This window comes from Salmonella sp. SAL04162, from assembly GCF_046551535.1.
GTDB classification, from domain to species: Bacteria; Pseudomonadota; Gammaproteobacteria; order Enterobacterales; family Enterobacteriaceae; genus Salmonella; species Salmonella enterica.
The window spans coordinates 346,030-431,404 of the sequence record NZ_JBGDVX010000004.1; the positions used below are offsets into that span (position 1 = coordinate 346,030).

An 85,375-nucleotide genomic window follows, 5' to 3' on the forward strand; every position below is an offset into this window, starting at 1 on the left:
GACCTCGCCACCATCGGTTTCTTTATTGCGATGGCGGTCGCGGTACACCAGGGCAACCTGTTCCGCACGCTGATTTCAGGTGTCATTATCATGGGTATCACCCTGTGGATAGCCACGCAGACGATTGGCCTGCATACCCAACTGGCTGCCAATGCCGGAGCGCTAAAAGCCGGCGGACAAGTCGCCTCGCTGGATCAGGGTGGTTCCCCCATCACCTGGCTGCTGATTCAACTTTTTACCTGGCAGAATATCGTCGGCTTCGCCGTCATTGCCATTATCTATCTGGCCGGCGTACTGCTGACCTGGCGTCGCGCCCGACAGTTTGTTGCGGCTGAGAAAGCCACGGCGCTACAGCAAAATCAAATCGCCTCTTAATTTTAGGGGAGCAATCGCTCCCCTCACCTTCCTGGAGAATGTTATGAAATCAGTGGTTATTCACGCTGAGGGAGACGTGCGCGTTGAAGAACGCCCCTTACCACAACTGCAAGCCGAGGACGATGTGTTGGTCAAAGTCGTTAGCTCAGGGCTTTGCGGATCGGATATCCCGCGTATTTTCGCGCAGGGCGCCCATTATTATCCTATTACGTTAGGTCATGAATTCAGCGGCTACGTTGAATCCTACGGCACAGGCGTAACGGATATGCAGCCTGGCGATGCCGTCGCTTGTGTCCCGCTTCTTCCCTGCTTTCACTGTCCGCAATGCGAACGCGGTTACTTTTCTTTATGCAAACAGTATCAGTTTGTAGGATCGCGCAGCGAAGGCGGTAATGCGGAATATGTGGTGGTCAAACGGGCCAATCTTTTCCGCTTGCCGTCTGATATGCCGATTGAAGATGGCGCGTTTATCGAACCGATTACCGTGGGCTTACACGCCTTTCATCTGGCGCAGGGCTGCGAGGGGAAAAACGTAATTATCGTTGGTGCCGGGACAATTGGCCTGCTGGCCTTACAGTGCGCGCGGGAACTGGGCGCGCGAAGCGTAACGGCGATTGATATCAATCCGCAGAAACTGGAACTGGCGAAAGCGCTCGGCGCAACGCATACCTGTAATAGCCGGGAAATGACCGCCGACGACATCCAGACCGCGTTGTCCGACATTCAGTTTGATCAACTGGTTCTCGAAACGGCAGGAACTCCCCAGACCGTCTCGCTGGCTATCGATATCGCCGGGCCGCGCGCGCAACTGGCGCTGGTGGGGACGTTACATCACGATCTCACCCTGACAACGCGTACATTCGGGCTAATTTTGCGTAAAGAGCTCACGCTCCTCGGCAGTTGGATGAACTACTCCGCGCCATGGCCAGGAGAAGAATGGGAAACCGCAGCGCGCCTGTTGGCTGAAAAACGTCTTCAACTGACCCCTCTCATTGCCCATCGCGGCGATGCGGAAAGCTTTGCAGAAGCAGTCAAAGCGCTTAATGGCGCGCCCATGCAGGGCAAAATCCTACTTCAACTTTCCTGATGGTACGAGCCAGCAACCTGCGCTGGCTCACATTTCCTTTCGAAATTTAGCGTTCACCTTTCGCAATCCTTCGTTTAAACTAGTTACAGTTAATTATCAGGCAAATCAATATGAACTCATTTGAGCGAAGAAATAAAATTGTCGACCTGATTAATACGCAAGGCAGCGTGCTGGTGATGGACCTTTCAAATACCTTTGGTATTTCTGAAGTGACTATCCGTGCTGACCTGCGTCTGCTGGAAGAGAAAGGCCTTGTCACCCGTTTTCATGGCGGCGCGGCAAAACCGGGAAGTCATCTGGCGGAAGGCGACAATCAGGAAGTCATTCTGGAAGATCGGTATCAACTCGCCAGCGATCCGAAAAAGCGGATTGCCCAGGCGGCTGCGGCAATGGTTGAAGAAGGAATGACCATCATTCTGGATAGCGGGAGCACAACATTACTGATTGCGGAAGCGCTCGCGCGAAAAAGCAATATTACGGTGATCACTAACAGCTTGCCTGCCGCTTTTACGCTATCAGAAAATAAAGATCTCACGCTGGTGGTCTGCGGCGGTACGGTACGGCATAAAACCCACTCAATGCACGGCACGATTGCGGAACGATCGCTACACGGCATCAGCGCCGATGTCATGTTTGTCGGGGCGGATGGCATTGATGCGACAAACGGTATTACCACGTTTAACGAAGGTTATTCCATTAGCGGCGTCATGGCGGCGGCGGCACACAAAGTTATCGCGGTACTGGACGCGACCAAATTTAACCGTCGCGGCTTTAACCAGGTATTGCCGATGGACAAGATCGATTGTGTGATAACCGATGACACCATCAGCAAACAGGATAAAGCGGCATTAGCGAAAACAGGCGTGGAACTAATGATCGTCTAAAAAGGAGTCGGTTATGCGTTGCTGATCGCGAGAGTAAGCCCGAAGGAAAGGCCCGGCCCGCTATCACCGCCCAATGCCCCCATCACTTTACCCACATCAATCACCTGATTGAGTATTAACGCGATGGCGATAAAAGGCGGTTCCCGGGCGCTCGCTTTTACTCTTCCTGCTGCCCCAGCGCATATTTATACAGCGCATTTTTCTTCACGCTGTGAATTTCTGCTGCCAGCGCCGCCGCTTTTTTCAGCGGCAGTTCTGCCTGTAGCAGCGCCAGCGTGCGCAGCGCGTCGGCGGGCAGGTCGTCTTCTTGCGCTTTATGCCCTTCGACAATCAGCACCATTTCGCCTTTGCGACGGTTTTCATCTTCTTTGACCCACGCCAGCAGCTCGCCAACGGGCGCGCCGTGAATGGTTTCCCAGGTTTTGGTCAGCTCACGCGCCAGCACCACATAACGGGATTCTCCCAATACCGCGACGATATCTTCCAGGCTATCTAACAGGCGGTGGGTTGACTCATAAAAAATCAGCGTTCGCGGTTCCGTTTCAATGGCTTTTAGCACATCACGGCGGCCTTTGGATTTCGCCGGTAAAAAGCCTTCATAGCAGAAACGGTCAGATGGCAGGCCAGCGGCGCTCAGGGCGGCAATCGCCGCACATGGCCCTGGTAGCGGCACCACGCGAATCCCCGCTTCACGGCAGGTACGTACCAGGTGATAGCCGGGGTCATTAATTAGCGGCGTACCGGCGTCGGAAACCAGCGCAATGTTCTGCCCTTCTTTTAGCTTCGCGACCAGCGTTTCCGCTTTTTGTTGTTCGTTATGGTCGTGCAGCGCAAACAACCGGGCATTAATCCCAAAATGTTGCAGTAATAAACCGGTATGACGAGTGTCTTCAGCGGCAATTAAATCAACGGCTTGTAAAACTTCCAGTGCGCGTTGAGTAATATCAGCCAAATTCCCTATAGGAGTAGGTACAATAAAGAGTTGGCCCTGAGAATTATCCGCCGATTCGTTTTGTTTCATTGTGTCGTCCGTATTGCCGATTTAATATTGAGCATTGCGTAAAAAAATATCACTGGATACAGTATGGTACCCTCAACATTTTCTCGTTTGAACGCCGCACGCGCGCTGCCTGTCGTCCTGGCTGCGCTACTTTTCGCCGGGTGCGGCACCCAGGCGCCAGATCAAAGCGCAGCCTATATGCAGGGTTCAGCGCAAGCTGACTCCGCCTTTTACCTGCATCAGATGCAGCAAAGCGCAGATGATAGCAAGACCAACTGGCAATTACTCGCCATTCATGCACTGCTGAAAGAAGGAAAAAGCCAGCAGGCCGTCGACCTGTTCAATCAACTCCCGCAAAATCTGAACGATACCCAGCGTCGCGAACAGTCTTTATTAGCGGTAGAAATCAAACTGGCGCAAAAAGATGTCGCAGGCGCGCAGGCCTTGCTGGATAAACTAAAACCCGCCGACTTTGCGCCAAATCAGCAAGCGCGTTACTGGCAGGCGCAGATCGTTGCCAGCCAGGGACGCCCGTCGCTTACCCTATTGCGGGCGTTAATCGCCCAGGAACCGCTACTGGCGGCGAAAGAGAAACAAAAAAATATCGACGCCACCTGGCAGGCGCTCTCCGCCATGACGCCGGATCAGGCCAGGACGCTGGTTATCAACGCCGATGAAAATGTGCTTCAGGGCTGGCTGGATCTGCAACGCGTCTGGTTTGACAACCGCAACGATCCAGACATGCTGAAAGCCGGGATCGCCGACTGGCAAAAACGCTACCCGCAAAATCCGGGGGCGAAAATGCTGCCGACGCAGCTCGTCAATGTGCAACGTTTTAAACCAGCTTCCACCAGCAAAATCGCTCTGCTGCTGCCGCTGAACGGTCAGGCTGCCGTGTTTGGCCGTACCATCCAGCAAGGTTTCGAAGCCGCGAAAAACCTCGGCACCCAGGCGGTAGAGATGCAGCCTGCCGCCGCGCCTGATGCGCCAGTAGAACCTGGCGTGGAGGAGACGCAGCCACAAATGACCAACGGCGTCGCCAGTCCGTCGAAGGCCTCGGTGAGCGATCTGACTGATGACGCTCCATCCCAGTCCGCTACGCCAGTCAGCGCGCCACAAACTCCCCCTGCTACAGCAAGCGCGCCGGCGGATCCCTCCGCTGAATTAAAAATCTACGATACCTCTTCCCAGCCGTTGGATCAGGTGCTCGCTCAGGTTCAGCAAGACGGCGCCAGTATCGTGGTCGGGCCGCTGTTGAAAAACAATGTGGAAGCGCTGATGAAAAGCAACACGCCGCTCAACGTGCTGGCGCTCAACCAGCCGGAAACTGTACGTAGCTTCCCTAATATCTGCTATTTCGCGCTCTCTCCTGAAGATGAAGCCCGTGACGCGGCGCATCATATTTATGACCAGGGCAAGCAGTCGCCGCTGCTGTTGATCCCACGCAGCGCGCTTGGCGATCGCGTGGCGAACGCCTTCACCCAGGAGTGGCAAAAACTGGGCGGCGGCATCGTGTTACAGCAAAAATTCGGCTCCGTAGCCGAGCTGAAAATGGGCGTGAACGGCGGCGCGGGTATCGCGTTGACGGGCAGTCCGGTCGCCGCCAGCGTGCCTGCGCAGCCTGGCGTCACCATTGGCGGTCTGACCATCCCTGCGCCGCCGACCGACGCGCAAATCACCGGCGGCGGACGCGTAGACGCGGTCTATATTCTGGCTACGCCGGAAGAGATTGGCTTTATCAAACCGATGATCGCCATGCGTAACGGCACCCAGAGCGGCGCGACGCTGTATGCCAGCTCCCGTAGCGCGCAAGGCACCTCCGGCCCCGACTTCCGTCTGGAGATGGAAGGTTTACAATACAGTGAAATTCCTATGCTGGCAGGCGGCAATATGCCGTTGATGCAGCAGGCGCTGAGCGCTGTACATAACGACTATTCTCTGGCGCGGATGTACGCCATGGGCGTGGATGCCTGGACGCTGGCGAACCACTTTTCGCAGATGCGTCAGGTGCAGGGGTTTGAGATCAATGGTAATACCGGCGCATTAACTGCCAGCCCGGATTGTGTGATTAACAGGAAGTTATCATGGCTCAAATACCAGCAAGGGGAGATTGTTCCCGCCAGCTAACGCGTAAACAGGCTGGCGACGCGTGGGAAGCTGCCGCGCGTCGCTGGCTGGAAAGCAAAGGACTGCGGTTTATCGCCGCCAACGTGCGCGAGCGCGGCGGCGAAATCGATCTGATCATGCGTGACGGAAAAACGACGGTTTTTGTTGAGGTCCGCTATCGGCGCTCCGGGCTTTATGGCGGCGCGGCGGCCAGTGTGACCCGCAGCAAGCAACACAAATTATTACATACTGCCCGCTTGTGGCTCGCCCGCCAGAATGGGAGTTTTGATACTGTGGATTGTCGGTTCGATGTGTTAGCCTTCACCGGAAATGAGATTGAGTGGTTTCGGGATGCGTTTAACGACCACTCATAATTGAAGATTTTAAGGATTAGCGTGCTCGAAAGAATCAAAGTTTGCTTTACAGAAAGCATTCAAACTCAAATTGCTGCGGCGGAAGCGCTTCCGGATGCCATTTCCCGCGCCGCCATGACGCTGGTTCATTCCCTGCTTAACGGCAACAAAATCCTCTGTTGTGGAAACGGGACGTCCGCGGCCAACGCACAGCATTTTGCTGCCAGCATGATTAACCGCTTTGAAACGGAGCGACCCAGTTTACCCGCCATTGCACTAAATACCGATAATGTGGTCTTAACTGCGATCGCTAACGATCGCCTGCACGATGAAGTTTATGCAAAACAAGTCCGGGCGCTGGGACATGCAGGCGATGTTTTATTGGCGATCTCTACGCGTGGTAATAGTCGCGATATCGTAAAAGCCGTTGAAGCAGCTGTCACACGTGACATGACCATTGTGGCGCTAACCGGGTATGACGGGGGCGAGCTGGCCGGACTATTAGGGCCGCAGGATGTCGAAATTCGTATCCCTTCACACCACAGCGCGCGCATTCAGGAAATGCATATGCTGACGGTAAACTGCCTGTGCGATTTGATCGATAACACGCTTTTTCCTCACCAGGATGATTAAGGAGTTCACATGAAGGCATTTTCGCCGCTCGCAGTCCTTATTTCTGCGTTGCTATTGCAAGGTTGCGTCGCCGCCGCGGTAGTGGGTACGGCAGCCGTCGGCACCAAAGCCGCAACCGACCCGCGTAGCGTGGGCACCCAGGTGGATGACGGAACGCTGGAACTGCGTGTCAGCAGCGCGCTGTCGAAAGATGAGCAAATCAAAAAAGAGACGCGCATCAATGTCACGGCTTATCAGGGCAAAGTTTTGTTAGTGGGCCAGTCGCCAAACAGCGAACTCTCCGCACGCGCTAAACAGATAGCGATGGGCGTTGAAGGCACCACCGAGGTCTATAACGAGATTCGCCAGGGTCAGCCTATCGGCCTGGGGACCGCCTCTAACGATACCTGGATCACCACGAAAGTTCGCTCACAGCTACTGACCAGCGATCAGGTAAAATCGTCAAATGTGAAAGTCACCACCGAAAATGGCGAAGTGTTCCTGCTGGGCCTGGTGACTGAACGTGAAGGTAAAGCGGCAGCGGACATCGCCAGCCGGGTGAGCGGCGTGAAACGCGTGACCACCGCCTTTACGTATATTAAGTAACCGGTGTGCCGGGTGGCGATAAAAATGTGTAAACCGCGTCGCCATCCGGTAAATCATCCGGCTTCGCTACCCCGCTTTTTCCCGCAGTTGCGATGAGGTCAGAATCGTCACGCCTTCTTGTGCTGGCGCCAGCGCTTCCGCCAGCATGGCCCGCGCCACATCCCGCGCATCAATCGATTTCCAGTTTCCGGGCAGCAGCCGGAATAGCGGAGCGAAAAGCGTTTCATTCACCCGCCGCGTTGTTCTGTCGCCGAGCAGCATAGAAGGCCGGGCAATCGTCAAACGAGGCCAATTTTGCGCGATTAACGCCTCCTCCATTTCTCCTTTCACCCGATTGTAAAAAAACGGAGAGTGCGCGTTTGCTCCCATTGCGCTGACCACCACCATGTGCTGCGCGCCCAGTCGACGCCCGGTCAGCGCGGTATCAACCACCAGCGTATAATCCGCATGAATAAACGCCGCTTTACTTCCCGCTTCACGCCGGGTCGTGCCCAGGCAGCAAAAAACAATATCCACCGGGTCGGTCACCTGAGCTAACGCATCGGTAAGCTGCGGATCGTGAGGGTTATAAACGCCGACAATATCCGTCAGCGGACGACGCGTCGGCGCGGCGATAGCGCTCACCTGCGGCGTGTTGATTAACATTCTCAGCAGATGTCCGCCGACCAGTCCGGTCGCGCCGGTAATCAGTACCTGACTCATCCTCGCTCCTTTACAGATTTGTCCACCTTGCACTCTCGGCCCTATCGACCAGGCTTAATAGTCTACGAGGTAAGTATCCATCATTGTGGAAAATTTGCCTTACCCGACGCCACCACTGCGGAGGAAACGCATGAGTAAGAAAATTGCCGTTTTGATTACCGATGAATTTGAAGATTCAGAATTTACCTCGCCGGCAGCAGAATTCCGTCAGGCCGGCCATGAGGTCATCACCATCGAAAAAGAGGCGGGTAAAACGGTGAAAGGAAAAAAAGGCGAGGCCAGCGTCACCATTGATAAGGCTATTGATGACGTTCGTCCCGACGAGTTCGACGCCTTGCTATTGCCGGGAGGTCATTCGCCGGACTACCTGCGCGGCGACAGCCGTTTCGTGGATTTTACCCGCGATTTCGTTAACAGCGGTAAACCGGTTTTTGCCATTTGCCACGGCCCGCAGTTGTTGATCAGCGCCGATGTCATTCGTGGCCGCAAACTCACGGCGGTGAAACCGATTATTATCGATGTGAAGAATGCGGGCGCGGAATTTTACGATCAGGAAGTCGTCGTCGATAAAGATCAGCTGGTGACCAGCCGCACGCCTGACGACCTGCCGGCATTTAACCGCGAGGCGCTACGCCTGCTGGGCGCGTGAGTCGCGTAACCAGTGCAGTTTTTTACCAAACCCCAGCGTGTTGTCGGTGAATTTAATCTCATCCAGCCGGATTTCCCATACCGGCGCTGGCAGCACCCTGGCGACCGGGAAGCGACGAAGGTAAGCTTTACGCGCGGCGTCGCTCTCCTGCCCCTCCAGACGGCGAATTACCCCTTTAAACTGTACGCCGCGAATGCGCGTCACCGTTTTCGGCTGACCATTGACCGTTCCCGCAACTGGCGCGCACGCGCCGGACATTTGCGCATGGCGGGTTTTATCATCCGTTAACAGATACAGCGCGACGTTTTGCGCATCGAACAAATAAAACGCATTGGCGCACCACAGCTCTCCCTCATGGTGTACGCACCAGGTCACCACGTGTTGTTTCGCCAGCCAACGGCCAATAGCGGTAAGTGTGTCCATCTTTATTCTCGCTTATACTGGGAATCTGAAAATTATCATGCTGATGGCGACAATGACACCCTGGTATCTGTATCTGATTCGTACCGCAGACAATGCGCTTTACACCGGAATAACCACCGATGTGGCGCGTCGTTACAGGCAGCATCAAACGGGAAAAGGCGCAAAAGCATTACGGGGAAAAGGCGAGTTAACGCTGGCGTTTGCGGCGCAGGTCGGCGATCGCTCGCTGGCCCTGCGCATAGAGTATCGCATCAAACAGCTCACAAAGCGCCAGAAGGAGCGCCTTGTGACGGAACGCGAAGCGTTTGAGGCGCTGCTGTCCAGCCTGCAAACGCCGGTGCTTAAAAACGATTGAAGTGGTCGTGATACTCCACCAGCCCCGTCACACCTTCCAGCGCATCCTCAGCCAAACGGTGTACCTGGAAAGCGCTTTCCGTACCGGGCCAACGGCAGTGAAGATCGTAATGTGCGGCCAGTTCAAAACCGAAGCGGCTATATAACGCCGGGTCGCCCAACGTCACGACCGCCGCGTAGCCGAACTCGTTGAGCGAATCCAGCCCTTCATACACTAACTGGCGCGCCAGCCCTTGCCCGCGATACTTTTCATCGACCGCCAGCGGCGCCATGCCGACCCACTGTAAATCTTCGCCCTGCACATCAACCGGACTAAAGGCGACATAGCCTACCACCTGACCGTCATCATCCGTGGCCACCAGTCCGAGCGTCAGAAAACCATCTTCACGCAAATCGTGAACCAGCTTCGCTTCCGCATCGCTTTCGAATGAACGGCGTAACAGCGCATCAATACCAGGCGCATCAATGGGAATTTCTACTCGAATTAGCATGGTTCACCTACCGAGGTCTGTTTGGTTTCCGGCGAGTTTTTCATACCCGCCTCAACAAAATCCGCCAGTTGCAGCAGCATAACGCGTAACGCTTTCGGCATCTGCTCCAGTTCGATGGCGTCCATCAGATTCTTCACATACAACCCTAACTCAGTATCGCCTTCAATGACCAGTCGACGCTGGAAAAAGAGCGTATCCGGGTCCTGTTTACGGGCAGCTATCATTAGCAGATCGCTGGCGTCGGCGCTAAAACTGACGTCAGCATCCGCCTGCTGGCTAACGATCAGCTTTTCATTTTCAACCGTGGTATACCATTTTAAGTCGATGTCACGAACATGAATGCTTAACCAACGACCTTCGAGGAATTCCAGCTCTCCATCGGCCAGCGCCTGACGAAACTGCCAGCTCAGAACCTGTTCCAGAACCTGGCGCTTTAGCGCAAAGGGCGTCAGTTTAACCGGTACACTCATCAGAGACGGGCCAGCATGGACTAAGCGTGAACGCAGTTTATCTAACACGAGCTTTACTCCCTGTTTCAATAGTCCTGTTATTTTGCCATATCAAATAAATCACATGGCGGCGTAAATCAACAATTGGGTCTGATTTTCTACCCCATTATTGGTGTTACCAATACGCCTTTAACTGCCTTAAATCAAAAATTGTCGCAGCAAGGTTAACTAAAATCCCTGTTCGTTAACAATTTTGCGTCTCAGACGTAACCCTCAGGATAAATTATGGAGCTGCTCTGCCCTGCCGGAAATCTCCCGGCGCTGAAGGCGGCCATCGAAAACGGCGCTGACGCCGTTTATATCGGGTTAAAAGACGATACCAATGCCCGTCATTTTGCCGGCCTTAACTTTACCGAAAAAAAATTGCAGGAAGCGGTGAGTTTTGTTCACCAGCATCGCCGCAAATTACACATCGCCATTAATACTTTTGCGCATCCGGACGGCTATGCCCGCTGGCAGCGCGCCGTGGATATGGCGGCGCAGCTTGGCGCCGACGCGTTGATTCTCGCCGACCTCGCTATGCTGGAATATGCCGCAGAGCGTTACCCGCATATTGAGCGCCATGTTTCCGTTCAGGCCTCGGCAACCAACGAAGAGGCGATTCGCTTTTATCACCGCAACTTTGATGTCCACCGCGTAGTACTGCCACGTGTACTGTCGATTCACCAGGTAAAACAACTGGCCCGCGTCACGCCGGTGCCGCTGGAGGTATTCGCGTTTGGCAGCTTGTGCATTATGGCGGAAGGTCGCTGCTATCTTTCTTCTTACCTGACGGGGGAGTCGCCCAATACCGTCGGCGCCTGCTCGCCCGCCCGCTTTGTTCGCTGGCAGCAAACGCCGCAGGGGCTGGAATCGCGCCTGAATGATGTCCTGATTGACCGTTACCAGGATGGCGAAAACGCGGGCTACCCAACGCTGTGTAAAGGCCGCTATTTAGTGGACGGCGAGCGCTATCACGCGCTGGAGGAGCCAACCAGCCTGAACACGCTGGAACTGCTGCCGGAGCTCATGGCGGCGAACATCGCTTCGGTGAAGATCGAAGGTCGCCAGCGCAGCCCGGCCTATGTCAGCCAGGTGGCGAAAGTGTGGCGCCAGGCGATCGATCGCTGCAAAGCCGCCCCGCAAAACTTCGTTCCACAGCGCGACTGGATGGAGACGCTCGGCGCGATGTCCGAAGGCACTCAAACCACGCTTGGCGCATATCACCGTAAATGGCAGTGAGAGAAGCTATGAAATATTCCTTAGGACCGGTGCTTTATTACTGGCCGAAAGAGACGCTGGAAGATTTTTATCAGCAGGCCGCAAAAAGCAGCGCTGATGTCATTTATCTGGGCGAAGCGGTGTGCAGCAAGCGTCGCGCGACCAAAGTCGGCGACTGGCTGGAAATGGCGAAATCCCTCGCCGCCAGCGGTAAGCAGGTGGCGCTCTCCACCCTGGCGCTGGTACAGGCGTCATCTGAATTAAGCGAGCTGAAACGCTATGTGGACAACGGCGATTTTCTGCTGGAAGCCAGCGATCTTGGCGTGGTGAATCTGTGCGCCGAGCGCAAACTGCCGTTTGTCGCCGGCCATGCGCTGAATTGCTACAACGCGGTCACGCTGCGCCGGTTGCTGAAAGAAGGCATGGTACGCTGGTGTATGCCGGTGGAGCTGTCCCGCGACTGGCTGGTGAATTTGCTTAATCAGTGCGATGAACTGGGCATCCGCAATCAGTTTGAAGTGGAAGTGTTGAGCTACGGGCATCTGCCGCTGGCCTACTCTGCTCGCTGCTTTACCGCCCGTTCGGAGGACCGCCCGAAAGATGAGTGCGAAACCTGCTGTATCAAGTATCCAAACGGTCGTGACGTGCTCTCGCAAGAGAATCAGCAGGTGTTTGTGCTTAACGGTATTCAGACCATGAGCGGCTATGTCTATAACCTTGGCAACGAACTGACGTCGATGCAGGGATTGGTCGATATCGTGCGGCTGTCGCCGTTGGGTACGGAGACATTTGCCATGCTTGATGCCTTTCGCGCTAACGAAAACGGCGGTGCGCCATTACCGCTTGCCTCCCATAGTGACTGCAACGGCTACTGGAAGCGGCTGGCCGGGCTGGAGCTACAGGCCTAGCCGGATGGCGGCATAAAGACCTTATCGGGCCTACAAATAGCGCTCCCGTAGGCCCGATAAGCGCAGCGCTATCGGGCATTGTTTTTGCCGTCAGTCTCATAAAGCTCACTTTGTTAACAACATTCGCTAATCTTTAATGCAGTATTAAAAGATTAACCGGTAACAAAGTGAGCCGTTATGACTGACAAAACTATTCCATTCTCGGTGCTGGATCTGGCGCCGATCCCTGAAGGATCTTCGGCAAAAGAAGCCTTCACGCACTCGCTTGATCTCGCACGGCTGGCTGAAAAGCGCGGCTATCACCGCTACTGGCTGGCGGAACATCACAACATGACCGGTATCGCCAGCGCGGCGACCTCGGTATTGATTGGTTATCTGGCGGCCAATACCACAACATTACATCTTGGCTCCGGCGGCGTGATGCTGCCTAACCATTCACCGCTGGTGATTGCCGAGCAGTTCGGCACGCTGAATACGCTCTACCCGGGACGTATCGACTTAGGGTTGGGACGCGCGCCGGGTAGCGATCAGCCGACAATGCGCGCGCTGCGTCGCCATATGAGCGGCGATATCGATAACTTTCCACGCGATGTCGCAGAGCTGGTGGACTGGTTCGACGCTCGCGACCCTAATCCGCATGTGCGCCCGGTTCCCGGCTACGGCGAGAAGATCCCGGTCTGGCTGTTGGGCTCCAGCCTGTATAGCGCACAGTTGGCGGCCCAGCTTGGCCTACCGTTCGCCTTTGCTTCGCATTTCGCGCCGGATATGTTGTTCCAGGCGCTGCATCTGTACCGTACCCAGTTCAAACCTTCAGCGCGGCTGGAAAAACCGTACGCGATGGTGTGTATCAATATTATCGCCGCCGACAGCAACCGCGACGCCGAATTCCTGTTTACCTCCATGCAGCAGGCTTTTGTGAAGCTACGCCGTGGGGAAACCGGCCAACTGCCGCCGCCGATTGAGAATATGGAGACCTTCTGGTCGCCATCCGAGCAGTATGGCGTGCAGCAGGCGCTGAGTATGTCGCTGGTCGGCGATAAAGCGAAAGTCCGCCACGGGCTGGAATCCATCCTGCGGGAAACCCAGGCGGATGAAATTATGGTCAACGGGCAGATTTTCGACCACCAGGCGCGGCTGCATTCGTTTGATTTGGCGATGGATGTGAAGCAGGAATTGTTGGGGTAGTGCGTTGTTTTGCCCGGAGGCGCTTCGCTTACCGGGCCTACAGCATCAAGTAGGCCGGATAAGGTGCAACCGCCATCCGGCACAATAACGTTACTGGTACACCGGCAGCAAATTAAAGCTCGACAGAATATGGATAACCGCGTTGCCGACACCGAAGACCAGAATCAGTACAATCATCGGCGTGCCGCCCCAGACGCGGAATTTCGGGCTGCCGAAACGTTCGCGAGATTTACGTGCTAACAGCGCAGGCACAATGGCCGCCCAGATAGTTGCAGCTAAACCTGCATAGCCAATGGCGTACAGAAAACCGTTCGGCCACAGCAGGCCACCGACAATTGGCGGCACAAACGTCAGCAGTGCGGTTTTAAAACGCCCCATTGCCGAGTCATCAAAACCAAACAGATCCGCCAGATAGTCAAACAGCCCCAGCGTCACGCCGAGGAAGGAACTGGCGACCGCAAAGTTAGAGAACACCACCAGCAGCAGATCCAGGCTGCGGCTGTTCAGCACGCCGCTTAACGCCTGTACCAGCACATCAATATTGCCGCCTTTCTGTGCAATGCCGATAAATTCTGGACGCGGGATGTTGCCCATCGTCCCCAGCAGCCAGACGGAATAGAGCGCCAGCGCCAGTAACGTTCCATAAATCAGGCATTTCACGATGGTGCGCGGATCTTTGCCGTAATATTTCATCAGGCTCGGTACGTTACCGTGATAACCAAAAGAGGCCAGACAAAATGGCAGCGTCATCAGCAGGTACGGCGTATATGACGCGTGGCTTTCAGCCACGTTAAACAACGTGGCAGGCTGAACGTGTCCTAACAGGCTGCCGAAGGTCAGGAAGAAAGTAATCACTTTCGCGCCCAGCACAATCGCCGTCATCCGACTGACCGCCTTCGTACTCAGCCACACGACAAACGCCACCAGCAGCGCAAAGGCAAAACCTGCCGCTCGCGCCGGAACGTTCAGCGACATCTCAGCAAAGGTATGATGCAGAATTGAGCCGCTCGCCGAGATATAGGCGTAAGTCAGGATGTAGAGCACAAAGGCAATAGAGATGCCGTTGACAATGTTCCAGCCTTTCCCCAACAGATCTTTGGTGATGGTGTCGAAACTCGAACCAATGCGGTAGTTAAGGTTGGCTTCGAGGATCATTAGCCCGGAGTGCAGCATACAAAACCAGGTAAAGACCAGCGCCGCCATCGACCAGAAGAACCACGCCCCGGACATGACCACCGGCAGGGAGAACATCCCCGCGCCAATGATGGTGCCGCCGATAATCACCACGCCGCCAAGCAGCGAAGGTGACGTTTGGGTGGTGGTAAGTGTTGCCATTCAGCTCTCTCTCCAGTCATTTATAGTGTGACTATCTCTCAATACGCTGCACTGTACCAGTACACGAGTACAAAAGAAATAAAAAAAGCCCCGATTGTGACGATCGGGGCTGTATATTTTACTTTACGCTGTGAATGCGCAGGTCAGCGTGAGTTACGCATCGCCGCCGAAACGACGGCGACCGGTAGAGTCATCACGACGCGGACCACGGCTTTCACGACGCTCGCCGCTGAAGCGACGACCATCACCACGACCACCTTCACGACGTTCGCCGCTGAAATTACGACCGCCTTCACGACGTTCGCCACTGAAGCTACGACCACCGCCGCGACGTTCGCCGCCCGCGTGCGGAACAGCATCACCCAACAACTGCATATTCATCGGCTTGTTCAGAATGCGGGTACGCGTGAAGTGCTGCAACACTTCGCCCGGCATACCTTTCGGCAGCTCGATGGTGGAGTGAGACGCGAACAGCTTAATGTTACCAATGTAACGGCTGCTGATGTCGCCTTCGTTAGCGATAGCGCCCACGATATGACGAACTTCAACGCCGTCATCACGGCCCACTTCAATGCGGTATAACTGCATATCGCCAACGTCACGACGTTCACGACGCGGACGTTCTTCACGGTCGCCACGCGGGCCACGGTCATTACGATCGCGCGGACCACGGTCGTCACGGTCACGGAATTCACGCTTGGGACGCATCGGCGCATCCGGCGGCAGAATCAGCGGACGCTCGCCCTGCGCCATTTTCAGCAGTGCGGCGGCCAGCGTTTCGAGATCCAGCTCTTCGCCTTCAGCAGACGGCTGGATTTTCGCCAGCAGCGCACGGTACTGATCCAGATCGCTGCTTTCCAGTTGCTGCTGAACTTTCGCGGCGAATTTTTCCAGACGGCGTTTACCCAGCAGTTCTGCGTTCGGCAGTTCCACTTCCGGAATGGTCAGCTTCATGGTGCGTTCGATGTTGCGCAGCAGACGACGCTCGCGGTTCTCAACGAACAGCAGCGCGCGACCGGCGCGACCCGCACGGCCGGTACGACCGATACGGTGAACGTAGGACTCGGAATCCATCGGGATATCGTAGTTCACCACCAGGCTGATACGTTCAACGTCCAGACCACGTGCCGCAACGTCGGTAGCGATCAGGATGTCCAGACGACCATCTTTCAGGCGTTCCAGAGTCTGCTCACGCAGCGCCTGGTTCATATCGCCATTCAACGCGGCGCTGTTGTAGCCGCTACGTTCCAGCGCTTCTGCTACTTCCAGGGTCGCGTTTTTGGTACGCACGAAGATAATCGCCGCATCAAAGTCTTCCGCTTCCAGGAAACGCACCAGCGCTTCGTTTTTACGCATACCCCAGACAGTCCAGTAGCTCTGGCTGATGTCAGGACGGGTAGTCACGCTGGACTGAATGCGCACTTCCTGCGGCTCTTTCATAAAGCGGCGGGTAATGCGACGAATCGCTTCCGGCATGGTGGCGGAGAACAGAGCGGTCTGATGACCTTCCGGGATCTGCGCCATAATAGTTTCAACGTCTTCGATGAAGCCCATACGCAGCATTTCGTCGGCTTCATCCAGCACCAGACCACTCAGTTTAGAGAGGTCGAGGGTGCCGCGTTTTAAGTGATCAAGCAGACGTCCCGGCGTACCGACAACGATCTGCGGCCCCTGACGCAGGGCGCGTAACTGCACGTCATAACGCTGACCGCCGTACAGGGCAACCACGTTTACGCCGCGCATGTGTTTAGAGAAATCCGTCATGGCTTCGGCAACCTGTACCGCCAGTTCGCGGGTTGGCGCCAGCACCAGAATCTGAGGTGCCTTCAGCTCAGGATCAAGATTGTTGAGCAGCGGTAAAGAGAACGCTGCGGTTTTGCCGCTACCGGTCTGGGCCATGCCCAGCACGTCGCGACCGCCCAGCAGATGCGGAATGCACTCTGCCTGGATTGGAGATGGTTTTTCGTAACCCAGATCGGTAAGGGCTTCAAGGATAGGAGCCTTCAGCCCCAGATCTGCAAAAGTGGTTTCGAATTCAGCCATGTAGTACGTGTGCCTCAAAATTAATGGCGGCCAGTCTACATAACTCATCATGAAATTGATCTGCAATTTTCATTGAAAAGTGTGAACCGGCTCAAAGTAGGTGTATTAACGAACAACAACGCCCTCACCCGCGAAGGTGATGGCAATCAAAAAGATTACGGGCTGATATGTTCGTCAGCTATTGCTGGTCCGATTCTGCCAGGTCATCTTGGTCCTGGCCCAGGAGCGATAATTCCAACAATGCGTATCGGTGCTCAACAAAGTTATGAACGTTGTTGGCCACCGCCAGTTTGAACAGAGCCGTGGCGCTGTCCAAATCCCCCAGACTTAGGTAATACTTACCTAAATAGAAGTTGGTTTCACTGAGATGCTCAGCGAGCGAGGTGTTATCCGTTGCGTCCGCCTTGAGCCTTTCCATCAGCGTTGCTTCGCTAATGTCGCCCAGGTAGAACTCGACAATGTTCCATCCCCATTGCTCTTTATCCGATTTTTCGAAGCGTGCTTTTAACGCTTCTTTCGCCTGCTTCTCATTAAGCTTCTGCTCAACAAGATACAGCCACAGGCTGCGGTAAGGATCATTGGGATCGTCTTGATAAAACGCCAGCAGATCATCTTGCGCTAACTTATCACGGCCGCCGTAATACAATGCGATACCGCGGTTTAAGTGCGCGTAGTTGTAAGTTGGATCAAGCTCTAGTACAGAATCAAACGCTTCATAGGCAGCATCAAAATTGCCTGCCTGCGTTAAATAAATGCCTAAGTAATTGAATACTTCAGGCATATCCGGTCTGATTGCCAGCGCTTGTGAAAAATCATTTCGCGCTAATGCCCTCAAACCAAGACTATCATACAACACTCCGCGCTCATATAAAAGCTGTGCGCGTTCGTCATCGGTTAAAGCCCGACTGGCAAGAATCTGTTCCATACGCGCCAGAATCACTTCCTGCTGTAAAGTCGGTTGCAATGGTACTGCGAGGACTTCACTTTTACGCCAGGCGGAATTACTGCATCCTGCAAGCGTAAGTGCTGTCGCAACGAAACACCAGCGCAAAAAAGGCTTCATTTCCCACTCCCGAAGACAACGATTGAATGAACGTCCTGTTCCCCGGTGGCTCAACAAGGCGTCCAGCCAGGTCTAAAGCCCTCCGCAGTGCGGAGGGCAAAAGGCTACCTTACTCGGCCTGTTCGCTCGCCGGAGCTTCCGGCGCAGCCGCAGGTTGAGACTGCTCGGTTGCTTCTTTAATGCTCAGACGTACACGGCCCTGGCGGTCAACTTCCAGAACCTTAACCGGGACTTCCTGACCCATCTGCAGATAGTCGGTCACTTTCTCTACACGCTTATCCGCGATTTGAGAGATGTGAACCAGACCTTCTTTACCGCCGCCGATGGCAACAAACGCGCCAAAGTCAACGATACGGGTCACTTTACCATTGTAGATACGGCCAACTTCGATCTCCGCGGTAATCTCTTCGATACGACGGATAGCGTATTTCGCTTTTTCACCGTCGGTCGCCGCGATCTTCACAGTACCGTCATCTTCGATTTCGATGGTGGTGCCGGTCTCTTCAGTCAGCGCGCGGATCACAGAACCGCCTTTACCGATCACGTCTTTGATCTTGTCCGTGCTGATCTTGATGGTATGGATACGCGGCGCAAATTCAGAGATATCGCCGCGCGGCGCGTTGATCGCCTGTTCCATCACGCCCAGGATGTGCAGACGCGCACCTTTAGCCTGGTTCAACGCAACCTGCATGATCTCTTTGGTGATACCTTCAATTTTGATATCCATCTGCAGCGCAGAGATACCGTCGCGGGAACCCGCCACTTTGAAGTCCATATCGCCCAGGTGATCTTCGTCGCCCAGAATGTCAGACAGTACAACGTAGTTGTCGCCTTCTTTCACCAGACCCATAGCGATACCTGCTACGGCGGCTTTAATTGGCACGCCAGCGTCCATCAGCGCCAGAGAAGCGCCGCACACGGAAGCCATAGAGGAAGAACCGTTGGATTCGGTGATTTCAGACACCACGCGAACGGTGTACGGGAATTTATCCATGTCCGGCATCACTGCCAGCACGCCGCGCTTCGCCAGACGACCGTGACCAATTTCACGACGCTTCGGAGAACCGACCATGCCGGTTTCGCCTACGGAGTACGGAGGGAAGTTGTAGTGGAACAGGAAGCTATCAGTGCGCTCGCCCATCAGTTCATCAAGCACCTGCGCGTCACGAGCAGTACCCAGAGTCGCGGTAACCAGCGCCTGCGTTTCACCACGGGTAAACAGAGCGGAACCGTGAGTACGCGGCAGCACGCCAGTGCGCACGTCCAGACCACGGATCATGTCTTTTTCACGGCCATCAATACGCGGCTCGCCTGCCAGTACGCGGCTACGCACCACGTTTTTCTCAATAGCGTGCAGGATTTCGCCCAGCTCGTTAGCATCCAGAGTTTCATCTTCTGCAATAAGCTGCTCGATGGTTTCGGATTTGATTACGTCAACCTGAGCATAGCGTTCTTGTTTATCGGTGATGCGGTACGCGTCGCTCAGACGAGATTCAGCAAGCGCAGCAACACGCGCGTTCAACGCGTCGTTGACGGCTTCCGGCTGCCAGTCCCAACGTGGTTTACCGGCTTCTTTCACCAGATCGTTGATCGCCTGGATAACAACCTGCTGCTGCTCGTGACCGAATACCACCGCGCCCAGCATAGTGTCTTCGCTCAGCAGTTCAGCTTCGGATTCCACCATCAGCACAGCCGCTTCGGTACCGGCAACCACCAGGTCCAGCTTGCTTTCTTTCAGCTCGTCCTGGGTCGGGTTCAGCACGTACTGGTCATTGATGTAACCTACGCGCGCCGCGCCGATTGGGCCGTTGAACGGAATGCCGGACAGCGACAGCGCAGCAGATGCGCCGATCATCGCCACGATATCCGGGTTAACCTGCGGGTTAACGGAAACGACGGTCGCGATAACCTGCACTTCGTTAACGAAGCCTTCCGGGAACAGCGGACGAACCGGGCGGTCAATCAGACGCGCGATCAGGGTTTCGCCTTCGCTTGGACGGCCTTCACGACGGAAGAAGCTGCCCGGGATACGACCAGCAGCGTAGGTACGCTCCTGATAGTTAACGGTCAGTGGGAAGAAGTCCTGGCCTGGCTTGGCTTTTTTCTGGCCGACAACGGTAACGAATACGGCGGTGTCATCCATGCTTACCATAACAGCGGCAGTGGCCTGACGCGCCATCATGCCAGTTTCCAGCGTAACGGTATGCTGACCGTACTGGAATTTACGAACGATCGGATTAAGCAAAATAATATCCTTTCCAATTTTTGACGGCATAATACGCGCCGTCGTTAATACCCGATCTTCTGCGCATCCTCGCGACTAATGACAACCCTAACCCTGATATGGGTAAAGCCTCTCATTAGCCGCGCGAACCTCTGCAACGGAAGATCATTCATAGCAACAATACATTAGTTTCCAGCGAATTGCTGCCATCTGCTGGAAAAAAGGGGCCATGAAGGCCCCCTCTTTCTGAAACTCGAAAGAATTAGCGACGCAGACCCAGACGCTCAATCAGCGCGGTGTAGCGTGCAACATCTTTACGTTTCAGGTAGTCGAGCAGTTTACGACGCTGAGAAACCATACGCAGCAGACCACGACGGCTGTGGTGATCTTTTTTATGCTCTGCAAAGTGACCCTGCAGGTGGTTAATCTGTGCAGTCAACAGAGCAACCTGAACATCGGTAGAACCGGTGTCGTTTGCGTCACGACCGAACTCAGAAACGATTTTAGCTGTAGCTTCAGTACTTAGAGACATTTTAAAACTCCAAAGTATTTAAGAATGAGAGGACGCCGATCTCTAATTCAGCGATCCCAGTGTACGCCGTGTAAACTGTTAAATAATTTACGCGACGTTAAGCGGCGGTATTCTACTCGCAGCGCTCTCTTATCGCAAGACGAAGCGACGTTACGCTGGGTACTCTACTACCAGCCGACGAGGCGCGACACGGCCTTCGTCGTCAATTTCGCCCATACCGATAAATTTATCGTCTTCACCTTCCGTCACACGAACCAGTCCCTTCAACGGCGCGCCCGAGGTACGAACCGGGTTGCCATTCTTGAAGTATACCGAAGATGTTAACGGCAGATTAACAACAGGATAGTCCGAAGCTGGACTGTCCATTGGCATCAATAATGGATCGAGCAACTGCGCCGCCGGAACGCCCTGCTGTTCCGCCTGTGCTACCAGCTCGCGCAAGTGCTCCAGCGTCACCATTCGCTCAATCGGATACTTGCTGACCGTCAGACGACGCAGGTACGTTACGTGCGCGCCACAGCCCAGTTTCTCACCTAAATCATCAATAATGGTACGAATATAGGTGCCTTTGGAGCAGTGAACTTCCAGCTCCAGCTCGTTACCTTCATGGCGAATAAACAGCAGCTCATAGACGGTAATCGGGCGGCCTTCGCGCGGCACTTCGATACCCTGGCGGGCATATTCGTACAGCTTCTTGCCCTGATACTTCAGCGCCGAATACATCGACGGAATCTGTTCGATATCCCCACGAAAGGTCTCCAGCGCGCTCGCAAGCTGCTCAGCGCTGAAAGTCACCGGACGCTCCTGCACGATTTGACCATCGGCGTCAGAGGTATCCGTGCGCTGCCCCAGACGGGCAATAACACGATAGCGTTTGTCAGAATCCAGCAGGTACTGCGAAAATTTTGTCGCTTCGCCGAGGCAAATCGGCAACATGCCGGTCGCCAGCGGGTCCAGCGCGCCGGTATGCCCGGCGCGGTTGGCATTGTAGATGCGCTTAACTTTCTGCAGCACGTCATTGCTGGACATACCCTGCGGCTTATCCAGCAGCAGCACGCCGTGAATGTCGCGGCCACGACGACGAGGACGACTCATCAGTCCTCCTTGCTGTCGTCCGGGTTCACACGACGTTCTTCGTCATGTTTCACCACGTTAGTCACCAGGTTGGACATACGCATCCCTTCCACCAGCGAGTTGTCGTAGAAGAAGGTCAGTTCCGGTACGATGCGCAGACGCATCGCTTTACCCAGCAAGCTGCGGATGAAACCAGACGCTTCCTGCAGGGCCTTAATGCCGTTTTTCACAGCCGCTTCGTCCTGATCGTTGAGGAACGTCACGAATACTTTGGCGTATGCCAGATCGCGGGACATTTCAACACCCGATACGGTGGTCATCATACCTACACGTGGATCTTTGATTTCGCGTTGCAGGATGAGCGCGATCTCTTTCTGCATCTCTTGCGCTACGCGCTGAGGGCGACCAAATTCTTTCGCCATAATAAATTCTCCAGAATAAAGACAAAAAAGGGGCCATAAGCCCCTTTTTAAATTTCTTGCCGGGTGGCGCTTCGCTTACCCGGCCTACGCCTAATCATCTTCTAAGGATTTTGGATTGCAACAAGGCGGCAAGCTCGTAAATCCCCGGGAGCATAGATAACTATGTGACCGGGGTGAGCGAGCGCAGCCAACGCCGTTGCGGCCCAAAAGACGACGAAGATTAAGCGATAGTACGTTGGATCTCGATAATCTCGAATACTTCGATCATATCGCCAACGCGAACGTCGTTGTAGTTCTTCACGCCGATACCACATTCCATGCCGTTACGGACTTCGTTAACGTCATCTTTGAAGCGGCGCAGGGATTCCAGCTCGCCTTCATAGATAACCACGTTGTCACGCAGAACGCGGATTGGGTTATGGCGTTTAATCGTACCTTCGGTAACCATACAGCCCGCGATCGCGCCGAATTTCGGCGATTTGAACACATCGCGCACTTCAGCCAGACCGATGATCTGCTGTTTCAGTTCCGGAGACAGCATACCGCTCATCGCCGCTTTCACTTCGTCGATCAGGTTATAGATGACGGAGTAGTAACGCAGATCCAGGCTTTCAGATTCGATCACTTTACGCGCAGAGGCATCGGCACGAACGTTGAAGCCCACCAGAATGGCGTTGGACGCCGCAGCCAGGGTCGCGTCGGTTTCGGTGATACCACCTACGCCAGAACCGATGATCTTCACTTTCACTTCGTCGGTAGACAGTTTCAGCAAGGAGTCGGAGATCGCTTCCACAGAACCCTGTACGTCGGCCTTCAGCACGATGTTCACTTCGTGAACTTCGCCTTCGGTCATGTTGGCGAACATGTTCTCGAGTTTAGATTTCTGCTGACGCGCCAGTTTAACTTCACGGAATTTACCCTGACGATACAGAGCAACTTCACGGGCTTTCTTCTCGTCGCGAACGACGGTCACTTCGTCACCCGCAGCCGGAACGCCGGACAGGCCGAGGATTTCCACCGGAATGGACGGACCCGCTTCCAGCACTTCCTGACCCAGTTCGTTACGCATCGCACGCACGCGGCCGTATTCGAAGCCACACAGCACGATATCGCCCTTATGCAGCGTACCTTCGCGTACCAGAACGGTAGCCACCGGACCACGACCTTTATCCAGGAAGGATTCGATCACCGCGCCGCTCGCCATACCTTTGCGTACCGCTTTCAGTTCCAGAACTTCGGCCTGCAGCAGGATAGCATCAAGCAGTTCGTCAATACCGGTACCCGCTTTCGCAGACACGTGAACGAACTGGCTTTCACCGCCCCACTCTTCCGGCAGAATGCCGTACTGGGACAGTTCGTTCTTAACGCGATCCGGATCGGCTTCCGGCTTATCGATTTTGTTCACCGCAACCACGACCGGCACACCTGCCGCTTTCGCGTGCTGGATAGCTTCGATAGTCTGCGGCATCACACCGTCGTCTGCCGCTACCACCAGAACCACGATATCCGTTGCCTGGGCGCCGCGAGCACGCATAGAAGTAAACGCGGCGTGACCCGGGGTATCCAGGAAGGTGATCATCCCGTTGTCAGTTTCAACGTGGTAAGCACCGATGTGCTGGGTAATGCCGCCCGCTTCGCCAGAGGCTACTTTCGTGGAACGAATGTAGTCCAGCAGAGAGGTTTTACCGTGGTCAACGTGACCCATGATGGTCACAACCGGTGCGCGCGGTTCAGCCGCAGCGCCGGTATCACGGTCGCTCATTACCGCTTCTTCCAGTTCGTTTTCACGACGCAGGATAACTTTGTGGCCCATCTCTTCGGCAACCAGCTGTGCGGTTTCCTGGTCGATGACCTGGTTGATGGTGGCCATGGCGCCCAGCTTCATCATCGCTTTGATGACCTGAGAACCTTTCACCGCCATCTTGTTCGCCAGTTCGCCAACGGTGATGGTTTCACCGATCACCACGTCGCGGTTAACGGCCTGAGCGGGCTTCTGGAAGCCTTGCTGTAAAGAAGACCCTTTACGCTTGCCGCCTTTACCGCCGCGAACCGCAGCACGCGCTTCTTCGCGATCGGCTTTGGATTCGGCATGTTTGCCTTTTTTCGCCGGACGCGCCGCTTTTGCATTACGGCCACGACCACGACCGCCTTCAACTTCACGATCGTTTTCGTCTTCGGCCTGGCGCGCGTGCTGAGAAGTGGTGACATGATAGTCACTGGTGTCTTCTACTGGCTCAGGCGTTGCGGTCCATTTGTTTTCTTCCGCCATGCGGCGAGCTTCTTCTGCTACACGACGCGCTTCTTCTTCGAGTTTGCGACGTGCTTCTTCTTCCGCTTTACGCTTCAGCTCTGCAGCTTCATTCTCACGGCGGGCTTTTTCGGCCTGGGCGGTTTTGGTCATATCGTCAGTCTGTTGATTGCTCACTTTGTCTTTTTCCGCAGCTTCACGTTTCGCTTTTTCAGCGGCTTCACGCTTAGCTTGTTCTGCGGCCTCGCGTTCAGCTTTTTGTTGCGCCTCGCGTTTGGCCTGTTCTTCTGCCTCACGACGGGCTTGCTCTTCCGCTTCACGCTGCGCCTGCTCTTCCGCGGCCAGGCGTTCAGCCTCTTGCGGATCGCGTTTCACAAAGGTGCGCTTCTTGCGGACTTCGATTTGTACCGATTTACTTTTTCCACCGGTACCTGGAATATTCAGGGTACTGCGCGTCTTACGCTGCAGCGTCAGTTTATCGGGACCAGAAACCGCTTCGCGGTTCAGGTGCGCCAGTAAAGTCTGTTTTTCTTGTGCGGACACAGAGTCGTCAGCAGATTTCCGGATACCTGCATCAGCAAACTGCTGTACCAGGCGATCCACGGAAACCTGTCTCTCTGCGGCCAGCGCTTTTAGGGTTACATCTGTCATGCTGTTCCTTCCTGCTACAGTTTATTACGCTTCGTCGCCGAACCAGCAAATATTACGGGCAGCCATAATCAGCTCACCGGCTTTTTCGTCGGTCAACCCTTCGATATCAGCCAGATCATCAATGCCCTGGTCGGCGAGATCTTCCAGCGTACAAACACCACGAGCCGCCAGTTTGAAAGCCATATCGCGATCTAATCCTTCCAGATTCAGCAGATCGTCAGCCGGTTTGTTATCACCGAGGCTTGCTTCCTGGTCCTGCGCCAGAGTGGCCAGTGCGTTTTTAGCACGCTCGCGCAGTGCTTCAACGGTCGGCTCATCAAGGCCGTCAATTTCCAGCAGTTCTTTCATTGGCACATAGGCCAGTTCTTCGAGCGTGGAGAAACCTTCTTCTACCAGAACGGTCGCGAACTCTTCATCAATATCAAGATATTTAGTAAAGATCTCGATAGCGGCATGTGCTTCAGCCTGATGTTTAGCCTGCAAGTCATCAACGGTCATTACGTTGAGTTCCCAGCCGCTCAATTGCGAAGCCAGGCGGACGTTCTGACCATTACGTCCGATCGCCTGCGCCAGATTACCGGCTTCAACGGCGATATCCATGGTATGTTTATCTTCGTCCACCACGATAGACGCGACGTCTGCCGGTGCCATCGCATTAATGACGAACTGCGCCGGGTTATCATCCCACAGCACGATATCGATACGCTCACCGCCCAGTTCGGTAGAGACCGCCTGAACGCGCGCGCCGCGCATCCCCACACAAGCGCCGACCGGATCGATACGTTTATCGTTAGTTTTCACTGCGATTTTCGCACGAGAACCCGGATCGCGAGCCGCCGCTTTAATTTCAATCACTTCTTCGCCGATTTCCGGCACTTCGATGCGGAACAGTTCGATCAGCATTTCCGGCTTGGAACGGGTGACGAACAGCTGCGCGCCACGCGCTTCCGGGCGAACAGCATACAGCACGCCGCGAATACGGTCGCCAGGGCGGAAGTTTTCGCGCGGCAGCATATCTTCACGCAGAATCACCGCTTCAGCGTTACCGGCCATCCCTTCGGATTTAATTTCCAGAGAGATATTGTCGCGGTTCACTTTCTTCACCACGCCAGTGACGATTTCGCCTTCCTGGTCGCGGAACTGATCGACAACCATCGCCCGTTCAGCTTCACGGACCTTCTGTACGATAACCTGTTTCGCAGTCTGCGTGGTGATACGGTCAAAGGTGACAGATTCAATCTGATCTTCAACATAGTCGCCGACATTCAGGCTTTCGTCTTCAAAACGCGCCGCTTCCAGCGTAATTTCCTTCGTCGGCATGGTCACTTCTTCAACGATCAACCAACGGCGGAAAGTATCAAAATCACCGCTTTTACGATCGATTTCTACACGAACATCGATCTCCTGCTCATATTTTTTCTTTGTTGCTGTCGCCAGCGCACTTTCCAGCGCTTCAAAAATTTTTTCGCGTGGCAGCGCTTTTTCGTTGGAGACGGCTTCAACAACAGCCAAAATTTCTTTGTTCATCGCGGGCTTTTCACCTCATCCAGACTGTTAAAAGTGGGGAACCAGGTTCGCCTTCTGGATATTACTCAGCGCGAACACTTCATCTTTGCCTTCGACTGTGACGGTAATCATTTCACCGTCCACCGCTTTGATAATGCCCTGCCACTTGCGACGGTTCTGTACCGCCATGCGAAGAACCAGCGCGACTTCTTCACCCTGGAAACGCGCATAGTGATCGGCAGTGAACATAGGACGGTCGAGACCCGGTGACGAGACTTCAAGGTTGTAAGCCACGGAGATAGGATCTTCAACGTCCAGCACCGCGCTTACCTGGTGGCTCACATCAGCACAATCATCAACATTGATGCCATCTTCACTATCAATATAGATGCGCAGTGTGGATGTGCGACCGCGAATAAATTCGATGCCGACCAGCTCGTAGCCTAAGGCTTCAACTGGCGCTGTAATCATCTCTGTTAATTTTTGCTCTAATGTGGACAAGCCCACCCCCAAGACATAAAAAAAGGGCCTAAAGCCCAGTTATTCTGTAGTCAGATAACAAAAAACCCCGATAAATCGGGGCTTTAGATAACTGAACCCTATAACCGCAACGGCGGTCTGGTGTACCTTCCGAAAGAATTTTTTTCAAATCCAGCTACGAAGGACATAATCTTCACAGTATATTTGAAAAAGAACTCTAAGGGAAAGTGGTTGCGGGGGCCGGATTTGAACCGACGACCTTCGGGTTATGAGCCCGACGAGCTACCAGGCTGCTCCACCCCGCGCCTGAAACGTGGCAAATTCTACTCGTTTTGGGTAAAAAATGCAAATACTGCTGGGATTTGGTACCGAGGACGGGACGTAAAATCTGCGCACAGTATAGTGACCAGGCATGAGTTATGTCAACCCTATTCCCAATATGCAGATGAATGAATATCACTCTTCGTTATACTCATCCCACCTCTCCGGCTTATACACGCATTTCACAACGTTATTTCAGTAAACCTTCACTAAATGCTTCCTGTCTCTGCTAAAAGATGATTAAATGAAAACTCATTTATTTTGCATAAAAATGCACTAAAGCAGAAACCGATCTCATTATCAGTCAATCAAGCAGGGTTCTATTCTATGACGACGATTCTTAAGCATCTTCCAGCAGGTCAACGTATTGGTATCGCTTTTTCCGGCGGTCTGGACACCAGCGCCGCGCTGCTGTGGATGCGACAAAAAGGAGCTGTCCCATATGCCTATACTGCGAATCTGGGACAACCGGATGAGGATGACTATGACGCCATTCCTCGTCGCGCAATGGAGTATGGCGCAGAGAATGCTCGCCTGATTGATTGCCGCAAGCAGTTGGTTGCAGAAGGGATCGCAGCGATTCAGTGCGGCGCTTTCCATAATACGACTGGCGGACTGACCTATTTCAATACCACGCCGCTGGGCCGTGCCGTGACCGGCACGATGCTGGTCGCCGCGATGAAAGAAGACGGCGTGAATATCTGGGGCGACGGCAGCACCTATAAAGGCAACGATATTGAACGTTTCTATCGTTACGGCTTGCTGACCAACGCCGAGCTGCAGATTTACAAACCGTGGCTGGATACCGACTTTATCGATGAGCTGGGTGGTCGCCATGAGATGTCTGAATTTATGATTGCCTGCGGTTTCGACTATAAGATGTCAGTCGAAAAAGCCTACTCCACCGACTCCAACATGCTCGGCGCCACGCATGAAGCGAAAGATCTGGAGTTTCTTAACTCCAGCGTCAAGATCGTCAACCCGATTATGGGCGTGAAGTTCTGGGACGAGAGCGTGAAGATCCCGGCAGAAGAGGTGACCGTCCGCTTCGAGCAGGGTCACCCTGTTGCCCTGAACGGTAAAACCTTCAGCGATGATGTTGAGATGATGCTGGAAGCGAACCGCATCGGTGGCCGTCACGGCCTGGGCATGAGCGACCAAATTGAAAACCGCATCATTGAAGCAAAAAGCCGCGGTATTTATGAAGCCCCTGGGATGGCGCTGCTGCACATCGCTTACGAGCGTCTGCTGACCGGTATTCACAACGAAGACACCATTGAACAGTATCATTCACATGGTCGTCAGCTGGGTAAATTGCTGTATCAGGGCCGCTGGTTCGACTCTCAGGCGCTGATGCTGCGTGACGGCCTGCAACGTTGGGTCGCCAGCCAGATTACCGGTGAGGTCACACTCGAGTTGCGTCGCGGCAACGACTACTCCATCCTGAACACGGTGTCTGACAACCTGACCTATAAGGCTGAGCGTCTGACCATGGAGAAAGGCGAGTCCGTGTTCTCACCGGACGATCGTATCGGTCAGTTGACGATGCGTAATCTGGACATTACCGATACCCGCGAGAAACTGTTCGGCTACGCGAAAGCGGGTCTGTTGACCGCCTCTTCCGCGACCGGTCTGCCGCAGGTTGAGAATCTGGAAAACAAAGCGAAGTAAACATTTATCATTTTAAGGCCGCGAAAGCGGCCTTTTTTATGCGCGGAATATAAGGTGTCTGTTGGCCTGATAAACGTAGCGCCATCATGGGTTGTAATAATGTCGGATGGCGGCGTAACGTCTTATCCGACCTACAGACAACCACAAATAACAAACGAAAAAAAAGACGCTTTTCAGCGTCTTTCTTTCGGAATATTGGTACCGAGGACGGGACTTGAACCCGTAAGCCCTATTGGGCACTACCACCTCAAGGTAGCGTGTCTACCAATTCCACCACCTCGGCACGGATACTGCTATTAGCGCGGGATATCGCTGGTCGGCTGGGCCGGTGCAGCAGGTTGAGTCTGCTCGGTCTTCGCCGGCGCGCTCAGATTTTCCCACTCGCTTCCTTTATTGGTTTTGTTGCTATTGATATTACCCAACACCAGACTGATGATGAAGAACAGCGTCGCCAATACCGCCGTCATTCGGGTCATGAAGTTACCAGAACCACTTGAACCAAATAGCGTAGCGGAAGCGCCTGCTCCGAAGGAGGCTCCCATATCAGCGCCTTTACCTTGCTGCAGCATGATCAGACCTACAAGGCCAATTGCCACAATAAGGAAAACAACTAAAAGAGCTTCGTACATAATCAACCTGTTCCTTGCGGAGTTGCCGCGTACCAATGCTTCTACCAATAAAGCGGGATTTTTACTGTTTCCCACTGAAGCGGGTGTGAATACTAACCAAAGCGAATGACCTTCGCAAGGGCAATTTAAGCGCATTGTATCAACTGCGGAAAAAAACAGCAAAAGCGTTGTTTTTTGCGGGCAGTAAGGCGGCAACCGCCGCCTTTTTAGTCACTTAAACGCTTAAACGGCTTTTACCGCATCCGCGATACGATGGGCGAATGCCGTAACCTGCGCTTCATCCTCGCCTTCCACCATCACGCGAATCAACGGTTCGGTACCGGATTTACGTAGCAGTACCCGCCCACGATTGCCGAGCGTGGCTTCTACGTCCGCCGTTACCGCTTTCACCGCTTCATTTTCCAGCGGATCGCCGCTACCGGCGGTGTAACGCACGTTAACCAGAATCTGCGGGAACATTTTCATACCGCTGCACAGATCGTGCAGACTCATATGATTACGCACCATCGCCGCCAGAACTTGTAGCCCCGCTACAATACCGTCGCCAGTGGTCGTTTTATCCAGCAGAATAACGTGACCAGAGTTTTCCGCGCCGATGCGCCAGCCTTTTTCCTGCAATTTTTCCAGCACGTAGCGGTCGCCCACTTTCGCCCGGGCAAACGGAATGCCAAGCTGCTTGAGCGCCAGCTCCAGCCCCATATTGCTCATCAGCGTTCCCACCGCGCCGCCGCGCAGTTGCCCCTGGCGCAGCCCTTCGCGTGCGATGATATACATGATCTGATCGCCATCGACTTTATTGCCTTCATGGTCAACCATGATGACCCGGTCGCCGTCGCCGTCAAGCGCGATGCCGAGGTCCGCCTTCTCCGCCAACACGCGCGCCTGCAACGCGCGCACGTCGGTCGCGCCCACTTCTTCGTTAATGTTGACGCCGTTTGGCTCACAGCCGATGGCGATAACGGTCGCGCCCAGCTCGCGCAGCACATTCGGCGCGATATGGTAGGTAGCACCGTTGGCGCAATCCACAACCACTTTCAGGCCATTGAGGCTCAGTTCGTTCGGGAAGGTGCCTTTACAGAACTCAATATAGCGTCCGGCGGCGTCGACGATGCGGCTGGCTTTACCCAGCTCGGCGGAGTCTACGCAGGTGATCTCTTTTTCCATTTCGGCTTCGATGGCTTCTTCCACATCGTCAGGCAGTTTCGTACCGTCGATAGAGAAGAATTTAATGCCGTTATCATAGAACGGGTTATGCGAAGCCGAGATAACGATACCCGCCTCCGCGCGGAAAGTCCGCGTCAGATAGGCGACGGCTGGCGTTGGCATAGGTCCGGTAAACGAGGCCGACAGTCCCGCAGCGGCAAGGCCCGCCTCCAGCGCGGACTCCAGCATATAGCCGGAAATACGCGTATCTTTACCGATAATGATTTTACGCGAGCCATGACGCGCCAGCACTTTTCCGGCAGCCCAACCCAGTTTAAGCACGAAATCAGGTGTAATGGGGGCGTTGCCTACACGTCCGCGAATCCCATCGGTACCGAAATATTTACGATTACTCATAGCGTTTGTTTCCCTTTGCAGACAGAGTGGCTTCTACCACCCGCATCGCCTCTACGGTTTCTTTGACGTCATGGACGCGAATGATCTGCGCGCCCTGCATCGCGGCAATTACCGCGCACGCAAGGCTGCCGTTCAGACGGTCTGATGGTCCCACGTTAAGTAACTGACCAACCATCGTTTTACGTGACATGCCCACCAGCAGCGGCAGGTTAAAATGATGAAACTCACCCAGTCGCGCCAGTAAGGTATAATTGTGAGAGAGATTTTTACCGAAACCGAATCCGGGGTCGAGCAACAATTTCTCTTTTGCGATGCCGGCCTTCTCACAACGTGCTATTTGCTCAATAAAGTAGCGATTCACCTCGGCAAAGACATCGTCATATTTCGGCGCCTCCTGCATGGTTTTGGGGTTGCCCTGCATGTGCATAAGACTGACCGGCAAGCCGGTTTCCGCTGCCGCTTCCAACGCGCCGGGTTCGGAGAGCGAACGGACATCATTGATAATATGCGCGCCCGCCCTTGCCGCTTCACGGATCACCTCGGGTTTAGAGGTATCCACAGAAATCCACACTTCAAAGCGTTGCGCGATTGCTTCCAGTACCGGAATAACGCGATCCAGCTCTTCTTCCACGCTCACTTCCGCCGCGCCTGGTCGCGTTGATTCCCCCCCCACATCAATAATTGTCGCCCCGGCATTCACCATTAAATTCGCATGTTTCACCGCCTCAATCAGCGTGTTATGCGCGCCGCCGTCGGAGAACGAATCCGGCGTTACGTTCAGGATCCCCATAACATGCGGATGAGTGAGATCGAGCGTGGCGCCCTGAGCGAAGAGTTTCATGGTTAAAATCCCTGTTTTATTTGTGGTGAGTTAAAAAAAGAAAAACCCCGGGGCAAGCCCCAGGGTTTCGGTGAGCGCTAAACATAATGTTGTACAACAAACGCTTATTTGTCGCCCAGCTGCTCTGACATCGTGTTGCCCGGGTTCGGCGTGCGTGGTTCATCAACCGGACGCGGCGCCTGAGGCGTACCATTGCTGTCAGAGTTATTGGTGCCGTTTGGATCTTCCCAGCCCGCAGGCGGACGCACTTCACGACGCGCCATCAGGTCATCAATCTGCGGCGCATCGATGGTTTCATATTTCATCAGCGCATCTTTCATCGCGTGCAGAATATCCATATTGTCAGTCAGGATCTGACGAGCGCGATTGTAGTTACGTTCAATCAGCGCTTTCACTTCCTGGTCGATGATACGCGCAGTTTCATCAGACATATGTTTCGCTTTTGCGACGCTACGGCCGAGGAACACTTCGCCCTCTTCTTCCGCATACAGCAGCGGACCAAGTTTGTCGGAGAAGCCCCACTGAGTCACCATGTTACGCGCCAGGTTAGTCGCGACTTTAATGTCGTTCGACGCCCCGGTAGAAACATGCTCAACGCCGTAGATGATCTCTTCCGCCAGACGACCGCCGTACAGGGTGGAGATCTGGCTTTCCAGCTTCTGACGGCTGGCGCTGATCGCGTCGCCTTCAGGCAGGAAGAAGGTCACGCCCAGCGCACGACCGCGCGGGATAATCGTCACTTTGTGCACCGGATCGTGTTCCGGCACCAGGCGACCGATAATCGCGTGGCCCGCTTCGTGGTACGCGGTCGACTCTTTCTGCGCTTCCGTCATCACCATGGAGCGACGTTCGGCGCCCATCATGATTTTGTCTTTCGCTTTCTCGAACTCAACCATCGACACTACGCGTTTGTTGCCGCGTGCGGCAAACAGCGCCGCTTCGTTGACCAGGTTCGCTAGGTCCGCACCGGAGAAGCCCGGCGTACCGCGCGCAATGATCGCCGCATCAATATCCGTCGCTAACGGTACGCGACGCATATGCACCTTCAGAATCTGCTCACGACCGCGAACATCCGGCAGGCCTACCACCACCTGACGGTCGAAACGACCAGGACGCAGCAGCGCCGGGTCAAGGACGTCCGGACGGTTAGTTGCGGCGATAACGATGATACCTTCGTTACCTTCGAAGCCGTCCATCTCAACCAGCATCTGGTTCAACGTCTGCTCACGTTCATCGTGACCGCCGCCCAGACCTGCGCCACGCTGGCGGCCTACGGCGTCGATTTCATCGATGAAGATAATGCACGGCGCCGCTTTTTTGGCCTGTTCGAACATGTCACGCACACGAGACGCGCCGACACCGACGAACATTTCCACAAAGTCAGAACCGGAAATCGTAAAGAACGGCACCTTCGCTTCACCCGCAATGGCTTTTGCCAGCAGGGTTTTACCGGTACCCGGCGGGCCGACCATCAGGACGCCTTTCGGAATTTTACCGCCCAGCTTCTGGAAACGGCTCGGTTCACGCAGGTATTCAACCAGTTCCGCCACTTCTTCTTTCGCTTCGTCACAACCCGCAACGTCAGCAAACGTGGTTTTGATCTGATCTTCCGTCAGCATACGCGCCTTGCTCTTACCGAACGACATGGCGCCTTTGCCACCGCCGCCCTGCATCTGACGCATGAAGAAGATCCAGACGCCGATCAGCAACAGCATCGGGAACCAGGAAATGAAGATAGAAGCCAGCAGGCTTGGCTCTTCAGGTGGTTCGCCAACAACCTTGACGTTTTTAGTCAGCAGGTTATCAAGCAGCTTCGGATCATTAATCGGAATGTAAGTCGTGTAACGGTTACTATCTTTCTTGGTAACGTTGATCTCACGTCCGTTGATACGCGCTTCGCGAACCTGGTCCTGATTGACCTCTTGCAGGAAGGTAGAGTAATCCACCTTACGGCCATTAGACTCGCTGGGCCCAAAGCTCTGGAATACTGACATCAGCACAACGGCAATGACCAGCCAGAGTATTAGGTTTTTCGCCATGTCACTCAAGGGATTAACCTCTTATTACAACTGTGTTAAAAACAGCGTCAGGATACTCTATATCCAGTTTCTTTCAAACCTTACGTCTGAAATCTGCCGGTTATCACTTTCGCCCGGTCGCTACAATGTACACTTCACGCGAACGCGCACGCGAAGAGTCCGGCTTACGAACTTTAACCTTCGTAAACAGGGAGCGAATTTCCCTTAGATACTCATCGAAACCTTCGCCCTGGAACACCTTCACTACAAAACTTCCGCCTGGCGCCAGCACATCGCGGCACATCTCTAACGCCAGCTCCACCAGATACATGGCGCGGGGGATATCCACCGCCGGTGTTCCGCTCATGTTTGGTGCCATATCCGACATGACAACTTGTACTTTACTGTCACCCACGCGTTCCAGTAACGCTTTCATGACAAGTTCATCACGAAAATCGCCCTGAAGAAAGTCCACACCAACGATAGGATCCATAGGTAAAAGATCACAAGCGATGATGCGGCCTTTGCCGCCAATCTGCGTGACCACATACTGTGACCAGCCTCCTGGCGCAGCGCCGAGATCGACTACCGTCATTCCCGGCTTAAAAAGTTTGTCACTTTGCTGTATTTCATCAAGTTTAAACCAGGCACGGGAGCGTAGCCCCTTTTTCTGCGCCTGTTGAACATATTTATCGCTAAAGTGTTCCTGAAGCCAGCGGCTTGAGCTGGCAGAACGCTTTTTACCTGTCATTTAACTTTCCCGTCGGGGCAGTTCATCGTAGCCAATGGCGTAAATTTCTACACGCCTATTTGGCGATATAAGGGAGATGGCGGTAGAATGACCCGTTTTCAATCCCAACGTAAGCAAAAATATACGATGAATCTGAGTACTAAACAAAAACAGCACCTAAAAGGTCTGGCACATCCGCTCAAGCCTGTTGTTATGCTTGGCAATAATGGTTTGACCGAAGGGGTACTGGCCGAGATTGAACAAGCGTTAGAGCACCATGAACTTATCAAGGTGAAAATCGCCTCGGAAGATCGCGAAACAAAAACCTTGATCGTGGACGCTATCGTGCGCGAAACCGGCGCCTGTAACGTACAGGTCATCGGTAAAACGCTGGTACTGTATCGCCCAACTAAAGAGCGTAAAATCTCGCTGCCGCGTTAAGGATATCCTAAAGTCGAACACAAAATCTGTGTAAAACGAGGGGTTTTCCACGAGCAGGAGAGCAAAATGCCACGCTCTCTCCGTTGATAAAAGGCCGCTATGCGGCCTTTTTCCTTTCTTTACAATACACCAACAATTTGCGTATTGAGTACTGCTTAAAGGTATTCCACTTTAAGCACTTCGTATTCCACATCACCGCCAGGCGTTTTGATCACCACGACGTCATCCTGCTCTTTGCCGATCAGGCCGCGAGCGATTGGCGAGTTTACCGAAATGAGATTTTGCTTAAAATCCGCCTCATCATCGCCAACAATACGATAGGTCTGCTCTTCGTCGGTGTCCAGGTTCAGCACCGTGACGGTAGCGCCGAAAATCACGCGACCATTGTTCGGCATTTTAGTGACATCAATCACCTGCGCATTCGACAGTTTTGCTTCGATATCTTTAATGCGCCCTTCGCAGAAACCCTGCTGTTCGCGTGCAGCATGATACTCCGCGTTTTCTTTTAAATCGCCATGTTCGCGCGCTTCGGCGATAGCGGCGATGATTTCAGGACGGCGCACAGATTTCAGAAAATCCAGCTCTTCGCGCAGTTTTTCGGCTCCGCGTAAGGTCATCGGAATAGCTTGCATTTGTTATACCTCTTGAACATTCCTGTAGGGGGCAATGAACTCTACCCCGGCTGCTAAGCCAGCCCCGGCATATGCCATACCAGGGTCAGAAGCAAAAAAACACCAACCCGGGCGCGCAGTCCCAGGTCAGCTACAATTTCCTCTTTGATAACCATTTTACCCTGGAGTTCCCTATGGGTCATCGTTTACTTTTTAGGGCGTTGCGCCGTAGTATGACGGCTTGTTTCCAGGGTGTTAGCGCGAGATTATGCGATTTTCCAGATTTATCATCGGATTGACCACCAGTATAGCGTTCAGCGTTCAGGCCGCGAATATTGACGAATACATCAAACAGCTTCCGGCCGGCGCCAACCTCGCGCTGATGGTGCAAAAGATTGGCGCGCCCGCGCCGGCTATTGATTATCATAGTCAGCAGATGGCGCTTCCCGCCAGTACCCAAAAGGTGATTACCGCGCTGGCGGCGCTGATTCAACTCGGCCCGGATTTCCGTTTTACGACCACGCTGGAGACTAAAGGCAACGTCGATAACGGCATCCTGAAAGGTGACTTAATTGCGCGATTCGGTGGCGATCCAACGCTAAGACGTCAGGATATTCGCAATATGGTCGCGACGCTGAAAAAGTCAGGCGTCACGCAAATCGACGGTAATGTGCTTATCGACACGTCGATTTTCGCCAGCCACGATAAAGCGCCAGGCTGGCCGTGGAACGACCTGACGCAGTGTTTCAGCGCGCCTCCCGCCGCCGCCATTGTTGACCGCAACTGTTTTTCTGTGTCGCTTTATAGCGCGCAAAAACCAAACGATTTAGCCTTTATTCGCGTGGCCTCTTATTATCCGGTAACGATGTTCAGCCAGGTACGGACTCTGCCGCGCGGTTCGGCAGACGCGCAGTATTGCGAGCTGGATGTTGTGCCTGGCGATTTGAACCGTTATACGCTTACCGGCTGTTTACCACAGCGCGCCGACCCGCTGCCGCTGGCCTTTGCTATTCAGGACGGCGCCAGCTACGCGGGCGCGATCCTCAAGCAGGAACTGAAAGAGGCCGGGATAACTTACCGCGGCACGCTGCTGCGCCAGACGCAGGTTAACGAGCCCGGAACGATCGTCGCCAGTAAACAGTCGGCGCCACTGCACGATCTGCTTAAGATTATGCTGAAAAAGTCAGACAACATGATCGCCGATACTGTTTTTCGGATGATTGGTCATGTCAGGTTTAACGTGCCTGGCACCTGGCGGGCGGGATCGGATGCCGTTCGCCAGATCCTGCGCCAACAGGCGGGAATTGATATCGGCAATACCATTATTGCCGACGGTTCCGGTCTTTCTCGCCATAACCTGATCGCTCCCGCCACGATGATGCAGGTGCTGCAATATATCGCCCAACACGATAACGAGCTGAACTTTATCTCTATGCTGCCGCTGGCGGGCTATGATGGTTCATTGCAATACCGCGCCGGGCTGCATCAGGCGGGCGTAGACGGTAAGGTTTCGGCGAAAACCGGGTCGCTGCAGGGCGTGTACAACCTGGCGGGCTTTATTACCACCGCAAGCGGGCAACGGATGGCATTTGTACAGTATTTGTCCGGCTACGCGGTTCCACCTGCCGATCAGCGTAATCGCCGAATCCCGCTGGTACGCTTCGAGAGTCGGTTGTATAAGGATATTTATCAGAATAACTGAGTGCATTATTGCCGGATGGCGGCGCTAACGCGTCTTATCCGGCCTACAACGAACATAATAAAACGGGCCGCAAATGTGGCCCGTTGGCTTTTGTAGGCCGGATAAGCGTTAGCGCCATCCGGCTACGAGATTAACGTTTGTAGATGAACTCGACGCCTTCTTCGTCGTCTTCATCCCAGTCGTCATCCCAGTCATCGTCTGCGTCTTCTTCCACTTCAGCCAACTGCTGGCGATGATAATCGTCCCACATGAACTCGACTTTTTCCGGCTGTTTTGCTTCTTCAGCCTGCGCGATCGGATTCTCGATGATAAAGGTCATCACATCCCAGCAGAGATCTTTCACCCCTAGCTGACTGGCAGCGGAAATCAGATAGTATTTCCCTTCCCAGCCCAACGCTTCGGCGATCGCTTTCGCTTTCTCTTCCGCTTCGGTTTTATCCATCAGATCGATCTTGTTGAACACTAACCAGCGCGGTTTAGCCGCCAGATCCTGGCTGTATTTTTCCAGTTCGCCAATAATGATACGGGCGTTTTCCACCGGATCGGAACCGTCGATCGGATCGATATCAATGAGGTGCAGCAGTACGCGGCAACGTTCGAGGTGCTTCAGGAAGCGAATCCCTAGGCCCGCGCCTTCCGCCGCGCCTTCGATCAACCCCGGAATGTCAGCCACCACAAAACTCTTTTCGCTGTCCATACGTACCACGCCCAGGCTCGGCACCAGCGTGGTAAACGGATAGTCCGCGACTTTCGGTTTTGCTGCCGATACCGCGCGAATGAACGTTGATTTACCGGCGTTTGGCATCCCCAGCATCCCGACATCCGCCAGCAGCATCAGTTCCAGCAGCAGGTCGCGCTTATCGCCCGGCGTACCATTGGTTTTCTGGCGCGGCGTACGGTTAACCGAGGATTTAAAACGGGTATTGCCTAACCCATGCCAGCCGCCCTTCGCGACCAACAGACGCTGACCGTGTTTGGTCATGTCGCCCATCGTTTCACCGGTTCCCTGGTCGATAACGCGCGTACCGACCGGCACTTTAATGGTCACGTCTTTACCGCGTTTACCGGTACAGTCGCGGCTCGCGCCATTCTGACCACGTTCAGCGCGGAACGATTTTTCAAAGCGGTAATCGATCAGCGTATTCAGGTTTTCATCGGCTTCCATCCAGACGTCGCCGCCGTCGCCGCCATCACCGCCGTCCGGGCCGCCTTTCGGGATATATTTTTCGCGGCGGAAGCTCACACAGCCATTACCGCCATCGCCTGCAACGACCAGAATCGATGCTTCATCAACAAACTTCATTTTATTCTCCGTAAATCATTCGCCTGAGCGGGGTTGCGAAACCACCGTTTCATGCTTACGTAAACCGCCCCAAATACGATGACCAATGGCGGAATACATCGCGCCCGCAACCACGACAAACGCACCGAGATAACCTAAAAGGTTTAACATCGGTCTGGCGAAGAAATCGGGCCAGGCCATAGATAAAAGATCTGAAAACAGCAGGGTAAATAGCGGTGTAAGCGTGATTATCGCGCTCACCTGCGCCGCCTGCCAACGCGCCATCGCTTCCGCCAGGGCGCCATATCCTACCAGCGTATTTAGCCCGCAGAAAATCAAACAGGCGAGCTGCCAGTCGCTCAGTTGCGCTATCACCATCGGTTTTGCCAGCGGCAAGAGCGCTATCGTACATAAAGTGTACAGTAAAAACAGGATCTGCTGCGAGGCCAGACGTCGCAATAATACTTTTTGCGCCACGCCATAGCTCACCCACACCATCGCCGCGCCTACGCCAAAAATAACGCCCCAGGTGTAGTCGGTCAGTCGGGTAAAAATCTCGATCAGACTGGTGTTAAAAAACATCACCAGCCCGCTCAATAACATCAGCGCGCCAATCACCTGCGTACCGCGCATCTTTTCTTTCAGAATAAAGACGCTGGCGACCATCATGCCAACCGGCGAGAGCTGGCCGATAACCTGCGACGCGGTTGGGCTTAAATATTGCAGGGAAGAACTGAACAAAATGAAATTACCGAACAGTCCGCAGGTCGCTATCGCCAATAACACCAACCAGCGCGGCTTACGAAAAATACGCAGCGGCGGCAGCTTTCTTTTTACTGCCAGTATCGCCCCGAGGCCAATACTGGCCATTAAGAAGCGGTAGAAGACAATGGTTGAAGGCTCCATCACCTCCAGCACTTGCTTCATTGCTATTGGCAACGCTCCCCAGCACATCGCGGTAGTGAGCGCTAAAAGAATGCCAATGCCTGCCTGCTGCTTCATGCCGTGTTCCCTGCAAAGACCCGTTAACGGCATTCACACAGCCACACGGGTATATTTTAGTCGGCCATCGAATGTAAAAAGCCCCGCAACAGGTGCGGGGCTTTCATCCGTTACCGGACCACAAAAAACTTACTCAGCAACGATGCTGATGTATTTACGGTTTTTCGGGCCTTTAACTTCGAATTTCACTTTACCGTCTGCTTTAGCAAACAGAGTGTGGTCACGACCGCAACCAACGTTGGTGCCAGCGTGGAATTTAGTACCACGTTGACGAACGATGATGCTGCCTGCCAGAACTGCTTCACCGCCAAAGCGTTTTACGCCCAGACGTTTAGCTTCAGAATCGCGACCGTTACGAGTCGAGCCGCCAGCCTTTTTATGTGCCATTTAATCTGCTCCCCTAATCTTAAGCGCTGATGCCGGTAATTTTCACATCAGTGAACCACTGACGATGGCCCTGCTGCTTACGGTAGTGTTTACGGCGACGAAACTTAACGATTTTAACTTTCTCGCCACGACCGTGGGCAACAACTTCAGCTTTGATTACGCCGCCATCAACGAAAGGAACGCCGATTTTGACTTCTTCACCGTTTGCGATCATCAGAACTTCAGCGAACTCGATAGTTTCGCCAGTTGCGATGTCCAGCTTTTCCAGGCGAACGGTCTGACCTTCGCTTACTCGGTGTTGTTTACCACCACTTTGGAAAACCGCGTACATAAAAAACTCCGCTTCCGCGCACACCTTTCAATGATTCAGAGCGCGCTATAAATATTCACAATAGGGCGCGAATATTACGCAAATTGCACGGCTTTGACAAGTGCTACCATCAATACATGAAGAAAAAAAACACAACGCATACGGTAACGTTTATCTGCGGCGTTTTTTCAGTACAATCAGGGTATATTTCTAACCATAAACCCTACGTTACCTCATTCAGACATGGGATAATCGGGGCGATAAGCCCGGCTTTTGCGATGAATTTAGAAAAAATCAACGAGTTAACCGCGCAAGATATGGCGGGTGTCAATGCGACAATCCTTGAACAGCTTAATTCCGACGTTCAACTGATTAATCAGCTAGGATATTACATTATTAGCGGCGGCGGGAAACGCATTCGTCCGATGATTGCCGTTCTTGCCGCGCGTGCGGTGGGTTATCAGGGTAACGCGCACGTGACTATCGCCGCTCTGATCGAGTTTATCCACACGGCGACGCTGCTGCATGATGATGTGGTGGATGAATCCGATATGCGTCGCGGCAAGGCAACGGCAAATGCCGCCTTCGGTAATGCCGCCAGCGTGCTGGTCGGCGACTTTATCTATACCCGCGCCTTCCAGATGATGACCAGCCTCGGCTCGTTAAAAGTGCTGGAAGTGATGTCGGAAGCGGTCAACGTGATTGCAGAAGGCGAAGTGCTGCAATTGATGAACGTGAATGACCCGGACATTACCGAAGAAAATTACATGCGGGTGATTTACAGTAAAACGGCCCGTCTGTTCGAAGCCGCCGCCCAGTGCTCCGGTATTCTTGCCGGTTGTACGCCTGAGCAAGAGAAAGGGTTGCAGGACTATGGCCGCTACCTTGGTACGGCTTTCCAGCTCATTGACGATCTGCTGGATTACAGCGCCGACGGCGAGCATCTCGGTAAAAATGTGGGTGATGACCTCAATGAGGGCAAACCCACCTTACCGTTGCTTCACGCCATGCGCCACGGTACGCCAGAACAGTCAGCGATGATCCGTACCGCTATTGAACAAGGTAATGGCCGTCATCTTCTGGAACCGGTTCTGGAAGCGATGACCACCTGCGGCTCGCTGGAATGGACGCGTCAGCGAGCGGAAGAAGAAGCCGACAAAGCGATATCCGCGTTGCAGATATTGCCGGATACTCCATGGCGTGAGGCGCTTATCGGTCTCGCACACATCGCGGTGCAGCGCGATCGTTAATGCCGTTCTCTTATCCCGCGTACTGCGCGGGATATCCCATTAAGTTCTAATAAACTCCAGATACCCTATCGCCTGTCTTTCACATACTCACCCAGGACTTCCCCTGGCATATTCTGAATATTGCCGACACTTACATGAACTTTTTAGAACATTCTTTCACGAAGCGTTATAGTATCGAACGTCGTCGGGTTGTTAAAACCGTAAGTGATTAACCTAAGGAGTGATGGATGTATGGAAAGCAAGCTTATTGACTGGCATCCGGCCGATATCATTGCCGGACTACGTAAAAAAGGGACTTCAATGGCCGCTGAGTCACGTCGGAATGGATTGAGTTCATCCACGCTGGCCAATGCATTAACGCGCCCGTGGCCGAAAGGAGAGTTGATTATCGCGAAAGCATTGGGAACGGAACCCTGGGTTATTTGGCCATCGCGTTATCACGATCCGCGCACGCATGAGTTTATCGACAGAACGCGGCTTATGAGAGCGCGTAATAAAAACAAACAGAATGTAGAGTAAGAGCCTGTAAAACAACCCCCGCATCGCGTTCGCGGGGGTTATTCAGCGTACAGAAGGTTATTCGCCTTTCACGCGTTCAATATTCGCGCCTAGCGCGCGCAGTTTGTCTTCGATGCGCTCATAACCGCGATCGATGTGATAAATGCGATCCACAATCGTCGTGCCTTCCGCAATACAGCCCGCCAGCACCAGGCTCGCAGATGCCCGCAGATCTGTCGCCATGACCTGGGCGCCAGAGAGCGTTTCTACGCCATGGCATATGACGGTATTGCTTTCAATTTCCGCACGCGCGCCCATGCGGCTGAGTTCAGGCACGTGCATAAAACGGTTTTCAAAGACGGTTTCAGTGATAAAGCCCGTCCCTTCCGCCACCAGGTTCAGCAACGTGAACTGCGCCTGCATATCGGTCGGGAATGCCGGGTGCGGCGCGGTACGGACATTGACCGCCTTCGGTCGTTTGCCGTGCATGTCCAGACTAATCCAGTCCTCGCCCACTTCGATATCCGCGCCAGCATCGCGCAGTTTCGCCAGTACCGCGTCCAGAGTGTCCGGTTGCGCGTTACGGCAGAGGATTTTGCCGCGAGAGATCGCTGCCGCCACCAGGAAAGTCCCCGTTTCGATACGATCCGGCAGCACACGATAAACGCCGCCGCCCAGACGCTCTACGCCCTCGATCGTAATACGATCGGTGCCCTGCCCGGCGATCTTCGCCCCCAGCGTAACCAGGAAGTTAGCGGTGTCGACAATTTCCGGCTCGCGCGCGGCGTTTTCAATGATGGTCGTCCCTTCTGCCAGCGTAGCGGCGCACATAATGGTGACGGTCGCGCCGACGCTGACCTTATCCATCACGATATGCGCCCCTTTAAGACGTCCTTCGACGGAGGCCTTTACGTAGCCCTCTTCCAGCTTGATGGTCGCACCCAGTTGTTCCAGACCGGTAATATGCAGATCAACCGGACGCGCGCCGATAGTACAGCCCCCCGGCAGAGAGACTTGTCCCTGACCAAAACGGGCAACCAGCGGCCCCAGCGCCCATATCGAGGCGCGCATGGTCTTAACCAGATCATAAGGCGCGCAGAACACGTTCACCTGGCTGGCGTCAATGTGTACCGATCCATTGCGTTCCACTTTCGCACCTAATTGGCTCAGGAGCTTCATCGACGTATCCACGTCTTTCAGTTTTGGAACGTTTTGGATCTCTACCGGTTCTTCTGCCAGCAGAGCGGCGAACAGGATCGGCAGCGCGGCGTTTTTGGCGCCGGAAATTGTGACTTCGCCCTGGAGCGTCGTTGGCCCCTGTACACGAAATTTATCCATTATTGTATTCTCAGTTAAGCATTCATCTCCGCTACCGGCAGGTTACCCGTAGCTTAAAATCCGTTAAGTTTACGATCGCGCGCCCATTCCGCCGGGGTATATGCTTTGATCGATACGGCATGGATACGGTTGTCCGCAATGTACTCCATTAGCGGCCCATAGACCGTTTGCTGTTTCTTGACCCGGCTCATGCCGTCAAACATCTCGCCCACGGCAATAACCTGAAAGTGACTGCCATCGCCGGAGACGTGGACTTCCTGGAGGGAGAGGGCATTCATCAGCACACTCTGAATTTCATGATTTTCCATGGGTTCTTTATTCGTCAAATAGTGAAAACAGCCCAACATCTTAGAGCAAAGTCGCGCCGTCTTAAATAAGCAAAAGATTACGCTGATAAATCAGCGCGGTAAAAGTGCCGGATGGTGCTGCTAACGCAACTTATCCGGCCTACGGGGATCATGCGAAGTGTAGGCCGGATAAACCATCCGGCATTCATTACATACGGGGAAGTACGTCTTCGGGCAAGTTATATAATTGCGCCAGCGCGTAAACCTTGTCGTTAACGCCAGACAGCGACACGGCATTGCCCTGCTTTTTTGCCTGGTTCACAAGGTGCGCCAGCAGCGCCAGTCCCCCTGTATCCACCCTGGAGATCTGGCTCAGGTCGATACGGGTAACGCCAGTCATCGCTTCTACGCGCGCGTCCCATAGCGGCGCCAACACGTCCTGATCCAGCTCTCCCGCCAGCACCAGAGTGTCCGCCTCACGCGTCCAGGTGAGTTGCGGCGTCATTACTGTTTCTCGTCCAAAGTAATTTTCTGTTGAGAGATAGATTTCAGTTGTGCGGTCAGGCCGTCAATGCCTTTAGTACGCAGCAGATCGCTCCACTCATTTTGCTTGGTGGTGATCATGCTGACGCCTTCCGCAATCATGTCATACGCCTGCCAGTTGCCGGTCTGGGTGTTTTTGCGCCACTGGAAATCCAGGCGTACCGGCGGACGACCGTTGGGATCGATAATCGTTACACGGATAGGCACAATGGTCGCATCGCCCAGCGGTTGCTCAGGCGCTATCTGGTAAGTCTGGCCGTGGTACATCGCCAGCGCCTGACCGTAGGCCTGTTTCAGGTATTCGCGAAACGCTGCAAAATAGGCTTCACGCTGCGCCGGGGTCGCCTCTTTGTAGTAGCGGCCCAGCACCAGCGCGCCGGCATATTTTACCTGCACGTACGGCAGAAGTTCCTGATCAACAACGTCGCGCAGGTAATCCGGATTGGCACGAATTTTCGGCTGTTCGTTTTTCAGGCGATCAAAAGTTTTCTGCGCCGCCTCGTTCATCAGTTTATAAGGATTGCTCTGATCCGCTGCCGTTGCTGCGCTTAATGGCGCAATGACCAGCAGGGCCACCATCATCAGTCGTTTAAACATGCCTCAATTCTCCTGAGATTATTTCGTTTCGCCCGCGGGCGTTGTGGCTTCAGTATGGCCTTCCGTTGCGGCTGGCGCATCGCCAGAATTCTTATTGTCGTCGCCTTTGCTGTTATAAAGGAACTGACCAATCATATCTTCCAGCACCATTGCAGACTTGGTGTCCTGAATCGTACTCCCATCTTTGAGGATAGACGTTCCCAGCTCAGGATCTTCAAAACCGACGTTTAATGCCAGATATTGCTCCCCCAGCAGCCCGGAAGTACGAATACTCAACGAGCTGGTATCGGGAATATGGTTATAACGCTCTTCGATGTCGAGCGTTACGCGCGGCAGGTATGTTTTCGGATCAAGCGAGATATCTTCAACCCGCCCGACAACCACCCCGCCGATGCGTACCGGGGAACGCACTTTCAGACCGCCGATGTTATCGAAGGTCGCATAAACCTTATAGGTCGGCTCCGTGCGCATAGAGGTCACATTTGCCGCCTTCAGGCAAACAAACAGCGCCGCCAGCAACGCTACCAGCAAAAAAACGCCTACCCAAATTTCATTTTTTTTCGTTTGCATGAACTCAATTCCCAAACATCAGTGCGGTCAGCACAAAATCCAGCCCCAGAACGGCCAACGATGCGTGAACCACGGTACGCGTCGTTGCCCGGCTAATCCCGGCAGAAGTCGGTATTGCGTCATAACCGTTGAATAACGCAATCCATGTTACCGTAATGGCGAACACCACGCTCTTTATCAGACAGTTCACCAGATCCATACGCCAGTCGACGGCATTCTGCATCGCGGACCAGAAGAACCCGGCGTCGATTCCCTTCCAGCTTACGCCGACCAGCGAGCCGCCCCAGATACCGACCGCCACAAAGATAATGGTCAGTAGCGGCAACGAAATCACGCCCGCCCAGAAGCGCGGCGAAATCACCCGGCGCAATGGATCGACCGCCATCATCTCCATACTGGAGAGCTGCTCCGTCGCCCGCATCAGGCCGATTTCCGCCGTCAATGCCGACCCGGCCCGCCCGGCAAACAGCAACGCCGCGACCACCGGCCCCAGCTCGCGCAGCAGCGAAAGCGCCACTAACATGCCAAGACTGGTCTCCGCGCTGTAAGTAGTCAGAACCAGATAGCCTTGCAGCCCCAGCACCATACCGATGAATACGCCGGAGACAATAATGATAAGCATCGACAAGACGCCCACATTATAAAGCTGGCGCACCAGCAGCGGCGCATGTTTGCGAAACTCCGGCTTACCGATAATCGCATTGAATAACATTAACCCGGCGCGCCCGAACGTCCTGACGGTTTTGATCCCGCTGTGTCCGAGTGCTGCCAGCGCATTTAACAGCATGAGTGGCTTAACTCCCTGTTTCGAGTAAATCAAGGTGATAGTCGCCCGCCGGATAGCGGAACGGAACCGGCCCGTCGGCAATGCCGTCAAGGAACTGACGCACGCGCGGGTCCGTATTCTCCTGCAACGCCTGAGCGCTACCGTGAGCGACGATTTTTTTGTCCGCCATGATCCAGGCGTGATCCGCAATACTGAGCACCTCTGGCACATCATGCGAGACCACCACGCAGGTCACGCCCAGCGCGCTGTTCAATTCTGAAATCAGCTTCACCAGAACGCCCATGGTAATCGGGTCCTGGCCGACAAACGGCTCATCGAACATGATGAGATCCGGTTCCAGAGCGATGGCGCGCGCCAACGCGGCGCGACGCGCCATCCCACCGGAGAGCTCGGAAGGCATCAGTTTTGCCGCACCGCGCAGCCCGACAGCTTCCAGTTTCATCATCACAACGCTTTTTAGCAGCGGCGCGGGTAAATTGGTGTGCTCCCGTAGCGGATAGGCCACATTGTCAAACACGTTCATGTCGGTAAACAGCGCTCCCGACTGAAACAGCATACTCATACGTTTGCGGACGGTGTAGAGCCGCGAACGGGACATGGCCGGCACATTCTCGCCATCAAATAAGATCTCGCCCTTATCCGGCGGGATCTGTCCGCCAATCAGGCGCAACAGCGTGGTTTTACCGATGCCCGACGGCCCCATGATCGCCGTGATCTTCCCGCGCGGCACCGTCAGGGAAATATTATCGAAAATGCAGCGTTCGCCACGGGAAAAGCTGACGTCGCGCATATCGACTAAATTGGCCGCAGACTGACCCATTGATTCATCCTTCGTATTGCCTTGTTGAGGTAACCATGGCGCTGAATTTAACCATGGGTTCGACATAATTACAGAATATTAACTGACAGGGTTAGCGAAAGCTGGCATTCGTTTTACTTTTTAGCCGCATAAAGTCAAAATTAGGACTTCGTTACGGCTTCCAGATATCCCTTCCAGGGGACCGGCGAGTATACCTGAAGAAAGGACTTTAGATGCTTTTAGCGATGGCGCTACTCATAATTGGTTTGCTTCTGGTGGCCTACGGCGCCGATCGTCTGGTGTTTGCGGCCTCTATTTTATGCCGTACATTCGGTATTCCCCCGCTGATCATCGGGATGACGGTCGTGAGTATCGGCACCTCGCTGCCGGAAATTATTGTGTCGGTCGCCGCATCGCTACACGGTCAGCTCGATTTGGCCGTCGGCGCGGCGCTCGGTTCTAACATCACCAATATTTTGCTGATCTTAGGGCTGGCGGCGCTGGTTCGTCCATTTACCGTGCATTCCGATGTTTTACGTCGCGAATTGCCGTTAATGTTATTTGTTAGCGTGGTAGCCGGTTCCGTACTGCATGACGGACAGTTAAGCCGCAGTGATGGTATCTTTCTCCTGCTTCTGGCTGTGCTATGGCTGTTATTCATTGTTAAAATCGCGCGTCTGGCCGAACGCCAGGGGAATGACAGCCTCACCCGCGAACAACTGGCGGAGCTGCCGCGCGAAGGCGGGCTCCCCGTCGCGTTCTTATGGCTGGGCATTGCGCTGGTCATCATGCCGATGGCGACGCGCATGGTAATCGATAACGCTACGGTGCTGGCGAACTATTTCGCCATGAGTGAATTAACGCTCGGTCTGACAGTCATCGCCGTCGGCACCAGTCTGCCAGAGCTGGCGACGGCGATTGCCGGCGTGCGAAAAGGCGAAAATGATATTGCCGTTGGTAATCTCATTGGCGCCAATATTTTTAATCTCGCCATCGTGCTGGGACTGCCTGCGCTGATCGCGCCGGGAGAGATCAACCCGCTGGCGTTTGGGCGTGATTATAGCGTGATGTTGCTGGTTAGCGTGGTTTTCGCTTTACTTTGCTGGCGGCATCCGCGTCAGATTGGTCGGGGCGCAGGTATACTGCTGACCGGCGGGTTTATCGTATGGCTGGCGATGCTCTATTGGCTATCGCCACTTCTTGTTGGATAACTGGAAACGGATTATGTCGCATTTAGCGTTGCAACCGGGGTTTGACTTTCAGCAGGCAGGCAAAGAGGTCCTGGAAATTGAACGTGAAGGCCTGGCGGAGCTTGATCAATATATCAACCAGCATTTCACGCTGGCCTGTGAAAAAATGTTCAACTGCACCGGAAAAGTGGTGGTCATGGGGATGGGAAAATCCGGTCATATCGGACGGAAAATGGCCGCCACGTTCGCCAGTACCGGCACCTCTTCCTTTTTTGTACATCCGGGCGAAGCCGCGCACGGCGATTTGGGGATGGTTACGCCGCAGGATGTGGTTATCGCTATCTCCAACTCCGGCGAATCCAGCGAGATCGCGGCGCTAATACCGGTGCTTAAACGGCTGCACGTGCCGTTAATTTGCATTACCGGGCGACCGGAAAGCAGCATGGCGCGTGCGGCAGATGTGCATCTGTGTGTTAAAGTGCCCAAAGAAGCGTGTCCGTTAGGCCTGGCGCCTACCAGTAGTACCACCGCAACGCTGGTGATGGGCGATGCGCTCGCCGTGGCGTTGTTAAAAGCGCGCGGCTTTACCGCCGAAGATTTCGCTCTGTCGCATCCTGGCGGTGCGCTGGGACGTAAGCTACTGCTGCGCGTAAGCGATATTATGCATACTGGCGATGAGATCCCGCATGTTAATAAACATGCCACCCTGCGTGATGCGCTGCTAGAAATTACGCGTAAAAATCTCGGTATGACCGTCATTTGCGATGAATCCATGAAGATTGACGGTATCTTCACCGACGGCGATTTACGTCGCGTGTTCGATATGGGCGGCGATATGCGCCAGTTGGGGATCGCCGAGGTGATGACGCCAGGGGGCATTCGCGTGCGTCCCGGTATTCTCGCTGTCGATGCGCTGAATTTAATGCAGTCCCGCCATATCACCTCCGTACTGGTTGCTGATGGCGACCAGTTACTCGGTGTGTTACATATGCATGATCTCCTGCGTGCAGGCGTCGTGTAGAAACTCAAGGATAATTAACGATGAGTAAAGCAGGTGCGTCGCTTGCGACCTGTTATGGCCCCGTCAGCACCCATGTCATGACCAAAGCGGAGAATATCCGCCTGCTCATCCTGGACGTGGATGGCGTATTGTCTGACGGCCTGATTTATATGGGCAATAACGGCGAAGAGCTGAAGGCTTTCAACGTTCGTGACGGCTATGGCATTCGCTGTGCTTTGACCTCCAATATCGAGGTTGCCATTATTACCGGACGAAAGGCTAAACTTGTAGAAGATCGCTGCGCCACGCTGGGGATTGTCCATCTTTATCAGGGACAGTCGAATAAGCTGATCGCCTTTAGCGATCTGCTGGAAAAACTGGCCATTGCGCCGGAAAATGTTGCCTATGTCGGCGATGATCTGATTGACTGGCCGGTGATGGAAAAAGTGGGGTTAAGCGTTGCCGTTGCGGATGCGCATCCGCTGCTGATCCCCCGCGCTGACTATGTGACGCACATTGCCGGCGGGCGCGGCGCGGTACGTGAGGTGTGCGATTTGCTGCTGCTGGCGCAGGGCAAGCTGGATGAGGCCAAAGGGCAATCGATATGAGTAAAACCAGACGTTGGGTTATCATTCTACTGTCGCTGGCCATTCTGGTACTGATTGGTATCAATCTGGCGGATAAAGACGATCCTGCTGCCGTGATGGTCAACAGCAACGATCCCACGTATAAAAGCGAGCATACGGATACCGTCGTGTACAGTCCGGAAGGCGCGTTGAGCTATCGTCTGATCGCGCAGCACGTTGAATATTTTTCCGATCAGGCGGTCTCATGGTTTACGCAACCGGTATTAACCACCTTTGATAAGGATAAAGTGCCGACATGGTCGATCAAGGCCGATAAAGCCAAATTGACTAACGATCGGATGCTCTATCTGTATGGCCATGTTGAAGTCAACGCCCTGGTGCCTGACGCTCAATTACGCAGAATTACCACCGATAACGCGCAGATTAATCTGGTGACGCAGGATGTTACCTCGAACGATCTGGTGACGTTATACGGCACAACATTTAACTCCAGCGGACTGAAAATGCGCGGTAACTTACGCAGCAAGAACGCCGAGCTGATTGAAAAGGTTAGAACCTCTTATGAAATTCAAAACAAACAAACTCAGCCTTAATCTTATGCTTGCCGGCTCGCTGCTGGCCGCCAGCATTCCGGCTTTCGCCGTCACGGGCGATACCGAACAGCCTATTCATATTGACTCGGATCAACAGTCGCTGGATATGCAAGGCAACGTCGTGACCTTTACGGGCAACGTGGTGATGACCCAGGGCACGATTAAGATCAACGCCGATAAAGTCGTGGTTACCCGCCCTGGCGGCGAACAGGGGAAAGAGGTGATCGACGGTTACGGCAATCCGGCCACCTTCTACCAGATGCAGGACAACGGTAAGCCGGTGAAAGGCCACGCTTCCCATATGCACTACGAGCTGGCGAAAGATTTTGTGGTGCTAACCGGCAACGCTTATCTGGAGCAGCTTGACAGCAACATTACCGGCGACAAAATCACCTACCTGGTGAAAGAGCAGAAAATGCAGGCCTTCAGCGAGAAAGGCAAACGCGTCACCACCGTTCTGGTGCCGTCGCAGTTGCAAGACAAAAACAAAGGCCAGACTCCGGCGCAAAAGAAGAGTAACTAATTCGTTATGGCAACATTAACTGCAAAGAATCTGGCGAAGGCCTATAAAGGCCGTCGCGTAGTGGAAGATGTCAGTCTGACCGTTAACTCCGGGGAGATTGTCGGGCTGCTCGGTCCAAACGGCGCGGGTAAAACCACCACCTTTTATATGGTCGTCGGTATCGTGCCGCGTGACGCGGGCAATATCATCATCGATGATGAAGATATCAGTCTGCTGCCGCTGCACGCGCGCGCGCGCCGCGGTATCGGCTATTTGCCGCAGGAAGCCTCTATTTTCCGCCGTCTCAGCGTATTTGATAACCTGATGGCGGTACTGCAAATTCGTGACGATTTGACCGCAGAACAGCGAGAAGACCGCGCCAACGAGCTGATGGAAGAGTTTCATATTGAGCATCTGCGCGACAGTATGGGACAGGCGCTGTCCGGTGGTGAACGCCGTCGTGTAGAAATAGCCCGCGCGTTGGCCGCTAATCCCAAATTTATCCTGCTGGATGAACCCTTTGCCGGCGTTGACCCGATTTCCGTTATCGACATCAAACGCATTATCGAGCATCTGCGCGATAGCGGGCTCGGCGTGCTGATCACCGACCATAACGTCCGTGAGACGCTGGCAGTCTGTGAACGCGCCTATATCGTGAGCCAGGGCCACCTTATTGCCCACGGTACGCCGACAGAAATCCTGCAAGACGAACACGTTAAGCGTGTATATCTTGGGGAAGACTTCAGACTCTGATAGGGTAGAGGGCTATGCTGCTCTAGCGGGAGAAAACGACTCTGAATATGAAGCAAGGTTTGCAACTCAGGCTTAGCCAACAACTGGCGATGACGCCTCAGCTACAACAGGCCATCCGTCTGTTGCAGTTGTCTACGCTGGAACTTCAGCAGGAACTCCAGCAAGCGCTGGAAAATAACCCGCTGCTTGAGCAAACCGATCTTCATGACGAAATCGACACTCAGCAACCTCAGGATAATGATCCTCTCGATACCGCCGACGCGCTCGAACAAAAAGAGATGCCGGAAGAGCTGCCGCTTGACGCCAGTTGGGATGAAATTTACACCGCCGGGACGCCGTCCGGCCCCAGCGGCGATTATATCGACGATGAGCTGCCCGTCTATCAGGGCGAAACGACGCAGTCGTTGCAGGATTATCTGATGTGGCAGGTTGAGCTAACGCCCTTCTCGGACACCGATCGCGCTATTGCGACATCCATTGTCGACGCGGTAGATGATACCGGTTATCTCACCGTATCCCTGGACGAAATTCGCGAAAGCATGGGCGATGTAGAGGTGGATCTCGATGAGGTTGAAGCCGTTCTGAAGCGCATTCAGCGTTTTGATCCGGTAGGCGTCGCGGCAAAAGATCTTCGCGACTGTCTGCTGATCCAGCTTTCACAATTCGACAAATCCACGCCGTGGCTGGAAGAGGCGCGGCTTATTATCTGCGATCACCTTGATCTGCTGGCCAACCACGATTTCCGCACGTTGATGCGCGTTACCCGACTAAAAGAAGAGGTGCTGAAAGAGGCGGTAAACCTGATTCAGTCGCTCGATCCCAGACCCGGTCAATCGATCCAGACCGGTGAGCCGGAGTACGTTATCCCGGATGTGCTGGTACGCAAGCATAACGGTCGCTGGACGGTGGAGCTTAATAGCGACAGTATTCCCCGTTTACAGATTAACCAGCACTATGCCGCCATGTGCAACAGCGCGCGCAACGATGCCGACAGCCAGTTCATCCGCAGTAATTTACAGGATGCGAAGTGGCTGATAAAAAGCCTTGAAAGCCGCAACGACACGCTGCTGCGTGTCAGTCGCTGCATCGTCGAGCAACAGCAAGCCTTTTTTGAACAGGGCGAAGAATATATGAAACCGATGGTACTGGCGGATATCGCCCAGGCCGTCGAGATGCACGAATCCACCATATCCCGCGTGACCACGCAGAAGTATTTGCACAGCCCGCGCGGTATTTTTGAACTCAAATATTTCTTTTCCAGCCACGTCAATACCGAAGGCGGAGGCGAAGCCTCTTCCACCGCGATTCGCGCGCTGGTGAAGAAGTTAATTGCGGCGGAAAACCCCGCGAAACCACTGAGCGACAGCAAGTTAACCTCTCTGCTGTCAGAACAAGGTATCATGGTGGCGCGCCGCACTGTTGCGAAGTACCGAGAGTCTTTATCCATTCCGCCGTCAAACCAACGCAAACAGCTGGTTTGACCCAACCGATAAGGAAGACACTATGCAGCTCAATATCACCGGACATAATGTCGAAATTACTGAAGCCCTGCGTGAATTTGTGACGACGAAATTCGCCAAACTTGAACAGTATTTTGAGCGGATTAATCAGGTATACGTGGTGTTGAAAGTGGAGAAGGTCACGCATATCTCGGATGCGACGCTACACGTTAACGGCGGCGAAATTCACGCCAGCGCGGAAGGCCAGGATATGTATGCCGCCATTGACGGCTTGATTGATAAACTGGCAAGGCAGTTAACCAGGCATAAAGATAAACTGAAACAACACTAATTGTCCGGGCAGTTAGCCAGTGCAGGACGGCCTGTTGTGTGACACAACGGGCCATTTGTACAGTTAGCGCTCCGAACCTGGCCATCAACCTGACAGGACAGGTTCTTAGGTGAAATTATGATAAATAACGATACGACTCTACAACTGAGCAGTGTACTTAACCAGGAGTGTACGCGTAGCGGCGTTCATTGTCAGAGTAAGAAACGCGCGCTGGAAATCATCAGCGAACTGGCGGCAAAACAGCTCAGTTTACCTCCTCAGGTCGTGTTTGAAGCCATTCTGACACGCGAAAAAATGGGCAGTACCGGTATTGGTAATGGTATCGCCATCCCGCACGGGAAACTGGAAGAAGATACCTTACGCGCCGTCGGCGTGTTCGTTCAGCTCGAAACGCCGATCGCGTTCGACGCCATCGATAACCAGCCGGTCGATCTCCTCTTCGCCCTGCTGGTGCCCGCCGATCAAACTAAAACGCATCTGCACACGCTGTCGCTGGTGGCGAAACGTCTGGCGGATAAAACGATCTGCCGCCGCCTGCGCGCGGCGCTGAATGATGAAGAGCTGTATCAAATCATTACTGACACCGAAGGTGAGCAGAATGAGGCATAACAACTCAATGGCATTTCTTTCTGTCGTTGTGAGGAGAAACGGTACATGGTACTGATGATCGTCAGCGGGCGTTCCGGATCAGGTAAATCTGTCGCTCTGCGCGCGCTGGAAGATATGGGATTTTACTGCGTGGATAACCTCCCCGTCGTGCTGTTGCCCGATCTGGCGCGAACGCTGGCCGATCGCCAGATTTCCGCCGCCGTCAGCATTGATGTGCGCAATATGCCTGAATCACCTGAGATTTTTGAACAGGCGATGAATAATCTGCCTGGCGCTTTCTCGCCGCAATTGCTGTTTCTTGATGCCGACCGCAATACCTTGATTCGCCGCTACAGCGACACGCGCCGTTTGCATCCGCTTTCCAGCAAAAACCTTTCTTTAGAGAGTGCGATCGATAAAGAGAGTGACTTGCTGGAGCCGTTACGCTCACGTGCGGATCTGATCGTCGACACTTCAGAAATGTCCGTCCATGAGCTGGCGGAGATGCTGCGTACCCGGCTGTTGGGCAAACGCGAGCGCGAACTGACGATGGTATTTGAGTCCTTCGGCTTTAAACATGGTATCCCGATTGATGCGGACTATGTGTTTGATGTCCGCTTTCTGCCCAACCCGCACTGGGATCCAAAACTGCGCCCCATGACCGGGCTTGATAAGCCGGTAGCCGCGTTTCTTGACCGACACACAGAAGTTCACAATTTTATCTATCAGACTCGCAGCTATCTTGAGCTATGGTTACCGATGCTGGAGACCAACAACCGCAGCTACCTTACCGTCGCTATCGGTTGTACCGGCGGGAAACACCGTTCGGTGTATATTGCAGAACAGCTGGCAGACTACTTCCGCTCGCGCGGTAAAAATGTCCAGTCTCGCCATCGCACGCTGGAAAAACGCAAAACATGACCGTAAAGCAAACTGTTGAAGTCACCAATAAGCTGGGCATGCATGCCCGGCCTGCCATGAAGCTTTTCGAACTGATGCAGGGTTTTGACGCCGAGGTGCTATTACGCAATGACGAAGGCACCGAAGCGGAAGCAAATAGCGTCATCGCTCTGTTAATGCTCGACTCCGCCAAAGGGCGTCAGATCGAAATTGAAGCCACCGGCCCGCAAGAAGTTGAAGCGCTGGCGGCGGTTATCGCGCTGTTCAATTCCGGCTTTGACGAAGACTAAACCTCCCCCTCTATACCCTATTTTCCCCCAACGCCGTCCCGGTATTTGATGACAGTCACCCCAAAACCGGGCGTGTTACGCCTGCCTGCCACTTGTCCCGCAGCCCCACCCTTTCGTAAGATTTGTACATTTCGTGCGCTTTACCTATGCATAAAAACATTAAGAAAACCTTAAAAAATTTCGTTTAGGTTTTGTTTAAGTTCTTTGTCCATACTAAATTTATGTGAATAAATTTTTCCAGGACTTGCCATGATCTTCTTATCCAAACAGACTCCGCTGGGCACCGGTCGACATCGTAAATGCTATACGCATCCGGATAATGCCCGGCGTTGCATAAAAGTCATTTACAACCGTAACCACGGCGGTGATAAAGAGATTCGGCGTGAACTGAACTACTATGCGCATCTGTCCCGCTACCTGACGGACTGGAGCGCTATCCCCCGTTATTACGGCACGGTAGAAACCGATTGCGGCACCGGCTATGTCTACGACATGATTACCGATTTCAACGGCGCGCCCTCTATTACCCTGACCGAGTTCGCCGCGCAATGTCGTTATGAAGAGGATGTCGCTGTCCTGCGGCGGCTACTGAAAAAACTGAAACGTTACCTGCTGGATAACCATATTGTGACGATGTCGCTGAAGCCGCAAAACATCCTGTGCCAGCGTATCAGCGAGTCAGAAGTGGTTCCGGTGGTTTGCGACAATCTGGGGGAAAGTACCTTTATCCCGCTGGCGACCTGGTCAACATGGTGCTGTGAACGCAAACTGGAGAGAGTGTGGCAGCGGTTTATCGCCCAGCCTGCACTGGCCGTTGCCCTGGAGAGGGACGCGCAGCCAAAAGACAAGAAACGGCTGGCGCTTACTTCTCACGAAGCTTAATGGCCTGTGCTTATCAGGCCTGGACGACACAGATCGCAGGCCGGATAAGGCGTTCGCGCCGCCATTCGACAAAATTAATTAAGCTGGTTGCGCGTCATAAAAGATTCCCCGCCCAGTTGGCGCATCTGGCGCATAATCCACGCCTGCCGGCTACGCACATAGCCGGAAGGCGCATTCGCCTTATAGCGAATCGGGTTAGGCAGCACGGCCGCCAGCAACGCGGCTTCGGACATATTTAAGCGGCTGGCAGGTTTATGAAAATACCGTTGTGCCGCAGCCTCCACGCCAAAAATACCATCGCCAAACTCCGCGATATTCAGATAAACCGTGAGGATGCGCTTTTTGCTCCAGACAGTTTCAATGCCCAGCGTTAGCCCAGCCTCCAGACCTTTGCGCAGCCAACTGCGTCCATCCCATAAAAAGAGATTTTTCGCCGTTTGCTGCGAAAGCGTAGAGGCGCCGCGAATACGGCTCTCATTCCGCTCATTATGCGCCAGCGCTTTTTCAATCGCCGGAACATCAAAGCCCCAGTGCTCAGGGAACTTCTGGTCTTCCGCCGCAATTACCGCCAGCCCCATCCACGGCGAGATATCCGCCATACTGACCCAGTCAGAATGCGCCACATAACCGAACTCTCCACTCAGCCAGGCGCTAATCTGCCGTTCCGCCATCACCGCCGAAAAAGGCACCGGAACCACGCTAAACAGCGCAATGCCGCCGCCCCAAAAGACGGCGAGCGCAGCAAGGATACGTAAAAGTAGACGGCGCAAAAACCTTAACGGCGCGATGCGTCGTTTGCTCATTCCGCCAGAACCAGCACGCGCGACACTAATTTATCAATGCCGCTTGCCGCCTGGGCGATATCCTGCGCCAGCATATAGGCAGGGGTGGTCACGACCTTGTTATCCTCGTCCACAACGATATCATCAACCGGGCAAGGTACGTGTTCGGCGCCCATCTCTTCAAGTACTTCAGCGGTATCAATATCCGTCCCTATTGTCAGACGTAGCGGGAAGTCAAAGATTTTCGGCAACATTGCGGGCGCGATACAGATGAATCCCAGCGGCTTGCCGGACTGGTGCATGGCCTTCGCCAGCGCGACGACATCGCTATCCACCCGGCATTCGCTCCCCTGGCTGGCGAAATTACTCAGGTTCTTCGCCGCGCCGAAACCGCCAGGCACAATGAGCGCATCCAGTTCCTCTGGCTGAGCCTGGGACAGGGGACGAATATCGCCCCGCGTAATACGCGCCGCCTCAATCAGAACGTTACGCGTTTCCGCCATCGCTTCGCCGGTCAGGTGATTAATAACATCCGCTTGTGGTTTATCCGGCGCGAAGCAGACAGCCTGCGCGCCGCTGCGGGCAATGGCCAACAGCGTCAGAACGGCCTCATGAATTTCGGCGCCGTCATAGACGCCGCATCCGCTGAGCACTACGCCAATTTTTTTCATGGTGAACATCCTCCTGCAACCGACTCAAGCCCATTAATAATTTTGATTAAAATGCTACGCTTCACACATTTAAATGATTCATGTAACAAATCATTTAGGATTTGCTATCTTAACTGCGTGCGGCCTGAAAACAGGACTGCGCCTTTGACATCATCATAATAAGCACGGCGCAGCCACGATTTCCCTGGTGTTGGCGCAGTATTCGCGCACCCCGGTCAAACCGGGGTCATTTTTTTTCCGCGTTTGCCACCCAGGCTTTCAGCACCGCGACATCGTGCTGCCACTCCTGCTTCATCTCTTCAATCCATTCCGCGACATTATCTTCCCAGGCGGGAAGATCCGGCGACTGGATTTGCTGGGCAAGTTGTTGCAGATGACGCAGCCCTACCGAACCGGCGGCGCCTTTAATCTTATGCCCTTCCTCAACGACGCCTTTTTTGTCACGCGCCGTCAGATTGGACTCCAGCACGCTTAAATAGCCAGGCATCATTTTTTCAAACACCGCGAGACCGTCGGTAATCAATTTAGGCCCGACCAACTCGATGTATTGTTCCAGCATCGGGATATCCAGCAGCGCTTGCGCTTTATCGCTCTCTTCAGGCGTCACGGTACTCTCCTCTTTATCGGTGGCATCCCAGAATTTTTTAATCATCGCGGTTAAGGCCGGCACCGACAGCGGCTTACTCAGCACATCGTCCATACCAGCGTCCAGATACTCTTTTTTATCTTTCAGAACGTTAGCCGTAAGCGCTACCAGCGGCGGTAAATCTTCTCGCGTGTGGCGACGGGTCAGTTCTCTGGCGATATCCAGACCCGTCATATCCGGTAGCTGAATATCTAGTAAGACCAGGTCATATTCGCCCGGCGCGAACATCTCCAGCGCCGCCTTGCCGGTCATCGCGACATCCACGCTGTTCCCCAGTTTTTCCAGTACCGAACGCGCTACGATCACGTTCAGTTCAATATCTTCGACCAGCAGAACATGCAGCGCGGGCAGCGGCATGTCGTCTTCATCAAAGGCGTCCTCCACCTCTTCCGCCACCGCTGGCGCATGAACCGTTAGCGTAAAGGTCGATCCTTTGCCCGGCAGACTGGAGACGGTAATATCGCCGCCCATATTTTTCGCCAGCCGACGGGAGACCGCCAGCCCGATACCGGTACCCGTCGCCGGCTTACCGCCATGACTGTCTTTCACCTGATAATACATGGCGAAAATTTTATCCTGCTCATCCTGCGGAATGCCGATCCCGGAATCTTCCACTTCAAAGTGCAGCATGTCGCCTTCATCATAGCGCGCCCGCACCGTCACCTGGCCCTGCTGAGTAAACTTCACCGCATTGCTGATCAAATTCCATAAAATCTGGCGCAGACGCGTTCCGTCGGTAATAACTTTGTGCGGCAGCGGCAGCGTCGGCTCAAGCACAAAACGTAGCCCTTTTTGCTGCGCCTGCAAACCGGAAAGGTTTTCCAGATCGGCCATAAAGCTGGTGAAATCAACCGGTTGGTTATCAAGCTGAACCTTACGCCGCTCCATCTTATCCATATCAATGATATCATTGAAAATATTGCCTAACGTCACGGCGGAGACATGGATTGTCTTAAGGTATTTTTCCTGTTCGGCGGTGAGATCGGTATCCAGCAGGATGCGGCTTAAACCGACGATGCCGTTAAGCGGGGTGCGCAGCTCATGACTGATGGTAGAGATAAACGTGGTCTTGTCGCGGCTGGCGCGCTCCAGCGCGTCCTGATAACGCTTACGTTCGGTAATATCACGGCCAAATCCCATCAGGCCATGACGTTTACCGACACGGTCGTAATAAGGCACTTTACGAATTTCAAAGCAGGCTTTTCGTCCGTCCGGGTAATCCAGCCACTGTTCGTAGGTCAGGGAGACGTTATGGCGGAATACTTTTTCATCGGTTTCAATGACTTTCTCCGCCGCTTCGGGAGAGTACACATCTTCCGGCTTCAAATGCACCAGCTGTTTTTCGCTCTTGCCGGTTAGCAATTCCATTGCGCGGTTACAGCCGGAAAATTCTTTATCCTCATTACGATAAAAAACCAAATCCGGCGAGGCGTCCAGAAAGGAGCGCAGAAAAGAGGATTGCTGTTCTAGCTGGATTTGCGCTTCTTCACGCTCTTTAATTTCTACTTTTAGCTGTTCAAATGTCTCATGCAGCTCCGCTTCCGCTTTTTCGCGATCGGCAATTTCCTGATTAAGCTGGGCAATATTGTCCTTCAACTGTACGTTAAGCTTGAGATCGCGCTCGCGCATCTCCTCCAGCTTTTGCACCAGACGCGACAGTCGCTGCCTTGACTCTTCCAGTTGTTCAACAACAACGGATAAGAAATAGACCGCCCAGGGCGTAATTAACAGGCCAAAAAAGATGGAGCGAATGACGTCGATACTTTCAACCTGACCATGCAGCACCATGGTCACCGCCATCTGCACGACAATCGCCAGCACCACCAATGCCAACGCCAGGAGCATGGAAAAGCGCACCAGACCCAATTTCATCATCAGGTCGACATAGTATTGCGCCAGCATACGAATTTGCTTCATAGAGGATTCCTTCACCACAACTTCGCACATAATACCCAATTATGGGAACCGCGTTGAATATTGTGCGAAATATGCGTAGCGCCCCTCATCACGCTACGCTACAGGTGGTATCCAGGGACGGGCCAGCGCAGAGCCCTGTACGCCATGCTCATTCAGGTATTTGTCCAGCTCAACCATCCCCGTCCAGCGATTCTCACACCACAGCGGGGCAAGCAGCGTCGGACGGCGAGCGCTGGCTGAAATCCGGTGATAAATTATCTCCGGCGGCGTATGACGAATCATCTCACCTGCCGTTAGCGTGTAGTCGTCCAGTTCGATGCCGTTCAGCCGCCCCGCTTCCCAGGCTTTGGCCATCGTACTGCCTTTCACAATATGTAGCGGATGCAGTTTAATACCGTCTACGCCCGTCTCCACCACACGCTCCATGGTTTGCAGGCATTCTGCCTGCCCTTCTCCCGGCAGCCCCACAATCAGATGCGCGCACACTTTCAGCCCGCGCTCCCGGGCAATCCGGGTGGTACGCTGATAGCAGGCGAAGTCATGCCCGCGGTTAATTCGGTGCAGGGTTTTATCGTGCGCGGTTTGCAATCCCAGTTCCAGCCACACCTCGTAGCCTTGATCTTTATATTCACACAGTAAATCTACTACTGCCTGCGGGACGCAATCCGGACGCGTACCGACACATAACCCGACGATACTGGCCTGGCTGACCGCCTGTTGATACATGGAACGCAGCACCTGCACTTCCGCAAAGGTGCTGGTGTAGGCCTGGAAATAGGCCAGATAGCGTTTAGCGCGGTTCACCAGATGCGCCTGATGCGCAAGCTGCTCGGCAATGGAATGATGCTGCTGCGCCTCATCGGCAAAAGAGGCGACATTACAGAAGGTGCAACCGCCACGCCCGATGGTACCGTCGCGATTAGGGCAGCTAAAACCGCCATGAAGCGTCAGCTTATGAACCTTTTGCCCATACCGACGTAAAAGATCCCCACCAAACATATTGACTAATTTCTGTAACTGCATAATCTGATAGACCGCCTCTTAAAAAGAGGCCAAAGCCTGCCATTTTTAGTCTCCTTTGGCGATGACCTGGATCAATCGTCCCGGAAGGCTTTTATCCATTGCATAATCAAGCAAAATAAACGATATTTCATTCATAATCCCGCTGATGATTTTTCCTGATATTCCCCTCTTTTTTCAGCGTTTGCTGGGTCATCGATAAAAACAGTAGCATTCAATACTGCTCACGCTTAAAACAGCATAAAATGCCAAGATTTTTGAAAAAGCAAGGTCAGATAACGTCTGGCGAGCGGCTCTTATAGTGAGACAGATCACAGGCTTTCTGCCGCTCCGTATTAGCAGCCACTCTATAAAAAACCTTTTAATTTCAACAGATTCAAAAAGTTATCTGTGCTACAGCACACTTTTGCATAAATCAGTTTGCCATTTGACCTGGGTGTGGATTCCCGATAAGTTGGGGATCCGCTGGAAGCTTTCTGGATGAGCCGTCTGCTCATCATATTTATGCAGTAATTGAGATTCCCTCTTAACCGTATTTACCAATGCGCAAAGGACACAAAGAGGGCGAATGCGAGGTAAGCGTATGATGCGCCAGCCCCGTCGCCATGCTCTTGCTGTGCCCGCGCGCCGTCGGTTGAGAGAGCGTCCCGTAGAGCCTGGGGAGGTTCACTGATATGTTGTACGATAAATCCCTTGAGAAGGATAACTGTGGTTTCGGCCTGATCGCCCACATAGAAGGCGAACCTAGCCACAAGGTAGTGCGTACCGCCATACACGCGCTGGCCCGGATGCAGCACCGTGGCGCGATCCTTGCCGACGGTAAAACCGGCGACGGTTGCGGCTTGCTGTTACAAAAACCTGACCGTTTCTTTCGCATCGTGGCCGAAGAGCGCGGCTGGCGCTTAGCCAAAAACTACGCCGTCGGGATGATCTTTTTGAATAAAGATCCTGAACTGGCCGCCGCGTCACGCCATATTGTCGAAGAAGAATTACAGCAGGAAACCCTGTCGATTGTCGGCTGGCGCGATGTGCCAACCAATGAAGGCGTGCTCGGTGAAATCGCCCTCTCCTCTCTGCCGCGTATTGAGCAGATTTTTGTCAACGCTCCGGCAGGCTGGCGTCCGCGTGATATGGAGCGCCGTCTGTTTATCGCCCGCCGACGCATTGAAAAACGCCTGCAGGACGACAAAGATTTCTACGTATGCAGCCTGTCGAACCTGGTCAACATTTATAAAGGTCTGTGTATGCCGGCGGATCTGCCGCGCTTCTACCTGGATCTTGCGGATCTGCGTCTGGAATCGGCCATCTGTCTGTTCCACCAGCGCTTTTCCACTAACACCGTGCCGCGTTGGCCGCTGGCGCAGCCGTTCCGCTACCTGGCGCATAACGGCGAGATTAACACTATCACTGGCAACCGCCAGTGGGCGCGCGCCCGTACCTATAAATTCCAGACGCCGCTGATCCCGGATTTACAGTCCGCTGCGCCGTTTGTTAACGAAACCGGTTCGGATTCCAGCTCGCTGGACAACATGCTGGAACTGCTGCTGGCAGGCGGGATGGACATTATCCGCGCCATGCGCCTGTTGGTGCCGCCCGCCTGGCAGAACAACCCCGATATGGACCAGGATCTGCGCGCCTTCTTTGACTTTAACTCCATGCATATGGAGCCGTGGGACGGTCCGGCAGGCATCGTGATGTCCGACGGGCGCTTCGCCGCCTGTAACCTTGACCGTAACGGCCTGCGCCCGGCACGCTATGTCATTACCAAAGACAAGCTGATCACCTGCGCCTCCGAAGTCGGTATCTGGGACTATCAGCCGGATGAAGTGGTCGAGAAAGGCCGCGTCGGTCCAGGCGAGCTGATGGTGATCGACACCCGCGGCGGACGTATTCTGCATTCCGCGGAAACCGATGACGATCTGAAAAGCCGCCATCCGTATAAAGCGTGGATGGAAAAGAATGTTCGCCGTCTGGTGCCGTTTGAAGAGCTGCCTGATGAAGAAGTCGGTAGCCGCGAACTGGACGATGACCTGCTCGCCAGCTATCAGAAACAGTTTAACTACAGCGCCGAAGAGCTGGACTCGGTTATCCGTGTGTTGGGCGAAAACGGCCAGGAAGCCGTCGGCTCAATGGGCGACGACACCCCCTTTGCCGTGCTCTCCAGCCAGCCGCGTATTATTTACGACTACTTCCGCCAGCAGTTCGCGCAGGTCACTAACCCGCCTATCGACCCGCTGCGTGAAGCGCACGTCATGTCGCTCGCCACCAGCATCGGTCGCGAAATGAACGTCTTCTGCGAAGCGGAAGGTCAGGCCCATCGCCTGAGTTTTAAATCGCCAATTCTGCTGTACTCCGATTTCAAACAGCTCACCACCATGAGCGAGCATCACTACCGCGCCGACTGGCTTGATATTACCTTTGATATCACCGAAACCACACTGGACGCGACGGTTAAAGCGCTGTGCGATAAAGCGGAACAGATGGTGCGCAACGGCACCGTGCTGCTGGTCCTCTCGGATCGCAATATCGGTAAGAATCGCCTGCCGGTCCCCGCGCCGATGGCGGTGGGCGCGGTGCAAACGCGTCTGGTGGAACAAAGCCTGCGCTGCGACGCCAACATCATCGTAGAAACCGGAAGCGCCCGCGATCCGCATCACTTTGCGGTACTGCTCGGCTTTGGCGCAACGGCCATCTATCCGTACCTGGCCTACGAAACGCTGGGGCGTCTGATTGATACCCAGGCCATCGCTAAAAACTACCGTACCGTGATGCAGAACTACCGCAACGGCATCAACAAGGGGCTGTACAAGATTATGTCCAAAATGGGCATTTCGACCATTGCCTCTTACCGCTGCTCCAAACTGTTTGAAGCGGTCGGACTGCACGATGATGTGGTAAACCTGTGCTTCCAGGGCGTGGTCAGCCGTATCGGCGGCGCGAGCTTTGATGACTTCCAGCAGGATCTGCTGAATCTCTCCAAACGCGCCTGGCTGGCGCGCAAACCCATTAGCCCTGGCGGCCTGTTGAAGTACGTCCACGGCGGCGAATATCACGCCTATAACCCGGATGTCGTGCGTACCCTGCAACAGGCGGTACAGAGCGGCGAGTACAGTGATTATCAGGAATACGCCAAACTGGTCAATGAGCGTCCGGCGGCAACGCTGCGCGATCTGCTGGCGATACATCCAGACGGCGAGGCGGTGACTATCGACGAGGTTGAGCCCGCCAGTGAGCTGTTTAAACGCTTTGATACCGCAGCCATGTCTATCGGCGCATTAAGTCCGGAAGCGCACGAAGCGCTGGCGGAAGCGATGAACAGCCTCGGCGGCAACTCCAACTCCGGCGAAGGCGGTGAAGACCCTGCGCGCTACGGCACCAATAAAGTGTCGCGTATCAAACAGGTGGCCTCTGGTCGCTTTGGCGTGACGCCGGCCTACCTGGTCAATGCCGATGTGATCCAGATTAAAGTCGCGCAGGGCGCGAAACCGGGCGAAGGCGGTCAGTTGCCGGGGGATAAAGTCACTCCGTATATCGCTAAACTGCGTTATTCAGTGCCGGGCGTGACGCTGATCTCCCCGCCGCCGCACCACGATATCTACTCTATCGAGGACTTAGCGCAGCTCATTTTCGACCTCAAGCAGGTCAACCCGAAGGCGATGATCTCCGTGAAGCTGGTGTCCGAACCGGGCGTTGGCACCATCGCAACCGGCGTGGCGAAAGCCTATGCGGATCTGATTACTATCGCCGGTTACGACGGCGGTACTGGCGCCAGCCCGCTCTCTTCGGTGAAATACGCTGGCTGCCCGTGGGAACTCGGACTTGTTGAAACCCAGCAGGCGCTGGTCGCCAACGGTCTGCGTCACAAGATTCGTCTGCAGGTGGACGGCGGTCTGAAAACCGGCGTCGACATCATTAAAGCGGCGATTCTCGGTGCGGAAAGTTTCGGCTTCGGCACCGGCCCGATGGTGGCGCTGGGCTGTAAATATCTGCGTATCTGCCACCTGAATAACTGCGCAACCGGCGTAGCGACGCAGGATGAAAAACTGCGTAAGAACCACTATCACGGCCTGCCGTTCAAAGTGACCAACTACTTTGAATTTATCGCCCGCGAAGTGCGCGAGCTGATGGCTTCGCTTGGCGTGACCCGCCTGGTGGATTTGATTGGCCGCACCGACCTGCTGAAAGAGCTGGAGGGCTTTACGGCGAAACAGCAGAAGCTGGCGCTGTCTCGTCTACTGGAAACCGCTGAACCTCATCCGGGTAAAGCGCTGTACTGCACCGAGAATAACCCGCCGTTTGATAACGGTGTGCTGAATGCGCAACTGTTGCAGCAGGCGAAGCCGTTTGTCGATGCGCGCCAGAGCAAAACCTTCTGGTTCGACATCCGCAACACCGATCGTTCCGTCGGCGCGTCGCTTTCCGGCTACATCGCACAGACCCACGGCGATCAGGGGCTGGCTTCCGATCCGATTAAAGCGCACTTCAGCGGTACCGCAGGCCAGAGCTTTGGCGTGTGGAACGCGGGCGGCGTGGAGTTATATCTGACTGGCGATGCCAACGACTATGTCGGTAAAGGTATGGCAGGCGGTTTGATCGCCATCAGACCGCCGGTAGGTTCCGCCTTCCTCAGTCATAAGGCCAGCATTATCGGCAACACCTGCCTGTATGGAGCGACCGGTGGCCGTCTGTACGCGGCGGGCCGCGCGGGCGAACGTTTCGGCGTGCGTAACTCCGGGGCGATTACCGTAGTAGAGGGCATCGGCGACAACGGCTGTGAATACATGACCGGCGGCATCGTCTGCGTGCTGGGTAAAACCGGCGTTAACTTCGGCGCGGGGATGACCGGCGGCTTCGCCTATGTGCTGGACGAAGATGGCGAATTCCGTAAACGCGTAAACCCGGAACTGGTAGAAGTACTGGACGTTGATTCGCTGGCTATCCACGAAGAGCATCTGCGCGGTCTGATCACCGAGCACGTGCAGCATACTGGTTCGCAACGCGGCGAAGAGATCCTGTCCAGGTGGTCAAGCTTCTCAACCCAATTCGCGTTAGTTAAGCCCAAGTCCAGCGATGTCAAAGCCCTGTTGGGCCACCGTAGTCGTAGTGCGGCAGAATTGCGCGTGCAGGCGCAGTAAGGAATTGAAATGAGCCAGAATGTTTATCAATTTATCGACCTGCAGCGCGTTGATCCGCCGAAGAAACCGCTGAAGATCCGTAAGATCGAATTTGTTGAAATCTACGAACCGTTTTCTGAAGGTCAGGCGAAAGCCCAGGCGGATCGCTGTTTGTCCTGCGGTAACCCCTACTGCGAGTGGAAATGTCCGGTACATAACTACATCCCGAACTGGCTGAAACTGGCTAACGAAGGGCGTATTTTTGAGGCGGCTGAGCTATCGCACCAGACTAACACCCTGCCGGAAGTGTGTGGCCGCGTCTGCCCGCAGGACCGCCTGTGCGAAGGCTCCTGTACGCTGCACGACGAGTTCGGCGCAGTAACCATCGGCAACATCGAACGTTATATCAACGATAAAGCGTTCGAAATGGGCTGGCGCCCGGATATGACCGGCGTGCGCCAGACGGACAAACGGGTAGCGATTATCGGCGCAGGTCCGGCAGGGCTGGCGTGCGCCGACGTGCTGACCCGCAACGGCGTGAAGGCGGTAGTCTTTGATCGCCATCCGGAAATCGGCGGCCTGCTGACCTTCGGTATTCCAGCTTTCAAACTGGAAAAAGAGGTGATGACCCGCCGTCGCGAGATCTTCACCGGCATGGGTATTGAGTTCAAACTTAATACCGAAGTGGGCCGCGACGTCGAACTTGACGAGCTGTTGAAAGAGTACGACGCGGTGTTCCTTGGCGTCGGTACCTATCAGTCGATGCGCGGCGGGCTGGAAAATGAAAATGCGGACGGCGTATTCGACGCTCTGCCGTTCCTGATCGCCAATACGAAACAGATCATGGGGTTTGGCGAAACCAGCGACGAACCATATGTCAGCATGGAAGGCAAACGCGTGGTGGTGCTGGGCGGCGGCGATACCGCAATGGACTGCGTACGTACCTCCATTCGTCAGGGCGCAACGCACGTAACCTGTGCTTATCGTCGTGATGAAGAGAACATGCCGGGTTCCAGACGCGAAGTGAAAAACGCGCGCGAGGAAGGTGTCGAATTTCAGTTTAACGTTCAACCGCTGGGCATTGAAGTCAATGCCAACGGCAAAGTGAGCGGCGTAAAAATGGTGCGCACTGAAATGGGCGAACCGGATGCCAAAGGCCGTCGGCGGGCGGAGATCGTCGCCGGTTCCGAGCATGTGGTTCCGGCTGATGCGGTGGTGATGGCGTTTGGTTTTCGTCCACACAGCATGGAATGGCTGGCGAAACACAGCGTGGAACTGGACTCGCAGGGACGAATTATCGCGCCGGAACGCAGCGATAATGCTTTCCAGACCAGCAACCCGAAAATCTTCGCCGGTGGCGATATCGTGCGCGGTTCCGATCTGGTGGTGACGGCGATTGCCGAAGGCCGTAAGGCGGCTGACGGGATTATGAACTACCTCGAAGTGTAACCCTTCCGGCTCCCCGGTTGATGCCTTGTGCTGATGGCTGGGGAGCCGATATTCCTCTCCTCAATATCTCTCCTGCCGATTCTGGAAACCCGCTCGTAAATCGAGATGTAATGCCATGTAAAATCCGTTCATGGATTGATCCGTTTACGCCTGAAGCGTATTGATAGCGTTCTAATTTCACAATGAAACTATCACGTAAGGGATGACATGACGAATCCAACTTTAGCGCCACAGTCTGATGAATATCAGCAAATCCATGACGGCATTATTCGTCTGGTCGATACGGCACGTACCGAGACCGTGCGCAGCATCAATGCCATTATGACTGCCACCTACTGGGAAATTGGCCGACGCATTGTCGAATTTGAACAGGGAGGAGAAGCGCGAGCGGCCTATGGCACTCAGCTCATCGAACGATTATCGGTAGATTTAAGTCAGCGCTATAAGCGCGGTTTTTCCACCAGAAACCTATGGCAAATTCGTACATTTTATCTTTGTTTTCAACATATTGAAATTCCGCAGACACTGTCTGCGGAATCTTCAAATCTCATACCGCTCGCCAAAACATTCCCTCTTCCCTGGTCAGCTTATGTGCGTCTGCTGTCGGTGAAAGATAACGATGCCCGCACTTTTTACGAGAAAGAGACGCTACGTAACGGCTGGTCAGTTAGGCAGCTCGACAGGCAAATCGCCACTCAATTTTACGAACGAACACTACTGTCCCACGACAAATCCGCCATGTTGCAGCAGCCTGCACCCGCCGAGCCAAACGTTTTGCCGGAGCAAGCCATACGCGACCCGTTCATTCTGGAATTTCTTAACCTGAAGGACGAGTATTCCGAATCAGATCTCGAAGACGCGCTGCTCAGCCACCTGATGGACTTTATGCTGGAGCTCGGTGACGATTTTGCTTTTGTTGGCCGTCAACGCCGACTACGCATAGACGATAGCTGGTTCCGCGTCGATCTGCTGTTCTTCCATCGTCGCTTGCGTTGCCTGTTGCTCGTTGACCTGAAGGTAGGCAAATTCGGTTATGCGGATGCCGGGCAGATGAATATGTACCTGAACTATGCCAAAGAGCACTGGACAATGCCCGGAGAAAACCCGCCAGTCGGCCTGGTTTTGTGCGCAGGGAAAGGCGCGGGGGAAGCGCATTACGCGCTGACTGGCCTGCCAAACACCATCATGGCGAGCGAGTACAAAGTGCAGTTGCCCGACGAAAAATTACTCACAGACGAACTTATTCGTTCGCAAACCATGCTGGAAACTCAACTCACACGCGGTGGTTCACGGACAACGGAGAAAAACTAGCGAACCATTAATGCCATGAATAATTATCAAAAAAATATCACACGAAAACGTTTGCTTTATTCTGAGAACTGTATATTATGCGGCGGATTTTTTGGGCAAAATTCATGGAGGCGTTGTGTCGCAGGACAACAATTATAGCCAGGGGCCCGTCCCTCTGGCTGCGCGGAAGGGCGTGATTCCACTGACGTTTGTCATGTTGGGTTTAACGTTTTTTTCCGCCAGTATGTGGACCGGAGGGACACTCGGCACCGGTCTTTCTTATAATGATTTCTTCCTCGCAGTTCTCTTCGGTAATCTCCTCCTCGGTATCTACACTGCATTTCTTGGTTACATCGGCGCAAAAACCGGACTCTCCACCCACCTCCTTGCACGTTACTCCTTTGGCGTTAAAGGCTCATGGCTTCCCTCCTTGCTGCTTGGCGGCACACAGGTAGGCTGGTTTGGCGTTGGCGTAGCGATGTTCGCTATTCCGGTCAGTAAAGCGACGGGCATTGATGCCAATATTCTGATTGCCGTTTCGGGTCTGCTGATGACCCTGACCATTTTTTTCGGCATCTCGGCGTTGACCATTTTGTCTATCATTGCCGTACCCGCGATCGTGATTCTGGGCAGCTACTCCGTCTGGCTGGCGGTCAGCGGCGTGGGTGGGCTGGAGCATTTAAAAACGATAGTGCCGCAGACGCCGCTGGATTTTTCCAGCGCGCTGGCGCTGGTGGTGGGCTCGTTTGTCAGCGCCGGTACATTAACCGCCGACTTCGTCCGCTTCGGGCGTCATGCCAAAAGCGCCGTACTGATTGCGATGGTCGCTTTTTTCCTCGGCAACTCGCTGATGTTTATCTTTGGCGCGGCAGGCGCTGCCGCCGTCGGTCAGGCGGATATCTCTGACGTGATGATAGCGCAGGGGCTGCTGCTGCCCGCGATTGTGGTGCTCGGCCTGAATATCTGGACCACCAACGATAACGCGCTGTACGCATCGGGTCTGGGCTTCGCCAATATTACCGGTCTTTCCAGCCGCACGCTGTCGGTGGTGAACGGGATTATCGGTACCGTGTGCGCGCTGTGGCTTTACAATAATTTTGTCGGCTGGCTGACGTTCCTGTCATCTGCCATCCCACCGATTGGCGGAGTGATTATTGCCGACTATCTGTTGAACCGCCGCCGCTATGCCGACTTCAACACCGTGCGCTTTATTCCCGTTAACTGGATTGCTATTCTTTCCGTCGCGCTGGGCATCGCCGCCGGACATTATGTTCCTGGTATTGTGCCCGTCAACGCCGTACTCGGCGGCGTCTTCAGCTATATCCTGCTGAATCCACTTTTCAACCGCAGCCTTGCTAAATCACCAGAGGTCAGCCATGCAGAACAATAACATCACCATTCTTCAGGCGCGTCTGCAGGGACACGAAGGATTATGGCAGATTACGATTGAAAACGGGCGCTTTAGCCGGATTGAGCCTCAGGAAGCCGCATCGTTACCGCAGGGCGAAGTGCTTGATGCCGAAGGCGGTCTGGCTATTCCACCGTTTGTTGAGCCACATATCCACCTGGATACCACGCAAACGGCGGGTGAACCGAGCTGGAACCAGTCCGGCACACTGTTTGAAGGGATTGAGCGCTGGGCAGAACGTAAAGCAATGCTCACGCATGAAGATGTGAAAGCGCGCGCGATGCAGACCCTGAAATGGCAGATGGCTAACGGCATCCAGTACGTTCGTACTCACGTTGACGTTTCAGATCCTACGCTCACCGCGCTGAAAGCCATGCTGGAAGTGAAGCAAGAGGTTGCGCCGTGGGTAGACCTGCAAATTGTCGCCTTTCCGCAAGAAGGTATTCTGTCTTATCCCAACGGTGAAGCGCTGTTAGAGGAAGCCGTGCGTTTGGGCGCTGACGTTATTGGCGCCATTCCGCACTTTGAGTTCACTCGGGAATATGGCGTTGAATCGCTGCACAAAACCTTCGCCCTGGCGCAGAAATACGATCGCTTGATCGATGTGCACTGCGACGAAATTGATGACGAGCAGTCTCGCTTTGTCGAAACGGTCGCGGCGCTGGCGCATCGTGATGGCATGGGGTCGCGCGTGACCGCCAGCCACACCACGGCTATGCACTCGTACAACGGCGCGTATGCGTCACGCCTGTTCCGCCTGTTGAAAATGTCGGGGATTAACTTCGTCGCCAACCCGCTGGTGAATATTCATCTGCAAGGGCGGTTTGACACTTACCCGAAACGTCGTGGCGTCACGCGAGTGAAAGAGATGCTGGAAGCGGGGATCAACGTCTGCTTTGGCCATGATGACGTCTTCGATCCGTGGTATCCATTAGGCACGGCAAATATGCTGCAGGTGCTGCATATGGGGTTACACGTTTGCCAGTTGATGGGGTATGGGCAAATCAACGATGGGTTAAATCTGATCACTACCCACAGCGCAAAAACCCTGCATTTACAGGACTACGGTCTGAGCGTCGGCAATGCCGCGAATCTGGTTATCTTACCCGCTGAGAATGGATTCGATGCGGTACGTCGCCAGACGCCTGCCCGTTACTCGATTCGCCACGGGCGGGTAATTGCCGAGACGGTGCCGAGCCAGACGACGCTGCACCTGCCCCAGCCGGAAGCCGTGACGTTTAAGCGTTAACCCGTCATACCCGCGCTCTCCGGCACATTCACCACGCAGCCCGTAAGGGGCTGCGTTCGGAAGACTGCTCCGGCAAGAGATTCAGGCCGCCAGCAGACTGGCGCGTACTTTCACTACCACTTTCTTGATGTCATCCGGCTCACCCACTGCACATCCCGGTTTATGCGGTTCTCCCGGCATAAACACAGCAAACATCCCCGCTTGCAGCGTAATAGTCTGCTCGTCGACAATTTGACTACAAAGCTGGTAATCCTCTTCAACGTGCATCTCCTCGCACTGGCGAGCGGCACCGGACATCCCAAACGCAATACGCTCGACGCCGGTTAGTAGTAGCTGAATATCAATGTATTGTTCATGCAATTCCGCTTTCTTCTCGGCCGGCATTTGCGTCGTTAACTGCATTACATTCATAAAGATATTGTCGCCCTGCAATTCATAGCGCCCCGGCGCTTTCTCCTGCGGCCTTGCCGCCAGCGCGAGAGTCAAGGCATCCAGCAGTCGCGGATGCAACCCGCAAGAAGGCAACGACTGTACTTCCCCCATCATCATAATGTGTCTCCTTGAGCTAACAAAGCAGCGCCTAATAATCCTGCGTCATGCCGATAGCGAGCGGCGCTCAGCGCCACGTGATAAGGCGCAGGCTCTTGCATCAAAAACGCGCGAACCTGCTCCAGGTAACCCTCAGCTAACCCTACGCTGCCGCCAATGACCACACACTGGCAGTCGGTAATCGCTTTCACATCGGCGATCATTCGCGCTATTACCTGCGCGGATTGGCTTACCAGATGTCGCGCCTGCTGATGACCTTCGCCAGCGCGAATAAATAGGGTTTTGGCGTCGCATCCCGCCAGATCGTCCCGCGCCGCCGCGGCCATCCCTCGTCCGGAGGCGATGGCCTCTACGCAGCCAACGCGTCCACAGCCGCATACGGGCCCGTGTGGGTCCGCCAGGGTGTGTCCCAGGTGCCCGGCCAGACCGCCTTTTCCGGTAAGGAGCTTGCCGTCGCAGACAACGCCGCCGCCAACGCCGGTTGAAACGGTGATAAATACCATATCGCGGATATCATCAGGGAGCGCGTGATACTCCGCCCAGGCCGCCGCCTGCGCGTCGTTCACCGCCAGTGTCGGCAGGCCTGCGATCGTTTCCAGTGTTTGTACTAACGGAAAGTGTAGCAAGCCGCCCAGATTATGGGGGTTTAGCGCCAGCAGCATCCCTTCCTGAATGATCCCGGTAGAAGCTATCGCTACCTGACGCGCCTCCGCCCGTAGCGGTTCAACCAGCGCCTTTAATGCTTCACGTAACGCATCCGGCGTTTTGCTTGCGGGGGTCGGCAGCTCGCGACGCTGGCTAATGCGCAAGTTGTTGTCGATGAGCGCGGCGGCAAGTTTAGTACCGCCAATATCGATTGCTAACGTAGTCATGACGCCGCCTTTTTTAATGCGTCGTTATACCATCCACAGATATGTTCCAGACGGGTAATGGCGGACCCCACCGTCACCGCCCATGCGCCATAACGGATCGCCTCCGCCGCCAGTGCTGGCGAGTTATAGCGCCCTTCGGCTATTACCCGGCATCCGGCGTCATGCAACGCTTTGACTAAGGGCAGATCGGGTTCCTCCGGCGTATCGGGGGTGGTGTAGCCGGACATTGTCGTGCCGATAATGTCCGCGCCCAACCGTTGACAGGCGAGACCATCGTCCACGGATGAGCAGTCGGCCATCGCCAGTAGATGGTGGTGATGAATGCGCGCCAACAACGCCTCAACGGCTACCGGCCGTTGCCGAGCGGTTCCATCAACGGCGATAATAGCTGCTCCGGCCTGTGCCAGCGCATCTACATCGTCGAGAAAAGGGGTAATGCGCACTGGAGAGTCGTCCAGATCGCGTTTGATAATGCCGATAATGGGTACCGAAACGAGCGAGCGGGTCATACGCAGGTTGTCTATGCCTTCAATACGCACCGCAACCGCGCCCGCCTGTTCCGCCGCCAACGCCATTGCCGCTACAATCTCCGGCTTATCCAGCGGACTGCCCGGAACGGGCTGGCAGGAGACAATCAGGCCGCCAGAAGCGGCAATATTTTTATCCAGTTGTTCAAGTAACGACATACTACTCCCTTACAAATATTGCCCGGTTTAAAACCGGGCAAGCGGATTAACTTTTCGTTTTTACAAAGGCACCTTTACCACTGCCAAGCGGTACGGCTCCGCTGAACGGTTTGTCGTCGATAGCATCGTGGGTGCGTAACGCTTCCGGACGTAGCCAACGCTGTACGCGAGACGGCATATCAAGCCCAATAAGCAGGATCACGACAAACGTCAGGCTGAAAGAGAGCGATGCCAGCGCAGTGCCCAGATCCAGACGTTGAGCGATCAGTGCTCCCAGGATCGGCGCCAGCGCGCCGCCGAGCGCGCCGACGTTATAAGTAAAGCCCAGCCCCGCCGCGCGCTGATCGGTATCGAAGTAACCGCCGATCAGTTTCGGCAGAATCCCGGCAATCCCCTGCCCCAACATCTGTTGGAAAAACAGTAGCAGACCCAGAACCCAGACGTTTGTGCCGCCAATCGCAAAGACCGGAATAATGAGGATTTGCGAGGCCAGCAGGCTACAGACATAGGCTTTACGCGTTCCCAGCCAGTCGCCAAGAAAACCGCCTACGCAGCAACCAACCGCCGCGCCAAATCCGCTAAAGAACAGGACATTCGCCACCGTATGCGGATCGTAGGCCAGCTCGGTTTTCAGATAAGTAGGTAATAGCGCCTGAATCGGCCAGGAATAGAGGAAAGCAAACAGTACCACCAGCATCAGCATGACGCCAGTGGGCCAGCGTTTACCGCTGCTCTGCACCATAAAGCTGATAAAGATAACCGCGCACAGTAGTCCCAGCCCCGCCACAATCGCAGCATTTTGTAGGTTACCGGCAAAACAGAACCACAGCGCAGCGGCGGCGGCGAAAGTCATTAAAATGTTGATGATGCGATGCTCGCCCCGATAAAGAATGTCGACCATCGTGCGTACCGGCGCTTTACCCGCGTGTTTCTCTTTCCAGTCTTCCGCTTCCGGAATGTTTTTCCGCAGCCAGAGAGCGAAGATAATTGGCAAAATGCCAATGAAAAACAGCGCGCGCCAGCCCCAGACAGGCACCACCAGGCTGTACACCTGCGCGGCAACGACCGCGCCGACGGAGAAGCCGGAAATCAGAAAACCGCTGGCTTTATTGCGTAAATGTTTTGGCCAGCTTTCAATCACATAGGTCGCGCTGGAACCATATTCGCCCGCCATGCCCATACCAATCACCAGTCGGGCGATGAACATGGTGGTGTAACCGGGCGCAAACCCGCATGCCAGGGTTCCCACCGAAAACAGAATGATGCTGCTGACCATCGCCAGACGACGCCCATAGCGATCGCCCATCGCGCCCAGTAATAACCCGCCGAACCAGCGAGAGATAAAAGCCGCAGAAATCAGGCTTGCCGCCTGTACCGTCGTCAGCCCAAATTCGCTTTGTACCTCAGTCAGTACAAGAGCAATCAACACAAAATCAAAACCATCAAGCAGATATCCCAGCCAGGCAGCGGAAAATGCCCGCCACTGCGCCCGGTTGAGATGGCGATACCACGGGATGTTCTGGGTAGAAGTACTCATTTTACTCTCCCGACGATTTTTGTTGTCGTTATGCCGAATGGCGGCTCCGCCTTATCCGGCCTACCGCTCACACTGTTGTAGGCCGGGCAAGCGTAGCGCCCCCGGCATTATGCTGTTACGCCTTTTCTTCCATCAGTTGTTGCGCCAGCGCCTTGAGCGCCGGCAGGTATTTTTCATCAACAGGCGCAAACGGTTTACGACACAGCGGCACCGATAGCACGTCCATATAATGCAGGACCGTTTTCAGGCCGCGGAATACGCCGGTTTTAATCAGTAAATCAATAACCTTATTGCACTCGGTTTGCAGACGCTGCGCTTTCGCCACATCGCCTTCACGTAATGCCTGCACAATCCCCTGGTAACGCCAGCCCATAATGTTGTATGTGCTGCCGATACCGCCGTCCGCGCCCGCCAGCAGGCCGGAAGCGAAGATTTCGTCATAACCGTTGTACAGCACCAGATCCGGATGCGCGCGGCGGATCTGCTCCATCTGGAAGAGATCGCCGGAGGTTTGCTTCAGCGCGCTCACGCCCGGTAATGTCACCAGCGTATTGATCTGATCGAGGGTAAGTTTTACACCGCTTAACGCCGGAATGTTGTATACCACCATCGGCAATCCATCTGCGGAATCAATGATTGCCCGATAATGGTCACAGTGCTCTTCAAAACTGAAAGGGTAATAAAAAGGCGTCACCGCAGAGACCGCATCAAAACCGTAACGCTTTGCGGCGCTGGCAAGCTGCTGGCTTTCTGCGGTGCTTACCGTCCCGACATGGGCGATCAACGTGATTTTTCCCTTCGCCTCTTCGGCGACAATCTCCAGTACCTGCTCTCTTTCAGCAAGGCTCTGTACGAATGCTTCCCCGGTGGAACCGCCAACGTACAGCCCGTCGATACCCTGGCCGATGTTAAAACGCACCAGACGGCGCAGACTTTCGCTATCCAGTTGCTGCTGATGATCAAATGGGGTCAACAACGCCGCCATTACGCCTTGCAATGCTTTTGCCATACCTACCTCTACGGATGATGAATATATTAACTACCTACCTTTATACCTGTTATACCAGATCAAATAAGCAGCAAATAATACAGAACGCTTATAGTGCGATCTGCTTCACTAAACTGGGATCGGAGGCGCGATCGCTACCGCATTTTTTGACTTTTTTTACCGAGCGCGTGCCAGGTAGCGGAAACGCTATTGAGGTGGGTTTGCAGAGCGCGATCCGCTTTATCGGGATCTCGCTGGCGAATGGCATCAACAATCACAATATGCTGTTGATAACTCAAGTTATTATGTTCATGCAGCTCACGATCGGGAACGCTTGGGCGAGCGGCGATTAGCCAGTCCAGCAGAGCAACATGAATAGCCATAAAGATTGGATTGCCGGGAATTTCAGCCAGCACCCGGTGAAACTCGACATCCGAACGAATAAACAGCGCGTTGTCATCCAGCGACTGGCTATTAATTTCCAGTGCTTTCGTTAACAACGCGATCTGCTCGTCGGTGGCATGTTCCGCCGCATAGCGTACCAGGCTGGATTCAAAGAAAAGCCGTAGCTGTTCAAAGTGAGCGATGCCGCCAGGATGAGTAAGAAAATCTTTCGCCATTCCCGACAGTTCGCTGATGATAGTATCAGCAGAGGGGCGCGAGACGCGGGCGCGTTCGCCGTTATTGATTTGCACCAGACCTTTACGCTTCAGCGCAGCTAACGCTTCACGCACGGAGGGACGCCCCACATTGAAGAAGGCCATTAATTCACGTTCAGACGGTAGCTGTTCTCCCTCGCCAAACTCATGACGGCGGATCATCTGCTCCAGCTCTTCCTCAACCATTTCAGACAGTTTTTTACGCGCCAGCGGGCGGCGGCGCAAACTACGCCCGAGGGATGTCGGTGAATCTTCTGCTTGCGAATCAAATGCGTTCATAACGTCCATTCATGAGTGGTCGGTGGCAAATAATAGCAAGCTTATCGTAACACAGCTTCAAAAGCAGGGTGAACCCGCGAGGAGACCAAACAAAACAGGCCCTTCCGGGCCTGTTGATTATTTTACTACGCGCAGCGCCGGACGTCCGCCACGCGGCGGAGGCGGCTCGTCATCAGGACTACTGTCGTCATCGTGGTCGGGCTTATCGCCATCAATGACGGACATCACGGTCTCGCTTTCCGCGCCTGCGGTATTGTCATCATCATTTAAGCTGACAACGTCTTCATCATAGGCGGCTTCAGGCTCAAACATGGTGCCTGCGCCGTTTTCACGGGCGTAAATCGCCAGCACCGCAGCCAAAGGCACAGAAACCTGACGGGGAACGCCGCCGAAGCGCGCATTAAAACGCACTTCATCATTAGACAGCTCCAGATTACCCACCGCCCGCGGCGCAATATTGAGGACGATTTGCCCATCACGCGCATATTCCATAGGGACATGCACGCCAGGCAGCATCACATCCACCACCAGATGCGGAGTCAACTGGTTATCCAGCAACCACTCGTAGAAAGCACGCAACAGATAAGGACGACGCGGCGTCAACTGTGACAAATCCATACAGGTTAACCCCGACCGAGGCGCATTTCACGTTCAGCTTCGGTTAAAGAAGCCAGGAAAGAATCACGTTCAAAGACGCGGGTCATATAGCCTTTCAGCTCTTTCGCCCCTGCGCCGCTGAATTCGATACCCAACTGCGGTAAACGCCACAGGAGAGGCGCCAGGTAACAATCAACCAGGCTGAATTCGTCGCTCAGAAAATACGGTTTCTGACCAAATACCGGCGCAATCGCCAGCAGCTCTTCACGCAGTTGTTTACGCGCAGAGTCGGCCTCGGAAGCAGACCCGTTTACGATGACGTTCATCAGCGTATACCAGTCTTTTTCAATACGGTGCATGTACAGACGGCTTTCACCGCGCGCGACCGGATAAACCGGCATCAGCGGCGGATGAGGGAAACGCTCATCCAGATATTCCATAATGATGCGAGATTCCCACAGGGTCAGCTCACGATCCACCAGTGTCGGAACGCTTTGGTTCGGGTTGAGGTCAATCAGATCCTGAGGTGGATTGTCCTTTTCCACATGTTCGATCTCAAAACTAACACCCTTTTCAGCCAACACAATGCGGACCTGATGGCTATAGATGTCAGTAGGACCAGAAAACAGCGTCATTACCGAACGTTTGTTGGCAGCGACAGCCATGAAAACCTCCAGGTATATTCAGAATTTTTACTGCTACCAGCCACAATGTGACCAGCCAGATGTTATGTCACCCAGGGCGAAAAAAGCCATCATTGCTCAGAAACGAGACAAAAAATGAACATTCCCCGCTATTTGGGCAGAAAATTGGATGATAGTTTACCAGATTTTGTGACCTTTGTGGTGAGTCGATTCTGGAATTGGGGAAAAAGAGACAACAATCCGCATTTCATCGTGACAGATAAATGCATTGCCCATAAAAAAACCCGCCGAAGCGGGTTTTTCGCTAATAGTTGTCTGCCGAAGCAGAAACCCATTAACGTTTGGAGAACTGCGGACGACGACGTGCTTTACGCAGGCCGACTTTCTTACGTTCAACCTGACGAGCGTCACGAGTAACGAAGCCAGCTTTACGCAGTTCGCCACGCAGGGACTCGTCGTACTCCATCAGAGCGCGGGTGATACCGTGACGGATCGCACCAGCCTGACCAGAGATACCACCACCTTTAACAGTGATGTACAGATCCAGTTTCTCAACCATGTCGACCAGTTCCAGCGGCTGACGAACTACCATGCGGGCAGTTTCACGACCGAAGTACTGTTCCAGAGAACGTTGGTTGATAACGATTTTACCGTTGCCCGGTTTGATGAAAACGCGAGCTGCGGAACTTTTGCGGCGACCAGTGCCGTAGTATTGATTTTCAGCCATTGCCTATAATCCCGATTAGATGTCAAGAACTTGCGGTTGCTGTGCCGCGTGGTTGTGCTCGTTGCCCGCGTAAACTTTCAGTTTACGGAACATAGCACGACCCAGCGGGCCTTTTGGCAGCATGCCTTTAACCGCGATTTCAATCACACGCTCAGGACGGCGGGCAATCATCTCTTCAAAGGTCGCTTGTTTGATACCACCGATGTGGCCGGTGTGGTGATAGTACACTTTGTCAGTACGCTTGTTGCCGGTTACAGCAACTTTGTCAGCGTTCAGAACGATGATGTAATCACCGGTATCTACGTGCGGAGTGTATTCCGCTTTGTGCTTACCGCGCAGGCGACGAGCCAGTTCAGTAGCCAGACGGCCCAGAGTTTTACCGGTCGCGTCAACAACATACCAGTCGCGTTTTACGGTTTCTGGTTTAGCTGTAAAAGTTTTCATTAAAAGCTTACCCAAATAAATAAGTTACACGTTGGTGAACACCCAAACGTTTAAATAGTTGAGGTTCACACGACAAAGTCCGGTAAACCTACCCCCTCGGATATGTTTGGCCGGCACAGAGAAAGTTTGGGAAAAAACTCTCTTGTAACGTGGGGTCGCAGGATTATAGAGAAGTCCAGGTCAAAGATCGACCCCTTTTTGCGATTTGCCGCGGGTTTTGTTCAGGCCTGGTTCCCCCTCCGGTAGGGGAGGTTGCACAGATATGATACCGCACAATGCCGGGACTCTGCGCTTGTCCGGCTTACGGCATATGCTCCCGCTTGAGGTACTCCGCACTCTGCATCTCTTGCAGGCGCGACAGACAGCGCTGAAATTCAAACTTGAGGCGCTCCCCCTGATAAATTTCATATAACGGTGCGGCGGCGCTGACCACCAGCTTAACGTGGCGCTCGTAAAACTCATCCACCAGCGCAATAAAGCGGCGCGCTTCGTTCTCCATCAGCGGCGTCATGACCGGCACGTCAAACAGCAGAACCGTGTGAAATAACCTTGAGAGCGCAATGTAATCATGCTGGCTGCGGGCCTCGACGCACAGCGTAGCGAAAGAGACCGCTAACGTTTGGTTTTCTACGCCCAGGGTGGATAAAGGGCGATGATTGATTTCCAGCGTCGGAGCGTGCTCGCGCGCGGCCCCCGCTAACGCCAGCCACAGTTTATCCATTTGCCGCCGGGTTTCATCATTAAGCGGCGTTAGCCATAAATGGGCCTGCGTCAGCGTCCGCAGTCGGTAATCGACGCCGGCGTCCACATTCATAATGTCGCAGTGCTGTTTAATGGCATCGATAGCCGGCAGGAAGCGGGCGCGTTGCAAACCGTTGCGGTAGAGTTCATCCGGCGGAATATTGGAGGTCGCGACCAGCGTAATGCCGCGTGCAAACAGCGCTTTCATTAAACCGCCCAGCAGCATGGCGTCGGTAATATCGGTGACGAAAAACTCATCGAAACACAGTACGTCCGTCTCGGTTTTAAACCGATCGGCAATAATGTCTAACGGATCGATCTGTCCCTGTAACGCGGTAAGTTCTTCATGCACGCGCAGCATAAACCGATGAAAATGCAGACGTAGTTTTCGCTCGCCCGGCAGGCTGTGGTAGAAGAGATCCATGAGCCATGTTTTGCCGCGCCCCACGCCCCCCCACATATACAGCCCGCGAACCGGTATTTGCGCGTCCGGTTCGTTTTTGCCTAATAATTTCCCCAGTCGCGCTATCAGACCGCCGGGTGGCGTAGCCGACGATTTTTTCGCGGTGAGCGCCTGATAAAGGGTTTCCAGACGGTCGACCGCCTCTTTCTGTACGTCGTCAGGCTGATGGGTGCCTTCGTTGAGTGCCTGGAGATAACGCGATGTAGGGGAAAGGCTTTGCATAATGTTATTGTTATTCCTTGAAAATCGATGTGCCGTCGTTCACGGCTGACGAAAAAAAGGCCGTTCTACACTACGCGATATGCTGTCGGGATTCCACTTCTACGGAATTAGCGGTTATAGTGGCATAATCAGGCGCGGGCATGGAGCCTGGAGCCAACACCCTACGGAAACATAAGACAACGGGAGATGTTCATGACCTGGGAATATGCGCTAATTGGATTAGTCGTCGGTATCATCATTGGTGCCGTGGCCATGCGTTTTGGTAATCGTAAGTTACGTCAACAGCAGGCATTGCAGTACGAACTGGAAAAAAACAAAGCTGAGCTGGAAGAGTACCGTGAAGAGCTGGTTAGCCACTTTGCCCGCAGCGCGGAACTGCTGGATACTATGGCGCATGATTACCGCCAGCTGTATCAGCATATGGCGAAAAGCTCCAGCAGCCTGCTGCCGGAAATGTCTGCGGAGTCGAATCCGTTCCGTAACCGTCTGGCGGAGTCTGAGGCGAGCAACGATCAGGCGCCAGTACAAATGCCACGTGATTATTCTGAAGGCGCGTCTGGCCTGTTACGTAGCGGCGCAAAGCGCGATTAATCGCACGCCGTTAAGAAATTTATCGGGCGCATCGCTTGCGCCCTCTCTCTATCTTTCCTGTCCCAGCTATTATCATTGTTACCAGGCTGAAAATTCAATAACATCAATCTGTTTTGAATTGTCTATCCGTTCATCCAAGGTACGAGAGCAGCATCCATGAAAAAACACACCCAGCTGTTAAGTGCATTAGCGTTAAGTGTCGGGTTAACTCTTTCGGCGCCGTTTCCAGCCCTTGCATCGATACCAGGCCAGGCGACGCTGCCAAGCCTTGCCCCTATGCTGGAGAAAGTGCTGCCTGCTGTCGTCAGCGTAAAAGTCGAGGGAACCGCCGCCCAGAGCCAAAAAGTGCCGGAGGAGTTTAAAAAATTCTTTGGCGAGGATCTGCCAGACCAGCCGTCCCAGCCGTTTGAAGGACTCGGTTCGGGGGTGATTATCGATGCCGCGAAAGGCTATGTATTAACCAATAATCATGTGATTAATCAGGCACAAAAGATCAGCATTCAACTGAATGACGGACGCGAATTCGACGCGAAGCTGATCGGCGGCGACGACCAGAGCGATATCGCTCTGTTACAAATTCAGAATCCCAGCAAGTTAACGCAAATTGCCATCGCCGATTCCGACAAACTCCGCGTCGGCGATTTCGCCGTGGCGGTCGGTAATCCGTTTGGTCTTGGACAAACCGCCACCTCCGGGATTATTTCAGCGCTGGGACGCAGCGGGCTTAATCTGGAAGGGCTTGAGAACTTTATTCAAACCGATGCCTCTATTAACCGCGGCAACTCCGGCGGCGCGCTGCTTAACCTGAACGGCGAGCTGATCGGGATTAATACCGCGATCCTCGCGCCAGGTGGCGGGAGTATCGGCATTGGCTTTGCTATTCCTTCCAATATGGCGCAGACGCTGGCGCAGCAGTTGATTCAGTTCGGCGAAATCAAACGCGGATTGCTGGGAATTAAAGGCACTGAAATGACCGCTGATATCGCTAAGGCATTCAAACTGAACGTTCAGCGTGGCGCTTTTGTCAGCGAGGTTTTACCCAATTCAGGTTCGGCGAAGGCCGGGGTGAAATCCGGAGACGTGATTATCAGTCTTAACGGTAAGCCGCTGAATAGCTTTGCCGAACTGCGTTCACGTATCGCCACCACCGAACCGGGCACGAAAGTGAAGCTGGGCCTGCTGCGCGATGGTAAGCCGCTGGAGGTGGAAGTCACGCTGGATTCCAATACCTCTTCTTCCGCCAGCGCCGAAATGATCGCCCCGGCGTTGCAAGGCGCGACGTTGAGCGACGGCCAACTGAAAGACGGGACGAAAGGCGTTAAGGTTGATAGCGTCGAAAAAAGCAGTCCTGCCGCGCAGGCCGGTTTGCAAAAAGATGATGTTATTATCGGCGTTAACCGCGATCGTATCAGTTCTATCGCCGAAATGCGCAAAGTGATGGCGGCAAAACCGTCCATCATTGCTCTTCAGGTAGTACGCGGCAACGAGAACATTTATCTATTGCTGCGCTAATCCTGTCTTAAACCGGGCATCAGCCTGCGATGTGATGTCCGGTTAACTCATGGTATGCTGCTGCCGTTCCCTTTTTTAACGACGCCTCCATCATGTTTGTGAAGCTCTTACGTTCGGTCGCAATAGGTTTAATTGTCGGCGCTATTCTGTTGGCCGTCATGCCTTCTTTGCGCAAAATTAATCCTATCGCCGTCCCGCAATTCGACAGTACCGATGAGACGCCAGCCAGTTATAATTTTGCGGTTCGCCGCGCCGCGCCTGCCGTCGTCAATGTCTATAACCGCAGTATGAACAGTACCGCGCATAATCAACTGGAGATCCGCACGCTGGGTTCCGGCGTGATCATGGATCAACGCGGTTATATTATTACCAACAAGCACGTGATTAACGATGCCGATCAGATTATCGTCGCGCTACAGGATGGCCGCGTCTTTGAAGCGCTACTGGTTGGCTCCGATTCGCTTACCGATCTGGCGGTGCTGAAGATCAACGCCACTGGCGGGCTGCCTACCATCCCGATTAATACAAAGCGTACACCGCATATTGGCGACGTCGTACTGGCTATCGGCAACCCATATAATCTGGGACAGACCATCACCCAGGGGATCATCAGCGCAACGGGTCGTATCGGCCTGAACCCGACGGGGCGACAGAATTTTCTCCAGACCGACGCCTCGATTAACCACGGTAATTCCGGCGGCGCGCTGGTCAACTCGTTAGGCGAACTGATGGGGATCAACACCCTCTCTTTTGATAAGAGTAACGATGGCGAAACGCCGGAAGGCCTTGGTTTTGCGATTCCCTTCCAGCTAGCCACGAAAATTATGGATAAGCTTATCCGCGACGGTCGCGTGATTCGCGGCTATATCGGTATTGGCGGACGAGAAATCGCACCGCTGCACGCGCAGCAGGGTAGCGGCATGGACCCGATTCAGGGCATTGTCGTTAATGAAGTGACGCCAAACGGCCCCGCCGCGCTTGCCGGTATTCAGGTTAATGATTTGATTATTTCGGTCAATAATAAACCCGCTGTGTCCGCACTGGAAACGATGGATCAGGTGGCGGAAATCCGTCCGGGCTCCGTCATTCCGGTCGTGGTAATGCGGGATGATAAGCAGCTCACGTTCCAGGTGACGGTGCAGGAATACCCGGCGTCGAACTAAAACGACGCGGCTTTTGCCCGCGTCGTTCGACGGCTAGTCAATAAAGACTGGCCCTGCCGGAAAATGTGCCAGGAAACTCGTGAAAATCAGCAGAGCGGGGAGACTTTTCTCCCCGACGGCCTCTTCACGCAGCGCCTTATCGAGTGCCAATAAGCCAGACTCGCCCCCTTCCCCCAGAATGCCGCCCATCCAGAGCAGTCGTTGCGCCTGTTGACGCGCATACTGCGATGCGCTTTTCCAGGCAACCAGATGCAGCAACGTTTGTAACAGCAGGATCCGAGACGCGTGACCATCGCGTTGTAATCGCCTGAATACGGGTAATGCAATACTACGTACCGTCGAGAAACCGCTCGCCGCTTCCTCCTCAATCGGCGATAAACCAACAGCCGCCTGTTTGACGAAATCGCATAACTGATTGTGTGTTAATGGCCGCTCGCCTGCGCTCATATACCCTGCGGCAAAACAGAGTAACCCGATACCCTGAGCCCAATCGGTCGATGGCAGAATCCCCTGCGGAACATTCGGTGCCGACGTCTGTGCGGCACAAAGCCCCTCGTCGTAACACTGTGCAAAACGTTGCTCATATATTGCTGAGTTGACGCCAGACCACGGCAGCAAATGCAGCGCTGGCTCAAGCTCAGTTATCTGATTCACCGTCTCAACAACATAATGCAAGATGGTTTCTCTGGATGGCATGGATGTACCTTGCCGAAACGCAACCATTTCACTCATTACTGTGTCCTCATTTTGCGGGAGCAGAATCACTGCTCCCGATTAGATTGGATTACATCGCCAGCACGTACTTGAGCATCACGCCCGCCGCAATCGCCGAACCGATAACACCCGCCACGTTCGGGCCCATCGCGTGCATCAGCAGGAAGTT

General features: G+C 54.1%; 87 protein-coding genes and 2 tRNA genes (1 of these 89 cut by a window edge). 37 read left to right on the top strand and 52 right to left on the bottom strand.

Annotated features, from left to right (window positions below; all coding sequences use genetic code 11):
- The 3 genes from ACLJRH_RS10635 to ACLJRH_RS10645 form a co-directional block, all read left to right on the top strand.
- On the top strand, positions 1 to 375 hold the final stretch of the coding sequence (locus tag ACLJRH_RS10635) for a galactitol-specific PTS transporter subunit IIC (protein ID WP_000490600.1). Its footprint begins 999 nt before the window's first position; the window shows 375 of its 1,374 coding nt (coding positions 1,000–1,374); its start codon lies off the left edge, out of view; the stop codon is at positions 373 to 375.
- Positions 376 to 418: 43 nt separating this feature from the next.
- The gene (gatD, locus tag ACLJRH_RS10640) at positions 419 to 1,462 is read left to right on the top strand and encodes a galactitol-1-phosphate 5-dehydrogenase (RefSeq protein ID WP_000844174.1); all 1,044 of its coding nucleotides are present in this window, start codon (positions 419 to 421) and stop codon (positions 1,460 to 1,462) included.
- Positions 1,463 to 1,572: 110 nt separating this feature from the next.
- Positions 1,573 to 2,346, top strand: coding sequence for a DeoR/GlpR family DNA-binding transcription regulator (locus tag ACLJRH_RS10645; RefSeq protein ID WP_001083899.1), 774 nt, complete (start codon positions 1,573 to 1,575; stop codon positions 2,344 to 2,346).
- 157 nt (positions 2,347 to 2,503) lie between these two features.
- On the opposite strand, the gene rsmI is transcribed toward ACLJRH_RS10645, so the two are convergent.
- Positions 2,504 to 3,367, bottom strand: coding sequence for a 16S rRNA (cytidine(1402)-2'-O)-methyltransferase (gene rsmI / locus ACLJRH_RS10650; protein ID WP_023137149.1), 864 nt, complete (start codon positions 3,365 to 3,367; stop codon positions 2,504 to 2,506).
- Between the two features lie 63 nt (positions 3,368 to 3,430).
- On the opposite strand from rsmI, the gene ACLJRH_RS10655 reads away from it, so the two are divergent.
- Genes ACLJRH_RS10655 through dolP form a run of 4 tightly spaced genes read left to right on the top strand, consistent with a single transcriptional unit; the run spans position 3,431 to position 7,023 of the window.
- Positions 3,431 to 5,473 (top strand): penicillin-binding protein activator, encoded by a 2,043-nt coding sequence (locus ACLJRH_RS10655; protein WP_023137150.1) that lies wholly within the window; start codon positions 3,431 to 3,433, stop codon positions 5,471 to 5,473.
- A complete protein-coding gene (locus ACLJRH_RS10660; protein ID WP_000057285.1) occupies positions 5,431 to 5,826 on the top strand; it encodes a YraN family protein in 396 nt (131 codons plus the stop codon). The genes ACLJRH_RS10655 and ACLJRH_RS10660 overlap by 43 nt, the downstream gene beginning before the upstream one ends.
- 21 nt (positions 5,827 to 5,847) lie before the next feature.
- The gene (gene diaA / locus ACLJRH_RS10665) at positions 5,848 to 6,438 is read left to right on the top strand and encodes a DnaA initiator-associating protein DiaA (protein WP_000893481.1); all 591 of its coding nucleotides are present in this window, start codon (positions 5,848 to 5,850) and stop codon (positions 6,436 to 6,438) included.
- Between the two features lie 9 nt (positions 6,439 to 6,447).
- Positions 6,448 to 7,023, top strand: a complete 576-nt coding sequence (dolP, locus tag ACLJRH_RS10670; protein WP_000643280.1) for a division/outer membrane stress-associated lipid-binding lipoprotein — start codon at positions 6,448 to 6,450, stop codon at positions 7,021 to 7,023.
- Positions 7,024 to 7,089: 66 nt separating this feature from the next.
- Here the strand turns inward: dolP and ACLJRH_RS10675 are convergent, their stop codons facing one another.
- Positions 7,090 to 7,725: an NAD(P)H-binding protein gene (locus ACLJRH_RS10675; protein ID WP_001532495.1), complete on the bottom strand. Its 636-nt coding sequence runs from the start codon at positions 7,723 to 7,725 to the stop codon at positions 7,090 to 7,092.
- A gap of 130 nt (positions 7,726 to 7,855) precedes the next feature.
- On the opposite strand from ACLJRH_RS10675, the gene yhbO reads away from it, so the two are divergent.
- A complete protein-coding gene (gene yhbO, locus ACLJRH_RS10680) occupies positions 7,856 to 8,374 on the top strand; it encodes a protein/nucleic acid deglycase (protein WP_000037599.1) in 519 nt (172 codons plus the stop codon).
- On the opposite strand, the gene ACLJRH_RS10685 is transcribed toward yhbO, so the two are convergent.
- Positions 8,354 to 8,797 (bottom strand): YhbP family protein, encoded by a 444-nt coding sequence (locus ACLJRH_RS10685; RefSeq protein ID WP_000380407.1) that lies wholly within the window; start codon positions 8,795 to 8,797, stop codon positions 8,354 to 8,356. The two genes, yhbO and ACLJRH_RS10685, sit on opposite strands and share 21 nt — an antisense overlap.
- Before the next feature lie 37 nt (positions 8,798 to 8,834).
- Here ACLJRH_RS10685 and ACLJRH_RS10690 point away from each other — a divergent pair, with 37 nt between their 5' ends.
- Entirely contained in the window at positions 8,835 to 9,152 is a 318-nt protein-coding gene (locus ACLJRH_RS10690; RefSeq protein ID WP_000928379.1) for a GIY-YIG nuclease family protein, read from the top strand.
- On the opposite strand, the gene ACLJRH_RS10695 is transcribed toward ACLJRH_RS10690, so the two are convergent.
- Both ACLJRH_RS10695 and ACLJRH_RS10700 read right to left on the bottom strand, forming a co-directional pair.
- On the bottom strand, positions 9,139 to 9,642 hold the full coding sequence (locus ACLJRH_RS10695) for a GNAT family N-acetyltransferase (protein ID WP_023137151.1): 504 nt from the start codon (positions 9,640 to 9,642) through the stop codon (positions 9,139 to 9,141). The genes ACLJRH_RS10690 and ACLJRH_RS10695 overlap by 14 nt on opposite strands.
- The gene (locus ACLJRH_RS10700) at positions 9,636 to 10,160 is read right to left on the bottom strand and encodes an SCP2 domain-containing protein (RefSeq protein ID WP_000884721.1); all 525 of its coding nucleotides are present in this window, start codon (positions 10,158 to 10,160) and stop codon (positions 9,636 to 9,638) included. The genes ACLJRH_RS10695 and ACLJRH_RS10700 overlap by 7 nt, the downstream gene beginning before the upstream one ends.
- A gap of 216 nt (positions 10,161 to 10,376) precedes the next feature.
- On the opposite strand from ACLJRH_RS10700, the gene ACLJRH_RS10705 reads away from it, so the two are divergent.
- The 3 genes from ACLJRH_RS10705 to ACLJRH_RS10715 all read left to right on the top strand — a co-directional run bounded on the left by ACLJRH_RS10705 (position 10,377) and on the right by ACLJRH_RS10715 (position 13,444).
- Positions 10,377 to 11,372: a peptidase U32 family protein gene (locus tag ACLJRH_RS10705; protein ID WP_000421309.1), complete on the top strand. Its 996-nt coding sequence runs from the start codon at positions 10,377 to 10,379 to the stop codon at positions 11,370 to 11,372.
- Positions 11,363 to 12,259: a U32 family peptidase gene (locus ACLJRH_RS10710; RefSeq protein WP_077909924.1), complete on the top strand. Its 897-nt coding sequence runs from the start codon at positions 11,363 to 11,365 to the stop codon at positions 12,257 to 12,259. Before ACLJRH_RS10705 ends, ACLJRH_RS10710 begins: the two co-directional genes overlap by 10 nt.
- 177 nt (positions 12,260 to 12,436) lie before the next feature.
- Positions 12,437 to 13,444 (top strand): luciferase-like monooxygenase, encoded by a 1,008-nt coding sequence (locus ACLJRH_RS10715; RefSeq protein WP_000130432.1) that lies wholly within the window; start codon positions 12,437 to 12,439, stop codon positions 13,442 to 13,444.
- Between the two features lie 90 nt (positions 13,445 to 13,534).
- On the opposite strand, the gene mtr is transcribed toward ACLJRH_RS10715, so the two are convergent.
- From mtr to ACLJRH_RS10775, 12 genes are all read right to left on the bottom strand, one after another.
- Complete coding sequence (gene mtr / locus ACLJRH_RS10720) at positions 13,535 to 14,779, bottom strand: tryptophan permease (RefSeq protein ID WP_000224374.1); 1,245 nt, start codon at positions 14,777 to 14,779, stop codon at positions 13,535 to 13,537.
- Positions 14,780 to 14,932: 153 nt separating this feature from the next.
- Positions 14,933 to 16,822 carry an ATP-dependent RNA helicase DeaD gene (gene deaD, locus ACLJRH_RS10725; protein WP_000807248.1) on the bottom strand — a complete coding sequence of 630 codons (1,890 nt, stop codon included), beginning with the start codon at positions 16,820 to 16,822 and terminating at the stop codon, positions 14,933 to 14,935.
- Positions 16,815 to 16,895, bottom strand: coding sequence for a protein YrbN (gene yrbN / locus ACLJRH_RS10730; RefSeq protein WP_010723222.1), 81 nt, complete (start codon positions 16,893 to 16,895; stop codon positions 16,815 to 16,817). The genes deaD and yrbN overlap by 8 nt, the downstream gene beginning before the upstream one ends.
- A 105-nt stretch (positions 16,896 to 17,000) precedes the next feature.
- A complete protein-coding gene (gene nlpI / locus ACLJRH_RS10735; protein WP_000802069.1) occupies positions 17,001 to 17,885 on the bottom strand; it encodes a lipoprotein NlpI in 885 nt (294 codons plus the stop codon).
- Between the two features lie 109 nt (positions 17,886 to 17,994).
- Positions 17,995 to 20,130 (bottom strand): polyribonucleotide nucleotidyltransferase, encoded by a 2,136-nt coding sequence (gene pnp, locus ACLJRH_RS10740; protein WP_001670767.1) that lies wholly within the window; start codon positions 20,128 to 20,130, stop codon positions 17,995 to 17,997.
- Between the two features lie 241 nt (positions 20,131 to 20,371).
- A complete protein-coding gene (gene rpsO / locus ACLJRH_RS10745) occupies positions 20,372 to 20,641 on the bottom strand; it encodes a 30S ribosomal protein S15 (protein ID WP_000059465.1) in 270 nt (89 codons plus the stop codon).
- A 150-nt stretch (positions 20,642 to 20,791) separates the two neighbouring features.
- Positions 20,792 to 21,736: a tRNA pseudouridine(55) synthase TruB gene (gene truB, locus ACLJRH_RS10750; protein WP_023137152.1), complete on the bottom strand. Its 945-nt coding sequence runs from the start codon at positions 21,734 to 21,736 to the stop codon at positions 20,792 to 20,794.
- Positions 21,736 to 22,137, bottom strand: a complete 402-nt coding sequence (gene rbfA, locus ACLJRH_RS10755; protein WP_001040208.1) for a 30S ribosome-binding factor RbfA — start codon at positions 22,135 to 22,137, stop codon at positions 21,736 to 21,738. The genes truB and rbfA overlap by 1 nt, the downstream gene beginning before the upstream one ends.
- 220 nt (positions 22,138 to 22,357) lie before the next feature.
- Positions 22,358 to 25,036 carry a translation initiation factor IF-2 gene (infB, locus tag ACLJRH_RS10760; RefSeq protein WP_000133064.1) on the bottom strand — a complete coding sequence of 893 codons (2,679 nt, stop codon included), beginning with the start codon at positions 25,034 to 25,036 and terminating at the stop codon, positions 22,358 to 22,360.
- A gap of 24 nt (positions 25,037 to 25,060) precedes the next feature.
- The gene (gene nusA, locus ACLJRH_RS10765; protein WP_001031038.1) at positions 25,061 to 26,563 is read right to left on the bottom strand and encodes a transcription termination factor NusA; all 1,503 of its coding nucleotides are present in this window, start codon (positions 26,561 to 26,563) and stop codon (positions 25,061 to 25,063) included.
- Between the two features lie 27 nt (positions 26,564 to 26,590).
- On the bottom strand, positions 26,591 to 27,043 hold the full coding sequence (rimP, locus tag ACLJRH_RS10770) for a ribosome maturation factor RimP (RefSeq protein ID WP_000105461.1): 453 nt from the start codon (positions 27,041 to 27,043) through the stop codon (positions 26,591 to 26,593).
- Between the two features lie 207 nt (positions 27,044 to 27,250).
- Positions 27,251 to 27,327, bottom strand: a tRNA-Met gene (locus tag ACLJRH_RS10775).
- 343 nt (positions 27,328 to 27,670) lie between these two features.
- Here ACLJRH_RS10775 and argG point away from each other — a divergent pair.
- Complete coding sequence (gene argG, locus ACLJRH_RS10780) at positions 27,671 to 29,014, top strand: argininosuccinate synthase (RefSeq protein WP_000207645.1); 1,344 nt, start codon at positions 27,671 to 27,673, stop codon at positions 29,012 to 29,014.
- Positions 29,015 to 29,210: 196 nt separating this feature from the next.
- On the opposite strand, the gene ACLJRH_RS10785 is transcribed toward argG, so the two are convergent.
- From ACLJRH_RS10785 to rlmE, 6 genes are all read right to left on the bottom strand, one after another.
- A tRNA-Leu gene (locus ACLJRH_RS10785) sits at positions 29,211 to 29,297 on the bottom strand.
- Positions 29,298 to 29,310: 13 nt separating this feature from the next.
- Complete coding sequence (gene secG / locus ACLJRH_RS10790; RefSeq protein ID WP_000272680.1) at positions 29,311 to 29,643, bottom strand: preprotein translocase subunit SecG; 333 nt, start codon at positions 29,641 to 29,643, stop codon at positions 29,311 to 29,313.
- 222 nt (positions 29,644 to 29,865) lie between these two features.
- The gene (glmM, locus tag ACLJRH_RS10795) at positions 29,866 to 31,203 is read right to left on the bottom strand and encodes a phosphoglucosamine mutase (RefSeq protein ID WP_000071169.1); all 1,338 of its coding nucleotides are present in this window, start codon (positions 31,201 to 31,203) and stop codon (positions 29,866 to 29,868) included.
- A complete protein-coding gene (folP, locus tag ACLJRH_RS10800) occupies positions 31,196 to 32,044 on the bottom strand; it encodes a dihydropteroate synthase (protein ID WP_000764711.1) in 849 nt (282 codons plus the stop codon). The genes glmM and folP overlap by 8 nt, the downstream gene beginning before the upstream one ends.
- Positions 32,045 to 32,148: 104 nt before the next feature.
- Positions 32,149 to 34,083, bottom strand: a complete 1,935-nt coding sequence (gene ftsH / locus ACLJRH_RS10805) for an ATP-dependent zinc metalloprotease FtsH (protein WP_023137153.1) — start codon at positions 34,081 to 34,083, stop codon at positions 32,149 to 32,151.
- A 103-nt stretch (positions 34,084 to 34,186) separates the two neighbouring features.
- Complete coding sequence (gene rlmE, locus ACLJRH_RS10810) at positions 34,187 to 34,813, bottom strand: 23S rRNA (uridine(2552)-2'-O)-methyltransferase RlmE (protein WP_000145974.1); 627 nt, start codon at positions 34,811 to 34,813, stop codon at positions 34,187 to 34,189.
- A 126-nt stretch (positions 34,814 to 34,939) separates the two neighbouring features.
- Between rlmE and yhbY the strand changes: the two genes are divergently transcribed.
- The gene (gene yhbY / locus ACLJRH_RS10815; protein WP_001592995.1) at positions 34,940 to 35,233 is read left to right on the top strand and encodes a ribosome assembly RNA-binding protein YhbY; all 294 of its coding nucleotides are present in this window, start codon (positions 34,940 to 34,942) and stop codon (positions 35,231 to 35,233) included.
- 155 nt (positions 35,234 to 35,388) lie between these two features.
- Here yhbY and greA read toward each other — a convergent pair whose 3' ends face one another.
- A complete protein-coding gene (gene greA, locus ACLJRH_RS10820; protein ID WP_001148008.1) occupies positions 35,389 to 35,865 on the bottom strand; it encodes a transcription elongation factor GreA in 477 nt (158 codons plus the stop codon).
- Positions 35,866 to 36,112: 247 nt separating this feature from the next.
- On the opposite strand from greA, the gene dacB reads away from it, so the two are divergent.
- Positions 36,113 to 37,546: a serine-type D-Ala-D-Ala carboxypeptidase gene (dacB, locus tag ACLJRH_RS10825; protein ID WP_001212675.1), complete on the top strand. Its 1,434-nt coding sequence runs from the start codon at positions 36,113 to 36,115 to the stop codon at positions 37,544 to 37,546.
- Positions 37,547 to 37,676: 130 nt separating this feature from the next.
- On the opposite strand, the gene cgtA is transcribed toward dacB, so the two are convergent.
- From cgtA to rplU, 4 genes are all read right to left on the bottom strand, one after another.
- A complete protein-coding gene (gene cgtA / locus ACLJRH_RS10830) occupies positions 37,677 to 38,849 on the bottom strand; it encodes an Obg family GTPase CgtA (protein WP_000673556.1) in 1,173 nt (390 codons plus the stop codon).
- A gap of 15 nt (positions 38,850 to 38,864) precedes the next feature.
- Positions 38,865 to 39,830, bottom strand: coding sequence for a DMT family transporter (locus tag ACLJRH_RS10835; RefSeq protein WP_000813052.1), 966 nt, complete (start codon positions 39,828 to 39,830; stop codon positions 38,865 to 38,867).
- 129 nt (positions 39,831 to 39,959) lie between these two features.
- A complete protein-coding gene (gene rpmA, locus ACLJRH_RS10840) occupies positions 39,960 to 40,217 on the bottom strand; it encodes a 50S ribosomal protein L27 (protein WP_000940593.1) in 258 nt (85 codons plus the stop codon).
- A 19-nt stretch (positions 40,218 to 40,236) separates the two neighbouring features.
- Entirely contained in the window at positions 40,237 to 40,548 is a 312-nt protein-coding gene (rplU, locus tag ACLJRH_RS10845) for a 50S ribosomal protein L21 (protein WP_000271396.1), read from the bottom strand.
- Positions 40,549 to 40,805: 257 nt separating this feature from the next.
- Between rplU and ispB the strand changes: the two genes are divergently transcribed.
- Positions 40,806 to 41,777, top strand: a complete 972-nt coding sequence (gene ispB, locus ACLJRH_RS10850) for an octaprenyl diphosphate synthase (protein ID WP_001047354.1) — start codon at positions 40,806 to 40,808, stop codon at positions 41,775 to 41,777.
- 231 nt (positions 41,778 to 42,008) lie between these two features.
- Positions 42,009 to 42,296 (top strand): DNA-binding transcriptional regulator SfsB, encoded by a 288-nt coding sequence (gene sfsB, locus ACLJRH_RS10855; protein ID WP_000444168.1) that lies wholly within the window; start codon positions 42,009 to 42,011, stop codon positions 42,294 to 42,296.
- Between the two features lie 57 nt (positions 42,297 to 42,353).
- Here sfsB and murA read toward each other — a convergent pair whose 3' ends face one another.
- The 7 genes from murA to mlaF form a co-directional block, all read right to left on the bottom strand.
- On the bottom strand, positions 42,354 to 43,613 hold the full coding sequence (gene murA / locus ACLJRH_RS10860) for a UDP-N-acetylglucosamine 1-carboxyvinyltransferase (RefSeq protein WP_000357288.1): 1,260 nt from the start codon (positions 43,611 to 43,613) through the stop codon (positions 42,354 to 42,356).
- A 53-nt stretch (positions 43,614 to 43,666) separates the two neighbouring features.
- The gene (ibaG, locus tag ACLJRH_RS10865) at positions 43,667 to 43,921 is read right to left on the bottom strand and encodes a BolA family iron metabolism protein IbaG (RefSeq protein ID WP_001518349.1); all 255 of its coding nucleotides are present in this window, start codon (positions 43,919 to 43,921) and stop codon (positions 43,667 to 43,669) included.
- Between the two features lie 187 nt (positions 43,922 to 44,108).
- Entirely contained in the window at positions 44,109 to 44,405 is a 297-nt protein-coding gene (gene mlaB, locus ACLJRH_RS10870; RefSeq protein ID WP_000188844.1) for a lipid asymmetry maintenance protein MlaB, read from the bottom strand.
- Positions 44,405 to 45,040: a phospholipid-binding protein MlaC gene (gene mlaC / locus ACLJRH_RS10875; RefSeq protein WP_000476475.1), complete on the bottom strand. Its 636-nt coding sequence runs from the start codon at positions 45,038 to 45,040 to the stop codon at positions 44,405 to 44,407. The genes mlaB and mlaC overlap by 1 nt, the downstream gene beginning before the upstream one ends.
- A gap of 18 nt (positions 45,041 to 45,058) precedes the next feature.
- Positions 45,059 to 45,610 (bottom strand): outer membrane lipid asymmetry maintenance protein MlaD, encoded by a 552-nt coding sequence (gene mlaD / locus ACLJRH_RS10880; RefSeq protein WP_001193591.1) that lies wholly within the window; start codon positions 45,608 to 45,610, stop codon positions 45,059 to 45,061.
- 4 nt (positions 45,611 to 45,614) lie between these two features.
- Positions 45,615 to 46,397, bottom strand: a complete 783-nt coding sequence (gene mlaE, locus ACLJRH_RS10885; RefSeq protein ID WP_000925786.1) for a lipid asymmetry maintenance ABC transporter permease subunit MlaE — start codon at positions 46,395 to 46,397, stop codon at positions 45,615 to 45,617.
- A gap of 7 nt (positions 46,398 to 46,404) precedes the next feature.
- A complete protein-coding gene (gene mlaF / locus ACLJRH_RS10890; RefSeq protein ID WP_000531566.1) occupies positions 46,405 to 47,217 on the bottom strand; it encodes a phospholipid ABC transporter ATP-binding protein MlaF in 813 nt (270 codons plus the stop codon).
- Between the two features lie 212 nt (positions 47,218 to 47,429).
- Here mlaF and ACLJRH_RS10895 point away from each other — a divergent pair, with 212 nt between their 5' ends.
- From ACLJRH_RS10895 to yrbL, 12 genes are all read left to right on the top strand, one after another.
- On the top strand, positions 47,430 to 48,407 hold the full coding sequence (locus tag ACLJRH_RS10895) for a calcium/sodium antiporter (protein ID WP_000922742.1): 978 nt from the start codon (positions 47,430 to 47,432) through the stop codon (positions 48,405 to 48,407).
- Positions 48,408 to 48,420: 13 nt separating this feature from the next.
- On the top strand, positions 48,421 to 49,407 hold the full coding sequence (gene kdsD / locus ACLJRH_RS10900) for an arabinose-5-phosphate isomerase KdsD (RefSeq protein WP_000018617.1): 987 nt from the start codon (positions 48,421 to 48,423) through the stop codon (positions 49,405 to 49,407).
- A gap of 20 nt (positions 49,408 to 49,427) precedes the next feature.
- On the top strand, positions 49,428 to 49,994 hold the full coding sequence (gene kdsC, locus ACLJRH_RS10905; RefSeq protein ID WP_000030029.1) for a 3-deoxy-manno-octulosonate-8-phosphatase KdsC: 567 nt from the start codon (positions 49,428 to 49,430) through the stop codon (positions 49,992 to 49,994).
- On the top strand, positions 49,991 to 50,566 hold the full coding sequence (gene lptC / locus ACLJRH_RS10910; protein ID WP_000047845.1) for an LPS export ABC transporter periplasmic protein LptC: 576 nt from the start codon (positions 49,991 to 49,993) through the stop codon (positions 50,564 to 50,566). The genes kdsC and lptC overlap by 4 nt, the downstream gene beginning before the upstream one ends.
- Positions 50,535 to 51,089 carry a lipopolysaccharide ABC transporter substrate-binding protein LptA gene (gene lptA / locus ACLJRH_RS10915; RefSeq protein ID WP_000669770.1) on the top strand — a complete coding sequence of 185 codons (555 nt, stop codon included), beginning with the start codon at positions 50,535 to 50,537 and terminating at the stop codon, positions 51,087 to 51,089. The genes lptC and lptA overlap by 32 nt, the downstream gene beginning before the upstream one ends.
- Before the next feature lie 6 nt (positions 51,090 to 51,095).
- Positions 51,096 to 51,821, top strand: a complete 726-nt coding sequence (lptB, locus tag ACLJRH_RS10920; protein ID WP_000224104.1) for an LPS export ABC transporter ATP-binding protein — start codon at positions 51,096 to 51,098, stop codon at positions 51,819 to 51,821.
- A gap of 47 nt (positions 51,822 to 51,868) precedes the next feature.
- Positions 51,869 to 53,302, top strand: coding sequence for an RNA polymerase factor sigma-54 (gene rpoN / locus ACLJRH_RS10925; protein ID WP_000809020.1), 1,434 nt, complete (start codon positions 51,869 to 51,871; stop codon positions 53,300 to 53,302).
- Positions 53,303 to 53,324: 22 nt separating this feature from the next.
- Positions 53,325 to 53,612 (top strand): ribosome hibernation promoting factor, encoded by a 288-nt coding sequence (gene hpf / locus ACLJRH_RS10930; protein ID WP_001176589.1) that lies wholly within the window; start codon positions 53,325 to 53,327, stop codon positions 53,610 to 53,612.
- Between the two features lie 117 nt (positions 53,613 to 53,729).
- Positions 53,730 to 54,221 (top strand): PTS IIA-like nitrogen regulatory protein PtsN, encoded by a 492-nt coding sequence (gene ptsN / locus ACLJRH_RS10935; RefSeq protein WP_000609332.1) that lies wholly within the window; start codon positions 53,730 to 53,732, stop codon positions 54,219 to 54,221.
- 45 nt (positions 54,222 to 54,266) lie between these two features.
- Positions 54,267 to 55,121, top strand: a complete 855-nt coding sequence (rapZ, locus tag ACLJRH_RS10940; RefSeq protein ID WP_000243749.1) for an RNase adapter RapZ — start codon at positions 54,267 to 54,269, stop codon at positions 55,119 to 55,121.
- Positions 55,118 to 55,390: a PTS phosphocarrier protein NPr gene (gene npr / locus ACLJRH_RS10945; protein WP_000216797.1), complete on the top strand. Its 273-nt coding sequence runs from the start codon at positions 55,118 to 55,120 to the stop codon at positions 55,388 to 55,390. Before rapZ ends, npr begins: the two co-directional genes overlap by 4 nt.
- Positions 55,391 to 55,639: 249 nt before the next feature.
- A complete protein-coding gene (gene yrbL / locus ACLJRH_RS10950) occupies positions 55,640 to 56,272 on the top strand; it encodes a PhoP regulatory network protein YrbL (RefSeq protein WP_000576805.1) in 633 nt (210 codons plus the stop codon).
- Positions 56,273 to 56,346: 74 nt separating this feature from the next.
- On the opposite strand, the gene mtgA is transcribed toward yrbL, so the two are convergent.
- From mtgA to ACLJRH_RS10970, 4 genes are all read right to left on the bottom strand, one after another.
- Complete coding sequence (gene mtgA / locus ACLJRH_RS10955) at positions 56,347 to 57,075, bottom strand: monofunctional biosynthetic peptidoglycan transglycosylase (RefSeq protein ID WP_001646420.1); 729 nt, start codon at positions 57,073 to 57,075, stop codon at positions 56,347 to 56,349.
- Entirely contained in the window at positions 57,072 to 57,725 is a 654-nt protein-coding gene (elbB, locus tag ACLJRH_RS10960; protein ID WP_000719811.1) for an isoprenoid biosynthesis glyoxalase ElbB, read from the bottom strand. Before elbB ends, mtgA begins: the two co-directional genes overlap by 4 nt.
- A 226-nt stretch (positions 57,726 to 57,951) precedes the next feature.
- On the bottom strand, positions 57,952 to 60,288 hold the full coding sequence (gene arcB, locus ACLJRH_RS10965; protein ID WP_080187408.1) for an aerobic respiration two-component sensor histidine kinase ArcB: 2,337 nt from the start codon (positions 60,286 to 60,288) through the stop codon (positions 57,952 to 57,954).
- Positions 60,289 to 60,381: 93 nt separating this feature from the next.
- Complete coding sequence (locus ACLJRH_RS10970) at positions 60,382 to 61,311, bottom strand: TIGR01212 family radical SAM protein (RefSeq protein WP_001176878.1); 930 nt, start codon at positions 61,309 to 61,311, stop codon at positions 60,382 to 60,384.
- A 671-nt stretch (positions 61,312 to 61,982) separates the two neighbouring features.
- Here ACLJRH_RS10970 and gltB point away from each other — a divergent pair.
- The 5 genes from gltB (at position 61,983) to ACLJRH_RS10995 (ending at position 71,818) form a co-directional block, all read left to right on the top strand.
- A complete protein-coding gene (gene gltB / locus ACLJRH_RS10975) occupies positions 61,983 to 66,443 on the top strand; it encodes a glutamate synthase large subunit (protein WP_000965011.1) in 4,461 nt (1,486 codons plus the stop codon).
- Between the two features lie 9 nt (positions 66,444 to 66,452).
- Positions 66,453 to 67,871, top strand: coding sequence for a glutamate synthase subunit GltD (gene gltD, locus ACLJRH_RS10980; RefSeq protein WP_000081633.1), 1,419 nt, complete (start codon positions 66,453 to 66,455; stop codon positions 67,869 to 67,871).
- A 207-nt stretch (positions 67,872 to 68,078) separates the two neighbouring features.
- The gene (locus ACLJRH_RS10985) at positions 68,079 to 69,182 is read left to right on the top strand and encodes a YhcG family protein (protein WP_023137155.1); all 1,104 of its coding nucleotides are present in this window, start codon (positions 68,079 to 68,081) and stop codon (positions 69,180 to 69,182) included.
- A 115-nt stretch (positions 69,183 to 69,297) separates the two neighbouring features.
- Positions 69,298 to 70,551, top strand: coding sequence for a cytosine permease (codB, locus tag ACLJRH_RS10990; protein WP_000076263.1), 1,254 nt, complete (start codon positions 69,298 to 69,300; stop codon positions 70,549 to 70,551).
- On the top strand, positions 70,538 to 71,818 hold the full coding sequence (locus ACLJRH_RS10995; RefSeq protein WP_023137156.1) for a cytosine deaminase: 1,281 nt from the start codon (positions 70,538 to 70,540) through the stop codon (positions 71,816 to 71,818). Before codB ends, ACLJRH_RS10995 begins: the two co-directional genes overlap by 14 nt.
- Before the next feature lie 81 nt (positions 71,819 to 71,899).
- Here the strand turns inward: ACLJRH_RS10995 and nanQ are convergent, their stop codons facing one another.
- The 11 genes from nanQ to zapE form a co-directional block, all read right to left on the bottom strand.
- Entirely contained in the window at positions 71,900 to 72,367 is a 468-nt protein-coding gene (gene nanQ, locus ACLJRH_RS11000) for an N-acetylneuraminate anomerase (protein WP_000979901.1), read from the bottom strand.
- Positions 72,364 to 73,239 (bottom strand): N-acetylmannosamine kinase, encoded by an 876-nt coding sequence (nanK, locus tag ACLJRH_RS11005; RefSeq protein WP_000208981.1) that lies wholly within the window; start codon positions 73,237 to 73,239, stop codon positions 72,364 to 72,366. The genes nanQ and nanK overlap by 4 nt, the downstream gene beginning before the upstream one ends.
- Positions 73,236 to 73,925 (bottom strand): N-acetylmannosamine-6-phosphate 2-epimerase, encoded by a 690-nt coding sequence (locus ACLJRH_RS11010; RefSeq protein WP_000054439.1) that lies wholly within the window; start codon positions 73,923 to 73,925, stop codon positions 73,236 to 73,238. Before ACLJRH_RS11010 ends, nanK begins: the two co-directional genes overlap by 4 nt.
- Positions 73,926 to 73,971: 46 nt before the next feature.
- Positions 73,972 to 75,462, bottom strand: coding sequence for a sialic acid transporter NanT (gene nanT, locus ACLJRH_RS11015; protein WP_000108071.1), 1,491 nt, complete (start codon positions 75,460 to 75,462; stop codon positions 73,972 to 73,974).
- 115 nt (positions 75,463 to 75,577) lie between these two features.
- Positions 75,578 to 76,471: an N-acetylneuraminate lyase gene (gene nanA / locus ACLJRH_RS11020; RefSeq protein ID WP_001029665.1), complete on the bottom strand. Its 894-nt coding sequence runs from the start codon at positions 76,469 to 76,471 to the stop codon at positions 75,578 to 75,580.
- A 134-nt stretch (positions 76,472 to 76,605) separates the two neighbouring features.
- Positions 76,606 to 77,397, bottom strand: a complete 792-nt coding sequence (gene nanR / locus ACLJRH_RS11025; protein WP_000382923.1) for a transcriptional regulator NanR — start codon at positions 77,395 to 77,397, stop codon at positions 76,606 to 76,608.
- 108 nt (positions 77,398 to 77,505) lie between these two features.
- Complete coding sequence (gene sspB, locus ACLJRH_RS11030; RefSeq protein WP_000366112.1) at positions 77,506 to 78,006, bottom strand: ClpXP protease specificity-enhancing factor; 501 nt, start codon at positions 78,004 to 78,006, stop codon at positions 77,506 to 77,508.
- A 5-nt stretch (positions 78,007 to 78,011) separates the two neighbouring features.
- The gene (gene sspA, locus ACLJRH_RS11035) at positions 78,012 to 78,650 is read right to left on the bottom strand and encodes a stringent starvation protein SspA (protein WP_000257298.1); all 639 of its coding nucleotides are present in this window, start codon (positions 78,648 to 78,650) and stop codon (positions 78,012 to 78,014) included.
- A gap of 313 nt (positions 78,651 to 78,963) precedes the next feature.
- Positions 78,964 to 79,356 (bottom strand): 30S ribosomal protein S9, encoded by a 393-nt coding sequence (gene rpsI, locus ACLJRH_RS11040; RefSeq protein ID WP_000829815.1) that lies wholly within the window; start codon positions 79,354 to 79,356, stop codon positions 78,964 to 78,966.
- Positions 79,357 to 79,371: 15 nt separating this feature from the next.
- Complete coding sequence (gene rplM / locus ACLJRH_RS11045; protein WP_000847559.1) at positions 79,372 to 79,800, bottom strand: 50S ribosomal protein L13; 429 nt, start codon at positions 79,798 to 79,800, stop codon at positions 79,372 to 79,374.
- Between the two features lie 301 nt (positions 79,801 to 80,101).
- Positions 80,102 to 81,226, bottom strand: coding sequence for a cell division protein ZapE (gene zapE, locus ACLJRH_RS11050; RefSeq protein ID WP_001191220.1), 1,125 nt, complete (start codon positions 81,224 to 81,226; stop codon positions 80,102 to 80,104).
- 192 nt (positions 81,227 to 81,418) lie between these two features.
- Here zapE and zapG point away from each other — a divergent pair, with 192 nt between their 5' ends.
- The 3 genes from zapG to degS all read left to right on the top strand — a co-directional run bounded on the left by zapG (position 81,419) and on the right by degS (position 84,492).
- Positions 81,419 to 81,817: a Z-ring associated protein ZapG gene (zapG, locus tag ACLJRH_RS11055; protein ID WP_001519074.1), complete on the top strand. Its 399-nt coding sequence runs from the start codon at positions 81,419 to 81,421 to the stop codon at positions 81,815 to 81,817.
- 156 nt (positions 81,818 to 81,973) lie between these two features.
- Entirely contained in the window at positions 81,974 to 83,329 is a 1,356-nt protein-coding gene (degQ, locus tag ACLJRH_RS11060) for a serine endoprotease DegQ (protein ID WP_000716682.1), read from the top strand.
- Positions 83,330 to 83,421: 92 nt separating this feature from the next.
- Complete coding sequence (degS, locus tag ACLJRH_RS11065; RefSeq protein WP_000497705.1) at positions 83,422 to 84,492, top strand: outer membrane-stress sensor serine endopeptidase DegS; 1,071 nt, start codon at positions 83,422 to 83,424, stop codon at positions 84,490 to 84,492.
- 33 nt (positions 84,493 to 84,525) lie between these two features.
- Here the strand turns inward: degS and ACLJRH_RS11070 are convergent, their stop codons facing one another.
- Both ACLJRH_RS11070 and ACLJRH_RS11075 read right to left on the bottom strand, forming a co-directional pair.
- Positions 84,526 to 85,257: a triphosphoribosyl-dephospho-CoA synthase gene (locus ACLJRH_RS11070; RefSeq protein WP_000602024.1), complete on the bottom strand. Its 732-nt coding sequence runs from the start codon at positions 85,255 to 85,257 to the stop codon at positions 84,526 to 84,528.
- A gap of 19 nt (positions 85,258 to 85,276) precedes the next feature.
- Positions 85,277 to 85,375: sodium ion-translocating decarboxylase subunit beta (locus ACLJRH_RS11075; RefSeq protein ID WP_023198761.1), on the bottom strand; the 99-nt coding region annotated here is incomplete at its 5' end.

Excerpts from the sequence above, each read along its gene's own strand:
- yrbL (WP_000576805.1), top strand. The coding sequence starts at position 55,640 with ATGATCTTCTTATCCAAACAGACTCCGCTGGGCACCGGTCGACATCGT.
- nanR (WP_000382923.1), bottom strand. The coding sequence starts at position 77,397 with ATGGACGTTATGAACGCATTTGATTCGCAAGCAGAAGATTCACCGACA.
- ftsH (WP_023137153.1), bottom strand. The coding sequence starts at position 34,083 with ATGGCGAAAAACCTAATACTCTGGCTGGTCATTGCCGTTGTGCTGATG.
- npr (WP_000216797.1), top strand. The coding sequence starts at position 55,118 with ATGACCGTAAAGCAAACTGTTGAAGTCACCAATAAGCTGGGCATGCAT.
- elbB (WP_000719811.1), bottom strand. The coding sequence starts at position 57,725 with ATGAAAAAAATTGGCGTAGTGCTCAGCGGATGCGGCGTCTATGACGGC.
- ACLJRH_RS10835 (WP_000813052.1), bottom strand. The coding sequence starts at position 39,830 with ATGAAGCAGCAGGCAGGCATTGGCATTCTTTTAGCGCTCACTACCGCG.
- ACLJRH_RS10685 (WP_000380407.1), bottom strand. The coding sequence starts at position 8,797 with ATGGACACACTTACCGCTATTGGCCGTTGGCTGGCGAAACAACACGTG.
- nanQ (WP_000979901.1), bottom strand. The coding sequence starts at position 72,367 with ATGATGATGGGGGAAGTACAGTCGTTGCCTTCTTGCGGGTTGCATCCG.
- mtgA (WP_001646420.1), bottom strand. The coding sequence starts at position 57,075 with ATGAGCAAACGACGCATCGCGCCGTTAAGGTTTTTGCGCCGTCTACTT.
- ACLJRH_RS10995 (WP_023137156.1), top strand. The coding sequence starts at position 70,538 with ATGCAGAACAATAACATCACCATTCTTCAGGCGCGTCTGCAGGGACAC.
- ACLJRH_RS10675 (WP_001532495.1), bottom strand. The coding sequence starts at position 7,725 with ATGAGTCAGGTACTGATTACCGGCGCGACCGGACTGGTCGGCGGACAT.
- ACLJRH_RS10895 (WP_000922742.1), top strand. The coding sequence starts at position 47,430 with ATGCTTTTAGCGATGGCGCTACTCATAATTGGTTTGCTTCTGGTGGCC.
- rpsO (WP_000059465.1), bottom strand. The coding sequence starts at position 20,641 with ATGTCTCTAAGTACTGAAGCTACAGCTAAAATCGTTTCTGAGTTCGGT.
- rplU (WP_000271396.1), bottom strand. The coding sequence starts at position 40,548 with ATGTACGCGGTTTTCCAAAGTGGTGGTAAACAACACCGAGTAAGCGAA.
- zapE (WP_001191220.1), bottom strand. The coding sequence starts at position 81,226 with ATGCAAAGCCTTTCCCCTACATCGCGTTATCTCCAGGCACTCAACGAA.
- dacB (WP_001212675.1), top strand. The coding sequence starts at position 36,113 with ATGCGATTTTCCAGATTTATCATCGGATTGACCACCAGTATAGCGTTC.
- mlaB (WP_000188844.1), bottom strand. The coding sequence starts at position 44,405 with ATGACGCCGCAACTCACCTGGACGCGTGAGGCGGACACTCTGGTGCTG.
- lptB (WP_000224104.1), top strand. The coding sequence starts at position 51,096 with ATGGCAACATTAACTGCAAAGAATCTGGCGAAGGCCTATAAAGGCCGT.
- ACLJRH_RS10970 (WP_001176878.1), bottom strand. The coding sequence starts at position 61,311 with ATGCAGTTACAGAAATTAGTCAATATGTTTGGTGGGGATCTTTTACGT.
- mlaF (WP_000531566.1), bottom strand. The coding sequence starts at position 47,217 with ATGGGTCAGTCTGCGGCCAATTTAGTCGATATGCGCGACGTCAGCTTT.
- nanA (WP_001029665.1), bottom strand. The coding sequence starts at position 76,471 with ATGGCAAAAGCATTGCAAGGCGTAATGGCGGCGTTGTTGACCCCATTT.
- ACLJRH_RS10660 (WP_000057285.1), top strand. The coding sequence starts at position 5,431 with ATGGCTCAAATACCAGCAAGGGGAGATTGTTCCCGCCAGCTAACGCGT.
- dolP (WP_000643280.1), top strand. The coding sequence starts at position 6,448 with ATGAAGGCATTTTCGCCGCTCGCAGTCCTTATTTCTGCGTTGCTATTG.
- greA (WP_001148008.1), bottom strand. The coding sequence starts at position 35,865 with ATGCAAGCTATTCCGATGACCTTACGCGGAGCCGAAAAACTGCGCGAA.
- sspA (WP_000257298.1), bottom strand. The coding sequence starts at position 78,650 with ATGGCTGTCGCTGCCAACAAACGTTCGGTAATGACGCTGTTTTCTGGT.
- rplM (WP_000847559.1), bottom strand. The coding sequence starts at position 79,800 with ATGAAAACTTTTACAGCTAAACCAGAAACCGTAAAACGCGACTGGTAT.
- mtr (WP_000224374.1), bottom strand. The coding sequence starts at position 14,779 with ATGGCAACACTTACCACCACCCAAACGTCACCTTCGCTGCTTGGCGGC.
- ACLJRH_RS10695 (WP_023137151.1), bottom strand. The coding sequence starts at position 9,642 with ATGCTAATTCGAGTAGAAATTCCCATTGATGCGCCTGGTATTGATGCG.
- nanK (WP_000208981.1), bottom strand. The coding sequence starts at position 73,239 with ATGACTACGTTAGCAATCGATATTGGCGGTACTAAACTTGCCGCCGCG.
- mlaC (WP_000476475.1), bottom strand. The coding sequence starts at position 45,040 with ATGTTTAAACGACTGATGATGGTGGCCCTGCTGGTCATTGCGCCATTA.
- infB (WP_000133064.1), bottom strand. The coding sequence starts at position 25,036 with ATGACAGATGTAACCCTAAAAGCGCTGGCCGCAGAGAGACAGGTTTCC.
- gatD (WP_000844174.1), top strand. The coding sequence starts at position 419 with ATGAAATCAGTGGTTATTCACGCTGAGGGAGACGTGCGCGTTGAAGAA.
- ACLJRH_RS10985 (WP_023137155.1), top strand. The coding sequence starts at position 68,079 with ATGACGAATCCAACTTTAGCGCCACAGTCTGATGAATATCAGCAAATC.
- rpoN (WP_000809020.1), top strand. The coding sequence starts at position 51,869 with ATGAAGCAAGGTTTGCAACTCAGGCTTAGCCAACAACTGGCGATGACG.
- arcB (WP_080187408.1), bottom strand. The coding sequence starts at position 60,288 with ATGAAGCAAATTCGTATGCTGGCGCAATACTATGTCGACCTGATGATG.
- ptsN (WP_000609332.1), top strand. The coding sequence starts at position 53,730 with ATGATAAATAACGATACGACTCTACAACTGAGCAGTGTACTTAACCAG.
- degS (WP_000497705.1), top strand. The coding sequence starts at position 83,422 with ATGTTTGTGAAGCTCTTACGTTCGGTCGCAATAGGTTTAATTGTCGGC.
- secG (WP_000272680.1), bottom strand. The coding sequence starts at position 29,643 with ATGTACGAAGCTCTTTTAGTTGTTTTCCTTATTGTGGCAATTGGCCTT.
- sspB (WP_000366112.1), bottom strand. The coding sequence starts at position 78,006 with ATGGATTTGTCACAGTTGACGCCGCGTCGTCCTTATCTGTTGCGTGCT.
- truB (WP_023137152.1), bottom strand. The coding sequence starts at position 21,736 with ATGAGTCGTCCTCGTCGTCGTGGCCGCGACATTCACGGCGTGCTGCTG.
- deaD (WP_000807248.1), bottom strand. The coding sequence starts at position 16,822 with ATGGCTGAATTCGAAACCACTTTTGCAGATCTGGGGCTGAAGGCTCCT.
- ACLJRH_RS10690 (WP_000928379.1), top strand. The coding sequence starts at position 8,835 with ATGCTGATGGCGACAATGACACCCTGGTATCTGTATCTGATTCGTACC.
- nanT (WP_000108071.1), bottom strand. The coding sequence starts at position 75,462 with ATGAGTACTTCTACCCAGAACATCCCGTGGTATCGCCATCTCAACCGG.
- ACLJRH_RS10645 (WP_001083899.1), top strand. The coding sequence starts at position 1,573 with ATGAACTCATTTGAGCGAAGAAATAAAATTGTCGACCTGATTAATACG.
- murA (WP_000357288.1), bottom strand. The coding sequence starts at position 43,613 with ATGGATAAATTTCGTGTACAGGGGCCAACGACGCTCCAGGGCGAAGTC.
- folP (WP_000764711.1), bottom strand. The coding sequence starts at position 32,044 with ATGAAACTCTTCGCTCAGGGCGCCACGCTCGATCTCACTCATCCGCAT.
- yhbO (WP_000037599.1), top strand. The coding sequence starts at position 7,856 with ATGAGTAAGAAAATTGCCGTTTTGATTACCGATGAATTTGAAGATTCA.
- ACLJRH_RS10715 (WP_000130432.1), top strand. The coding sequence starts at position 12,437 with ATGACTGACAAAACTATTCCATTCTCGGTGCTGGATCTGGCGCCGATC.
- lptA (WP_000669770.1), top strand. The coding sequence starts at position 50,535 with ATGAAATTCAAAACAAACAAACTCAGCCTTAATCTTATGCTTGCCGGC.
- ACLJRH_RS10655 (WP_023137150.1), top strand. The coding sequence starts at position 3,431 with ATGGTACCCTCAACATTTTCTCGTTTGAACGCCGCACGCGCGCTGCCT.
- rpsI (WP_000829815.1), bottom strand. The coding sequence starts at position 79,356 with ATGGCTGAAAATCAATACTACGGCACTGGTCGCCGCAAAAGTTCCGCA.
- gltB (WP_000965011.1), top strand. The coding sequence starts at position 61,983 with ATGTTGTACGATAAATCCCTTGAGAAGGATAACTGTGGTTTCGGCCTG.
- yhbY (WP_001592995.1), top strand. The coding sequence starts at position 34,940 with ATGAATCTGAGTACTAAACAAAAACAGCACCTAAAAGGTCTGGCACAT.
- kdsC (WP_000030029.1), top strand. The coding sequence starts at position 49,428 with ATGAGTAAAGCAGGTGCGTCGCTTGCGACCTGTTATGGCCCCGTCAGC.
- rsmI (WP_023137149.1), bottom strand. The coding sequence starts at position 3,367 with ATGAAACAAAACGAATCGGCGGATAATTCTCAGGGCCAACTCTTTATT.
- rapZ (WP_000243749.1), top strand. The coding sequence starts at position 54,267 with ATGGTACTGATGATCGTCAGCGGGCGTTCCGGATCAGGTAAATCTGTC.
- glmM (WP_000071169.1), bottom strand. The coding sequence starts at position 31,203 with ATGAGTAATCGTAAATATTTCGGTACCGATGGGATTCGCGGACGTGTA.
- cgtA (WP_000673556.1), bottom strand. The coding sequence starts at position 38,849 with ATGAAGTTTGTTGATGAAGCATCGATTCTGGTCGTTGCAGGCGATGGC.
- rbfA (WP_001040208.1), bottom strand. The coding sequence starts at position 22,137 with ATGGCGAAAGAATTTGGTCGCCCTCAGCGCGTAGCGCAAGAGATGCAG.
- ibaG (WP_001518349.1), bottom strand. The coding sequence starts at position 43,921 with ATGGAAAATCATGAAATTCAGAGTGTGCTGATGAATGCCCTCTCCCTC.
- degQ (WP_000716682.1), top strand. The coding sequence starts at position 81,974 with ATGAAAAAACACACCCAGCTGTTAAGTGCATTAGCGTTAAGTGTCGGG.
- mlaE (WP_000925786.1), bottom strand. The coding sequence starts at position 46,397 with ATGCTGTTAAATGCGCTGGCAGCACTCGGACACAGCGGGATCAAAACC.
- ispB (WP_001047354.1), top strand. The coding sequence starts at position 40,806 with ATGAATTTAGAAAAAATCAACGAGTTAACCGCGCAAGATATGGCGGGT.
- yrbN (WP_010723222.1), bottom strand. The coding sequence starts at position 16,895 with ATGAAAATTGCAGATCAATTTCATGATGAGTTATGTAGACTGGCCGCC.
- ACLJRH_RS10710 (WP_077909924.1), top strand. The coding sequence starts at position 11,363 with ATGGCAGTGAGAGAAGCTATGAAATATTCCTTAGGACCGGTGCTTTAT.
- rpmA (WP_000940593.1), bottom strand. The coding sequence starts at position 40,217 with ATGGCACATAAAAAGGCTGGCGGCTCGACTCGTAACGGTCGCGATTCT.
- ACLJRH_RS10705 (WP_000421309.1), top strand. The coding sequence starts at position 10,377 with ATGGAGCTGCTCTGCCCTGCCGGAAATCTCCCGGCGCTGAAGGCGGCC.
- mlaD (WP_001193591.1), bottom strand. The coding sequence starts at position 45,610 with ATGCAAACGAAAAAAAATGAAATTTGGGTAGGCGTTTTTTTGCTGGTA.
- hpf (WP_001176589.1), top strand. The coding sequence starts at position 53,325 with ATGCAGCTCAATATCACCGGACATAATGTCGAAATTACTGAAGCCCTG.
- sfsB (WP_000444168.1), top strand. The coding sequence starts at position 42,009 with ATGGAAAGCAAGCTTATTGACTGGCATCCGGCCGATATCATTGCCGGA.
- ACLJRH_RS11010 (WP_000054439.1), bottom strand. The coding sequence starts at position 73,925 with ATGTCGTTACTTGAACAACTGGATAAAAATATTGCCGCTTCTGGCGGC.
- kdsD (WP_000018617.1), top strand. The coding sequence starts at position 48,421 with ATGTCGCATTTAGCGTTGCAACCGGGGTTTGACTTTCAGCAGGCAGGC.
- nlpI (WP_000802069.1), bottom strand. The coding sequence starts at position 17,885 with ATGAAGCCTTTTTTGCGCTGGTGTTTCGTTGCGACAGCACTTACGCTT.
- gltD (WP_000081633.1), top strand. The coding sequence starts at position 66,453 with ATGAGCCAGAATGTTTATCAATTTATCGACCTGCAGCGCGTTGATCCG.
- nusA (WP_001031038.1), bottom strand. The coding sequence starts at position 26,563 with ATGAACAAAGAAATTTTGGCTGTTGTTGAAGCCGTCTCCAACGAAAAA.
- zapG (WP_001519074.1), top strand. The coding sequence starts at position 81,419 with ATGACCTGGGAATATGCGCTAATTGGATTAGTCGTCGGTATCATCATT.
- rlmE (WP_000145974.1), bottom strand. The coding sequence starts at position 34,813 with ATGACAGGTAAAAAGCGTTCTGCCAGCTCAAGCCGCTGGCTTCAGGAA.
- argG (WP_000207645.1), top strand. The coding sequence starts at position 27,671 with ATGACGACGATTCTTAAGCATCTTCCAGCAGGTCAACGTATTGGTATC.
- lptC (WP_000047845.1), top strand. The coding sequence starts at position 49,991 with ATGAGTAAAACCAGACGTTGGGTTATCATTCTACTGTCGCTGGCCATT.